The organism is Streptomyces showdoensis (assembly GCF_039535475.1).
Taxonomy (GTDB): domain Bacteria; phylum Actinomycetota; class Actinomycetes; order Streptomycetales; family Streptomycetaceae; genus Streptomyces; species Streptomyces showdoensis.
In genome coordinates this window covers 57,672-173,014 of record NZ_BAAAXG010000004.1, presented here as the reverse complement: position 1 = coordinate 173,014, position 115,343 = coordinate 57,672, and the positions used below count along the sequence as shown (strand labels likewise).

Genomic DNA, 115,343 nt, shown 5'->3' with positions numbered 1-115,343 from the left:
GCAGCACTTCGACCGCGGTGCGGCGGTGTCGGCCCGCCTTCGCCCGGGGATCGCGACGGAAAGCGGAACCGTCATCGCGTTCCGGCCCGACCCCGACGTCTTCGGCTTCGCACGCGACGGCGGCCCCCACGTGGTCGGCTTCCGGGAGGGCGTGGTGGCGGCGGTCGGCGCGTACGCGCGCGGCGGGCGTCGCGCGGCCACGGCGGACTCCGGGTGCGGGAGCTACCGGATCGAGAGCGGGGCCGGCACCGCGATCGCGGCCGGGACCGAGAACGCGGCCGGGACCGGAGCGCCGCCGACCGGAGCGTGGGCCTGCCGGCGCCCAGGTCACGAAGCGGAAGGCAACGACGGCGAGTCGAGGGGATGCGAAGGCGTTGCCCTCCCCCACGTCCCTCTTGTCACCGGGTTCGCCCCTCCTTACCTTTGTCCAGCGAGTCCCCGGCCAAGCGGGCCCACCGGCCCGTGACGGCCGATTCCTGCTCTTCAGCGCACGACAACTCATGGAGGCCTCACATGCCCGTAGCCGTGCAGGATGTTCTGGAGATCGACGGATTCCGCGACGCGGGTCCGCTGGAGATCGACGACGAGGCGATCGCGTTCGAGGACGACGACCGCAGCGACCGTGAGTACTCGGCGTGTCTCGCCGACCCGTGGGTCACCGCCACCACCCGCTTCGCCTGTGATCTGAACTCCTAACGGTGACCGCCGTTTCCATCACCGGCCGCATTGGTGGGGCCGATGACACGTGGTCGTATCTGAACGATCCACGCATGCCGGCGATGGAACACGGCTGGAAGCTGCACGTATCGGCGCGTCCCGGCGACCTCGACGCGGTGGTCCGGCTCGTCCTGCCGGTGCTGGCGCGGCACGTCTGTCACGCGAAGTTCGCACGTGATCCGGAGACGCTGCGCCGTCTCAACTCCGGTGCGGTGAGCGCCGGAGCCGTCGGCAAGGCGATCACCGTCTATCCGCTCGACGGCACCGTGGTCGACGTCGCACGGGAACTCGCCGCCGTACTGCGCGACCGGGAAGGCCCGCAGGTCGTCAGCGACCGGCGGGTCGACCCGAGGGCTCCGGTCTATTACCGCTACGGCCCGTTCACGGGCGAGTACCGGACCGGGCGGAGCGGACGGCTCGAATCCGTCATGACCGGGCCCGACGGAGAGGTCTTCGACGGCCTGGCCGCCGGCCGCTACCGGTGCCCGCCCTGGGCCGAGGACCCCTTCACGACGGCGGGCCGCGGGTCGGGCGGCAAGTCGGGCGACGGGCCGGGCGGCGAACCAGGCGACAGGCCGGGCCGCGAACCAGGCGACGGGGCGGGCGACAGGCCGGGCGGCGGTCCCGCCGGCGGACGGTCCGCGCCGGGCTTCGGCGGCGGACGCTACACGGTCACCTCCGGCATCGCGCGCTCGCCCGGCGGCAACGTCTACCGCGCGGTCGACCGCACCCTCGGGCTGCCGGTGGTGGTCAAACAGGCCAGGGCCTTCGTGGGCGAGGACGCATCCGGTACGGACTCCCGCCACCGGCTGCGCAACGAGCGCATGGTCCTCACCGCGCTCGACGGAGTGACCGGCGTCCCCCGCGCCCTGGACTACTTCGCGCACCGGACGGACGAGTACCTGGTCATGAGCGCGTGCGGCGACCGGGACCTGCGCAAGGACGTGCTGCGCGACGGCCCCTACCGCGACGACGGCGGCCGTCCGGCGCGCGCCCTGTCCGTCCTCGCCTCCCGGCTCCTGCGGGTCCTGGACGCGATCCACGAGCGGGGCGTGGTCGTCCGCGACCTCAAGCCCGACAACGTCGTGCTCGACGACTCGGGCGCCGGACGCTGCCACCTGATCGACTTCGGGATCAGCGAACGGGACGGCACCGGTCCGGGAGGGGCGACCCCCGGATACGGCGGGCCCGTCCTGAGCGCGACCGGACCGGCCGCCCCCGCCGACGACCACTACGCCCTCGGCGCCACCCTCTTCTTCGCCGCCACCGGCCTGGACCCGGTGATCGTCGACACCGACCGCGAGGTCAACCGGGACCGGACCCTGGCCTGCCTGGCGCAGGCGCTGCCCGGACGCGCCCACCGGGACATCCGGTCCTCGATCACCGGTCTGCTCGACTTCGACCCGGCCGTACGGACCGCCGCCGCCGACCGCCTGCGCACCGGCACCACCGGAACCGCACCCCGGCCCGCGCTCCCCCGGATCGACGGCGACCTGCTGGACGAGATCATCGCGCACACGACCGCCTACTGCGTCGACGAGGCACAGGCGATCGTGGACCCCGAACGGGCCGCACGGCTGAACGTACCCACCTCGATCGACGTCTACGGCGGCAGTTCGGGACTCGGGCTGGAACTCCTCCATCACGTCCACCGGCCCCACGTGCGCTCGGCCGTCGCCGCCCTGGCGCGCTGGACGGCGGCTCAGTCCAGGAAGCTGCCGCCCGCCTTCTACACCGGACACACCGGCGTCGAACTCTTCCTCGCGGAGGCGGGGCCGGGGACGGGGCCCGAGGCCGGGCCGGGGGGCGACCTCCCCGTACCCCGCCCTGCCCGACCGCGCGCCGGACGGCGGCCCCCCGGAGGCGGACCTGATCGCGGGGGCCGCCGGGATCGGGCTCGGCCGGCTGCTGCTCGCCCGGCACGCGCTCCGGTCCGGTCGCCCGGACGCCGCGGACCGGCACCTCGCCGTCGCGGCGGACTGCGACCGGATGCTGGCATCGGGCACCGCCCGGCTCGCCCCGGCCGGTCCGGACACCGCGGGCAGCGCCGCGCTGCGCGAGGGCCTCGCGCACGGCGAGGCGGGCATCGTCTGCTTCCTGCTGGCGTACGCGGCCGAGACGGGTGATCCGGACGCGATCCGCCGCGCCGAGCGGGCCGCCGCGCGCCTGGCCGCCGTGACGCCGGACCTCTTCGCGGCGGCCGCCGCGCCGGGGGCGACGCGCCGCTACGGCTCGTGGTGCCGGGGTCTCGCGGGCATCGGAACCGTCCTCGTCCGGGCCTCCCAGGTCCTCGGCGAACCCGCGTACCTGGAACTCGCCGAGCGGGCCGCCCACGCCTGCGCCGCGCTGGCACCGCGGATGCCGCTGGTCACGCAGTGCTGCGGACTGGCCGGGGTGGGCGAACTGATGGTGGACCTCGCCGAGGCCTCCGGGTCCGAGGAGTTCCGGGAGGCGGCCGAGACCGTCGCCGTGCTCATCCTGAGCCGGAGCGGCGGCAGCTGGTCACGGCCCGTGTTCCCGGACACCGGTCTCGCCCGGTCGAGCGCCACCTGGGCCGGCGGTTCCGCGGGCGTGCTGGCCTTCTTCAGGCGGCTGCACGACGGAGGCGGACCGCGGCTCGGTCTCCTCGGCTGAACCCGAGGACACCGACGGCCGCCGCCCAGAGCAGGAGCGGGAACGCGGCGACCCGCTCCATGCCTCCCATGCCGAGACCGAGGTAGTGGCGGGAGAGGAAGAGCCCGAAGGCCGTGATCGCCAGGGCCCCCAGCAGGCTCGTGCCCCGCCGCAGCGCGGCCGGTGTGCGTTCCGCGAGGGCGAACCCGGCGAGGAACAGGCCGATGTTGCCCATCGCCATGACGAGGAGGGCGCCCAGGACGTGCAGGTTCTCGTCGACGTCCGCGGGGGCGAGTCCGACGAGCACGAATCCCGCCCCGGCCGCGGCGAGCAGCAGACGGGCCGTCGCGGCCGTCCGTCCGCCGCGCCACAGGGCGGCGCCACCGGTCAGGGCGGCGCCGGCGACCAGCAGGACGCCCAGGGTGACGAACGAGACGTTCATCAGGCCGTGTTCAGGGGAGCAGACGAACCGCGGCTCGGGCTCCGCTTGCAGGGCGCAGTGCGCGTTCCCGAGGTCGCTGATGTTGTTGTGCGCCCAGCTGTACGGCCTGGCCCAGGCCGACTGCGCCACCACGTGCACGACGAAGAACTGCACCGCGCCGACGATCCATGCCACGTACCCGATCCGGACTCTCATCCGTCCGCCCTCCGCTCGGTAGGTCCCGTGCGGACAGCTGATCATCCGGCGTCGGGCCCGGGCACTCCGACGGGCCCCCTGGAGCGGGGTGGGGCAGACCCCCCTCCGGCCCCTGCCGCAGCGGGAGTTCCGGCGCCCGGGCCCCTCGCCTCGGGCGAGGGGCCCGGGAGGGCCGGGATGCGTCAGGACTGGGTGACGGGCCGCATGGCGAGGCCCTCGGTGCCCGCCCAGTACGTGACGCGCTGGCCGTCGTCGGCCGGGAACGAGGCGACGGGCATGCGCACCGCGACCGGCTTCTCGGGCTCGCTCTCGCCGCCGGGGCTGCCGAGGCCGAGGGTCAGGGACCGCACGTCGTAGGTGTCCATCCTGCCGCCGGTGGCGAGCAGCCCGGCATACGCCTTCTGGCCCGGCGCGAGGGTGAGCACCTCGCCGGGGTCGGTCTCCCGCTTGACCGGGGCCGGCCCCTTGGCGTTGCCGAGGGTGACCTCGGGGGCGCCCTGGATGTCGCACTTCTTGCTGCCGGTGTTGACGGCGACGAGGAGGATGTGCCGGACCGGCTCGCCCTTGGCGTCGTAGTTCGTCGCGGAGAAGGACAGGTCCCGCATGGTGCAGAGCGGGATCTCGGAGCCGTCTCCGCCGCCGGCGTCACCACGGGAGGCGCCGTCGCCGCTGCCCGTGGCGGGGGGCTTGGAGGCCGTCGCGCTCGGCTTCGCCGGAGGCGTCGCGCTCGTCGGGGCCGTGGAGCCCGTCGCGCTCGGACGGTCCGATGTCCTGCTTTCGCCGGTGGCCTCGTCCGAACCGGGCCCGCAGGCCGTGGTCGTCAGGAGCGCGGCGACCGCCGCGGCACCCAGGGCGTAGCTCCTCCAACGGTTCGGGTTCTTGCGGTTTCTGCTGGCAGTGACGTCCATCGAGTCCCCCTGTGATCGGCCGCTCCGTACCGGCGTCGCATCGCGCACCGCATCGTCGGCAGACCGATTGTGCATCAGGAACCGGCCACAACTCGCCGGTCAGCACGTCCTGTTGCTGTAACAGTCACCGCCGCAGAATTATCAGGAAGCTTTACTAACGACCAGTGGTACGGGCAGTATGGCGCGCGTCATCGACATCAGCCCCAACTCCCCCACTGGAGGCGGTACATGACACACCCACGCGCGATCCCGGCCGCGGTCGCGAGCCTGGCGGCCATCGCCCTGACCCTGCTGGGGCTTGTCTCCCCAGCCTCCACCGCCCAGGCGGCGGCCACCTGGACGCTCCGGTGGTCACCGGACCCCGCCACGGCCGGCCTCGGCGCGTTCGAGACGGTCGAGGACGACCGCGCGGAATCCCACCCCGGGGGCGCGCCCCACATCAAGGTCGCGGGAGACGCGTACCGCTTCGACATGCACCTGGTGGACCGTGACTCGTACAGCGACCGGCAGCGCCAGGAGGTCACCGGGAACCGCACCTCGCCTTCCAGCTTCCTGGAGTGGCGGCCCGGCGAGACCTGGCGGGTGACCTACTCGACGTACATCCCCAGCTCGCTGATGGCCACGACGACCTTCACCCACATCATGCAGACCAAGCAGCCGGGCAGCGGCACCTCGCCGATCACGGTGACCTCGCTGCGCCGGGTCAACGGGGTGCAGACCATCGAGCACAAGATCTTCGACGGCGACATCCTGGTCGGGCGGACCAACCTGGAGCCCTTGCAGAACAAGTGGATCGACATCGAGTACGAGATCAAGATCGGCGACGGCACGGCCGGTTCGGTGCGCTGGGTGGTCAAGAGCGGCGGCACCACCGTCGTGGACGCGACCAAGACCGGCGTCGACACCCTCCTGGCCGACCGGGTGCGGCCGAAGTGGGGCATCTACCGCTCGCTCGACGACACTTCGGGCTCCCTCCGCGACACGTACCTCCTCCTGAAGAACCTGCGGGCCTACCAGCTCACCGGCAGCGGCGGCGAGAGCCTGCTCTCCCAGGGCCGCCCGGCGACGGCCTCGTCCACCGAGGCCACCGGCCTCGAACCCGGCAAGGCCGTCGACGGGGCCGCCGCCACCCGATGGGCCTCCGCCGAGGGCGCCGACCCGCAGTGGCTCCGCGTGGACCTCGGCTCCCCCGCCGCGCTCTCGCGCGTCCGGCTCGACTGGGAGTCCGCCCACGCGAGCGCCTACCGCGTCCAGGGCTCGCTGGACGGCACCACGTGGACCGACCTCTACTCCACCACGGCCGGCGACGGCGCGACCGACGAGCTGACGGTCTCCGGCACGGCCCGCTACGTCCGCGTCTACGGCACCAAGCGGGCCACGCCGTACGGCTACTCGCTCTACGAGTTCAAGGTGTACGGCTCCGCGGCGGCGTAGGCCGTCTCCCCCCGGCCGGGGGACGGGCGCGGCTGCCGCGGGGTCAGACCATCAGCAGCAGCCGCGTCTGCGCGACGAGCTTCCGGTTGACGCTGGTGCTCTGCACGAAGATCGTGAACTCGTCGTTGTGGTCCGGCTTCACCCGGACCTCCTCGTCCGGCAGACCGAGCAGGGCGCGCGCCTGCGGGCCCGTGTACACGCGGTCCGTCTTCTTCTCCAGCACCGCGATCTGCTTGCGGGCCTGGATCCGCTCCGACTTGCTCAGCTGGTAGTAGGCGCCGCCGGTCCGGTAGGTGTGTCCGCTGTCCACGACCCACTCGCGGATCGCCACGTCGCGGGAGACCGGGATCAGCGCGAAGGCCGAGGGGTCCACCGGGGTGAGACCGGCCGCCTCGATGGTCTGCTTGCTGACCGCGGCGCCGGCGGAGAACACGGACCGCGAACCGCGGATGCCCTTGGTCCGGCCCACCATGAACTTCTCGGTGGCCTCCCGGATGACCTGCCCGGCCTCCTGGAGGCCCTGCGTGCTCGTGGCGTCCCAGATCGCGATGTTGTCCTTCGGGAACCCGCACTGCATGGCCTCGCGCTTGCCCGTCTGGTCCGGGACGAGGACCGCGAGCGTCCAGTTGTCCTGCTGCGACTCGATCATTCCGGCCACCGCCGCGACCAGCGCGCGGGGATCCTTCGCCGGGGCGTCCGGGCCGCGGTGGCTCGCGTTCTCCTGGCCGTCCGTCAGGACGAAGGTGAGGAAGCTGTGGTCACCGTACAGCTGGGCCGTCTGCGCCAGCTCCCGCTGGGACGTGAGCGCCGCCGCCAGCAGGGCGGTCATGCCGCCGACCCGGTACAGCTGCTTCAGCGACGGCATCCGCAGCACGTCCTTGTCGTAGATGACGCACTCCACCTTGTCGGCGAACACGTACACCGTGACCCGGGTCTCCTGGTCCAGCTCCCTCGACCGCCGCGCGAGGTACTCGATCTGCTGGTCGGCGACCTCGACGACCTTGCTCCTCAGGTGCGACATCGACGAGCTCGCGTCCAGCACCAGCGCGACGTGGTTGATGTAGTTCTGGGTTCCGGCCATGGTGTGTCCCCCTCGTTCGGATCGATGCACCTACCGTCCCACCCACCACTGACAATCGATCAGGCGTCCACTGCGGGACGCCCGGGCGCGGCCGCCCCGCAGCGCGGGAACAGGCTGCGCCCGGGCGTCCGGGTGCGTCCGGCCTCGGCAGTGCGGGGCGTGTCAGTGCTGCGCGCGGCGGCGGCGCGTGACCAGCAGCACCGCGCCGCCGGCCACGCCCAGGGCCGCGGCCGCGCCCAGGTAGGGCGCGACCTCACCACCGGTCGTGGCGAGCGAGCCGCCGCCGCCCGAGCCGCCGCCCTTGGGAGGCGTGGTGGCCGACGGGGCCGTCGACTCGGACGCGCCCGGCGTCGGGGCGGAGGTGCCCGGTGTCGTGGGGCTCGTGGTCTCCTCGCCGGGCTGCGACGGGGTCGAGCTCGGCGTCGGCACCGAGGTCTCCGGCGGGGTGGAGGGCTTCCCGCCCGGGGTCTCCGGGGTCTTCGTGGGCTTGCACTCGAAGGTCGAGGTGCCGGTCCACGGGTAGTTGTGGCTCTCGTTGCCCGAACCGTGGGTGCGGATGTCGCCGCCGACGTAGACGCGGCCGTTGGTGCTTGCGGTCATGTCCGCACTCGCCTTGGGCGCGAGGATCGATCCCATGAAGTTGCCTCCGCCGCCGAGGCTGATCTTGGCGGAGTCCTCGAAGTTGTAGAGGATCCGCGAGGCGGCCTCGCCGAAGTGCGCGGAGTCGTAGGTGTCCGCGCGGTTCCCGTTGAACGCGACGGCCATCGGGGAGATGTCCACGGCCTGGGCACCGGTCACGTTGACGACGGCGGCCGCCCCGTCGGGGAGGGACGCGAACACGAAGGTCGACGCGCCGTCGAGCTCCTTCGCCGAGATCTCGAAGACCTGCGTGCCGCTCGCGCTCCCGCCCTTGAAGGTGACGGTGTCGCCCGACCGGGTGGTGGTGCCGGTGGTCTTCAGCGCGCCGAGCGAGGCCGACTCGCGGCGGATCGTGTCGCCGAAGGAGGCGTGCGGGCTCAGAGCGGCGCTCGCCCCCGTGCCGGAGGACCGGGAGCCGCCGTTCGTCTCCAGGGAGCCCTTCTCGTCGATCTCCTTGCCCACCTGGACCGCGCCGCCGTAGCGCGGCCCCGCGGTCAGACCGTGGCCGACGTCTACGGTCGTCCCCTTGGCGATGTTCAGGTTGCCGCCGACCGCCAGCATGACCGAACCGGAGGCGGGCAGGATGCCCGAACCGGCACCCACGCGGCCGATGTTGAAGACGCCTCCGGACGACTTGGCGAACGTGGCGTTGCCGGCGACGACCAGCAGCCCCTCGGCCTCGGCCGTCCCGCCGTCCGCGGTGTAGTCACCGCCCGCGTAGAGGGCGACGTTCTCGTCGGTGAACAGGGGCACGGGGCCGATGCCCGGCTCCTTTCCGGCGGCCGGGCACGCGGGGGCCTGGCCGGCGGCCGGGGCGAGCGGAGCGGCGAAGGCCGCGCACGGGGCCGAGAGGCCGACGACGAAGGCGAGCGCCACGGCGCCGCGCATACCGGTGCGCATGCCGGCGGTGACTGTCTGGGACATGGTTGTGCCGTTCTCTTGAGGGGTGTGGGTGAAGCAAGTGGGGGGAGGTGGGGGTGACGCGAGTGGGGGTGGGGGTGACGCGAGTGGGGGGGTGAGGGTGAAGCGAGTGGGGGTGAGGGCGGAACGTGGGGGGGGTAGTGGCGGGGGCTTGAGGGGGCGCCGGCGTCAGCGGTCCCGGCCGCCGCGGTCGTCGTCCCAGTCGTCCCAGCGGTCCCAGCGGTTCCGGTCCGAATCGGCCTCGCGGTCGGACTCGGCCTGCAGGGCCGCGCGGGTCGACGGGCCGTAGACGCCCCGTTCCCCGAGGATGCCTCGGGACACCTGGAAGCGGGTCAGGGCCGCCTCCAGGTACGCGCCGAACATCCCGTCCGCCGAGCCGAGGTAGAGGTGGAGCTGCTGGAGGCGGCGCTGCAGGTCCTTGACCTCGGGCCCGGAGCTGCCGAGCCGAAGGGCGTTCGCGGCCGGGCGCTCGGTCGGCGGGGGCGTGCGGGTCGGCGGCTGCGCGGGCGGCGGGGTCGCGGGCGGCGGGGTGGACGTCCGCGCCGGCGCGTGGGTGCCGGTGGGCGCATGCGTGGCCGTCGGGGTGGCCCGCGACGTGGGCGGCGCGGGCGGGGTGGTCCGTGCCGTCGGCGCGACGGACACCTGGGTGGCGGCCGGCTGCTCGGCGTCCAGCGGCAGACCGGGCTGCAGGAGGTCCGGCATCGTCAGGGTCCGGTTGTCCGGGGTCTGCTGCTCCAGCCCGGACGTGAGACCGACCGTCAGCCCGAAGCCCGCGGCGAGCGCCCCCGCGATCAGCAGCGGGAGCGACAGACCGGCCCCTTCGCGCTCCGGCTTGCTCTCGGCCCTCCGCGGCCGCGGCGCCTTCCGCGCGCGCCGCGACTTCTCCGCCACGTGGCGTCCGCGGCGCGGCGCGCCCTCCCCGGAGCCGCGCGGCGCGGACAGGGAGCCGTCGAAGAGCGAGACGTCCTGCTCTCGGGCGCCTGAACCGTCGACGCCGGGCCCCGCGACCATCCCGAAGACGAGGCTGTCACCCCCGGGGTACGACTGCGGCTCAGGGGCGCTGGACGTGACTGCTTCGGTCAGGGCAGTCCTGTTGCGCATGCATGTGCTCCAGAAGTGGTGAAGCTGTGGACGATGTGGCGAAGACGCGGAGATGCGCGGGATGCCGAGGAGACTCTGACTGGCGTTCAAAGTAAGCGTCAACTGTGTACATGTGGCGCAAAATAGGGCGCTCGCGACGTTAATTCTTAAACAACCCTTAATAAGTGACGCACGTCACGCCAGACCGGCACGGCCTGACCCATTGACCACAACTCCCGCATACCAAAGAGGAGTTGGACTTTCGCGGAGTAACCCTTGAACTCTTCGACCGCACCATGGGGGCAGGGCCACGACGACCGGCCACCAGCCCTCGATGCCGCACAAGTTTTCCAAAAGTTTGTTTTCGGCCATCGGCCGAATGCCGTGAACACGCGCGAGCATCGCCCGCGAGACGCCGCGTCTTGCTATGGTGGCGGCATGGCTTTCCTCTTCTTCGTCTGAGTCCGGGCACGGCTGCTCCAGCCGTCTGCGCTGCCCGTCGACCCTTCGTACGCCAGGAACTCCATATGCGCGACCGCGCCCGTCCCACCCTGCCCGCCGCCGCCCGCCCCGCCGTGCAACAGCTGTCGGTCAAGGACGTCACCAAGTCCTACGGCACCCGGACCCTCCTCGACCAGGTCTCCTTCACCGTCCGCCCGGGCGAGAGGGCCGCCGTCATCGGCGAGAACGGCTCCGGCAAGTCCACCCTGCTGCGGCTGCTCGCCGCGGCCGAGGCGCCCGATGCCGGACAGATCACCGTCCACTTCCCCGGAGGCACCGGCCACCTCCCCCAGAACCTCACCCTCGCCCCGGACCGCACCGTGCGGGACGCCGTCGACCTCGCGCTCGCCGAGCTGCGGGCCATGGAGCGCCGGCTGCGTGCGGCCGAGGAGCGTCTGGCCGAGGCGACCGAAGCCGAACTCGCCGCCTACGGAGAGCTGCTGCTCGCCTACGAGGAACGCGGCGGATACGAGGCGGACGCCCGCGTCGACGCCGCTCTGCACGGCCTCGGGCTCGCGGGGATCACCCGCGAGCGGGTGCTCGGCTCGCTCTCCGGCGGCGAGCAGTCGCGCCTCGCGCTCGCCTGCGTCCTGGCCGCCGCCCCCGAACTGCTGCTCCTCGACGAACCCACGAACCACCTCGACGCGACGGCCGTGCGCTGGCTCGAGGAGCACCTGCGCGCCCACCGCGGCACCGTCGTCGCGGTCACCCACGACCGCGCGTTCCTGGAGCGCGTCGCCACCACGATCCTCGAGGTCGACCGGGACGCGCGCACGGTGCACCGCCACGGCGACGGCTGGGCCGGCTACCGCGCCGCGAAGGCCGCCGCCCGGCGCCGCGCCGAACAGCGGTACGCGGAGTGGACCGAGGAGGTCGCCCGTACGGAGGAGCTCCTCGAAGCCGCGGGAAGACGGCACGCCGCCACCGGGCGCGATCCGAAGCAGGGTTTCGGCAAGTTCCGCCGCTCCAGCGAGGCGAAGCTGGGCGGGCAGGTCCGCACGGCCCGCGAGCGTCTGGCCCAGCTGCGCCGCGACCCGGTGGCGGAGCCCGCGCCACCGCTCCGCTTCACCGCGGCGGTGCGGGTGGCGGGCGAACCGGAGGCGGACGGCCCCCTCGCCGAACTCGACGGCGTACGGGTCGGCGGACGGCTGCACCTGGACGGGCTCCTCGCGATCGCGCCCGGGCAGCGGCTGCTGGTCACGGGCGGGAACGGCGCGGGCAAGACGACGCTCCTGCGCGTCCTGGCGGGCGAACTGGAGCCGGACGCGGGTACGGTGCGCCGCCCCGCCCGGATCGGCCACCTCGCGCAGGAACTGCCCGCGCACGCCACGCACCTGCCGCTGCTCGCCGCGTTCGCCGCCGGACGGCCCGGCCCGCCGGACGCGTACACCGACCTGCTCCTGGCCCTGGGCCTGTTCCGCGAGGAGGACCTGCACGTCCCGGTCGCCGCCCTGTCCGCGGGCCAGCAACGACGGCTGCAGATCGCCCGCCTGGTCACCCGGCCCGCCGACCTCCTCGTCCTCGACGAGCCGACCAACCACATCACGCTCGACCTGGCCGAGGAGCTCCGGGCCGCGCTCACGACGTACCCGGGAGCGGTGGTCGCGGTCTCGCACGACCGCCACTTCCGCACCCGGTTCGAAGGGGACCGGCTGGAACTGCGCGGCGGCCGCAGGCGCTGAACCCCCGCGGCGCCACGCCGCCCGGGCACCCCGTGGGCGTCAGTCGCCGAAGCGCTCGTCGAGGTCCTGGTGCACGTCCATGCCGACGATCCGCGAGAACTCCTCGTAGCTGTGCTGCGGCGGCCCGCCCGCCGGGGTGCCGGCCGCCCGGAGGTGGGCCAGGGCGTCGGCGACGGCGCGGGTGGCGGTGAACAGGGCGGTCAGCGCGTAGAAGGCCACGGAGAAGCCGAGCTCCTGGAGGTCCGAGGCGGTCAGGGCGGTGGTCTCGTTCCCGTCCACGATGGACACCACCTTGGGTCCGTCGACCGCCGCGGCCACCGCCTCCAGGTCCTTGATCCTCCTGATCCCGTCGACGAACACCAGGTCCGCGCCCGCGTCCTGGTACAGCCGGGCCCGCCGGACCGCTTCCGCGACGCCCTCCACGGGCAGCGCGTCGGTGCGCCCGATCACCAGCAGGTCGGCCGATCCGCGCGCCTCCACGGCGCACCGGACGCGCTTGACCCCGCTGTCCGCGTCCACCAGGCGCACCCCGCCGCGCTGTCCGCAGCGCTTGGGCATGGCCTGGTCCTCCAGGTGGATCGCCGCGACCCCGGCCTGGACGTATTCGCGCACGGTGCGGTCGATGTTGCTCGGGCCGCCGTACCCGGTGTCGGCGTCCGCGATGACCGGGATCGACACCGCACGCGTCATGTTCCGGGCGTGCTCGGTCATCTCCGTCTGGCTGAGCAGACCGATGTCGGGCATCCCCAGCCGGCCGGCCGTCGCACCGAACCCCGTCATGTACACCGCGGGAAAGCCCGCCGCCTCCACGAGCCGCGCGGTGACGGCGTCGGCGGCCCCCGGCGCCAGAACGATCTCCCCGCCCTCCAGCAGACTTCTGAAGGACCTGTCACGAGCCGACAACGGAACCCTCCCCCTCGCCCGCCGGCCGGGCGGATCGCCCGCACCGGACCACCACCCGGCTACCCGGTGCCGCATGGGGGCACACCTCGCGACCGGCCGTTGTCAGACCCTCACGCCATGATTCCTCCATGACCGCGACTCCCGCCCTTGAGGCGTGCCCCGCCCTGTCCACCCGCGCCGACTACGAGGCCGCGCTCGACCGGCTCCGCGAGGCCTCGCGCGCCTACTACGGCGGCGCGAACAGCCCGCTGGACGACGCCTCGTTCGACGCCCTGCGCCGCGCCGTACTGGAGTGGGAGGCCGCGCACCCGAGCGAGTCGGCCGGGTCGCCGACCGGGCTCGTCGCGGACGGCGCGGCGCCCGCGGGCGACGTCCCGCACACCTCCCGACTGCTCAGTCTCGACAACGTGTTCAGCCCCGAGGAGCTGACCGGGTGGGAGGCGTCGCTGCGGCGACGGCTCGGGCGCGAGGCCGAGGGCGGGTTCACGGTCGAGCCGAAACTGGACGGCGCCGCCGTCGCCGCGCGCTACCGGGACGGGCGTCTCGTACAGATCGTCACCCGCGGCGACGGCACCCACGGCGAGGACGTCAGCCACGTCATCGGCTCCATCGTCGGGCTGCCCGAGCGGCTCGCCGCGCCGGTCACGTTCGAGGCCCGCGGCGAGGTCCTGTTCACCCAGGAGCAGTTCGAGACCGCGAACGAGGTGCGCACCGCGCACGGCGGCGCCCCCTTCGCCAACCCGCGCAACGGGGCGGCCGGCACGCTGCGGGCGAAGGACCGGCCGTACCGGCTGGAGATGACGTTCTGGGCGTACGGTGCGGTCGACCTGGACGGTGAAACGTTCCTGCCCGCATCGGGGACGCACGCCGAGGTGCTGGCCGCGGTCGCCGGCGCCGGTGTGCGGACCACCGCCGCGACCCCGGCCGGACTGCACGTGGTCGGCACGATCGCCGAGGCGCAGACGAAGGTGGACGCGATCGCCGCGATCCGCGCCGGGCTCCCGTTCGGCATCGACGGCGTCGTCATCAAGGCCAACAGCGCCGCCGAACAGGAGGCGGCGGGCTTCGGCAGCCGCTTCCCGCACTGGGCCATCGCGTACAAGCTGGCCGCCGTCGAGCGGCAGACGGTGCTCGAGGACGTGGTGTGGGAGGTCGGCCGCACCGGCGTCCTCGCCCCGACCGCCGTGCTCACTCCGGTCGAGATCGACGGCTCCACCGTCTCCCGGGCCACGCTGCACAACCCGGCCGACATCGCCCGCCGCGGCCTCCACCTCGGCGACACCGTCACCGTCTACAAGGCCGGCGACATCATCCCCCGCGTCCAGGCCCCGGTCGTCGAACTCCGCCCCGCGGGCGCCGTCCCGGTCCCGCTCCCCCGGGCGTGCCCGAACTGCGGCAGCGGGATCGACACGAGCCAGGAGCGGTGGCGCTGCGCCAAGGGCACCGCGTGCGCGCTCGCCCCGCTGATCGAGTACGCCGCCGGGCGCGACATCCTCGACATCGACGGCCTGGGCAAGACCTACGTCAAGGCCCTCATCGACTCCGGTCTCGTGGGTGACGTGGCGGACCTGTTCACCCTGACCGAGGAGCAGCTGACGGAAGCCTCCGGCAGCGAGAAGCGCGGCGCGAAGCTCGCCGAGCAGCTCGGACTCGCCCGGTCGCGCCCGCTCAGCCGCGTCTTCTGCGCGCTCGGCATCCCGGGCACGGGCCGCAGCATGTCCCGGCGGATCGCCGCGCACTTCGGGACCATGGACGCCGTCCGCGCCGCGTCCGTGGAGGACCTGCAGGCCGTCGAGGGCATCGGTTCGGAGAAGGCTCCCGTCGTCGTCGCGGAACTCGCCGCGCTCGCCCCGGTCGTCGACAAGCTGATCGCCGCCGGGGTGAACATGAGCGAGCCCCGGCAGCCCGCCGCCGACACGGCGGCCGACGGCGGAGGGCCGCTGGCGGGCCGGACCGTGGTGGTCACCGGCAAGATGACCGGGCGCCTCGACGGTCTCGGCCGGACGCAGATGAACGAGCTGATCGAACGCGCCGGCGGCCGGGCCGGCAGCGGCGTCAACGCCAAGACCTCCTACCTCGTCGCCGCCCCCTCCCCGTCCGGCAAGCCGAGCTCGAAGGCGGCCGCCGCGCAGAAGCTCGGCGTCGAGGTGCTGACGCCCGAGGAGTTCGCCGAGCTCGTCGCCGACCACCTCGCCTGAGCGGCGGCCCGGGGGCTACCAGAGCTGGGTCACCGTCAGGGCCCGGCGGACACCCTCCGAGGAGGCGTCGACGCCGACCGAGAAGGAGCCGCCGTCGCAGGCCACGGTGAGGGCCGTGGGAGGGCCTTCGCGCGCGTCGACAACCGGACTTCGCGCGCCGCCGGCCGCCCCCGGACAGGGGTGGACCCCCCGGCACGGGGGAGCCGGGGGTCCAGGAGCAGCACTGCCGATCGGTTCGGCGGTACGGCTACACCGTAGCGCTCAGTCGCCCCCCGTACTCGTGGTGTGACGGAGTTCGTCAGGTCGGTCCGGTCAGGTCTCCAGGCTCGCTAGGCGCGGGGGGTGCAGGGGTCGCAGCAGGCCGGTGCCGGTTCGACGCAGACGCTCACCGAGTCGGTGTTGTCGGTCGGGTCGGGGTCCTTCTCGACGGCCGTGACGGTGGCGGTGTTGGTGATCAGGCCGGTCGTGGTCGCCTTCGCGCGCAGGGTGAGCGTCGCGCGGGCCCCGACGGCCAGATCGCCGACGGCCCACCGCCCGGTCGCGGGGTCGTAGGCGCCGCGGGACGCGTCCGCGGAGAGGAACACGAGGCCGTCCGGGAGCCGGTCGGTCACGGTGACCCCGGTCGCCGGGCTGGGTCCGGCGTTGTGGACGGTCACGCGGTAGGACACCGTCTGGCCCACGGTCACGGTGGTGGAGTCGGCCGCCTTCGTCACGTCCAGGTCGGCCGCCGGCCGGACCTCGGTGACGGCCTCGTCGGACGTGGCCGTCAGCGACTCGGGCGTGGGGCCGAGCCGGTTCTCGTAGGCCGCGGTGGCCGTGTTGCTGACGTGCGTCCCGGCGGTCTCCAGGCCGAGCACGACCCGGTACTCGACGGTCGTGCCGCCCGGCAGGGCCGCCGTGTTGGCCAGGCTCCCGCCCTGGGTCGCGGAGGCGTCGCTGCCCAGCCGGAAGACCACCGCGTTCGCGGCGGCGTCGTAGGAGGCCTGGTCGTCCCCTGCCCGGTCGGTCTTCGCCCCGCTGTTCGGACCGGAGATGACGCGCAGGGAACCGGGCACGTACGTGGTCCCGGCGGGGAGCACGTCGGTCAGGGTGAGCCGCTCGGCGGCCCCGCCGCCCTCGTTCTTCGCGGTGATCCGGTACGTGACGACGTCACCGACGTCCAACGGGCCCACCGGGACCGCCGTCTTGGTGAGCACCACGTGCGGCGCGGTGCCGAAGAAGATCCCGTCGAGGAAGTTGCCGATCCCCCGGTTGCCGCCGGCCGCCGAGACGGAGCGGAAGGCGAAGCGGGTGGTGGTCTGCCCGGCCGGGACGGTGTAGGTCCCGGTGTAGTAGCCCCACGCCGTGTTGCCGTCGGTGAACGTGCGCTGCTCGATCACGCCGCCCGGGGCCCCGATGTCCAGGGCCATGGTGTCCTGCCCCTGCCGGCCGCGGTGGTAGAGCCGCCAGTACAGCTTGGTGCCGGGGGTGGTCGGCAGGTCCTGGTAGAGGGTCGAGACCTGGTTGGCGTTGAGCTCGGCGAACTGCTCGCCGTCCGCCGACGGCACGCCGTTGAAGCCGGAGTGCCATAACTCGATCATGTGGTCGGTGGCGGTGGTGAGCCAGCCCGGGACGTGCCGCGGGGCCTGCGTCTGGGAGGCGTCCGGCAGGAACGCCATGTCGGTGACGGACGGTTCCTCGAAGCTGCCGTTGACGAGGGCGACCCGCAACGGGACGGGGGGAGGTGTGCTCATGCTGACGTCTCCTGTCGGTCGAGGGCGGAGCGGGAACGCTCCGTAGCTCAGCGCCCGCCGCGGGGTCACGTACAGTCGCGGCCGGGGAGTCCCGGCCACCGCCTACCTGGAGGTTTGCGCCCGCCGCCACCCGGCGCCACGGCCCTGCCGCTCACTCCCCTGCCCTCCAACGCGCCCCTCACCTCGCCCTGGTCACACCGTCCCCTCGGACACCGCCCGTGCTGACCGGATGCCACCGCCGCTTGACGAGCATGCGCCACGCGAGGGGGTGAATTGGAGGGTGCCGAGTTGACGTCCGGGCGGGCGGGGTCGGGCGGGGTGCGAGGCGGCCGACGGGCGCGGGGGAAGATGGGGGCGCAACGACGGAACGCGAGGTCAGGAGCTCGTATGGCACAGCGGGTGCATCAGCCGCGTGAGGACGCGGAGTTCGCGTTCATCCTCAGGGTGAGCGACGTGCCGGTCCTCGCGTACTTCATCGGGACCTGGCCCAAGGCCATCGAGCCCTGCCGGGCGATGGACCTGGTCGTGGGCGGCCTCGCGGACGCGTACGCGGGCCGCCTGACGGCCGTCCGCACCGACATCACGCGCTGTCCGGAGACGACCCGACGGTACGGGGTGACCGGAGCACCGTCCTACGTCCTGCTGAAGGACGCGGAGGCGGTGGCCCACGGCACGGGGCCGATGAGCAGCACCGAGCTGCGGGAATTCGTGGACGCCCACCTCTGACCCGACGCCGCCCCGTCGATACACGGCTGACACACATCCGCGCGCTCGCGGACGCACGGCCCTGACGTTCCGGACGCGCGCGCCTTCCAGGCTTCGGTGCGTACGCGGTGATCGCGTACGCACCGAGCAACGGGAGGGAACGGCGATGGACACGCGTGGGACGCGTTCCGGCGGTCGGACGGCCGAGGCGGACAGGGTTCGCGGCATCGGGAGGCGGGCCGTGTGGGCCTCGGCAGCCGCCGTCCTCGTGGCGGGCGCCGGCGGCTGGATCGGGCTCTCGGACGGATCCGGTCCGGGTGCCGGCCGCCCCACCGCCCAGGCCTCGCCCCAGGCGGCGCTGCGGGCCCGGCTCGACCTGCCGTGGCCCGAGGAGGGCCAGGCGAGCGTCGCGGTCGAGGGAGTCGGCAGCCTCGGCGTCAGCGGCGGGCGGGAGCCGGTGCCGATCGCGAGCGTCGCCAAGGTGATGACCGCGTACCAGATCCTCCGCGACCATCCGCTCCGGGCCGGCGAGGACGGGCCGGAGATCACGGTCGACGAGACCGCCGCGCAGGAGTCCCACTCGCTCTCCGAGTCCGCCGCCCCGGTGCGGCAGGGCCAGCGCCTCACCCAGCGCAAGCTGCTGGAACTGCTCCTGCTGCCCTCCGGCAACAACGTCGCCCGGCTGCTGGCCCGCTGGGACGCGGGGAGCGAGGAGGCGTTCGTGGCGAGGATGAACCGGACCGCCGCCTCGCTCGGCATGACCCGCACCCGGTACACCGGCGCCAGCGGGCTCGAGGCCACCACGCGCAGCACCGCGGAGGACCAGCTCACCCTCGCCCGCCGCGCCATGGAGCAGCCGGTCCTCCGGGAGGTGGTCGCGATGCGCGAGACGACGGTGCCCGGCCATCCCGGCCCCCTCGCCAACACCAACCGGCTCCTGGACGAGCCCGGCGTGATCGGCCTGAAGACCGGGTCGAGCACGCCCGCGGGCGGCAACCTCATGTGGGCCGCGGAGGTGGGTTCGGGTGCCGCCCGGCACCTGGTGCTCGGGGTCGTCCTCGGCCAGCGGGCCCACACCTCGCCCGCCGAGGGGCTGCGGGCGGCCCTGGAGCGCAGCGGCCGCCTCGTCGACGCGCTGCGGCGGGACCTCCCCTCGGCCCTGGCGGAGGTACGGTCGTGAGCACCGTCGTCGCACGCACGGAGGAAGAACCGGCCGCCGTCGGGGACGGAGCGGGACCGCCGGGGACGGGCGCGCCGCGGTCAGGGCGCGGCCGGTGGCGCCGGGGACGGCTGGTCGCCGCCGGGGTGGGCGTCACGGCGCTGCTGATGGTGGCGCACGCCGGCGTACCGAACGGGTTCGGGAATCCCGGGAGCCTCCTGGAGACCTTCCTGCCCTGGCTGGGCCTGAGCGTCCCCGTGGGCGCGGCCCTCGCGGCCGTGCGGCGGAGCGCCGCCGCGGCGGTGGCCGTCCTGCTCGCGGCCGCCGTGTGGGGCGCCTCGTTCGGCGGCGCCCTCGTGGACGGGCGGTCGCCGGGCGGGGACCTCACGGTGGTGTCCCAGAACGTCGGGGCCGAGAACCCCGACCCCGCCGGTACCGCCCGTGACCTGGCGGCCTCGGGCGCGGCCCTGCTCGCCCTGGAGGAACTGTCGCCCGCCACGGCGCCCGCGTACGAGCGCGCGCTGGCCGGCTCGTATCCGCACCACGCGACGATCGGGACGGTCGGGCTGTGGAGCAGGTACCCGCTGCGGGAGGTGGAGCCGCTCCCGATCATGCCGTGGACCCGAGCCCTGCGGGCCGTCGCCGACACCCCGAAGGGGCCGGTCGCCGTGTACGTGGCGCACCTCGCCTCGGTGCGGGTGCACCCGACGGCGGGCTTCACCACGGCCCGGCGGAACGAGGCGGCGGGCAGGCTGGCCGAGGCCGTGCGGGCGGAACGCCTGCCGCGGGTCGTCCTGGTGGGCGACCTCAACGGAACCGCCGAGGACCGGGCGCTGCGGCCGGTGACCGAGGGGCTGCGGCTGCGTTCGGCGCAGGCGGAGGCCGGTGACGGCTTCGGCTTCAGCTGGCCTGCCGCCTTCCCGGTGGCCCGGATCGACCACGTCCTGGTGCGCGGCGTCACACCGGTCGCCGCCTGGACGCTGCCCCGCACCGGCAGCGACCACCTGCCCGTCGCCGCCTCACTCCGCTGGTGAGCGGCCGGACCGGGGGCACCGCTCCGAGCTGTGATGTCATGGCCCTTTCCCCTTCCGTACGACTCCCGGGTGACGTGATGCGAGAGCACGACAGCGGCGCGACCGCGCAGGACGACGGCGCCGAGGTGCACGTGCTGCTGGTCGAGGACGACGAGACGATCCGCAGGTCCGTCGCCCTGGCCCTCGGCCGGTACGGCTACCGGGTGTCCGGGGCCCCCGACGGGCTGACAGGCCTGGAGATGTTCCGGGAGGGGCGCTACGACCTGCTGCTGCTCGACGTGATGCTGCCGCACCTGGACGGGATCGGGCTGTGCCGGCGGATCCGCGAGACCAGCCAGGCGCCCGTGCTGATGATGTCGGCCCTCGGTGACGCCCTGAACGTGGTGGCGGGCCTGGAGGCGGGCGCCGACGACTACGTCGTGAAGCCCGTGGACACCGGGGTCCTGGTGGCGCGGATCCGCACCCTGCTGCGGCGGGCCGCCTTCTCGGCCCCCGACGGTTCCGGCTCCGGAGAGCCGGCGGCCGACCCCGGGGTGCTCTCCTTCCGGGACCTCACCGTCGACACCCGTGGCCTGGAGGTCCGGGTCGACGGCCGGCCGGTCGCGCTCACCCCCACCGAACTGCGGCTGCTCCTGGAGTTCGTGGCGTCGCCGGGCATCGCGCTCCCGCGGCAGACGCTGCTGCGCGAGGTGTGGGACTACGGCTGGGACGGCGACATCCGGGTCGTCGACCTGGCGGTGCAGCGGCTCCGCAAGAAGATCGGGGCCGACCACATCGAGACCGTGCGCGGTTTCGGCTACCGGTTCCGGCGCTGACGTGGCCGGGACGAACGGCCCGGCCCCGGGCACCCGTACGGACCGTGCCGCCGCCGAGGACGGCGGTGGGCGCGGCGCGCTGCGCCGGCTGACCGATCCGCGCTCCCTGCGGTGGCGGATCGCGGCCGTGGTCGCGGTCGCGGCCTGCGCGATGGCGGTCGGCATCGGCGTCCTGGTCCACCGCACCACGGTGGACCGCTCCCGGCACATCAGCGCCGGCTACGTGCTGCGCGAGCTGGACACGGCCGTGTCCGAGTTCAGGGGCACGCGGCCCCCCTCCGACCCGGTGACGGGTCCCGGCTACCTCACGGGCGACGTCCTGCCGGACCGTCTGCGGGAGCTGGTCTCCCAGGGGCCCGCGGGCACGCCCGTGACCTGGTACGACACGGAGTCGCGCCAGGGGCCCTGGATGTGGGCGGCGCAGCGCGTCGACGGCGAGGTGGTGGCCACCAACCTGCACATGGGGGCCGAGCAGCGCAGCATCGAGGCCCTCGACCGGCACATCCGGTACGCGGCCGTGGCCACGCTCGCGGTCGTCGTCCCGCTCACCCTGCTCGCCGCCGAACTGGTCCTGCGCCGACTGCGCCGCGTGGCCGGGACCGCCCGACGCATCAAACAGGGCGACCTGGACGCCAGGACCCGCAGCGGCCGACACGACGAGATCGGCGAGATCGCCTCGGCGGTCGACCTCATGGCGGACGCGCTGCGGGACCGGCTGCGCGACGAGCAGCGGTTCACCGCCGACGTGGCCCACGAGCTGCGCACGCCGCTCACCGGGCTGGTCACCTCCGCGTCCCTCCTCCCGGAGGGCGAGGCCACCGACCTGGTGCGCGACCGGGTGCGGGTGCTGCACGGCCTGGTGGACGACCTCCTGGAGATCTCCCGCCTGGACGCGGGCACCGAGGAGGCCGACCTGCGGCCGGTGCCGCTCGGCGAGCTGGTGACGGAGTCGGTGCGGCGTACGGGCCTGGAGACGCGGATCTCGGTCGCGGGGCATCCGGTCGCCGCGACCGACCCCCGGCGGCTCGACCGGATCGTCACCAACCTGGTCCTCAACGCGCACCGCCACGGGGCGGCGCCGGTGGAGGTGACGGTCCACGGGACGACGATCGAGGTGCGCGACCACGGACCGGGCTTCCCGGCGGAACTCCTGGCCCACGGGCCGCAGCGCTTCCGCACCGGGACGACGGAGCGCGGTCGCGGCCACGGCCTCGGCCTCACCATCGCCCTCGGCCAGACCGACGTCCTCGGCGCCCACCTCACCCTGACGAACGCCACCACACCACCGGGCGCCGTGGCGACCCTCGTGCTCCCGTGAACGCGGTGCGGCCCGCTCGTCGCCGAGCGGGCCGCACGGTGGTTCAGCCGTCCGGTGGTGCCGGGTCGGGCCGGCCGGGTGTCAGAAGCAGGGGGTGTTGCCCCAGGCGACCCAGCCGGACGCGTAGACCCTGCTGTAGGCGCACTTGCGCTTGTTGATCGCCTGGCGGGCGTTCCACGCTCCCGCGTAGATGGCGCCCGCGACGATCCAGCCCCACGGCGGCGGGATCAGGAACCTGACCCAGTACGTGGAGAGGGTGCTCAGCATGATGGCGAAGGTGAAGTCGCGGTCCCAGCGGATGCCGATGCTGTACCAGTTGCCGCAGCACAGCTGCACCCGCCACAGGCCCGTCAGGTCCTGGTTGGTGACGGGGTTCTGGTCCGCGTAGTCGTAGGCGTTGGCGCTGCCGTAGCGGACCGGGTCGGTGCTCTGGAAGCGGCCGGTGGCCGGGTTGTAGACCCGGACGCCCATGAGGATGCTGCGGGTCGGGGTCTCGGAGGAGCGCTGGTGGCCGCCGAGCCAGCCGTAGCGGTCCGTGCCGGCGGTCTTGGGGTTGCCGTACTCGTCGTAGTCCAGGGCCTGGGGGGCCTGGGAGGAGTTGAGGGGCAGGGTGACGTTGACGTCGCCGTGCAGGCCGGTGAGTTCGAGGACGACGGCTCCGGTGCTGGTGGTGACCGCGGCGAGGTTCCCGGTGGGGGCCGTCACCTGGCGGCTGGTGCCGCCGGTGGCGGTGTTCTCGACGATCCAGCGCGGGTTGTCGCCGTCGGCTCCGTAGTGGTTGAGCTTGCTCGCGGTCTGGGACCAGGTGCCGGCGTTGCCGGTCTCGGTGGTCCAGCCGCGGAAGCGCAGTGCCGCGTCCAGGGTCCAGGTCTGCCGGCTGTTCCCGGCGGTCTGCTGCTGGACGAGGTCGTTGGAGAAGTACGCGGTGGTGGCGCCGGGCTGCGCGGTCGTGCGGCCGAGGGCGTCGTAGACGTATCCGGCGTCGGTGAGCCGGTCCGCGGTGTCGTAGGTGTGGCCTGCGGTGGTCGCGCCAGCGGTCGAGCAGGCGGCGCCGGGGGCGGCCTTGGCGGTCGCCTGGGCCGTGCGGTTGGTGTTCTTGTCGAAGGTGTACGTGCGGGTCGTGCACACCCCGTTCGCGGAGTCGGCGACCTGGGTGAGGCGGCCGATCGCGTCGTAGGAGTAGGCCTGGTTGGACGCCTGGCCGGGGGTGCCGGTGTGGACGGCCCACTCGCCGTGCGCGGTGACGGCGACGGTGTCGTTCATGACGGTGACGTCGTCGGCGTCCCGGGTGTAGGTGCGCGCGGTGAGGTTTCCGGCGGTGTCCTTGGTCTGCCGCATGGTGTAACCGCCGGGCAGGCCGCCGCTGACGGGGGCGCCGTCGGTGTCGTAGCGGGCGGTGAAGGTGCCGGCCGCCGAGTCGGCGGTCGAGGTGACCAGGCCGCGCGGGTCGATCGCGGTGTCGTAGGTGTAGGTGGTGGTGGACGGCGCCGTGTCGGTGACCTTGGCGGGCCGGTTGAGCGCGTCGTACTGGGTGGTGGTCACGCCGCCGTCGGCGTCCGTGTAGGAGATCGGGCGGCCGAGCTTGTCGTAGGCCTTGGTGATCGTGCCGGCGGTCGGCGAGCCGGTGGTGGTGGGCAGGCCGGTCGCCGGGTCGTAGCCGGTGGTGGTGGCCGGGGTGGCGGTGCCGAGGCCGCCGGTGACGGTGACGGCGGTGGGCCGGGCGGCCGCGTCGTGGTCGGTGGTCGTGGTGCGGGTGACGCCGTTGGCGGTCTCCGTCACCTTGGTGGTCTGGCCGAAGAGCCCGTACTCGCTGGTCTTGGTGGCCGTCTGGGCGGGGTTGGCGCCTCCGCCGGTGATGTTCCCGGCGGGTCCGACGGCGCAGACCAGGTCGGCCCATTCCGGCTTGCCGCCGCAGGGGCCGGTGCCGTCGCCGGTGTAGTACGTGGTGACGGTGGCGCCGGCGTCGGTGCCGTTGGAGGCGGGCAGGGTGGTCCTGGTGACGCGGCCCTGGGCGTCGTAGGCGGTGGTCTTGGTGAGGTTGAGGCCGCCGGGGTCCTGGGTGGTGCTGGTGGCCAGGCCCTTGGTCCAGTCGTAGCCGGTGGCGGTCACGCGTGCGTCCGCGAGGAGCGCGGTGTTCACGCGCGGCTGGGCGCCGACGGTGGTCCTGGTGATCTCGTCGCGGGACACCGCGCTGCCGTCGGTCGGGCGGCCGGTGTCGAACTCGTTGGCGGTGCGGGTCCTGGCCGCGATCGCGGTGCCCGCCGCCGCCACGGTGGCGGATCCGTCGACGAGGTCGGCGGCCAGGGTGACCATGTGCAGCGGTCCGCGGACCTCCAGTTCGCGGGTGCCCTGCGGGCCGTACCGGCGCTGTGTCGACAGCTGCAGCGCCCGTTCCGCGGTGGACAGCGCGCTGATGCCGAGGCCGTTGAGCGTGGCCGTGGCGGCGGGGGTGCCGCCGAGGGCCAGTTCGCGGTTGCCGGCGGTCAGTTCCCGTACGGAGTGGCCCGTGCGGTCGTACTCGGTGGTGGTGATGCCGCCGCCGGGCCTGGCGGTGTTCACCGGGCGGCCGGAGGCGTCGAGGTAGGTGATCGTCGCGCGTCCGTACGCTCCGGCTCCGAGCTGTGTGCCGTTGTTCGAGGCGGGGGTCTGGTCGGCCGGGAAGAGCGCCGTGGCGTCGGTGGCGAGGTCGGTCTGGCCCCAGGCGGCGGCTGCCGCGGCGCCGAGGTTCTGCGGGGCGGAGGCGCCGCTGACCGGGACGCCGTAGACGAGCGTGGTGGTCGCGGTGCCGTTGGTCTGGTCGGCGCTGCCCGCGGCGAGCGTCGGGCGGGACACCGACAGCAGCATGCCGTCGCCGGCCGCCGCCGACCCGCCGGCCTGCCCGTAGGCGAAGGTCCACGGCAGCTGGCCGGCCGGGGTGAGCCGGGTGACCCGGCCCGCCGCGTCGTAGGCGTAGGCGGTCTTCAGCGCGGGGCTGATGCGCGGGTCCCACACCTCGCGGAGCCGTCCGGCGTCGTCGTAGGCGTAGCGGGACACGTCGGTCGCGGTCGAGGCGGAGGCTCCGGGTGCGGTGGCCCAGAGCCGGATCGTGCGGACCTGGCCCGCGTAGTCGCCGAGGGCCGACGAGGTCGCCGTGGTGGTGTCGGCGTAGCCGAACTCCAGGATCCGGCAGCCCCGGGTGGCCGGGTTCGCCTCGCAGGCGGCGAGGGTGACGGCGCTGCTGGCCGCGATGATCCTCTTCGGCCGGGCGAGGGTCTTGCCGTCCGATGTGGTGACGGTCTCGGGGACGACCTCGGTCGTCGAGTGGGTGAGACCGTTCGCCAGCGACGTGGTCACGGTCCAGACGGTCGCGGCCGGGGAGGCCTTGGCGAAGGTGGTGACGGAGCCGGAGGTGTCGGTGAGCGTGAACGCGCCGGTGAAGGTGCCGGTCAGGGTGAGGTGTTCCGCCCCGGGCTCGGGGATCCACCCGGTGCCCGCGGTGTTCGCGGTGAATCCGATGGTGGTCCCGTCGTTCTTCACCAGGTCGACGGAGGTGTCCGAGGTGCGGCGTACGGCGGTGTGGTCGGGGTTGGTCTTGGCCGCCTGGATTCCGGAGACCCACTCCTTGCCGAAGATCGGCACCTGGCCGTCCTGCTTCGCGCCGGCGTCCGGGGTGCGCGAGGTCGCGCTGCGGGTCACCGTCATGTCGAAGGCCGAGGCGTCGTTGCTGCCGAGGGTGTAGCTGCCCGTCAGCAGGTTGACGCTGCCGGGGCCGACGCCGGTCGCGGCGGCGCCGTCGGCGGTGCGGTCGACGACGACGCGGAGCGCGTCCGCGCTGCCGGTGCCGCCGGGGCCGGTGAAGTCGGCCTTGATCTGGACGGCTCCGTCGGGGTTGGCGGTACTCGTGGCGTTCCACACCAGCTGCGGGCTCGCGCCGTTGGCGAGCGCGACCGGCCACGCGGTCAGCGGCCGGCCCGCGTCGGTGACGTGGCCGGGCGGGATCGGTGCCCAGGGGTCGGCGTCGGAGCGGCGCCAGGAGAAGCTGACCTTGTCGTACTTGGACGCGTCGGCCTCCGCGGCGAGCGGGAGGCGGGCCGGGGTGCGCTGGCCGTCGCCGACGGAGCTGATGCCGCCCGCGCCGACGTGGAAGACGTACGGGACCGGTTCGGACCGGTTGTCGGCCTTGTCGACGCTGCGGACCTGGAGGGTGTTGGTGCCGCCCCTGTCCGGCGTGACCTGGAGGGTGACCGGGGTGGCCGTGCCGTCGGTGGCGACCTTGGTCCAGGCCGTGCCGTCCAGGGACCACTCGATCCACCGGTGGTCGGCGGCCGGCGGGGTGACGGTGAAGGCGCCGGTCTGCCCGATGCCCTTGACCCAGCCGCTCGTCGGATAGTCGGTCGAGCCCACCGACGCGGGCGCGGACGGGGCCGTGGTGTCGACGGTGAAGGTCTTCCAGGCCGACCAGGCCAGGTTGAAGTGGGTGCCGTCGTAGGCGTGGGTGCGGACCCGGTACGTCCTGCCGTTCTGCAGCAGCCCGGTCGGCACCGTCACGGAGACCGGCTGGCCGCTCGGCGCGTACGGGGAGACGAGCAGGTTGCCGATCTGTGTGTCCGCGGTGCCGTCGAAGATCTGGAAGGTGCCGTTGACCTGGTCGTTGTTCGCGTCGCTGAACGTGTCCCGCAGGTTCGGCGTCAGCGTGTTGACGAGGTAGCCGCCGTCCTGGGCGAAGAACGGCGGTCCGGCCTGGAGGTCGGTGCCGGTCTTCGGCCGGTAGTTGTACGTCACGGACAGCCGGGGGATCTGCGTGGCGGCGGCGTTGCCGGAGTAGAAGCGCTTCCACCCCAGGGTGGCGGCCTCGTCGGAGGCCCGGATGCCCAGACCCTGCCTGGCCACCGTGGTCTGCCCGGCCCAGTACTGGAGCAGGGGGGTCACGTCGGCGTTCACGTACCCGCCGTTGGAGCAGTTCTGCCCCTTGGTCTCGGTCGAGGTGCCGTACTTGCCGTACCAGGTCGGCTGCGCGGTCCACACGCTGCCGGTGTTCGAGGTGCCGGTGTCCCACACGTCCCAGGAGGTGGGCTTGGTGCAGTCCCAGGAGTGGTAGTTGAAGAGCGACAGGGTCGCCTTGGAGACCAGCGCGTCCTTGATCGGCGCCATGTCCCAGGTGATGAAGGAGCGCGCCACCCGGGGCTTGGTGTTCGGACCGGGGTCGGCGTAGTCGCCCGGCCAGCCGATCTTCAGGTCGGTGGAGCCGGACGCGTCGGTGGTCTCGCCCTGCTGGACGAAGGTGTCGAACACGTCCGAGAGGACGGTGTCCGACGGGTCCACGGTGACCGGGTACTTCGTCGCGGGGTCGGCCAGGAACGCGGCGTCCGGAGTCAGCCGCAGCTCGATGTCGTCACCGGACTGCACCACCTTCAGGCCGACCGGCACCTTGCGGGTGTGCTCCAGCGACTTGGCGTCGACGGTGGCGTCCCACATCAGCGGCGCGGGCATGGTGGACAGCTTGCGTCCGGTCGCCTTGTCGGTGAACAGCACCGACTTGTCGCGCTGTTGCCGGGCGGTCACTCCCGGGGCCTTGATCGGGAGGGTGAACGCGGCGGTGCCGGACGGCCGCTTCTTGAGCACCAGGAACTGCTCGAAGCCGGTGCGGGTGGCGTCGACCACCAGGTCCGCGTCCGGCAGGACGTTCCGGTACGTCGCCTTGGCGCCGTCGACGGCCGGGGCGGGCAGCCCTCCCTTCCACTTCAGCGACATCTTCCTGCCGCCCGAGGACAGCGACAGCAGCTCCTGCGCCGGTGCCCGGGAGGCCGCCGCGAACGAGGACGCCGCCGCCCCCTTCGCCCCGGACAGGGTCAGGCCGCGGGGGTGCGCCTCGGAGGCGACCGTCCCGTCGGCCCGTTCGCCGAACGCCACGTCGACGTCGACCCAGTCGGCGCCGCGGCGGAACCGAACCGGTCCCGCGGCCGTCTCCGTGGTGAGCGTCCCGTCGGGGTTCGCCCACGTCGTGGACGTCTCCGTGCGCGCGTCCAGGGCCTCCACGCGGGTGCCCCAGAGCTTCGCCGCGAGCCGCGCGGACGCCACGTCGCGGACGGGCGCGCCCGCCGTGGGCGTGTCCACGGGCGGCGGCGGCTTCGCGGGTGTCGCGAAGGCCGTCTCGGAACCCGCCAGCAAGGTCACCGCCAGCGTGCCGGCCATCACGGCGGACGTCACGCGCCGCGCGACGGGCCGGGTGACGGGTCGCGTCACGGGCTGTGTCACGGGCTGTGTCACGGGCTGTGGTGCTCTGTCGCGGTGCCGCTGCCATGGGACTGCGCGGAAGGAACGTGCGGACATGCTTACCCCCTCGTCTCCGGTCGGTTCAGGCGATCGCCCGCGGCCGCCGGAGCGCCCAGCGGGGATCCGCCCTCGTCGTGCCGCTGGTCGTCCGAGCCGCTGTCCGCACCGCCCCCCGAGCCGGCACGGACAGCGGCCCGTGCGCTACGAGAGTGGGAGCACCCCGGGTTGTCCTGTCCTGTCCCTCGCCATCGGTGCAGGTGGGAAGGCCGGTCCGAGTGGACAACGCCTTGTCCGCGGACAAGCGGCCCACGCGCGGGCCGACGTCACGGACGCCACAGCATCCACGGATCGTCCTTGCAGGACGCCTGGAGCGCCTGCTCCAGATCCCTGCCACCGGGCCGGATCGCGACGCACTTGCCGCTGTTGCGGTTGACCAGCTGCCAGGCCCGTTGGGACGGGCGGTAGCGGAAGGACCAGAGCTGGTCGGGGAAGAGCCCGGCCTCGTCGCCGCACAGGTACTGGGTGACGATCGCGTCGTCCGTCGTCCGTGCCGCGTCCACCGAGAGGCACAGTCCGCTGAACCGGTTCCGTACCGCGTACACCGTCCCCTGGGGGCCGACGCGCTCCGTCGTCAGCCGCCAGAACTGTTCGGTGTCCGCGGAGCAGGTCGTCTGCACCATGCCCGCCGCGGGGATGTCGCTCCCCCGCGGCGCGGACAGGCACATCCGGCTGGCCATGCCCGTCAGCCGGAACAGACCGTTCGGCAGCGGAGGAGCGGCGGTGCGGCCCGGGACGTCCTGCCCTCCGGTGGCCGAGGCGGAGGGCGAGGCCGGTCCCGTCGGGCGCGCCGAGGCCCCGCCGCCGGTCGCGGTCGGTGTCGGAGTCGCCGTCGGGATCACGCCCGGCGTGACGGCCCGTCGTCCGGGCGAGGCGGAGCCGGGCCCCGGCGTCACGGGGGACGAGGAACCGGCGCCCGGACCGCCGGGCGTCGCCGTACCGGGCGACGGCATCAGCACGGTGACGTTCACCCGGGGCGGGGTCTCGCCCACCGTGTCCGCCACGGGCACGAACCCGCCGGCCATCACCACGCCGGCCGCCGCGGACGCCAGGGCCAGGGACACGGCGACGGCCGCGTACAGCCCACCCGGCCGGCCGCCCTTCGAGCCGCGGCCGCTCCAGGGGAGCAGACCCGGGGCAGCCCCGCCCTGTTCGAGCTCCCGGGCCGACGCCGCGGCCCAGGACACCACCTCACCCGCGTACGGGCCGAGGGCCTGCCCGCTGACCCGCCACTGCAGCACCATCACCTCGTCCCCGTGATGCTGCAGGAGGCACGAGAGCCGGGCGAGGGCCAGCAGGTGATCGGGGTGGGCGACCGCCTCCCCGCGTACCACCGCCGGCTCGATCTCGGCGGCCAGACGGAAGGCCGCGACCTGCGTCTCCCGTACGGCGGCGAGCCGGACCAGCGCGTCGTCCACCCGCACGAGGGCCAGGGACCGCACGGCACCGGCCACCACGGGAAGCGCATCCGGACGGGTGCCCTCCTCGCCTCCGTCACCCGCACCGGACTCCGCACCGGCCCCGCCCATCTCGCCCCCCTCGCCGCCCTCGCCGCCCTCGCCGCCTCCCGCGGCCAGGTAGGGGCTCTGGAGCAGCCGGATGATGGCGAGCAGGACCTCGACGAGTACGGCGGCATCGGCCGCCGCGGCTTCGGCGCGCCGTAACGCCTCCCTGGGGGTCACCTCGGATTCGGCGAGGGCCTGGGCGGTCAGCACGGCGTCGTGCAGCACCCGGGCCCGCTCCAGCATGGCCGCCCGCCCGCGCGCGTCCCGGAACCGGTCGCGGACGACGGCGTTGAGCTTCCCGAGCGGCGTGACGCGGGCGCCGGAGCGGTACTCGCTCCACAAGGTCCGCCCTCCGCCGAAACGATCCGCCAGTTCCCGCACCGTGAGGTGCGCGGTGATGTCCCTCAAGAACCCGGCCAGTTCGTCCGCTGCCGGAGTGGCCCCCCGCACCGGACCCTGCCGCCGTCCCGTCCTCGCCATGGCGCCCCCTCCTCGTCCCCGCGTGCTCCGCCGGATCGACCAGAGACAACCGGGCCCGCGCCACGCCCGTCCAGCGACCTCCGGTGAATTGACGGAATTACATAGAGGTGGCGTGATCACATCAATGAGTGACGCACCCGCCCGCGGTGACGTCCCCTCCATGCCGACCGGGGCGGGCGGGACGGCGTCGACCGACCGGGCAGGCCTCAGGTGGCGGCGTTCCTGTCGTACGGCCACGGGTTCCGCGTCGCCCTGCCGCTGCCCCTTCCTCCCCTGCGGGCCTTCTTCGGGTGACGGCGGTAGAAGGCCGCGAGCTCCTCCAGGGCCCGGGCCGCCCGGGCGGTCACGTCGGCCGTGCCGGCCTCGTGGTGGGCGACCGGGAACCACACCGTGCCGGGCTTGTCGTCCCAGGCGAAGACGTCCGGCGCGGACGCGCGGAGGTGGCAGATCGCTCCCACCGCGTTGGTGTCGAAGGCGAGTTCGAGCTCGGGGAAGTCCGCCTGGCCGCCGCTGGGGTCGCTGAGGAAGACCGGCTGGTACTCCTCCGAGATCGACTCCGAGTCCTTGATCTGGTCCTTCACCAGGTGGGAGTACCGCTCCAGGTAACCGAGTTCGCCGAAGGCGTCCAGCGCGGCCCCGACGGCCGGAAGCGGGTCGACGTGGAGGAAGTCGGTGTCGGTGAGGACGGTGCCGGCGCCGTCGTTCAGGGCGATTCTCGTACGGAGCGAGAAGTCGACGCCGAGGGCCCGGCCGTCGAAGTCGGTGAACGGCGCGTACCAGGGCAGCCGGCCGGTGAAGGGCACCTGCCGTTCCGTGCCGGCCGGGACGTCGAAGCGGAAGACGGACGTGTGGAAGAACGTCAGGTGATCGGTCATCAGCTCGCCGCCGGGCCGATGGATCCGGGCCACCGGCTGGAGGACGACGTCGCAGACCCGCAGGTCCGCGCCTCCCGCCCGGATCACCAGCCGGCCGCTGACCTCGGCGCCCGGGCGGAGGGTGAGGGTGCTGATGCGGGTGTCGAGTTCGGGCGGGTCGACCACCACGGCCGGCACGTCCGCGCCGCCACCCTCCCCGAACAGTTTGCGAAACGCCAACGCCCTGCCCCCTCCCCCTTCGTCCTGGACACGAGCCTAATAGGCTTGGGCAAGCTGTACGCGGGCGGCAGGAGGAGGACGGGGTGGGGCTGCTCAAGCTCTTGGGGTTCGGTCGTGGGGCGGGAAAGGGCGACGCCCACGACAACACCGTCACCGACGGCGCCGAGGCTCCCGAGATCGACGCCGTCATCACGACGGTCGACGCCCGGCCCGGTGAGTGGGTGAAGGGCGAGCTCGTCCTCCGGGGCGGCGGTACGGGGCTCGCCATCGACCGTTTCGACCTGCGGGTCACGGCCAAGTGCCTGACCTGGCAAGGCATCTCCCGCGAGGTCGACGTAGCCCGTCTCCGGCCGGCCGGCTTCGAGAACGCGGCCGACGTGGCGCCCGGCGGGGAGCACCGGATCCGCTTCAGCGGACGGCTCCCCTGGGAGTGTCCGGTCACCGAGCTCGGCGGCCGGTCCACGGGCGTCGACCTCTCCGTGGTCACCACGGTGCGGTCCCGCGGCGACGACGTGGTGAAGGACATCGACTTCCTGCACGTGGCCGCTCCCCCGCTGCACGAGGCGGTGATGGACGCCTTCTTCGCCGAGGGGTACAGCCGAGTCGAGGCCCGGCTGACGGACGACAGGATCCCGAACGTCGCCCAGCGCCGGGACTACCTCCAGACGTACTACCTGGAGGACCCGAGCCGGACGGCGGACGCCTTCGCGGAGATCGAGGTCTCCGTCCTCAACAGTCAGGTCGGCGCCCTCGTCCTCGTACGCCGCCACGACCGGGACAGGTTCGGCAGCTGGGACCAGAGGCCGCCCGCGCTCTCCTTCCCCGTCGCGCACCACGAGGTGGGCGAGACCGACCTCGCCCCCCGCCTGCGCGAGGCCATGACCGACCTCGTCCGGCTGGACCGGCTGCACCGGGTCTAGGAGAGCCGGGTTGGGGACGAGGACCTGATACGAGAACGGGAGCACCAATGGTCGGCGAAGCGGGACGGGGGCCCCTGCCCCCGCGCTCGGCCTGGGGGCTGCGCTGCCAGTTCTACCTGCAGTGGCTCTACGCACCGGTCGGCTTCGCGGTGCTCCTCGCCCCGATGCTCCTCGGCGGCGGCGGCTCGGGACCGATCGGCGGCAGGCCCAAGGGCGTGCCGAAGGATCCGTACGGTGGTGACGGCATACTGCTGACGCGCCGCCAGTACCGGCTCGAACGGAACGGCACACCGGAGCAGTGGCGCGAACGGGCCGGCTACGCCCTGCAGAACGCCATCGCCGCACACCCTGCGCACCCCGGCGAACCGATCACTCTGTACGCGGCAACCTATCGCGGCATCGGCCCGGCCGGCCTCGACGCAGTCGCCGCACCGCTCGGGTGGCGCATCGACTGGTCCCGCATGCGCTACGCACCAGCCGGGGCCGCCTACCTCGTCCCGGCCGCCGGACCGCGTTGACGCCCTGCTCCCGCGGGCGGCAGCCCGCCCGTGTGCGACTCCGGGGCGGGCCCTGGCTCAGGGTGTGTCCCACTCCGCTCGCACCCGGTCGAGCTGCGCCTCGCTGAGCGGAGGATCGAAGCCTTCGGGGAGGGCGAGCATGTGCGGCTGCGGCCACATGCTTTCGGGGCCGTGGTCCTCACAGTGCAGAACGACGAGATGCTGCCCCTCCCCGCACGCCTCGTGCCGGTAGAAGCGGTCGTGCGACCGGCAGAAGTACGAGAACACCGTGCAGTCGTCCCCGTCGGTCGGCTCGTGGAGGCCGGGGTCCCGGAGGATCAGTGTCACCGGTTCCCGACGGTTGAACCGGGGAACGGGCCGAGGATCGCACCACAGAAGCCGAGGAGGAAGCACGCGGCCATTCTGCACTCCGGGTGACGCGTCTCAGGGGGCGGCTGTCGGGCTGCCGCGGGATCGCGTGCCGACGGCCGGCCCCTACCGGTCCGGTGTGCTGGCGCGTACCACCGGGTCCGCCGGGAGCAGGAGGCCCGTGGTCGGTGGGGCGGTGCCCTCGACCGTGCTGATCAGGCGGTCGACGAGCGCGTGGGCGATGCCCGCGAGGGGGAGGCGGATGCTGGTGAGGGCGGGCTGGAGGAGGGTGCAGAGGGGCATGTCGTTGAAGCCGGTGACGGCGACGTCCGTGCCGACCGTGAGGCCGGCCGCGCGGACGGCCTGGTAGGCGGTCAGGGCGAGCCAGTCGCTCGCGCAGACCAGGGCGGTCGGGCGGTCCGGGCCGACCAGCAGGCGCTGGAGCGCGTGCGAGAGGGCGGCGGGGTCGTCGTCGGGGACGCCGACCTCGAAGGCGCCGTCCGGGGCGGCGGCCGCGGCCTGGAGGAAGCCGGCCCTGCGGTCGGCGAGCCACGGCAGGTTCGCCGCGGAGTTCACGTAACAGATCCGGCGGTGGCCCTGGCCGAGCAGGAGGTGGACGAGCCCGGCGGTGGCCTCGGCGGAGTCGATGTCCACCCAGTTCTGCGGGCGCCCGGGAGCCGTACGGCCGAAGGCGACGAACGGGAATCCCGCCTCGGCGAGCACGTCGACCCGGGGGGTCGTCGTGGACGACGTCGGAGAGGACGAAGCCGTCGACCTGGCGGGCCGCGATCAGCCCGTTGAAGGACTTGGCGACCGCCCCGGCGCCCTGCTGGGGGTCGCAGCGGAACAGCAGCACCCGGTGGCCCACGGCGTCGGCGGCGCTGACCAGTGCCTGGAGGAAGCCTCCCATGAGGGGGTTGGGGTCGGCGGGGTTGTCGGCGGGTGCCGGATAGCCGATGACCTTGCGGGTGCCGGTGCGCAGGCTGCGCGCGGACTGGTCGGGCTGGTAGCCGAGCTCCTCGATGGCCGCGGTGACCCGGGCGAGCGTGGTCGCACGCAGCCGGTGGGGGGCGTTGAGGGCGTTCGAGACGGTCTGGCGGGAGACTCCCGCCGTACGCGCGACGTCCTCGATGGTCACTTGGTGAGCGGTCATCGTTCCTCTGTGGGGGCGGGGAGGGAGCGGACGGGGGGGTGGGGCGGCGGCGTTCGGCCGGGCCCCGGCCCCCCGTCGTTCAGTCCTCGCGGGTCAGGGTGAGCAGGCCGCCGGTCGGCACGGTCACCGGGTTCGCCCCGGCGACGAGTTCGAGCACGGTCTCGGACAGGATCTCACCACGGCAGTCCTGGACGAGGGCCAGGGCCCGTCCCGGCCGGGTGGCGGTGAGGAGCACGGTGGGGTCGCCGTCCGCGTTGGCGACGAGCAGGGTCCACGGGGTGTCCGTGTCGTCCCGGTCCGGGAGGGCGACGGGCAGCGGCGCGTAGCGCGCGACGACGGTGGTGCGGTCGTCGTGGGCGCGGACCAGGGGGTAGCCGAGGTCCGGGCGGGCGGGTTCCAGGGCCGCGAGCTGGAGCACGTCGGCGTAGCGGCGGAAGACGCCGAGCCAGAAGCGCACGGTGGCGAGTTGGTCCGGGGTCTGGGCGGCGAGGTCCACGGAGATCTGCGGCACCGAGAACAGGGCGTTGACCAGGTGGACGGCGACCCCTTCGGGCGTCTCGGCGGCATGCCACATGATCATGTCGGCGTGGACGGCGAGCGGGCCCGCGGTGAGCCGGCAGTCGACGGTGCGCTGCCGGTTCTCGGCGGGGCTGAGCGGGCAGTCGGTGGCGCGGACCATGGTGGCGTACGGCCAGAGGCCGGGGCTCACGTACGGCTGCCGGTGCTCGACGATCACGTCGGGCCGCGTGCGGCGCAGCCGGGCGTCGAGGTCGGCGAGCAGGCGTCGTACGCCCTCGTGGACGGTGGCGTGGTCGGCGCCGGCCGGCGCGGGCGGGGGCTCGGCGACGGCGAAGCGGTCGATGAAGTCCAGCTTCACGCCGTCCATGCCCCAGTCCTCCACGGCGCGGGAGACGCGGTCGATCAGGTACGCGCGGACCTCGGGATGGCGCGGGTCGAGCACGGCCGCGTCCAGGTGGGTCTCCTCGCGGAGGATCAAGCCCTTGAAGCGGTCCCAGGCGTCGTTGTGGCGGCCGATGAACGGCAGCGCGTACCAGAGGAGGTACGCGAGGCCGAGCCGCCTGACCTCGGTGACGTGGGCCGCGGGGTCGGGGAAGGCCTCCGGGTTGGGCTCCCAGTCGCCGCAGTGGCCGTAGCCGCGCGTACGGTCGGAGGTCTGCCAGCCGTCGTCGACGATGACGCTGCCGCAGCCGACGGCGGCCGCGAGGACCGCCTGCCGTTCGACGGTGGCGGTGTCGACGTTCTGGTGGAGGCTGTACCAGGTGGAGTAGGCGGGCAGCCGTGCGGCGGGGGCGACGCCGGGGTGCTCCGTGCCCTCGGCCCACCAGTCGGTGACGGCCCGCAGGGTGGCGGCGAAGTGCCGGCCGCTGAGGTCGATCCGCACGCGCATCGGGGGCCCGTCCGGGGTGAGTTCCTGCTCGACCGTGAAGGCGAACTCGCCGCTCTCCTCCACCACTCCGGCCCCGACGCGCACCGGAGCGCTCGTCTCCCCCGCCGCGGCGGTGCACAGGGCACGGTCGTCGGTCCCGACCAGGCAGGCGACGGGGGCGCCCAGGGCGAGCGAGACGGTGCGGGGAGCGATCCAGGAGGGCGGGAGCCAGCGGGCGGCCTTGGTGTCCGGGGTCCAGTACGCGGCGGCTCCGGCACAGGGGACGCGCCACTCGGCCCGGACGGTGACCGCGTCCGTCGCAGTGACCTCGACGAGCACCACGCCGTCGGCGACCCGGGTGACGGCCGCCTGCCAGCCGTCGTCGCCGAACCCGGTGAGGTGGACGGTGAGAGGGTCTCCGGTGGCGTGGACGAGGTCGGTGGGAAGCCGCCGGTGGACGACGGCGGCAGCGGCGGGGGGCGGGGTGGCGAGGTCCTCGGGGCCCTCGGGGACCTCGGGAAGCCCGGCGTTCCCCGGGGTCCCCGTGCCGCCGTCGGACGGGATTGCGGTGCGGTCGTTCGGGCGCCAGGCCGGGACGGGCTGCTGGGCGGTGGGGTCCGGTTCGGGGGTCACGGGGGTCACGGGGGTCACTCCTTGGTCGCCCCGGCCAGCAGGCCGGAGATGAACTGGCGCTGCAGGACCAGGAAGAGGGCCATCACGGGGATGGCGGCGAGGGCACTGGCCAGCAGCACGTGGGCGTAGTTGGTGGTCGACAGGCCCTGGAGGGTGGCCGTGGCCACGGGGAGCGTGTACATCTCCGGGCTGCGCAGCGCGATCAGCGGCCAGACGAACTGGTTCCAGGCGCCGAGGAAGACGAACAGCGCGAGGGCGGCGATGATCGGCCGGTTGACCGGGATGACGATCCGCCACAGCACCCGCAGTTCGCCGGCGCCGTCGACGCGGGCCGCGTCCAGGAGTTCGTCGGGCATGGACCGGAGCGCCTGCCGCATCAGGAAGATGCCGAACGGGGTGACGAGGCCGGGCAGGATGACCGACTGGTAGGTGTCGATCAGACCCAGTTCCATCATCATCTGGAAGATCGGGATGAGCATCACCGTGTCGGGGATGACCAGGGTGCTGAGCAGCAGGACGAAGAACAGGTTGCGTCCGCGGAAGTCGAACTTGGCGAAGGCGTAGCCGGCCAGGACGGACACGACGACGGCTCCGACGGTCTGGACTCCCGCCACCACGACGGTGTTGAGGAGGACGCGGGTGAGGCCGATGGACTCCTGGAGCCCCTGGAGGTTGTCCAGGAGGTGCCCGCCGGGCAGCAGTTTCGGCGGCCAGGAGAACACGTCCTTGTCGTCCTGGGTGGCGGCCATGGCGAGCCAGTAGAACGGGCCGACGCAGAGCCCGAAGGCGCCCGCGAGCAGCACGGTGAGCAGGGGGCCGCGCGACGTCACCGGCGCTCTCCCATCAGACGGACCTGGATGATGCCGAGGACGGAGACGATCAGCGCCAGGGCGTAGGCGAGGGCCGAGGCGTAGCCGAAGTCGAAGTACGTGAAGCCGTTGTCGTAGAGGTACATGGTGACGGTGAGGGTGGAGTTGTCCGGGCCGCCGCCGGTCAGGACGTACGGCTCGTCGAAGAGCTGGAGGGTGCCGATGGTGGAGAGCACCACCGTGAGGAGGAGGATCGGCCGTAGCTGGGGAAGGGTGATGGCGAAGAAGCGTCGGACCGGGCCCGCGCCGTCGACCATGGCGGCCTCGTACAGCTCCTTGGGGATGCCCTGGAGTCCGGCGAGGTACATCACCGCGTTGTAGCCCGTGTAGTGCCAGGTGATGACGAGGACGACGGCGACGCGGGCCCAGAAGGGGCTGCCGAGCCAGTTCACCGGGTCGATGCCGAAGAGCGAGAGCACCCAGTTGAGCAGTCCGGCGTCCCGGTTGAGGATGACGGAGAACATCACGCCGGCGGCGACCAGCCCGGTCAGCGACGGGACGAAGACGCCGAGCCGCCAGAGCGGCCGCAGCCAGACCTTGGTGGAGTTGAGGCCGAGGGCGACGAGCAGGGCGAGACCGAGCATCAGCGGGACCTGGACGACCAGGATGAGCCCGGTGTTCTTGAGGGCGGTCCAGAACAGCGGGTCCGTCAGCAGCCGCTCGTAGTTGGCGAGCCCGGCGAACCGCTGCTCGTCTCCGCTGCCGGTGGTGAGGCTGATCCAGAACGAGGCGGCGATGGGGTACGCCTTGAAGACGGCGAAGCCCAGGACGGCGGGCATGATCAGGAGGTACGGGAAGGAGCCGCGGGTCAGCAGTCGGCGGCGGGCCGGGGTGGCGGGGCGGCCGTGGGCGGCGTGGGAGCCGGGGTCCGTGGAGGCACCGGGGTCACCGCGGCCGGGCGTCTTGCGGGGAGCGGCGGCTGCCGCGGGACCGGCGGGGTCGCCGCTTCCGGGACCGGAGGCGGGACGGGAGTCGGGGGCGCGTTCGGGGACGCGTCCGGGCGGGGCGAGGGACATGGTCAGGCCGCCTGCTGCCGACCGGTCTGCTGGGCGAGCTGCTTCGCGGCCGCCTTCAGCGCCTCGGCCGGATCGGCGCCCTTCACCAGGACCTGGCTCTGGGCGTCGCTGGCGAGCTTCAGGGCCCGGCTGTAGTCGCCGGTGAAGTTGGTCGCGTCCGCGCCCGCGTGGAGCGAGTCGACGAAGGAGCGCAGCACCTGCTGGCCGCCGTAGAAGGGGTGCGGTGCGCTGAACTTCGGGTCGTCGTAGGCGGACTTCAGGGCGGGGAAGACGCCGCCGGAGGCGAACATCCGGTTGATCTCGGCCGGCTTGGTGAGCGCGTACTCGACGAACCGCCAGGCGGCCTTCCGGCGCTTGCTCGTGGCGGAGACGGTCAGGTAGGTGGAGTTGACGATGGCGCTGCGCCCTCCGCCGGGAACGGCGGCGGGCGGCTGCATGACGCGCCACTTGCCGCTCTGCGCGGGGAACTTGGTGGCCAGGTACTCGATGGCCCAGGCGGGGTACGGGGCGGTGGCGAGCTTCCCCTGGCCGACGAGGCGCTTCCAGGTGCCCTGGCCGGCGGTGTCGGCGAGGAGACCGGTGTCGTTGAGGCGCTTGATGACGGTGAGGGCCTGGATCGCCTCCGGGGAGGCGAGGGTGACCTTGCCCTCGTGGTCGAAGTAGAAGGCGCCCTGGAGCTGCATCAGGTTCTGGAAGAAGTCCATGTCCTGGGTGGTTCCGGGCTTGTCGAGGCCGAGCAGCTGGGCGCCGGTGGCGGCGCGGATCTTCGGCCCGGCGGCGATCAGGTCGTCCCAGCTGGTCAGGGAGGCGGGGTCCACACCGGCCTTCTCGAAGTAGTCGTGCCGGTAGAACAGTCCGAGGGGGTTCACCTCCCAGGGGAGGGCGTGGACGGCCTTGTCCTTGCCCACGACGGTCGGCCACAGCCCTTCGGCGAAGGCGTCCTTGTGCCGGTCGGCGCCGAGCTTGGACAGGTCGGCGAGCCCCCGGGGGAACTTCTGCATGTAGCCGGGCAGGTAGTCGACGCCGATGTGGAGCACGTCGGCGAGTCCCTTGCCGCCCGAGGCGAGGCCGACGGTGATCTTGTCCCAGATGGCGGGATTGCCGAGGTCCTGGACGTCGACCTTGATGCCGGGGTTGTCCCGTTCGAAGGAGGGGACGACTCCGCGCAGGGCCTCGGCCGCGGTGGTCCAGCTCCAGACCGTGATCGGACCGCTGTCGCCGTCGGCGCCGCCGGCACCGGCGCCCGAACCGCCGCCGCCACAGGCGGTCAGACCGAGTCCGGCGGCGGAGGCGGTGGCGAGGTGGAGTATCCGGCGGCGGCTCAGGTGGTGGGACATGTCGGCTCCTGGCTACGGGGGTTGTCGGTGGGTCTGGTGTGTGCGGTGGCGCGGGTGATGGACCTGGTGCTGACGCTGGTACTGGCGCTGGCGCTGGTGCCGTCCCGGGCGTGCCGGCTGTCCAGGCCGCCCACGGCACCCGGTGCGGCCGGGGCACCCGCGGCGCCCAGGGCGTCCAGGGCGTCGGCGAACAGTTCCGTCGCCGTGGACGACGTACCGACGTGGGGCGAGAGCCGGATCCACGCGCCGCGGCGCGTGGTGATCACGCCGGCCGCTTCGAGGGCCTGGTGGACCGCGGCGGGGTCGTGGCCGGGCAGACGGAACGTGCCGATCCCGGCGCGCTCCCCCTCCCCCAGCCCGTCCAGCAGGACTTCGGCACCCGCCCCGCGGGCCCGGTCGAGCAACTCGGCGAGGGTGGTCCGGATCCGGGTGCCGACGGCGGCGGGGCCGCCTCGGTCGAGGAGGTCGTCGATGGCGGCGCCGAGGGCCGCGGCGGCCGGGAAGTCCGGGTTGGTGGCGAGGTGCGCGGCGGCCCCGGGCAAGGGCGGCGCCGGGTGCCGCGCCGCGAAGGGGTCGGTGACCCCGGCCCAGCCGCCGAGCCCGGGAACCAGTCGCTCGGCGCACCTGTCGCGGATCAGCAGCAGCGCGGCTCCCCAGCCGGCCCGCAGCCACTTCTGGCCTCCGCTGACGAGGACGTCGGCGGCGTCCGTTTCGAGGGGTACGGCGCCGAGTCCCTGGATCGCGTCGACGATCAGCAGCCGGTCCGGCCCGAGCACCTCCTTCAGCGCGGCGAGTGGGGCCACGTGCCCCGTGAGCGAGTCGACGGCGCTGACGGTGAGGGCGGTCACCTCGGGGGTCAGGTGCCGTCGCAGGAGGTCGGGGGAGATGCGCAGCGGCCCGTCCGGTTCGACGAGCCGCACGTCCGGACCGCCGCGGCCGGCGAAGCGGATCCACGGGTAGACGTTGGCGGGGAACTCGTCCCGGGGCACGAGCACCGTCCCGGGTCCGCGCAGGGCCGCGGCCGCGGTGAAGAGGCCGTTGCTGGTGGAGGGGACGAGGGCGATCTCGTGGGGCCGGGCGTCGAGGAGCCGGGCCGCCGAGGCGCGGGCCGCGTCACTGAGCGCGAAGAGCCTGTCGAGTTCGGCGGGGCCGGATCGGCGGGCCAGGGCGACGGCGTCGTCGAGCGCGGCGACGGCTCCGGGTGCGAGCGGGCCGACCCTGGCGTAGTCGAGGTAACCCGGGGCGGGATCACTGTCGTGACCTCGCCCCACTCGAATTTGATCGTTCAAAAAATGTCCCTCACAGAGCTCAGTGCATGGCACCCCTGGGATTTGAAGGTTCACATTAGAGAGCCGGAAGCGCCCCGACAAGAGGTCGGACGGCGCCGATTCGGGAGCACCGGGACCGGTGCGGACGGGCGTGGACGCGGAGGCGGGTCGGGGCCGGGAACAGGAGTCCCGGCCCCGACGCCCCGCCCCCTCGCGGCCGACTCCATGACAAGGCGGCTCGGCTCAGCGCGGCGCGCCGCGACACATCACCGTCACGGCGCTCGGCGCCGCGCGCTCCGTGCTCGGCGCTCCGTGCCCCGTGCTCGCGCTCCGCGCTCGGCGCTAGATCAGGGCGTTCTCGATCCGGGCGGCCAGCGCGAGGACCGCTTCCGCGCCGAGGGTCCAGCCGCCGGCGGTCTGACGGTGCAGCGTGCGGGCCAGGAGCAGCCCGCCTGCCGTCTGCGGCTGGACGGTCAGGAACCGGTCCACTTTCCACTGGTGGGTGGAGTCCGGGCCCGCGACCGTGGCGGACACGTGGTCGGCCAGGGTGAGGAGTTCGGAGTCGGCGCCGAGCCGCCGCGCCGTCTCCGGGTCGCCCTCGAAGGCCGAGGGGCGACCGTGGCGCCGTTCGCCGAGGGCGACGGGTCCCGGCACCGGAACGGTGAGCGGCACCGCGTACTGGAGCAGGCCGAGCCCGAAGCTGCGCCGGATCGCCCGGCCGGTCAGGACGGACGCGCGCAGCTCGAACGGTCGGGGCGCCCGGGCGTCCACGTACACGAAGCACTCGGTCAGGGCAGGCATCCCGCTGAAGCGTTCGCGGGGCGGGAGCAGGCTCCCGGCCGGGACTCCTTCGCTGTCGCCCGCGAGGACCTGGGCGGGCGGCGGTGCGGGGAGGCGGAGCTCGGCGGTGAGGGCACGGGCGATGTCCGCGGACACGACGGCGGGGTCGCGGCTGCGGCCGGTCCAGGTGGCGATGGCCATGGGTGGTCCCTCCGCGCTCAGACCGAACCGGCGCGGCTGCGCAGCGCTTCCAGACGGCGCAGTGCGGTCTGCCGTTCGTTCTGGAACCGGCCGACGCGGGCCTGTGTGAGGGCGGTCCAGTGGTCGACTGCGTCGCGGGCGGGGTGGAGCGCTTCGGCCAGCCGCCCCTGGGCGGTCAGCGCGTCCCGCTGGCGGTCGGCCTCCTCGGCGTCCCGCAGCAGCGCCTGGGTGGGGTCCTCGGTCGAGGTCCGGGCGGCCTCGGCGCGGGCCACCTGCCTCCGGCGACGGGCCACGCCGGCGTAGCCGACGAGGGCGACCAGGGCCGCGGTGATCGCGGCGGAGACGAGCTTCATCATCACGTCATTCATGCCCGCAGTATGGACCGGCGGACCGCAGCTTTAGAACTTACTTCTAGAAAAATATTCGAGTTCTTCACCTCTGCCTATACTCCCTCCATGGCAAAGCAGTCCCGTGGCGAGGCCACCGTCGAACGCCTCCTGACCGCGGCACTGGAAGTGTTCGCCACGTCCGGACAGGCGGGGTTCACCGTCAACGCGGTGACGAAGACCAGCGGGGTCAGCCTCGGCAGCCTGTACCACCACTTCGGGAGCTTCGACGGGCTGGCCGCGGCGCTGTACGGTCACTGCCTCCAGCAGACGTACACGGCGGCCCTCACCGCCGTCGGCCGGGCGCGGACCGCCCGTACCGGGATCCGGGCGTTCGTGACGACGTACCTGCGCTTCATCCAGGAGAACCCGGCCGTGGCCCGCTACCTGCACGGCTCCGCCTACTCCAGCTACCTGGCCGTCGACGCCGACCGGGCCCGCGGCGTCGAGCCGGACCACTTCCCCCGGGTCGCCGACCACCTGAAGCGCTGGATCGACTCGGGCGAGCTCGCCCCGCTCCCCGCCCCCCTCCTGGAGGTCCTGATCGTCGGCCCCGTAGCGGTCGCGGCCCACCGCTGGCTCGCCACCCCGGAGGAACTCGACCTGGACCAGGCGGTCCGCGTCCTGTCGGACCGCATCTGGGCGTCCGTACGGGCTGCCGACTAGTTCGGGTCCCGTGGCTGGGAGGAGTGACCCACCCATCCTCTCCGCGGGGCCGGCTGCGGACGATTACAGTTCCGGCGTGGCCAGTGATGCGAACGTTCGAAACCTGCCCGACTGGCGGGTGCTCCTCGTCGCGGGCGCCTCGGGGATGGGGAAGACGCGGGTCTCCCGTGACCTCGCGCGGCGTTACGCGGTCCCCGTCGTGGAGCTCGACGACGTCGTGGAGGCGCTTCTCGCCGTGACCCGGCCGGAGCACCTTCCCGAAGTCCACTACTGGCGTACGCATCCGGAGGCCGCGGGCTGGGCCCCGGAGTCCGTGGTCGAGCGGCAGATAGAGGTCGCGCGGGCCCTCGTGCCGGCGGTCGAGGCCGTGGTGGCCAACCATGTGGACACCGACACCCCGGTCATCCTCGAAGGGGACTACGTCCTCCCGGGACTGGCGACCGCGCAGGGCCCGGTGCGTGGTGTCGTCGTCCACGAGGACAGCGAGGCGCGGGTGGTGGCCAACTACCTCGCCCGCGAGCCCGAGGAGGGCGAGCAGCGCCATCGGGCGCGGGTCAGCGTCCTGTACGGACGGTGGCTGGCGGAACAGGCCCGCGCGGCCGGGGTGCCGGTGGTCGCCCCGCGCCCGTGGGGCGACCTCCCGCAACGCGTCGGCCATGCCCTGGTCGAGGCCGGGCATCACGCCGAGCGCTGAACCGGTTTCCGCACGGCCGACCCCGGGGGCTCCCGGGGCCGGCCGCCTCCGTCAGTAGCGGACCCAGAGGACGATGACGTCCGGGCGGGTGGAGCTGAGGGGCTCGCAGAAGAAGATCGGGCCCCATATCTGGTAGCCGGCCTTGCCGGTGGCCTGGCAGTCGGCGTACGAGGCGTGGTGGCTGCGCGGGTAGAAGCCGGGGCCGGGGTTGGCCGCGGCGGTGCCGGCCGTGCCGAGCGCGAGGGCTCCGGCGGTGACGGCGGTGGCGAGAGCGGCTGCGGTGCGGCGGTACATGGCATTGCCTCCTGAAAACGCCGGGATGCCCCGGCGGAGTGCGTGACGATGCGATGTGGTGCGGTACGTCCGGCTGCGCAGCCGGGGATGAACGTACCGTCACGGGCAGAGCCGCACAATAGGTCTAGGCCAATGCGTCAGGTCGCGCCGGGAAGGACCACCGGGGCCGGTGACCAGCGCTCTCCGGGGGCGGGTGCGCGGGCCCGCACCGCGCGGGGGTCTGCGTGGGCGGCCCGGGTCGACTCGGTTCGGCAGGAGGGGCGTTGGGGCGCCGTCGGCCCCGACGCCGAGGGTCGCGAACGCGATCACGCCCGGGGCGGTCCACGGGCTCGGCGCCCCCGGTCCTTTCCTTCAGACGCCGCCCTCGATCAGCGTCCAGCCCGACGACACCGCGGCCAGCGGGCCCACGTTCGTGTAGGTGCCGCCGACCAGGGTCGAGGTCCAGGCCGTGCCGTCGGTCTTGTAGAAGAACAGGCTGTCGCCGGTGCGGCCGACCGTGTTCCAGATGCCGGAGGCGCCGATCTTGTCGAAGGAGACGCCCGAGCCGCCGACCGCCTCGGACACCCGGTACTCGAGCCGGCTGCCGGACTTCGAGGTGGCCAGGACCGAGTCCTTGGTCGCGGTCAGCCGGCCCAGGTAGTCGTCGCGGGCGATGCGGCCCGTGTCCGTGTAGACGCCGCCTTCGAGCGTGCCGTAGCCGACGTTGCTCCAGGGGAACTCGACCGAACCGTGCCGGGCCGCCGCGAGCAGCGTGTCGCAGGAGGCGGCCATCGTGCCCCAGCCCGAGCTGACGTTCTCGTACACGCGCACCTGGCGGTACGCCCCGCCCTTCAGGGTGCCCGTGACGCCGTGGCCGGTGTTCGCGTTGTAGAAGATCACCGAGTCGCCGGAGGCCTCGACGAAGGTCCATCCCGTGGAGAAGTCGGTGGAGGTCCGCGTGCGGGTGTACTGCCCGTTCGTGAAGGTGCCGACCTCGCCGGCCCCGGTGTTCCCGTTGTACAGGAGCAGCGAGTCGCGGCTGGCCGCCGCGTGCGTGTAGCCGGTCGGGAGCCCGAGCGTGGCCTTCTGCCGCCAGTGTCCGGAGGAGAGCGTGCCCGTGCCTGCCTGGCCGTTGTCGGCCCGGTAGAACAGCATCGACGTGCTCGGCGTCGTCCCGTCGCAGTACGACGAAGCGGAGGCCGGCGGCGTCACCGGGCCGGCCAGCAGGAGGGCCGTCGCGGATGTGACCGCGGCCAGGGCGGCCACCAGGGACTTCCTCATGATGCTCCCCTTCTCTCCTCGCGCGGGGCACACCTGTTTCGCCGTTTCGCCGCGCAGCTGGGAGGGGGTCGTCTTCCGCGCGGGCGGCCGGCCGCATCCCGGGCCGTCGCCGCTCCGAGCCCGTTCCGCGCTCGTACGGACGCCCACGTCCATCCTGCGCCGCGCCCGGCCGCGCCGCATCCGGTGGGCAGGACGGTCGTACGGGGCCTACGCGCCGCGCTCCGCGAACCAGTCCCGCGCCTCCGGGTGGAGCCGGGCCCGCGGTCCGGGCTTCGGGTCGTGGTAGGCCGCGTACGCCTCCGCGAACCACTCCTCCGGCGTGGAGAACTGGTAGTTGGAGACGGCGTGCTGCTGCCGCTGGGCGCGCAGGTAGCTGACCCAGTGCCCGTAGTGGTCGACGTGGTAGGTCCGCGGCCCGATCGCGAGGGTGTCGCCGCCGCCGTCCGTCAGCGTCCACGGCTGCGCGAGGGCGAGCCGGCCGAACCGCACGACGCGGGCCAGCCGCTCCTTGAAACCCTGTCCCTGGGTGGGGAAGTTGTCGGCGAGTTCCGTCAGCCGCTGCGGGCTGTCCCGTGCCACCTCCGGGTCCAGTGCCGTCGCCACGGAGTCGACGAGGGTCATGTGGTAGCGGTCCTCGGTCTCCAGCCGGTCTCCGAGGCCCGCTTCGGTGAGGATCGCCACGGCCACGGGACGGGCGTCGTCATAGGCTTCCCAGCCGCCGAAGCGGGGTTCGTGCTTCAGGTTCACCTCCCAGCCCGTCAGCTGGTCGACCGAGTGGCCGATCTCGTGGCGCAGCGTCCACTTGACCAGGTTGCCGTTGGCGAGGACGTCCGAGACGCCTCCCATGACCTGGCGCCTCTCCCCGGCGATGCCGAGGGCCTGGTCCTCCGTGTCGCTGATGCCCTCGTAGTCCGCCATGGCCCCCTTGTCCATCAGGGAACGCTGCCACGGCACGCCCCGGTTCAGTTCGGTGTAGAGCCAGGACGGCATTCCGAAGGGGCTGACCATGGTGATGCTCCGGTCGCCCCCGTCGTACAGGCTGGCCGCGCTCGTCGTATCCGCTCCGGCCGGCTGGATGGCCACCAACTCCGGGTTGTCCCTGACGTCCGCGGGCGGCAGGCTGCCCAGGACCCCGTCGATCCTGTTGAGCATGGAGTGGCTGAAGTGATCGTTGGGCCGGTCGGCCGGGGGGCCGATGCGGATGCCGTACGTGGCGCTGAGCTGTGCCTCGCGTTCCGCTGCGCCGGTGTTCGCCACCAGGCCGGCGATGCCGTGCCCGCCGGTGTTCCTGTTCCGCATCATCTGGACCACGGCGGCGTTTCCCGCCGTCCGCTGTAACGCCAGGACCTGCGGGGGCCGCTCCTCGGGCCGTTGCGCCCGGGTCCGCGGCCGTGCGACGGAGCTCGCCCCGTCCGTCTCCGTCTCCCGTCGTGCGTGCATGTCTCTCCCGCCTCGGAATGGTCCGTCCGTCCGCCCCCCTCCGAGCTTCGGCGGGTGCGCGGCCTGGCGGGAAGGGACGGGAGGGCAGACCCGGGGGCCGTCGAGGGCAGCGGGGCGTCCGCCCCTCGGTCGGGGCGACGACACGCGGATCGCACGGATCGCACGGATCGCATGGATCGCACGGTCGCGCGCGTCGCGTGAATCGCGCAGGTCGCACGGATCGCACGGTCGCGCGCGTCGCGTGAATCGCGCAGGTCGCACGGGTCGCGCGATTCACGCGGATCGCGTTGATTGACATCGCGTGTGCGTCAATCGTCGTGATCTTGGTGTTGGCGCCGGCGGGCCTGGTCGGGTCACGCTGGGACGGCGCCCCCTTCCGGGCGCACGGCGTCGAGCGAGTCGGATGAGAGGCGGTCCACGTGGAGACCTTCGAGACGGGCAACGGCCGGGTGCGTGGCTTCCGGGCCGCCGACGGGGTCGTCGCCGCGCTCGGGATCCCGTACGCCGCACCGCCGTTCGGCGCCGACCGGTTCAAGGAGCCCCGTCCGGCCGCCGCGTGGACCGGGGTGCGGGACTGCACCCGGTTCGGCGTGATCGCTCCGCAGTCGGCGGAGCTGCCCGGGGCACCCGCCTGGTCGCCGGGCGACGAGGACGTCCTCAGCCTCAACGTCTGGACGCCCGCCCCGGGCGGCGGGCGGCGCCTGCCCGTACTCGTGTGGATCCACGGCGGCGCGTACACCTTCGGCTCCTCCGCCCAGCCCGACTTCGACGGCACCGCGCTCGCCCGTGCCGGCCTGGTCGTGGTCACCCTCAACTACCGGCTCGGCTTCGAGGGCTTCGGCCACGTCCCCGCGGAGGGCGGAGTCGCGTACCCGGACAACCGGGGTCTGCTCGATCAGGTCGCGGCACTGCGCTGGATCCGCGACAACATCGACGGGTTCGGCGGCGATCCGGGCAACGTCACCGTCGCCGGGCAGTCCTCGGGAGCCGCCTCCGTGGCCTGCCTCATGGTGATGGACCGCGCCCGCGGCCTGTTCCACCGCGCCATCGCGCACAGCCCGGCCAGCCCCTGCTACACGCCGGCCATCGCCGCCGCGACCACGCGCGAGATCGCCGCCGCGGCGGGCTGCCCGGCCACGCCCGAGGGGCTGGCCGCCGCCGATCCGCAGACGCTCGTCCGCGCGGGCGACGCGGTCGTCGAGGCCTACCGCCGCGATCCCGCCTCCGGGTCCCGCCACTACGATCCGTCGCTCTACGCCCCCGTGCTCGACGGCGACGTCCTGCCCGTCGATCCGCTCACCGGACTGTCCGAGGGGCGGAGCCGGGACGTCGACCTGCTGGTCTGCCACACGACCGAGGAGTACTGGCTCCTCGACGCCGTCGGCAGCAGCGCGAAGGTCACCACCGAGGAACGACTCGCCGCGTTCGCCGCGGACTTCGGCCTGCCCGACGCCCTGGTCGACGGCTACCGCGCCGACGCGCCCGACGCCCCGGTCCTCGACGTCTACCTGGCGGTCTTCGGCGACCTGCTCTTCGGCGAGTACGCCCACCGGCTCGCCGAGCAGCACGCCCGGGGCGGCGGCCGGGCCCGCCTCAGCCGCTTCGACCGGCGGCGCGGCGGCCCCGGCGGAACCGTACGGGCCTGGCACTGCGCGGACGTCCCCTTCGCCTTCGGCACCCTCCATGACGAGGCCGTCGCCTTCCTCATCGGCGGCGTCCCGTCCGCCGAGGACCACGACCTGTCCGCTCGCATGGTGCGCGCCTGGGCCGACTTCGCCCGCACCGGCGACCCCGGCCGGCCCGCCGCCGGCCGGGGCGCGGGCGAGGTCATGACGTGGACCACCGACGACAGGGCCGGGGAGGGCGCGGACCACGGTGTCCCCGGGGCCCGGTCCGCCGCCGCCCGCGCCCGCTGGGCGCCGGTCTCCTTCCCCCTGCTGCGCCCCTGACGCACCGCCGGGCCCGGGGCACCGTCCGCGCCGAGACCCGTCGGCCCGGGCGGGCCCGGGTGCCGTCCCGTGCCGCGTCCGGCAGGCGGATCAGCGCGCACGTCAGTGGGGTGCAGCCCGTCGCGTGCGGCGGACTCGGCGACGAGGAGGTCGGACTCCACGGTGAACGCGCGCAGCAGGGGCACCGGTTCCCCCGCCGTGTGCCGCTCGTCCAGGTGTCCTCCGCCGGCTCGCCGACGGCAGATAATCCTGTTCACCGAGATGATGGCTCAGCGAGAGGAACGGCCGTGTCCCACTCCTCCTTCGATCGCGCCTATGACGAACTCCGCTCCCGCTGGCCCGCGTCGACCGAGGAACGCGACGTCGCCACGCCGTACGGGCCCACCCGGGTCCACGTCCACGGAGCGGCGGACGGCAGTCCCCTGGTGCTCCTGCCCGGCGGATCCGCCACCGGTCTGGTCTGGTTCGCCAACGCGGCGGCGCTCGGCGAACGGCATCGGGTGTACGCCGTAGACCTGCTGGGCGACGCCGGCCGCACCGAGCGCCGGGGCCTGCCGCTGAAGGGCGCCGACGACCTGATGGCCTGGCTGGACGCGCTGCTCGACGGGCTCGGGCTCGCCCGGACGGACCTGTGCGGCCACTCGTACGGCGCCTGGATGGCCGCGCGGTACGCGCTGCACGCCCCGCGGCGGGTCGACCGCCTCGCCCTCGTCGACCCCACCCAGGTCTTCGCCGGGTTCCGCCCCTCGTACCTGCTGCGCGCTCTGCCCGCCCTGGTCCGCCCGGACGAGGCGCGCTCCCGGGCCTTCCTGGCCTGGGAGACGGCGGGCACCGAGCCGGACGAGACGTGGCAGCGGCTCTACGCGCGGGCCGGCTCGGTCCCCGGCCGCAAGCTCGTCGTCGGGGGCCGCCCGCGCGCGGACGGTCTGCGCATGCCGGTCCTGGTCCTCCTGGCGGAGCGCAGCCGCGCCCACCGCGCCGCCGGGGTCGCCGACCGGGCCCGCCGGGCGCTCCCCCTGGCCGAGGTGGCCGTGCTTCCCGGAGCCACCCACCACTCGCTTCCGCTCACGGCCCCGGAGGAACTGAACGCACGGCTGGGGGTTTTCCTCCGATCCCGGCCCCGGCCGGACGGTCCCTGACCGGCCGACGGTCCGGGTGAACCGGAGGGCCCGCCCGGTGTCACCCCCGCACCGGCCCCCCGTTCACCTCCGCCCGGATTCCAGCGCGTCGGCGATGCCCTGGGCCAGGAAGGGGATGCGGTGGGCGGGGACTCCCGCGATGTTGATGCGGCCCGCGGTGGTGCCGTAGATGCCGGAGTGGCGGCGCATCCGGGCCATCTGCTCCGGGGTCAGCGGGAGCATCGAGAACATGCCCTTCTGCCGGGCCAGGGCGCTCGCCTCCCGGTCGTGGCCGAGGGCGCTCAGGTGCGCGACGAGGTCGGTGCGGTGGGACGCGATGCGGCGGCGCATCGTGTCCAGTTCCGTGCGCCAGACGGTCCGGAGCCGCTCGTCCGCCAGGATCGTGGCGACGACGGCGGCGCCGTGGTCGGGCGGCATGGAATAGAGGGTGCGGGCGGCGTTCTGCAGGGTGGTCTCGACGTGCCGGAGCGTCCGCGCCGAGGAGCCCAGGACGATCGCGCAGCCCGTGCGGTCGCTGTAGAGGCCGAAGTTCTTGGAGCAGCTGACGGCGATCAGCACCTCGGGGAGGCGTGCGGCCAGCATGCGGGTGGGGGCCAGGTCGGCGTCGAGGCCGTCGCCGAGGCCGTGGTAGGCCAGGTCGACGAAGGGGACCCAGCCGTGCGTCCCGGCGAGGCCGGCCAGTTGCTCCCACGCCTCGGCCGTCGGAGTCACCCCGGTGGGGTTGTGGCAGCAGCCCTGCAGCAGGACGACGTCGCCGCGGCCCGCCTCCCGCAGGTCGGCGAGCAGGCCGGCGGGGTCGGTCCAGCGGTACGTGCGGACGGTGAGGCCGGCGCCTTCCAGGATGGGGCGGTGGTTGACGTACGCGGGGTCGCTGATCCACACGGTGGTGCCGGGGCGGGTCTGCCGTACGAGGTCGGCGAGGAGGCGCAGGGCGCCGGTGCCCGCGACGGTCTGGACGGCGGTCGCCCGGCCGGTGCGGGCCTCGTCGCCGAGGACCGTGGTGAGCATGGCGTCGTTGAACGCCGCGTTGCCGGAGAGGCCGAGGTACTCCTTGGAGCCGGAGCGTTCGGCCAGGCGTATCTCGGCTTCCTTGACCGCCGTCATGACGGGGGTGCTGCCGGTGTGGTCGCGGTAGACGCCCAGGACCAGGTTGAGCCGCTCGGGGCGCGGGTCCTCCGCGTACTCGGCGGTCAGGTCCCACAGCGGGTCGACGGGCGGGGCGGGGAGGAGCTCAAGCATCGGGGGAGACCTCGGTTCCGGGGCGGCGGTTGGCGAGCACGACGCCGAGGGTGATGAGGGGGACGCCGATCACGACGGGCAGGGTCGGCGACTCGTCGAGGAGGACCGTCGCGAGCAGGACGACGACGGCGGGGCTCAGGCTCCCGACGACGGAGCTGCGTTCGGGGCCGAGCCGGCGGATGGCGAAGGCGTACAGGAGGCCCGCGCACAGTCCGACGCCCAGGCCCTGGACGACGAGGAAGAGCGCGATGTCGGACCCGGCGGCGTGGGCGAGCCCGGAGGGCAGGACGCCGGTCGCGGTGAGCAGGGCGATCACGGCGAGGGAGGGCAGGCAGAGGAGGCCGATGGATCCGATGGGGTCGAGGTCCACCTCCCGGAGCCCGACGGTGTAGAGCGCCCACAGGCCGCTGGCGACCAGCAGCGTTCCGGTGCCGAGCAGGACGTCCCCGTCGAACGCCGCCAGGTGGCGCCAGACCAGGGCCACGACGCCCGTCACGATGAGGACGAGACCGGCCGCCTGCGTGCCGCGCGGGACGCTCTTGCCGCCGGCGACCACGAGGGCGGAGACGAACAGCGGGACCATGCCGGGCACGATCGCTCCGACGAAGGCGGCCGAGGTGAGGGAGCCGCCGTACATCGCGGCGAGGAAGAACGGGACCCCGGCGCCGCAGATGATCTTCGCCGCCGGGCCGGGACGCACCGCGGCCAGCCGGCGCCGGCGCCGCCACAGGGCGGGCGCCAGGACCACGAGCGGCACGCCGAAGCGGAGCAGGGCGGCGTCGGCGGGCAGCAGCGTGGAGCTGCTGAGGGCGCGGGCACTGAGGGCGAACGCGGCCCAGATCGTGACGGTGAGCAGCAGGGCGGCCATGCCGACGGCCCGCGGGGAGAGCCCCAGGAGGGTCCGGCAGGTGTCTTCGCGGACCGGCGGCGGCCCCACCGGCCGCTTCTCCGTCGTTCGTGTCGCCGCCACCAAAGATCCTCCCGCTCGGAGCCGTTCAGGCGGAATCCACAAGCGGTTTCCCCCGATGAGCAACCGTAGAGCTTCAGGCCGGGCAGATGATTGCTAGTTCTGCCCTCCAGACATAGCCTGGGGGCAGAATCTGCCAAGGAGTGACGATGGACGCCGTGGACTTCCAGATCATCCACGAGTTGCAGGCCGACGGACGGCTGTCGAACCAGGACCTCGCCGACCGGATCAGGCTCTCCCCCTCCCCCTGCCTGCGCCGGGTGCGGCGCCTGGAGGACGCGGGTCTGATCAGCGGCTACACGGCCACGGTGGACCAGGTCGCGTTCGGTCTGCCGATCACGGTCTTCGTCCGGATCCGGCTGGAGCGCCACACCGCGGAGGCGGTGAACGTCTTCGAGGAGCACGTCGGGCTCATCGACCACATCCAGGACTGCTACCTGATGGCCGGCAGCAGCGACTACCTGCTCCGGGTCGTCATCGAGAGCCTGGAGGCGTACGAAGCCCTGGTCCGCACCCGGATCCACGCCATCCCGGGGATCGCGTCGATCGAGTCCAGCTTCGCCTTCGGCAGCGTCAAGCAGTCCAGGGTCTACCCGCGCCCGGAGCTCCCCTCCCGCTGACCCTCCGGGGCCGGGGGCGCACCCCGCCCCCTCCGCACCCCCCTCCGCACCCGGGGCCCCTCCCCCGGCGCGCGTCCATGCACGGGATTCGGGGGACGGCTCCCCCGCCATGCGGTTACGGCCAATTGGAGCCGCGCGCTCCGCCTCCGCGCCTGACGGTCCGCCGGAAGCGCGCGAGGCCCGCCCCCGCCGGGATCGCCCGTCCCCTCGCGGCCCGCTGTCGCGCAACCATCGCGCGGCCGTCACACAGCGGTCACACGGCCATCGTCGTCCCATCGAACTCCGCGACGGCAAGTTGGCTTGAAGTCATCAGGATCAACCTCCGGCGCCCACACCGCCGTTGATCACTCCCTTCCCGCCTCCGCATACTGCGCTGACCGGCGGCGGGCGGCGTCACGCCCCGCCGGCCGGATTCGACCGATGACCCCATCCCAAGCTCCTGGGGGAGACTTGCGCCCACAAGTGAAGCGAGCACGCGCCTTCACCATCGCAGCGGCCACATCGGTGGCCCTGGCAGCAGGAATGACCGGCCCCGCGACGGCGATCACCGCGCACACGACGGCCGCACCGGACACCGCACGCACCGCCGGCAAGCAGCGGATCCCGCTCGTCACCGGCGACCGCGTGGTGGTGGACGCCAAGGGCCGGATGGTGGGCTTCGAGTCCGCCCCGGGCCGTGAGCACATACCCGTGCGGGTGCAGCGCACCCAGGGCCACACCCTCGTGGTGCCCGGCGACGCCGAGCGGCTGATCACCGCCGGCAAGCTCGACCAGCGCCTCTTCGACCTCGACGTGCTGACCGACCCGCGGCTGCGCAAGAGCCACCGCGCCGGGCTCAAGATGATCGTGCAGTACGAAGGGGGCGCCACCGCCGCGCGGGCCGAGGTCCGTGCCGCCGGGGCCACCCCGTCGGCGCGCGCGTTCCCGACGCTCAACGCCGAGGCCGTCCGCGCCTCCCAGGACGACCTGTCCGGGGTGTGGGACGCGCTGACCGACCGGCAGCGGAGCGGGCTGCGCGCCACGGCGTCCGGCATCGGCAAGGTGTGGCTGGACGGAGTGCGCGGGGCGAGCCTGGACCGCAGCGTCCGGCAGATCGGCGCCGACAAGGCGTGGGAGTCCGGCTACGACGGCACGGGCGTGAAGATCGCCGTGCTCGACACCGGCGTCGACAAGACCCACGAGGACCTGAAGACCCAGGTCGTCGGCGAGAAGAACTTCTCCTCCTCCCCCGACACCGTGGACCGCGTCGGCCACGGCACGCACGTCGCGTCGATCGCCGCGGGCACCGGTGCCAAGTCCGGCGGCCTCTATAAGGGGGTCGCGCCCGGCGCCAAGGTCATCAGCGGCAAGGTCCTCGACGACGAGGGCTTCGGGGACGACTCCGCCGTCATCGCGGGCATGGAGTGGGCCGCGGCCGAGGGCGCGGACGTGGTCAACCTCAGCCTCGGCAGCACCGACAGCCCCGGGATCGACCCCCTGGAGGCGACGGTCAACCGGCTGACCGCCGAGAAGGGCATCCTGTTCGCGATCGCGGCGGGCAACGAGGGCGAGAGCGGCGCCTCCTCGGTGGGCTCGCCCGGCAGCGCGGACGCCGCGCTGACCGTCGGCGCCGTCGACAAGGACGACCGGCTCGCGCCGTTCTCCAGCACCGGCCCGCGCGTCGGCGACGGCGCCGTCAAGCCGGACCTGACCGCGCCCGGCGTCGCCATCACGGCGGCGGCCGCCGCCGGCAGCGCCATCGACACCCGCCCCGGCACCCCGCACCCCGCACCCGGCTACCTGCAGATCGACGGCACCTCCATGGCGACCCCGCACGTCGCGGGCGCGGCGGCGATCCTGAAGCAGCGGCACCCGGACTGGAAGGCGGCCGAGCTCAAGGGCGCGCTGACCGCGTCCACCAAGGGCGGCGCCTACACCGCCTTCCAGCAGGGCACGGGTCGCGTCCAGGTCGACAAGGCGCTGGGCCAGAGCGTCATCGCCGAGCCGGTCTCGCTGAACTACGGCACGGCGCTGTGGCCGCACGCCGACGACGTCCCGGTCTCCAGGAAGCTCGCCTACCGCAACCTCGGGACCACGGACGTCACCCTCGACCTGTCGGTGGCCACCCTGGACCCGGCGGGCAAGCCGGCCCCGGCCGGGTTCTTCGCGCTCGGCGCCTCGCGGGTGACCGTGCCGGCCGGCGGCCGGGCCGAGGTCGACCTCGTCGCCGACACCAGGATCGGCGACGCCGACGGCACCTACTCGGGCTACGTCACCGCCACCGCCGCGGGCCAGTCCGTCCGGACTGCCGCGGTGGCCGTGCGGGAGGCCGAGTCGTACGACGTGACGCTCCGGGCCGTCGACCGCGACGGTGCCGACGCCCGGAACTTCGCCAGCACCCTGCTCGGCGTCGGCGGACCGGCCGCGGGCTTCCAGATCCGCATCGACCAGCCGGGCAGCCACACGATCCGGGTGCCGAAGGGCTCGTACACCTTCGACACGGCCGTCTACCAGGACCCCTCGGACTACACCAAGGGGACGGACTGGATCTCCCAGCCGAAGCTGGAGGTGACCGGTGACATGACGGTCGTCGCCGACGCGCGCACCACCAAGCCGGTGGAGGTGACGGTGCCCGGCATCGACCGGGCCGACTACTTCGGCGCGTACTACGAGCGGGCCACCGAGATCGGCCGGGGTCGGCAACGGCTGGGTCCTGCGCGGCTACGCCGGCTTCCGGACCACCCACCTGGGCCCGGCCGTCACCGACGGCTCGCTGCTGCAGACCTGGGACGCGCACTTCCTCAAGGACGCCACCAGCCAGTACTCGGTGGCCTACGGCGGCCCCGTGAACACACTCGCGACCGGCTACACCAAGCACGTGAAGGCGAACGAACTGGCCACCCTGAAGGTCGGTCTCGGCGCCTCCGCCCCCGGGAAGTCGGCCCTCGTCTCCCCGTTCGCGCACCTGCCGGGCGCGCCCGAGGGCAACGGCTTCTCCGCGCTGCAGCCGGCGCCGGGGACGCGCACCTTCTACGTCTCCACCGCCGACGGCGTCCAGTGGCTCACCAAGTTCGAACAGGCGGGCGCGCCGGACGAGTGGGGCTACCCGGCCTACGAGGGCAGCCTGGAGATGGCCCTGCCGAAGCGCTACGAGTCCGGCCGGACGTACCGGGAGGACTTCAACACCGGCGTCTTCGGCCCGCTCCTGGGCGAGCGCCGGGGCGTCTTCCGCACCGCTCCCGACCCGGTCACCGGTGAGCAGCAGCTCGTCGGCTCCGTCCCCCTGTTCGCCGACGGCAAGGGCCACGTGGGGCGCAGCCCGTACGGCACGGCCACGTCCACGCTCTACCGCAACGGCGTCAAGGTCGCCGAGAACGCCGACCCGCTGACCGGCTCGCAGCCCTTCACCGTCGACGGCGCCGACGCCGAGTACCGGCTGACGACCTCCGTGGAGCGTCCCGCGGGCCTCGCCGCGGCCTCGACCCGGGTCGAGGCCGGCTTCACCTTCCGTTCGCGGCAGGTCACGGCGACCACGGCACTGCCGGTGTCCACGGTCCGCTTCGCGGCTCCCGTCGACCTGGCCTCGCGCGCCCCGCAGCTCGCGCCGGTCGTCGTGCCGGTGACCGTGCAGGGCTCGGCGTCCGGGAAGAACCTCACGTCGCTCACGGTGAAGGTGAGTTACGACGACGGGAAGACCTGGCAGGTCGTTCCCGTCCGGGACGGGCGGATCTCGGTGAAGAGCCCGGCGAAGGACCGTGGCATCGCGCTCTCCGCCGAGGTCACGGACAAGCAGGGCAACACGTCGACGCTGACGATCCACAACGCGTGGCTCGGCAAGTGACGTTCCCGCGCCGACGGATCGCCCGTTGACCCGTCGCCCGACGAGCGGCTCGCGTTGACCGGATCCCCTTCGGCCGACACCTCCTGAAGCGGCGTCACCACCTCGCGTGGTGACGCCGTTCGGTCATGGTGCGACCGGGGATCGTGAGCGGGCGGCCCGGCGCGGGCCGCCGGTCACCAGGTGCGGTCGAGCAGGTGCGCGAACAGTGCGTCCAGCCGTCGCGCGGCCGTGGGCTCCAGCGGGGTCTCCCGCAGGACGCGGCGGGCGGCGTCCAGGTGGCGGCGCGCCTCGTCGCGGGTGGCGGCGCGTCCGCCGGCCTCCTCCACGAGGGCCGCGACGAGTTCCGCCGCCTCGCCGTCGACCGGGCGGCCGGAGGAGAGCAGCGTGACCAGCTCGTGGGCCACCTCGCCCCCGCCGGCCAGGGCGACGAGCACCGGGTAGGTCTTCTTGCCCCGGCGCAGGTCGGCGTGGACGGGCTTTCCGGTCACGGCGGGGTCGCCCCAGATGCCGAGGACGTCGTCCACCGCCTGGAAGGCGAGGCCGAGATGGCGCCCGGCCCTGTCGAGCGCGGTCACGGTCCGGTCGGGGGCGCCGCCGAGCACCGCGCCGAGGGCGAGCGCGCAGCCCAGCAGGGCGCCCGTCTTGTGCTCGGCCATCGACCGGTACTGGTCGGGTGACACCGCGCCGGGTCCGTGCCAGGGGCGGTCCTCGAAGCGCAGGTCCTCCGCCTGGCCGGACACCAGGTCGTTCAGGGTGCCGCAGAGGCGCCGCACCGCGGCTCCCGTGTGGCGGCCGGGGGCTTCGGCGAGGACCGCCACGGCCTGGGCGAGGAGCGCGTCGCCCGCCAGGACGGCCGGGCCCGTCCCGTACTCCTTCCACACGGCGGGGCGCTGCCGGCGCAGGGCGTCGGCGTCCATGATGTCGTCGTGGAGGAGGGAGAACGTGTGGACGAGTTCGACCGCGACCGCTCCCGGGACGGCCTCGGCTCCGTCGGCCCCGACGGCCTCCGCGCCGAGTAAGGCGAGGGCCTGTCGCACGCCCTTGCCCTCCGACCCGGTGGGGGTCCGGGGTGCCGGCCGGGTCGGCCCAGCCCAGCGCGTACGCCGCCATCTCCCCGGTCCAGGGGTGCAGCCGGCCGACCGCCTCGACCAGCGCGGGCCGGACCAGGGCGCGGCAGCGTGCCACATGGCCGCCGACCGGGGCGGCGGGCGGAAGGGGGGGCCCGTACGACGGTCCTGGCCCGGGCGGCGGACGCCGGGGCCGCGCGGAGCGGCGTGGACGGCGTGGGGAGGGTGTTCATCGCAGCGCCTCCACGTCGACCGCCCGCAGGGCTTCGGCGCCGACGGCCGGCAGTACGGGTTCCTCCTGTCCGTGCCCGTCTCCGCCGTGGTCGGGCAGCGGACCGACCCCGAGCTCGGCGGCGGCCTTGTCGACCATGTCGCGGGCGTGCCGCAGGCCGATGCGGTCCAAGGTGGTGCGGAGCTCGGCCAGTTCGCCGGCGGTCCGGGCGGTGTCACGGCCCAGGCGGGCCCGGGACTTGACCAGCCCCAGGCGCGACAGCGCCGTGCCGCGCGGTTCCTCCATCCCCTGGAACTCCTCCAGGGCCAGCGCGTACAGCTCGCGGGCCTCCTCGTAACGACCGGCCCGGTACAGGACGTTGCCGCGCATCTTGTGGTTGTAGGCCAGCGCGCTGGCCAGGCGTATCTCGCGGCAGGCCTCCTCCGCCCGCGACAGCAGGTCGAGGGCGCGGTCCACGTCCCCGTCCCGTACGGACACCACGTCGGCGATGCCGCGCAGGGCCCAGGCCCAGCCGCGCCGGTCCTCCGCGCGCGACGCCGTCTCGGCCGCCTCCTCGAACAGGGCCAGGGCCTTGTCGTAGGAGCCGGTGTTGCGGTGCATCTGGGCGATCCCCTCCAGGGCCCACACGGTGTGCCGGGCCTCGCCGCGGCGGCGGGCCTCGGCGAGGAGCTGCTCGTGCAGCCTGCCCACGGCCTCGTAGTCGCCCTGGATGCGCCCGGTCTCGGCGAGCCCGGCGAGCGAGTAGCCGCGCACGACGACGTCGCCGCCCCGCTCCCCCGCCTCGGCGGCCAGCCTCAGCAGCCGGTACGCCAGCCTGAGTTCGCCGCGCTGCCGGGCGAGCGTGCCGCCGCTCCACAGGGCCCAGGCCATCGCTCCTTCGTTCCCGGCCGAACGCGCCGCCCGGTAGCTCGCCTTCCACGCCCGGTCGGCCTCGTCGATCCGGCCCAGCCTGCGGCACGCCTCCGCCACGGCGAGCCCGCAGCGGGCCACCTCGGCCAGGTCCCCGGCCCGCTCCGCCGCCCGGAGCTCCTCGACGCCCTTGGCGAGCACCTCGGGCAGGGAGGCGTTCACCGACAGGGACCCGAGCGCCCCCTGGTATTCCGGTGCGGACGCCTTCGCCCGCGTCGCCCCGCTCAGCTGACCTGCCATCAGACCCTCCTCCGGCCGGCTCGACGATCAAGCCGGCTCGGAGAGCAAGACGGAACCCACGGGACCGGGTTCCCCGGCGGGAGGAAAGTCCCTCTCGGTGAGGGCTCGGGATCATCCTCAAGTGCTACGCGGGGGCCTACGGGTCCCCAACAAGAGGGACACCGGGGGCCGGTGGGGCGACCCGGCGCGATGCCGACGGCCGGTCAGCCGTCCTCCCCGGGGCTGGTCGAGGGGGGCCGGCCGTCCGCGACCAGCAGCGTCCCGAGCGCCGTCCGCTCGTGCGTCACCGATCGGCCGGTCCGCCGCGTCGCCAGCAGCCCCGCGCCCCGCAGCGCGGCCGCGTGGGCGGAGGCCGTCGCGTTGCTCACCCGGAGGGCGCGGGCCAGCTCCGTGGTGGAGTGGGGTCCGGAGAGGAGGCGCAGGAGTTCGGCGCGGGTGCGGCCGAGGACGGGCGCCAAGGCGTCGTCGGGCCCGGCCTCCCCCTCGGGTACGGGTGGGAGGCCGGGGCCCGCCGGGTACGTGAGGACCACGGCGCGGCCCGGGAGGTCCTGGAGGAGCGGGCCCGCCGGGTGGTGGAAGGTCGGCAGCAGGACGAGGCCCCGGCCCCCGAGGCGCACGTCGCGCGCCGCGGCGCCCGGCCACTCCCAGACGCCCTCGTGGAAGCGGCTGCCCGGGGCCAGGGCGGTCAGCCCGGCGGCCGTTCCGTGTGCGGCGACGGTCAGGGCGTGGCGGGCGAACTCGTCGCGGTGCAGGTCCTGGACGACGGGCCACACCGGGGCGAGCACCGTCTCGTACGCGGCCCGCTGGGCGCGGTGCACGGTGCGCCAGGCCGTCTCCTCGCCCGCGTGCAGGTCTCGGACCCAGCGGGGCGCGGGCCGCCCCGCCCCGTACACCCGCTCCAGTTCCCGGCGGACGGTGTCGGGGTCCGTGGACCGGATCCGTTCGAAGCTCGCCGTGAGCGTGTCGCCGAGGACGTCGAGGAAGGCGGGCGGGCGGCCTGCCGGGACGAGGTCGGCGAGCGGTTCGGAGGCGGCGGGGAGGGTGCGGAGCACGCGGTCCCGCCACCGGCCGAACAGCGGCTCGCGGCGGGGCGCGACGGCCGTCGTCAGGGCGGCGTGCAGCTCCTGCAGCGGTGCCGGGCGCGGGGCGAAGCGGACCCCCGCGACGTCGTCCACCGTGAAATGGATGCGCAGCACCCGCACGACCCCTCGCTCGACACCAGCCTTTCGGGCAGGGCCTGAACCTTCGCGCGGGCCCCCGCCCCGCACCAAGGATGCCTCCATGACGACGAACCACGCCATCAGCCGCCGCACCCTGGTCGCGGGGGCGCTCCTCGGCACCGCCTCCGCTCTGCTGCCCGCGAGCGCCTCGGCGCGGGCCGCCGCCGCGGGGACTCCCGGATCGCCGCTCCGGCTGTCGGCGCCGACCGGTCCGCACCCCGTCGGCCTGCGCACGGTCCACCTCACCGATCCCTCCCGTACCGACCCGTGGGTGGGCGGGGCCCGGGAGGTGATGCTCACGGTGCTGTACCCGGCCCGTACCGTCCGCGGCTTCCCGCGCGCCCCGCAGCTCTCGCCCGCCGCCGCCGAGGTCTTCGCCGGTCTCGCCCCGCACGTGCACCGGGGGCTTCCGGAGCCGGGGGCGGTGGACTGGGGCGCGGTCCTCACCCACGGGCACGTGGACGCGCCGCCGCTGCCCGGGCGCCGCCCGGTGCTGCTGTACGGCCCGGGCGGCGGCGACTCCCGGACCCTCGGCACGGGTCTCGCCGAGGATCTGGCGAGCCACGGCCGGGTCGTCGTCCTCGTCGACCATCCCGGCGACGCGACGCAGGTGGAGCTCCCGAGCGGCATGCGGACGACCGTGCTGTTCGGCCCGCCGGACCCGGCGACCTTCCGCACGATGATCGACACCCGGGTCGCGGACCTCCGCTTCGTCCTCGACCGGCTCGGCGGGCTGCCGACGGCCCCGGTCATGGACACGGGCCGGATCGGGGTCTACGGGCACTCGGCCGGCGGGACCGCCGCCGTGTACGCGGCGCACGCCGACCGGCGGATCGGCGCCGTGGCGAACCTGGAGGGCTACCTCGACCTCCATCCCCTCGGCGCCCCCGCCCGCTTCGACCGTCCGCTGCTGCTCCTGCGCACCGACGGCTTCGACGGCGCCGCCCGCATCGACCGCTCGTGGGCCGGGCTGACCGCCGAGCGTGCCCGGCTCACCCGGAGCGGCCACTGGGCGTTCACCGACTACGCCGCGCTCGTCCCGCAGCTCCAGGCCGCCGGGCTCGTGACGGCCGCCGCGCGGGCCGAGCTGGTCGGCACCGGCGCCCCGGCGCGGATCGGGGCGGAGCTCCGGCACCGGGTCGGGTCCTTCTTCGACCGCCGGCTCCGGCAGCCGCGCGGCCCCGAAGTGCCCCGGCTCCGGTGAGGGTTGTCGTACCTGCAGGCTAGGTTGATCAGATGACGACAGAGACGAGCGAGAACGTGCGCATCAGGCCCCAGCGGTTCCACGAGACCGAGGGGCTCGGGGACTGGCGGGTCGTGGGCGAGGGAGCGTGCGCCTTTTTCCGCACCGGGTCGTTCGCGGTCGGCGCCCGGCTCGTGCAGGCGATCGGCGAACTGCCCGGCCTGGGCGACGGCAGCCCGGACGTGGACCTGCGGGAGGAGGGCGTGACGGTCCGGCTGATCACGGTCACGGACGCCTATTACGGGCTGACCGAGCGGCACATCGAGCTGGCCCGGGGGATCTCGGCCGCGGCGCGCTCGCTGGGCGTCCCGGCCGACCCGGCCGCTGTCCAGACCGTGCAGGTCACGGTCGACGCCCTGTCGGGCGCCGCCGTGGTGCCGTTCTGGCGTGCCCTGCTCGGCTACGAGGACCGTGCGGGGAGCGACGAGGACCTGATCGACCCCCGCCGCCGCGGGGCGCCCTTCTACTTCCAGGGGATGGACGCACCGCGCCCGCAGCGCAACCGGCTGCACGTCGACGTGTGGGTGCCGTACGACCGGGCGGAGGAGCGGATCGCCGCCGCGCTCGCGGCCGGCGGGCGCCTGGTGGACGACGCCGACGCGCCGTCCAACTGGGTGCTGGCCGACCCCGAGGGGAACGAGGCGTGCGTCGGCGTGGCGGGGGCCGCCCCGACCGGTCGCCGAGCGCTCCTGACGGGGCGGCCCCGCCGTCAGGCCAGCACGTTCAGGGCGCCGGGGCGGACCCGGAGGGTCACCGGCAGGGTCGCGTCGACCTCGCCGTCGGCGCCGTACGGGAGGGGGCGGTCGGCTTCGATGCGGATCTCCGTGCCGCGCAGGATCTCCACCTCGGGGCGCTGGACGTGCACGCCCGTCTTCAGCTCGTTCATCATGGCGAAGAAGAGGCGTTTGGGCGCCTGCTTGATGACGACGACGTCGAGCACGCCGTCGTCGACGCGGGCGCCCGGCGCGACCTTCCTCCCGAAGCCGTAGAAGCCGGAGTTGGCGGCGACCACGGTGTAGCCGGTGCGCTCGTGGAGCGTCCCGTCGACCGTGATCCGGTACGTGGCGGGCTTCCAGGCGAGGACCGCCCGCAGCCCGCCCGCGTAGTAGGAGGCGGCGCCGCGGAGCAGCCGGGAGGCGTTGGCGTGGCGGTTGGCGACCGCGTCGACGCCCGCGTACACGCTGCCGAGGACGCAGACCCGCGCGTGCCGGGCCGACTCCACCTCGATGGTGTCGACGGCCCGCGGTGCGCCGTCGAGCAGGACCTTCGCCAGGCCCGGGGCGTCGGTGGGAAGCCCCAGGGCGCGGGCGAAGTCGTTGCCCCGGCCGGCCGGGACCAGGCCGAAGACCGTGTCCGTGCCGCTCAGCGCGCCGCCGACGGTGCCGGCCATGCCGTCACCGCCGACGGCGAGCACGACGTGCCCCTTCACTCCCGCGTCCCGGGCGAGTTCCTGGGCGTGCTCCAGGCTGCGGCTGTAGACGGTGTCGAGTGCCGCACCCGCCTCCCTGAGCAGCCGGGCCAGCGGGAGCAGGCCCGCCGTGCCGCTGGAACCCCCTGCGGTGGGGTTGACGACGGCGGTGAACTGTCGCATGGATCTGGCCTCCGGGCGGCAGGAGAAGGGGTCGGGAGGAAGGTGCGGATGGGGGTCCCGCGGGTCAGCGGAGCGGGATGAGGACCCCGGGGCTGAGCACGCCGGACGGGTCGACCTCGGCCTTGACCGCCTGCAGCATGCGGATGCCGAGGGGGCCGATCTCGCCGGCGTACCAGTCGCGGTGGTCGGTGCCGACGCCGTGGTGGTGGCTGATGGTGCCGCCCGCCGCCAGGATGGCGTCGTTGGCCGCCCGCTTCACCGGCGCCCAGTGGGCGACGGCGTCCTCGCCCTGCGCGGAGACGACGGTGAAGTAGAGCGAGGCCCCGTTCTCGTACGTGTGCGAGATGTGGCACATGACGAGCGGCGGGGTGCCAGCCTCGGTGAGGGTCCGGGTCAGGGTGTCGCGGACCGCCGCGTAGAGGCCGGGGACCGCGGACCAGAAGGCGGCGGTCTCCAGCGTCTCGGCGAAGGCGCCGGCGTCGAGCAGGGCGTCGCGCAGGTAGGGCGCGTTGTAGCGGCCGTGCTCCCACTTGTCGCCGGGCTCCTCGCCGATGAACTCGCCGTCGCAGGCGAGGAGGACCTCACGGACGGCGGTGCGGCGGGCGGCGGTCTCCTCCTCGGTGCCCTCGAAGCCGACGATGGCCATGCAGCCCGGGTTCGGCGGGAGTTCGGCGTCGCCGATGGCGTCCGGCTGGGCGAGTCCGATGAAGGTCTCCGACTCGTCGGAGAGGCGGAGCACGGTGGGCCGCGGGCCGTCCTGGGAGAGCCGGCGCAATGCGGCCGTGCCCGCCTCGAAGGAGGCGAAGCGCCAGCCCTCGTAGACGCGCGTGGAGGGGAGGGGCCGGACGCGGACGGTGACCGCGGTGATGACGCCGAGGGCGCCTTCGGAGCCGAGGATCAGCTGGCGCAGGTCGGGGCCGGCCGCCGAGCGCGGGGCACGGCCGGACTCCAGGGTGCCTTCGGGGGTGGCGACGGTCAGGCCGAGGACCATCTCGTCGAAGCGTCCGTAGCCGGCCGAGGCCTGGCCGCTGGAGCGGGCGGCGGCGAAGCCGCCGACGGTGGCCCATTCGAAGGACTGCGGGAAGTGGCCGAGCGTCCAGCCCCGGGCGTTGAGGAGCGCCTCGGCCTCCGGGCCGCGCAGGCCGGGCTGCAGGGTCGCGGTGCGCGAGACCTCGTCCACGGCGAGGAGCCGGTCGAGCCGACGGAGGTCCAGGGCGACGAAGGGCCGCTTGGTGGTGGGCGCGAGGCCGCCGACGACGGAGGTGCCGCCGCCGAACGGGACCGCGGACAGGCCGTGGTCTGCGCAGGCGCGCAGCACGGCGAGGACCTCGTCGTGGTCGGCGGGGAGCACCACGGCGGCCGGGATGTCGTCGACCTCGCCGGCGCGGATGCGCAGCAGGTCGGGGGTCGACTTGCCGCGGGTGTGCCGGATGCGGCTCTCGGCGTCGTCGCGCACGCCGTCGGGTGCGGCGACGGCGGCGCGCAGGGCCCCGTTCGCCTCGTCGGTCAGCGCCGGGGCGGGCGCTTCGATGTGGGCGAGGGCGGACGGGCCGCTCTCGCGGGGGGTGACGCCGAGCAGGTCCCGCAGCAGGCCGGTGACCGATTCGGGCAGGGGCGCCGCCTTGGCCGGGTCGCCCCAGCCGCTCCACAACATGTCCACTTCGAGAGCTTCCTCACGGTCTGTTTCACGGACGGCGCTGCCAATCGGCCCGCGCTGGCATTACACTGTGACAGATGACGCCCATTCGTCACAACCATGCGGACGCAGATCCCGTGCTCGACGCCGCTCGCGACTGCGTCCTCGCCGTCGGTGTACGGCGGACCACCCTCACCGACGTCGCCCGGCGCGCGGGCGTGTCCCGGATGACGCTCTACCGGCGCTGGCCCGATGTGCGCAGCCTCGTCGGCGACCTGATGACCCGTGAGTGGATCGCCGTCGCCGCCGGCGCCATGCCGCCCTCCGACGACGACCGGCCCGAGCGGGAGCGGATCGTCGAGGGGCTGGTCGCGGGGGCCACGGCGTTCCGGGCCCATCCGCTCTTCCACAAGATCCTCGACGTCGATCCCGAGCTGCTGCTGCCGTACATCCTCGACCGCCGGGGCGCCAGCCAGGACGCCCTGCTCGGACTCCTCCACACGGCGCTGGAGGACGGCCACGACGACGGATCCGTGCGGCGCGTCCGGCCGGACCTGCAGGCCCGGTCCCTGCTGCTCGTCGTCCAGTCCTTCACGCTGTCGATGCGCACGATGACCGAAGAGACCGATCCCGAACTGAGCGAAGCCGCCTTCCTCGACGAGCTGCGCACCCTGCTGGAGAGGACCCTCACGCCATGAACCCCACGAGCAGCACCGCCCTCCCCGGTTCCTCCCTCGACGCCGGGCGCCGCCGGAGCGAACTGGACCGGCTCGCCGACGGCGGGGCCGAGGCCGTCGTGGACGTCCTCGTCGTCGGGCTCGGCGCCACCGGGGCCGGAGCCGCGCTCGACGCGGCGACCCGCGGGCTCTCCGTCGCCGCGATCGACGCCCACGACCTCGCGTTCGGCACCTCCCGCTGGAGCTCCAAGCTGATCCACGGCGGGCTGCGCTACCTCGCCTCGGGCCAGCTCGACGTCGCCCACGAGAGCGCCGTCGAACGCGGCATCCTCATGGAGCGCACCGCCCCCCACCTCGTGCGCGCCCAGCCCTTCGTGCTGCCCCTCACCCCGCTCGTCAGCCGCGGCCAGGCCGCCCTCGCCCGCGCCGGTTTCCTCGCCGGCGACATGCTGCGCGTCGGCGCCCGCACCTCGCGCCGCACACTGCCGCAGCCGCGCACGCTCTCCGCCGTCGAGACCCGCCACCTCGCCCCGGCGCTGCGCCCGGTCGGGCTGCGCGGCGGCCTCCTGTCCTGGGACGGGCGGCTCACCGACGACGCCCGTCTGGTCACCGCGATCGCCCGCACCGCCGCCGCCCACGGCGCCCGCGTCCTCACCCGCACCCGGGCCCTCGAACTCCACGGCGACGGCGCCCTGGTCCGCGACGAGACCACCGGCCAGGAGCTGCGCGTCCGGGCCCGTGCCGTGGTCAACGCGGCCGGTGTCTGGGCGGGCGGCCTCGTCCCCGACATCCGGCTTCGGCCCTCGCGCGGGACCCATCTCGTGCTGCGCTCCGAGACCCTCGGCGCGCTCTCGGCCGGCCTGCACATCCCGATCCCGGGCGAGACGAACCGCTTCGTCCTCGTCCTGCCGCAGGGGGACGGGCGCGTGTACGTCGGCCTCACCGACGAGCCCGTGGACGGAGACGTGCCCGACGTGCCGGAGGTCCCGGAGACCGACATCGGCTTCCTGCTCGACGTACTCGGCTCCGCGCTGGACGTCACCGTCCAGCGCTCCGACGTGGTCGGGGCGTTCGCGGGCCTGCGGCCCCTGCTCGACACCCGGGACGAGGCCGGCCGCACCGCCGACATCTCGCGCAAGCACGCCGTGCTGACCTCGCCCGACGGCGTCGTCACGGTCGTCGGCGGCAAGCTGACGACCTACCGCCGGATGGCCCAGGACGCCGTCGACGCCGCCGTGGCCGCCCGCGGCCTGACCGCCGGCCCGTGCCGCACCGCCTCGCTCCCCCTCGTCGGCGCCGCGAGTCCGCGCACGCTCGCCGGACTCGACCTCCCGGCCCGCCTCGTGCAGCGCTACGGGGCCGAGGCGGCGGGCGTCCACGCGCTCGGCGCCGAGGACCCGGCACTCGCGCGGCCCGTCGTGCCGGGCCACCCCGTCACCGGCGCCGAACTCCTGTGGGCGGTCCGCCACGAAGGCGCCCTCGACGTCGCCGACCTGCTCGACCGCCGCACGCGCATCGGCCTGGTCCCGGAGGACCGCGCCCTCGCCGAGGAGGCGGCCCGGGAGGCGCTGGCCCGGGGCGCCCGGGTGGGGTGACCCGCGCGGCGCGGCCCGCCCCCGGCAGCGGGGGCGGGCCGGCCGGTCAGCGGCCCTGGAGGGCCTTGACGTTGTTCCCGAAGGTCCAGCCCTTCGAGCCGTCCCAGTTCGCCGACCAGGTCATCAGCCCCTTGAGCGCCCCGCCGTAGCGGTTCCACGCCTGGGCCACCAGGGAGGGCGACATGTAGCCGCCGCCCGCGCCGGGCTGCGCGGGCAGACCCGGGACCTGCTTGTCGTACGGGACCTTGATCGTGGTGCCCTGGACCACCAGGCCGCGGTTGAGACAGTCGGTCTGCGCGACGAATCCGGCGACGGTGCCCGCCGAGTAGGAGTCGCCCGAGCACCCGTACATGCTGCCGTTGTAGTACTGCATGTTGAGCCACCACAGGCGCCCGTTGTCCGCGTACTTCTTCACGATCGGGAGGTACGCGCCCCAGATCGAGCCGTACGCGACGCTGCCGCCCGTGACGTACGCCGTCTCCGGCGCCATCGTGAGGCCGAACCCGGCGGGCATGCGGGCCAGGACCCCGTCGATGATGTACGTCAGGTTGGCCTGCGAGGCGGAGAGCGTGCCGATGCTGCCGCTGCCCACCAGACCGGTCTCGATGTCGATGTCGATGCCGTCGAAGTTGTACTTCTGCAGGATCGGGACGATGGTCGCGACGAACCGGTCGGCGACCGCGCGGGAGTTCAGGTCGATGCCCGCGGCGGCGCCGCCGATCGACATCAGGATCGTGGCCCCCGCCGCCTTGGCGTTGCACATCTGCGCGGGGGTGGAGACCTTGACGGTGCTGTCCATGCCGTCCTCCCACAGCACCGTCCCGTCCGAACGGATCACCGGGAAGGCGGCGTTGATCACGTTGTAGCCGTGGGCCGCGAACCGCGGGTCGTCGATGGGCGCCCACCCGAACGGCGGGTGCACGCCGTTCGCCGCGCCGTCCCAGTTCTCCCAGTAGCCCTGGAGCACCTTTCCGGCGGGCTTGGGCTTGAGGGCGCAGGTGTCCGCGGCGGGGGCGGCGGGGGCGGACGCCGCCTGCGCGGCGGGGGCGGCGAGCGCGGTGGCGGCTAACAGGGCGGCGAGGCCCGCGCCGAGGGCGCGGGCGATCCGGCGAGCTGGCATGCGTGCTCCTTGGGACGTGGGGGGATGGGGAACGGTCCGGGGCAGGGCGTGCACTCAAGCCGACGGTAGGTTGGTCCAGACCATTCGTCAACAGGGCTGCTGCGGCTGGAAGTCGGCGACTTCCATGGGACAGGAACAGCGGCGCCTGCGATTCATCCGACCCCTCCGGCCCTCACGGGCCCGGGGTCACGCGTCCTGGATGCGACGGAAGGGGCGGTCCGCCTCCAGTTCGAACGCGAGCTCCAGCAGGGTGCGTTCACCGCCGGGGCGGCCCGAGAACATGACCCCGACGGGCAGCCCGTCCTCCGTGGCGGCCGCGGCGGGCAGCGAGAGGGACGGCGTGCCGACGACGTTGTTGACCGGGGTGAACGCGACGTACGCGAGGATCCGCTCGATCAGCTCCTCGTACGGAACGGCCGGGCTGAGGTGCCCGATCGGCGGCGTGGTGTGGGCGAGCACCGGCGAGAGGACGAGGTCGAAGCCGCGGAACGACGCCGCGTACGCCTCCCTCGTGCGCTTCAGGCGCCGCAGCACACCCGGCGTGCGCCGCCAGTCCTTCACGTACGCCTCGCGCAGGCCCCGGCTGAGGCCGTCCATGCGGTGGCGGTCGAAGCCCGCTCCCAGGGTGCGGCCGGTGACTCCCAGGAGGAACGACAACAGCCCCCAGTACGTGAGGAAGTCGTCGGTGAAGCGGGGGTCGATCCGCAGCTCCACCGGCTCCACCGTGTGCCCGAGGCGTTCGAGGCGCGCCACCGTCTCCGTGACGGCCGCGCGGGTGGCGGTGTCGGCGTGGACGCCGTTCGGCGAGTCCACCAGGAACCCGATGCGCAGCCGGCGCCGCGCGGGGCCCTCGACCAGGCCCACCGGCGGGAGCCTGGGGTTGCGCCAGTGCGCCTCCGCGGCGGCGAGGAAGGCCGCCGTGTCCCGTACGGAGCGGCTCACGACGCCGTCGGAGACGATGTCCAGCGGGAGCCGGCCGCTCTGGTCGTTCGTCACGACCCGGCCGCGGGTCGGCTTGAGGCCGACCAGGCCGCAGCAGGCGGCGGGGATGCGGATCGATCCGCCGCCGTCGTTGGCGTGCGCGATCGGCACCGCGCCGGCGGCGACCAGCGCCGCGCTGCCGCCCGAGGAACCTCCGGCCGAGAAGCCCGTGTTCCACGGGTTGCGGACCGGCTCGCCGGTCTCGTACTCCGTGCTCGGGCTGAACCCGAACTCGGGCAGCCGGGTCTTGCCGAGCACCGTGACGCCGCTGCTCAGGAACTGCCTGGTGAAGGGCGCGTGGCGGCGCGCGGGCCGCGGCTCGAAGGCCGCGCTGCCGTGCCCGGTGGGCAGCCCCAGGTAGTCCGTGTTGTCCTTCACGAAGCTCGGGACCCCGGCGAGCGCCCCGGCGGCGGACCCCGCCCGCGATACGGGAACGTCGACGTGCGTCTGCACCGCGTGGAGCCGCTCCTCGACCGCCCGGACCCGCTCCGCGGCGTCCCGGGCGGCCTCCGCCGCGCCGACCTCGCCGCGCCGGATCGCCGCCGCCAGCCCGACGGCGTCGTGCTCTCCCAGGGAGTCGTCCCGGAAGGCGTGCACCGTGGCCCGTTCCTCGAAAGTCGTCACCGTTACCTCAGCCCCCGGCTGCCGCGTGGATGTGGACCGCCATCATGACTTACCGCCGGGTAACAGGCGAGGGTTCACGCCCCGACCCGCCCCGACCGTCCCCTCGGACGGCGGGTCGGACCTCGGCGATTCGGCCACTCGGACGAGAGGGCGCGACCCTCGCCCCGCAAGGGTCGATGCACCAGGCACGAACACACTTTCGCTCAAGCAAGGGCTTCACACCGTGTCCGAAATACATGCGTTCGAGAGGCCAGGCTGCCTCGTTGAGCCCGGCGACACATCGGATCACTCCCCTCTCGGAGGCGCCATGGACCCCCTTCAGCGGCTTCCGGCCGGACCGCCCCGCACCGCGGCGGGCCACCCGTACACGGAGCCGGGGTGGGCGAGGTGCCCGGCTCCGGCGCGACGGCGCTGCCGACCGACGGAGAGGAGTCGCCCGCGCCCCGGCCGTCCGCCGCACGCCACAAGGAGCCCGTCGACGTCCACCTGATGGCCGTCCGGGAGGGTCCGACCGGCACCGAGGTACTGCTGTCCCGTCGGGCCGGCGGGGTGTACGCGGCGGGGATGTGGCACCTCCCGTCGGGGCACCTCGACGGGCCCCACGAGGACGTCGTCACCGCCGTCGTGCGCGAGGCGTACGAGGAGACCGGGCTCGTGGCGGATCCGGCCGACGTCCGCGCGGCCCTCACCGTGCACCACCGGGCGCCGGCCGGGAGCGCACGGGTCGGGTTCTTCTTCGAGGTGCGCCGCTGGCGGGGCACGCCGCGGATCAGGGAGCCGGAGGTGTGCGACGGCATGAACTGGTTCCCGCTCGACGCGCTGCCGGAGCCGATCGTCGCCTACTGCCGGGCCGGGCTGGACGCCTATCGCGCGGAGGCGCGGATCGCGGTCCACTTCCAGGAGCCCGGCGATCCCGTCGCGTACGACCCGGGCTGCGACCGTTCACGGTTCCTTCCCGGGCCGGACGCACCGGGGCCGGGGCTCCAGGGGCCGCCCGGCTAGGGTGAACGACGTGCGCGTACTGCTCGTCGAGGATGACGAAAACCTCCGTTTCGGTGTGGCCGCCGCCCTGCGGGCGGCGGGCCTCGCCGTCGACGAGGTGGCCGATCTGCCGCAGGCGGACGAGGCGCTGTTCATCACGGCGTACGACTGCGCGGTGTTCGACCGGATGCTGCCGTCCGGGGACGCCGCGGACTTCGTCGACGGGCTGCGGCGCGCGGGGCAGGGCGTGCCCGTGCTGTTCCTGACCGCGCGGGACACGGTGGCGGACCGGGTGGAGGGGTTCGCGCGCGGGGGCGACGACTACCTGGTCAAGCCGTTCGCCGTGCCCGAGCTGGTCGCCCGGGTACGGAGCCTGTGCCGGCGGGCGGCGACGGTGCGGCCGCCGGTGCACCGCGTCGGGGACCTGGAGGTCGACACGGCCCGGCGGCAGGTGCGGCGGGCCGGTGTGCTGCTGACGCTGACGAGCCGGGAGTTCGCGGTCCTCGAAGTGCTCGCCGCGCGCGCCGACCAGGCCGTCACCCGCGCCGAGTTGGTCGAGAGCTGCTGGGACGAGATGGCGGAGCCCCAGTCCAACGTCCTCGAAGTGCTCGTCTCCCAGCTGCGCCGGAAGCTCGGCGCGCCGGCGCTGATCCACACGGTGCGCGGGGTCGGCTACCGGCTCGCTCCCGGCGACGCGCGATGAGCGTCGACCCCCTCCGCCGGGCCCGCACCCGGGCGCGGACGCGGGCGCAGGCCCTCACGCCGACCGCACGGGTCGTGCGCCTGCGGCGGCGGATCAGCCTGCTGTTCGCCCTGACCAGCGCCGTCGGGCTGGTCGCGATGGCCGTCCTCGCCGTCCGCAGCGACAGCGCGCGCTGGCGGGAGCAGCTCGACCACGCCATGGACGCGGACACCAGCTGGGCCCTCGGACTGCTGGAGACCGACGAGAGCGGGCGGCTGGACACCGGCGTGCTGGCGGAGACGGTCAACACCGACTGCCCGCCCCTGACCGTGCTCCTCGCGGCCGACGACGACCCCGGCCGGGTGACCGTCCAGCACGCGCCGTCCAAGGCCTGCCTGTCCGTGGACCCCGCCGTGGTCCTGGAGGCCGGGAGCGCGGCCGTGCGCGCCGACGACACCCGGGCCTTCGACCGGCGCACCCGGGACGGCAGGCCGGTACGGGTCTTCGCACAGCCCTTCTACGCCCCCGAGGCGGCCGAGGACGAGGGTCCCCAGGGCGTGCTCGTCGCCCTGGCCGACGCAACCGGACCCCGGGCCGACCACCAGCGGCTCGTCTGGATCGTGACGGGCGGCTGCGCTGTGCTGGTGCTGCTGTCGGCGGCGGTCGGGCACGTCCTGTCCGGGCGGGCGGTCCGACCGGCGCTCGCGGCGCTCGGCCAGCAGGAGGCGTTCCTCGCGGACGCGGCACACGATCTGCGCACCCCGACGGCCTCGCTGCGCACGCTCGCCGAGACGGCGCTGCGCGGCGAGACCGACGGCGCGGAGGTCCACCGGCGCACCCTGCGCCTGGCGGAGGGCATGGGCCGACTGGTCGACGGGCTGCTGACCCGGGCCCGCCTCATGTCGGGCACCGCCTCGGTGGCCCGCCAGCCCCTGCGGCTGGACCAGTTGGTGGAGGCCGTCGTCGACGAGGCCCCCGTGGCGGACCACCGGGTCCGGGTCGAGGCCAAGGAGACCGTCGTGGTGGCCGACCCCGACCTGGTCCGCCGGGCCGTCGGCAACCTGCTCGGGAACGCGCTCGCGCACGGCCACGCGCCGGGGGTCCCGGCGGACGTGCTGATCACCGTCACCCGGGACGGCACGGTGACGGTCGAGGACGCCGGTCCCGGGCTGCCCCCGGAGGTGGCGGGCGCGCTGTTCGAACGCTTCCGCAGCGGTTCCGGTTCCACGGGACTCGGCCTGTCCATCGCGTCCTGGGTCGCCCACGCCCACGGCGGCACGCTGTCGGCGGAGCGGGGAACGCGGGGCGAGCGGGGCGGGGCCCGGTTCGTCCTGAGGCTGCCGACGTCGGGCTGAGCTACGGTGCCTGCCGCCCCCGGCCGGGCCGCCGCCTCAGCAAATCCTCAGCATCGCCGCGTGATCATTCCCTGGACCGACCAGCTACGGGAGTACCTCGTGATCCGCGCCGCCGCCGCACCCCGCCGTCAGGCCTTCGTCATCGCCCTCGCCGTCCTCGGCACCACCACCCTGGCCGCGTGCACGGCGGGGAGCGCGGCGGACCCGGGACGCCCGGGTTCCGCGGCCGCCTCGGCCGATCCCGCCGACCGTCCCGACCTGCGGCGCTTCTACGGGCAGCGGCTCGCATGGCGGGCCTGCGGCGACGCCTACCAGTGCGCGGAGCTCACCGTGCCGATGGACTACTCCCGCCCCGCCGACGGCAAGACCTTCGTCCTGCCGGTGGCGAAGGCGGCCACCTCGACCGCCGGCAAGCGCGTCGGCTCCCTCCTCTACAACCCGGGCGGCCCGGGCGAACGGGGCGTGCAGGCGCTGAAGGACGGACTCGCCGACGAGCTCGGCCGCGGTGTGCGCGAGCACTTCGACATCGTGTCCTTCGATCCGCGCGGCGTCGGGGAGAGCAAGCCGGCCCTGACCTGCCTGACCACGACGGACGCGGGTGCGGAGGCCGCCGACCGGTCCCCGGAGTCGGCCGACGCCCCGCTCTACCCCCGTACCGCCTCCGAACGCGCCGAAGCCCTCGCGGGCGCGCAGGCGACGGCCGACGCCTGCCGCGAGGCCAGCGGGCCGCTGCTCCCGCACGTCGGGACGGCCGACGCGGCCCGGGACCTGGACGTGCTGCGGGCGGCGCTCGGCGAGCGGAAGCTCACGTACGTCGGCTGGTCGTACGGGACGAGCCTGGGCACCTCGTACGCCGAGCAGTTCCCTCGGCGGGTCCGCGCGATGGTGCTGGACGGGGCGGTCGACCCGTCGCTGGACTGGCGGCAGCGGATGCTGGGCCAGGCGACGGGCTTCCGGGACGCCGTCGCGGACTACGCGGAGTCCTGCGCGGCCACCGCCGGCGAGGCCTGCCCCGGCGCCACGCCCGACGAGATACGCACGCTGATCGACCGGCTGCTCCGGCGGGCGCAGTCCGAGCCGCTGCCGGTGGCCGGTTCCGAGGACGGCCTCGACGCGGCGGGCCTGGTCTCGGCGCTGAGCCTGTCCATGTACACGCCGGAGGCGCAGTGGCAGGGCCTGTCGGAGGCGCTGCGCGAGGCGGACGGCGGGGACGCCACGAAGCTCGCCGCCCTGGCGACGGGAGAGGAGGAACCGGAACCGACCGGTGACGAGGCCGGCGCCTCCGACGAGACCCCGTCCGACTCACCCGACTCACCCGACTCGTCAGACTCCCCCGCCGTCCCCGAGGACAACAGCGAAGCGGCCCTCATCGCGGTCAACTGCCTGGACGTCCCGCACCCGCGCGACGAGCGGGCCTACTGGAACGCGCTGGCCCCCGCGGACAAGGCCGCGGGCGTGTACGGCACTTCCGGCGTGACGAGCGAGCTGGTCTGCAAGGACTGGCCCGCCGGCGACCAGCAGCCGCACCGGGTGAACGCCGCCGGGGTTCCGCCCGTCCTCGTCGTGGGCACGGCCGGCGACCCGGCCACCCCGTACGGCGAGGCGGTCAGCCTGGCGCGGCAGTTCCCCGGCGGCATGCTGCTGTCCTTCGAGGCGCCGGGCCACACCGGGTACGGCCGCAACGCCTGCGTCGACCGGAAGGTCGAGGACTACCTGGTGTCCCTCGAGAAGGTCCGTCCCGGTACGACCTGCGCCCCGTGAGGGCCCCGGTCCTCGTGGCTCACGGCCCCCGCCACGCCCTCGGTGGCGGGGGCGCCCCGCGGGAGTGCGCGACGACCACCGGCGCTCACCCCCGCGGGTGATCCGGACGGCCTCGCGTGCGCGGTGCCTCCGGGCCGGGTAGCCCGTCCCTTCCGTCGCAACTCCACGGAAGGGAACGGATACTTGTCCTCCGACAGCGGCACCGATGCCAATCCCGACGCCGACACCGCCACCGCCACCGCCACCGACCCCACCCAGCCCGTCGAGACGTACCGCTACGTCCAGCCGAAGCTCGCCGCCCTCGACGGCAAGCCCACCTCCCCCTGGGTGATGGTCCGCCGCCTCCCCCAGCTCGTCCGCAAAGGGCTCGCGCTCGGCTGGCGGGTCGACCGCCGTGCTGTCACGGTCCTGCTGTCCTGCCAGGCGCTGTCGGCCGTCCTGGAGGCGGCCGGGCTCGTGGCCACCGGCAGCACCATCACCTCGCTCGTCTCCTCCGGCGACATCCGCGAGCGGCTGACGGAGGCGCTGCCCTCCATCGTGCTCATCGCCGCCGCCGTCGCGGTGCGCGCCGTCCTCGGCATCGTCATCTCCAACGTCTCCTCGCGCCTCTCCCCGCGGATCTCCCGCGAGGCCGAGCTGGAGATGCTGCACGCCGCCGCCAACGCCGAGCTCACCGCGTACGACCATCCCGGCTTCAACGACAAGTGGGACCACGCCGACCGGGGCGCCGACGTCGCCAAGGACCTGATCACCGAGTCGCAGATGCTGATGTCCTGTCTCGCCTCGATCATCGCGGCGGCCGGCGTCGTCACGGTGCTGCACCCCGTGCTGCTGCCCCTGCTCGTGCTGGCCGTGCTCCCCCAGGCCCTCGCCCGGATGAAGGGCGCCCACCTGCACTGGGAGAGCAGCCGTGCCGTGTCCGCCGAGCGGCGCACGCTCGGGCACCTGCGCTGGTACATCGCCGACCGGCAGATCGCCGACCAGCTCCGGGCGGGCACGATGTTCGGCTTCCTCCTGGGGCGGTACCGCGAGATCGGCGCCCGCGTCGACGCCGTCACGGACCGGGCCATCCACCGGGGGGCCCGCTGGGCGTTCGCCGGCTCGCTCGCCGGCGGGGTCGCCTCGGCCGTCATGTGGGGCGCCCTGGTCGGGCTGCTCGCCACCGGCCGGATGACCCTGGCGACCGCCGGCACGGCCGTGTTCGCCCTGCAGACCGTCAGCAACAACCTGTACGGCATCGTCGGCTACGGCACCCAGATCTTCCGCACCGGCCTGTACGTCGACGACTGGGTCGACTTCATCACCGAGGCCGGCGGCCACCGCCTCGACCGTGGCGGCATCGTCCCCGGCCCGCCGCGGTCCGTACGCGCGGAGGACCTCTCGTACGCCTATCCCGAGGCCGACGAGCCCGCCCTCGACGGGATCACCCTGGAGGTACGGGCCGGGGAGGTCGTCGCCCTCGTCGGTGAGAACGGCTCCGGCAAGACCACGCTCTCCAAACTGCTCACCGGCCTCTACCTCCCCACCCGCGGCACGGTCACCTGGGACGCCCGGGACGTCCGCACCCTCGACCCGTACGCGATGTGGAAGCACACCGCCGTCGTCCCCCAGGTCTTCGCCCACTGGCCGCTCACCGCAGAGGAGAACATCACCCTCGGCCAGCCCCGCGCCGACGACCGGGAGTCGCTCCGCCAGGCCGCCGACCGCTCCGGCGCGGCGGAGGTCGTGCAGAGCCTCCGCAGCGGCTGGAACACGCTGCTCGCGCGCGAGTGGTTCGGCGGCGTCGAGCTCTCGGGCGGTCAGTGGCAGCGCCTCGCCATCGCCCGCGCGTTCTACCGTCCGGGCCTCCTCGTCCTCGACGAGCCCACGAGCGCCCTCGACGCCCGCGCCGAGCACCGGATCTTCGCCGGCCTGCGCGAGATCGCGAAGGACCGCCCGGTCGTCCTCGTCACCCACCGCCTCGCCAACGTCGCCGTGGCCGACCGCATCGTCGTGCTGAGCCACGGCCGGATCATCCAGCAGGGGACGTACACGGAACTCGCCGAATCCCCCGGCCTGTTCCGGGAGCTCCTCCAGTTGCAGAACGACCGGGGGATCCCGGAGCAGCGGTCGGGGGATTCGGATGCGGGGGCTGGGGCGAGTGCGGGGGCGAGTGCGTCGGCATCGCCGTCGACATCGGCATCGGCATCGGCATTTACGGACCCGGACCCGACCGCCTGACGCGGCGTGGGCCCGGGTCCCCTCCCGGTCCGGACCCGACGGGCCCGAACCGGGTCACTTGGCCAGCTTGCCCTGGGCGGTCACCGCGAACCACGTGCCGCCCACGCCCTGGCCGTTGGTGTCGCCGGGGGTCGTGTCGCCGGTGAACCAGTAGAGGGGCCAGCAGTCGATGGCGAGCTGCTCGGTGCCGTCCGGTCGGGTGTAGACGCTCAGCTTCTTCGGGTCGATCCCGTCCGTCTTCGCGAGGTCGACCGGCTTCGCGGGCCGCCACTTGTCCAGGCAGGCGCCGACGCAGTTGGACTTCATCGGCCAGGCGGTGTCCTTGGTGAAGCGGTAGAGGGTGCGACCCTTGCCGTCTCGGATGATCTTGCCGAGGCGGTCGTCGTCGCGGAGGGAGAGGGCGGGCAGCCCGCCCGTGCCCGCGCCGGGGGCGCCGGCCTTCCGGCCCTCGGGCGTCACGGCGAACCAGGTGCCTCCGACGCCCTGCCCGTTGGTCTGGCCGGGCGCCGTGTCCTTCGCGAAGCGGTAGACCGGCCAGCCCGCGACCGTCAGCTGGGTCAGGCCGTCGGCCCGCCGGACGGAGCCGGTGCGGGAGGCGTCCACGCCGCCGGGCTGGGTGCCGGCGGCGGGGACGGGCGGCCAGGCCTTGGCGCAGTCGCCCGCGCAGGCGGACGAGGAGGGGGAGGCGGTGTCCTTGTCGAAGCGGTAGAGGGTGAAGCCCGCGGCGTCGACGACGACCTGGCCGAGGCGGGCGTCGTCGCGGACGGCGAGCGGTCCGGTCGCCGTGGACGCGGAGGTCCCGCCGTTCGCGGCCGGCCCGGAGCCGTAGGCGTCGCCGCCGGAACCGTACGAACCGGCGGGCGCCGCCGCCCCCGCGGAGTTCTTCACCGCCGGCCGCGGCGCGGACCCGTCCCCCTCGGCCGGGCCCTGCGGACCGCAGGCCGTCGCTCCGAGCAGCAGCGCGGTGGCGGCCGCTGCGAGGGTGAGGTTGCGCAGGTTCGTCATGACAACTCCTCTAATCCGATGGTTCGTTGGCCTCTGTCGGCATCGGAGACACGCGGCCCGCTCGGGGCCGGTTCAACGGATTCGGGAAGTTCTCCGAGATTCTTCGGAGGGCGCGCCGCCGCTTGGAACGGAGCGGCGCCGACCGGCCCAGGACCCTGGTCCCGGAACTCGGCCGGCGCCGCCCCTCGCTCCGCTCCCCCGCCGGCGGCGGTCGCGCGAGCCCGCGGGGCCCTGGAGGGGCCCTAGAGGGGCACGGTCACGAACCGCTTCCCCGCCTCGTTCTCGACCACGACCGCCCGCGCGTCGCCCGGATCCACGGCGGCGGAACCGTCGAGCGAAGCGCCCTTGCCCTCGCCCATGTGAGCGCCGGCTCCGACGACCCAGCTGCCCGCGACCGTCTCGCCGCCGTCGCGGCCGACGACGATGAGCCGGCAGCGTTCCCCGGGCGGGAGGCCGGTGACGGCCGCGTGCACCCTCACCCAGCGGGCGGCCGGAGTCACCCGCACGGTCATCCGCGCGCCGGTGGCGGCATCGGTGGCCGAGGCGACGCGGGTGCCGGGCGGCGGCGTGGCGGGCACCGCGGTCTCGCTCGGCGGGGCCGTCGTCGGAGGCGGCAGGGCGACGGGGGGCTCCCCGGCGCCTCCCGGGACCGCCGTACCGGCCCAGAACACGCCCGCGAGGGCCGCGGCCGCCGCCAGGCCCGCGAGGGCTCCGCGCCGGCGTCGCGCGCGGTCGCGTTCGCCCCGCACCTGGCGCAGGGTGCGCTGCAGGAGCAGGTCGCCGCCGTCGGGCGGCCCGTCCAGGAACGCCTCCGGTGGCACCTCGCCGAGCGCCTCCTCCATCTCGCGCAACGCGGTCACCTCCTCCCGGCACGTGCCGCACCGCTCCACGTGTGCCGCGACGCGCCCGGCTTCGGCGTCGTCGAGGACGCCGAGCACGTAGGGACCGAGGAGGACCTCCTCCTCGTGCTGCTCGTGGCCCTGCCGGTTCACGCGACCACCTCCCTGAGTCCGGCGGGCCGCTGCGGCACGCTCGGCCGGTCGTCTTCCTTGAACGTCTCGCGCAGCGCTCTCAGCGCGTAGTGCGAGCGGGACTTCACCGTGCCCGCCGGGATGCCGAGGGCCTCGGCCACCTCGGCGACGCTGCGCTGCCGGTAGTACAACTCCCGCAGCACGTCCCGGTGCTCGGGCGAGAGCCGGTCGAGCGCGCCCAGCACGGTCATCGTGTCGACGACCGCGTCCGCGTGGTCCTCGGCGACCGGGGGCGTCGCGGGGGACTCCGCGATCTCGGCCGGGCGGGCGGCCCGGGCCCGGTAGCGGTCGGTGATGATGTTGCGGGCCACGGTCAGCAGCCAGCCGCGCACGGAGCCCTTGCCGTTGACCAGGGCGTCGGTGTGCCGCCAGGCCCGTATCAGGGTCTCCTGGACGACGTCCTCGGCTGCCGCCCGGTCGCCCGTCAAGCGGGTCGCGTACGCGAGCAGGGCGTTGCCGTGTTCCTCGTACACCGCCCTGATCAGCGCCTCGTCGGTCGAGCCCCGCCTGCCGCGGGGCCACAGTGGTCCGGCCATCTCACCCGCCCGTCTTCCGTCGCCGGCGCCGCCGTTCGCGACGGCGCCGGTCTCCTGCGTCGTGCCTCACACGTACCGGCGCGGGCCACGGTTCAGGTGACCTGGCTCACGCGCAGCGGCGCCCGGAGTTGATGCACGCGACGACGGCCGCCATCCGGGCGTCGGTCATCACGTTGACGAACATGGCGTGGTCGGTCTTCGGGCTGTGCCGCTGCTCGGGGAAGGAGTCCAGCGCGATCGGGGCGTCCGCCGGGGGCGCCGGGTAGGCGAGCGTGATGCGCAGTTCGGGGACGGCGAAGGTGTCGCCGGGACAGACGCCGCCCGCGCCGGGGAACAGCAGGTGGGTGCGCGCGGGGGTGGCCGTGTCCAGGCCGTTCCAGCAGCTGGGGAAGACGAGGGTACGGGTGAGGCGGTCGCCCGCCGGGCAGCGCGGGTAGCGGGTCGTGGAGCGGTCGGGCCGGCCGGCGCAGCCCCAGCGGGCGCGGACGCCCGCGTCGCTGCGGGCGGTGAACGCCACGGCGTCCCCCGTCACGGCGCGCAGGAAGCGGGGCATCGGCACGACCTTCCCCGCCGGGTTGCCGCGGAACTCCAGGCGCACCTCGACGGGCCGGAGGATCTCGCCCGTGTTGCCGTGCCCGGCGGCCTTCTCGTACGGGAGGGTCGCGGGCCGGTCCGGGCGGCGCAGCACCGGCCAGTAGTAGGTGGACCGGTCGCCGCCCCGGCAGGTCGTGGCGGCGGCGGCAAGGCTCCGGTCGGTGGAGCGGGCGTCGGTGGACAGGTTGCCGACGTAGGCGTGGGTGTGGTGGGCGCCGCCGTACAGGCCGGGCGAGACGACGAGGTTGTCCTCGTTGTAGTGGGCCTCCTCGTTGCGGCCGCAGTCGACCGCGAACGAACCGGTGGAGGCGTCCGGCCCGGGACGGCCGGGCCGCCCCGCGGCGTCGGCCGGTACGTCACGGATGTCGACGAAGTCCCCGGCCGCGGGCCCGCCGGCCCCCGCCCCGTGCGGCACTCCCCCGCCGCCCGCCATGCCCGCCACGGCCGCGACGAGACCACCGCCCAGGACCAGACAGACGAACGCGGTCAGCCACCGCCGAGTGCTCCCCATGCGCGCCACGGTCTCCGCTCGGCCCCACACCCGTCAACCTGGCCAGTCCGCGTCCGCGTTCCACCTGCCCCTCATGGACCGGCGGTCCGGCCGGGCCGCCGCGGCGAGGGCGCCGGCCGCGAGGGTCGGCACCAGTGCGGTCACGCTCAAGGAAGGCTCTCCGGCCAAGGCCCACGCAAACCGGGCATCCTACCAGCGGCGCCCCACCCCCGGACCGGATTGACTACTCTCCACACCCAGGCGATTCCATGCGGTAGTCATGGGTGCGGGAGGGAACACCTTGGTCTTCAGCCTGAGTCGCCGCCGCAAGTCCGCATCCGCCGGCAGTAACAGCACCGCCTGCCCGTTCACGTCCGACACGACGCTCGACGCGTCCATGGCCGTGGTCCGCGCCCCGTCGGCGCAGGAGCCGGGGGCGGGGACGGGCACGTCGCAGTTCGTCGACCGGCGGCAGGCCGCGGACTTCATCCGCCAGTTCCACCGCGAGCAGCCGCACGTCGGGGACGCGGAGAGCAGGGTCCGGGCGGTGCTGGACGAGATCGACCGGACGGGTACCTACGAGCACACCCCCGCCGAGCTCACCTTCGGCGCGCGGGTCGCCTGGCGCAACGCCGCGCGGTGCATCGGCAGGCTCTACTGGCGCAGCATGGTCGTCCGCGACCTGCGGCACCTGGCGGCCGCCGACGACATCGCCGCCGCGTGCTTCGAGCACCTGCGGCTCGCCGGCAACGGCGGCCGGATCCGCCCGGTGCTCTCGGTCTTCGCGCCCGACCGACCGGAGAAGCCGGGCCCGAGGATCGTCAACGATCAGCTCGTCCGGTACGCCGGACACCGCGCCGCCGGCGGCGAGTGGAACGGCGACCCCCGCAGCTCCACCCTGACCGCCCGCGCACGCCACTTGGGCTGGAAGCGCGACGAGGAGGCCTTCCAGATCCTCCCCTTGATGGTCCAGGAGCGTCCCGGTGTGCGACCGGAGTGGTACGAGCTGCCGGACGACGCGGTCCTGGAGGTCCCGCTCCGGCACCCCGATCACGAGTGGTTCGCGGAACTGGGGCTGCGCTGGTACGCCGTGCCGGCCATCAGCGACATGACGCTGGAGATCGGGGGCGTGCGGTATCCGGCGGCCCCGTTCAACGGCTGGTACATGGGCACGGAGATAGGCGCCCGCAACCTCGCCGACGCCGAGCGCTACGACCTCCTGCCGGTGGTCGCGGACCGACTGGGCCTCGACCGTTCCTCCGAGCGCACGCTGTGGCGGGACCGGGCACTGGTCGAGCTCAACGTGGCGGTGCTGCACTCGTACCAGGAGGCGGGGGTGACGATGGCCGACCACCACACGGAGTCGGAGCGGTTCCTCCGCCACATCGCCCAGGAGGACCGCCTCGGCCGGCGCACCCCGGCCGACTGGAGCTGGATCGTCCCCCCGATATCCGGCTCCGCCACCTCCGTCTTCCACCGCTACTACGACCCGGTGGACCCGACCCTCCGCCCCGCGTTCCTCCCTCGGGAGGCCTGAACCCGGCGCCTGAACCCGGCGCCTCGACCCGGCGCCTTGACCGGGCGCCTCGACCCGGGGCCTTGACCCGGCGCCTTGACCGGGACCTGGCGCCGGAGCGGGCGCCAGGAGGGCGCCCTCCTGCGTAGGCCGAGGACTCAGCCGGCGATCCCTTCCCCGGGGGAGACCGGCCGTTCGAAGAAGGACTCCAGGACGACGGTGGCCTGCGTGCCGCTGACTCCGTCGATCGCGTAGATCCGGCGGAGCACGTCCTGGAGTTGCTCGGTCGTCGCGGTCCTGACCTTCACCAGCACCGAGGCGCTGCCCGCGATGACGTGCGCCTCCACGAGCTCGGGGAGCGCGGCGAAGGCCTGCGCCGAGTCGCCCATCCAGGCGGTCGAGTCGACCATGACGTACGCCAGGACGCCACTGCCCAGCGCCGCCGGGTCGACGTCGATCGTGGTGCGCCGGATGACGCCCGACTCCCGCAGCTTGCGTACGCGTTCGTGGGCGGCGCCGGCGGAGAGGCCCACGGCCCGGCCGAGTGCGGCGTAGGACTGGGTGGCGTCCTGCTGGAGTTGCGCCAACAGTGCGCGATCTATGTGATCCACAACTCTCCGTTCGGTTCCGTCTTGCCGAGACCGTATCTTATCCAGCAGTCTCGACCCCAGACCGAACACGCTTCGGAATCGCTCGCCCCGAGGAGAACGTCATGCCCAGCGAACGGCCCGCCCTGTACGAGATGTTCGACGACCGCTTCCGTTCGGGTCGGTGCATGAACGGCGACGCCGAGCTGGAGGTTCTGTACACCGGCTGCCGCTGGGCGGAAGGGCCCGTGTACCTGCCGGCCTGGCGACAGGTGATCTGGAGCGACATCCCCAACGACCGGATGCTGCGCTGGGACGAGGAGACCGGCTCCGTCAGCACCTTCCGCCGCGGCGCCGGACACACCAACGGCAACACCCTCGACCGGCAGGGCCGGCTGATCACCTGCGAGCAGGGCAACCGCCGGGTGACCCGGACCGAACACGACGGCACCGTCACCGTCCTGGCCGATCGCTGGCAGGGCAAGCGGCTGAACAGCCCCAACGACGCGACGGTGAAGTCCGACGGTTCGATCTGGTTCTCCGACCCGGACTTCGGCATCACCAGCGACTACGAGGGCTACCGCGCGGAGAGCGAGATCGGCGCGAACAACGTCTACCGCGTCGACCCGACGACGGGCGAGGTACGCCTGGTAGCCGACTGCTTCGGCGCGCCGAACGGTCTGGTCTTCTCCGCCGACGAGCGCCGGCTGTTCGTCTCCGACACCCGCGCCGGCTTCATCCGGGTCTTCGACGTGCGCGAGGACGGCACCCTGTCGGACGGCAAGGTCTTCGCCGACGCCTCCGCCCGCCCCCGCGCCCGCTTCGACAACCTGCGCTTCGACGACGACGGCCGGCTGTGGGCGGCGGCGATGGACGACGGCGTCCACTGCTACGACCCCGACGGCACCCTGATCGGACGCCTGAACGTCCCCGAGTCGGTCGCCAACATCTCCTGGGGCGGCGCCAAGCGCAACCGGCTCTTCATCACCGCCGAGACCAGCCTCTACTCCGCCGTCATGGCCGTCACCGGCACCCACCCGACGGGCCCGGGACGGCGCCCCTGGCTGGACGCAGGTGCCGAGGGGAGCGTCTAGGCCGTCTCCCTCGTGGACTTCGGATCATGGCTTCCCTGGCGGGGGGCGTGCCCGGTCCTCGTCCGCGCTCACCAGTCCCGGCCGGCCATCAACTCCTGCGTGTCCGCATCCGTGAACCCGTACTGCGACGCGACGAAGCGGAACTCCTCACAGATGCACTCCCGCGCCACCGTCTCGATCTCACTCCCGGCCGCCTCGAACTCCTCCTCCAAGGCGTTGAACTCCTCCGTCGCGGCCAGGGTGAGCACGTACAAGCCCTCCAGGTCCGACGGACGCTCCGCCTCGACCCGCTCACACAGCCGGAGCAGGATCGCCTTCCCCTGGTCGACCACGTGATCGGGGAAGTACGGGTCGTCGTACATCGCCCGCAGGAACGCGTGTCCGGCCACCCGCTGATGTGTGATCGGCATGGCACTTCCCTGCTTCCGCGAAGACCGACACGCCGATCATGCACCGCACCACTGACAACGAGGCCGCACGGATCCCGGACTCAGGCGGCCGGCACCCTCAGGACCCGGTGCGCCCGGCCTACACTCGCCGGTATGGCATGCCGCATCAGTGAGCTGGTCATCGACTGCGCAGACCCCGAACGCCTCGCCGCGTTCTGGAGCGAGGTCCTCGGATACGTCGAGCTCGGCCGGGAGGAGGACGGAAGCATCGAGATCGGGCCGCCCGGTGTCGGTTTCGGGGGGCCGCAGCCGACGCTCGTCCTGAGCCCCACCAGCGACCCCCGGACCGGCAAACTCCCGCTCCACCTCGACGTCAACGCCACGGACCGCGACCAGGACGCCGAACTCCGGCGACTGCTCGCGCTGGGTGCCGAGCCCGCCGATGTCGGTCAGACGGGCTCCGAGAGCTGGCACGTCCTCGCGGATCCCGAGGGCAACGAGTTCTGTCTCCTGCGGGCGCGGATCCAGCCGGCCCGAGTGTCGTCCTCGCGGCGCCCGTCCGGGTGACATGAGGCCGTGCGGACCGTGGGGACGATGAGCGTCACGGATCCGCTGCGGCGTCCGGGGCGCATCGTCGAGCGACTCACCTGGCGGAGCGGTGGTTCGCCGAGCTGAGCCCCGACAGCGTCGCTGCCGACTGCCGATGGATCTCCGGCTCAGGTCACTAGGGAGAAACCGTTTCTCGTATGGCCAGCGCCAGCCAGACGGCTGGTACCGCTGCCAGAACGAGCAGCAGGAGACAGCACGGCAGCGGGGACGGCCCCTTGAGCGGTGGCTGGGCTGCTATCTGCGGGGCCACTCGGCGCACGTCGTCGGCGTGATACCACGTCTTGCTGGCGGACCCGGTGGTGGTCATCCAGCTGTCCGTACGGACCCGCACTCCATGGGCCAGCGCGTTCACATACACCGAGCGAGCACCGACGCCCGGCCACAAGCCGCTCACCTGGCGCGCCGTCAGCCAGTCGCTTTCCGACTTCCCGGCCATATCGTGCCCCTCTCCCGGCGACCAGTGACGCGGCATCACGAACTGTCCCATAGTCAGGCGCAGTTCGCCCTCCGCGCTCGCATGCCCAACCCCCTTGCCGGTCGCCCGGTCGTCCGCGCTGTGTGCCCGGCTCATCGGCTTCGCGTTCCAGCACTTCCACCTGTCCGCCGGGCGCGACGCCGTCGACAACGTCTGCGACGGGCTCCTGACAGGAGGGGCCGGGCGAGGGCGACGGGCCGGGACGTGGGGTCCGGCTCAGTCGCCCCGCTCCATGCCCGGGCGCAGGCGGCCCAGCAGGGCGTAGAGCGTCGCGCTCTCGGCGGCGGTGAGCGTGTCGAGGGCGCCGTGGGTCGCCTGCATCTCCTCGCGGACGCGACGGATGATCTCCCGGCCCTCGTCCGTCGCCACCACGTTCTTCACGCGGCGGTCGGTGAGGTCGGGCTCGCGGCGCACCAACTCGCGGGCTTCGAGGCGGTCCACGATCCCGGTCACGTTGGACGCGTCGCACACGAGCAGGGTGGCGAGGGCGCGCATCGGCAGCGGGGTGTCGAGCTGGGCGAGCACCTTGGCCTGGGTGGACGTCAGGCCGTGATGGGCCGCGGCGGTGGCGAAGTCCCGCCACTGGGCCGTGCCGATGGCGGCGAGGAGCTCCAGGAGCTGGAGCTTGCCGGGGGTCTCAGGGGCCGTCGCGCTCATGCTTCGAGCGTACTCAAGATCCTTCACATTATCAATTGTTTACTTGACCCTCTTAAATATCGAGGTCTACCGTCATCACTGAAACTACTTGATGGCATCAAACATCGACGTCCTGAAGCGATGACGGGCGCAGCGATGAGGCATGGAGAAGGCCCCCACATGAGCACCACCACCCCGCCGTCCACCGCCGGCGCCAGACGCGAGACCGTCATCGTCTTCGCGCTGAGCCTGGCCGCCATGGTCGTGTCGATGATGCAGACCCTGCCGGTCCCGATCCTCGGCCTCATCCGGGCCGACCTCGGCGTCTCCACGGCCGAGGTCAGCTGGGTGACGACGGCCACGCTGCTCTCCGCCGCCGTCTTCACACCGCTGCTCGGCCGCTTCGGCGACCAGCACGGCAAGAAGCCCACCCTCGTGGCGGTGCTCGGCGTCATGGTGGTCGGCTCGGTGGTCGCCGCCCTGGCGACCTCGCTCCCCCTGCTGATCCTGGGCCGCGTGCTCCAGGGAGCGGCGACGGCGATCTTCCCGCTCGCGCTGTCCGTCCTGCGCGAGGAGGTCCGACCGCAGAAGCTGCCGGGCGCCATGTCCCTCGTCAGCGGCACCCTCGCCTTCGGCAGCGGTCTCGCGCTCGTCGCGACCGGCCTGCTCACCTCCGGCCCGGACGCCGACTACCGCAACGCCTTCTGGATGGCGACCGGCTTCGCCGCGCTCGCCCTGCTCGGGGTCCTCTTCCTGGTCCCCGCGACCCGCCACAAGACCGGCGGCCGCACCGACTTCCTCGGCGCGCTGGCCCTCGGCGTCACGCTGCTCCTGCTCCTGCTGCCCATCTCCCAGGGCCACGAGTGGGGCTGGACCTCCGGGCGCACGCTGGGCAGTTTCGCGGGCGCGGCCGTCATGACCGCCGTCTGGGTCCTGATCGAGCTGAAGGTCCGCGAGCCCCTGGTCGACATGCGGATGTTCGTCCACCGGCCGGTGCTCATGGCCAACCTGGCGGGCATCCTCGTCGGCTTCGGCATGTTCGCGAACTTCCTCGGCGTCTCCTACCTCGTGCAGATGCCCGAGGCCCTGACCGGATACGGATTCGACGCCTCGATCCTGCGCGCTTCCGTGCAGTTCCTGCTGCCCGGCGCGATCGTCTCGCTGCTCGCCTCCCCCGTCGGCGGCCAGCTGGTCCGCCACCGCGGTCCGCGCACGGCGCTGGTCCTGGCCGCCGCCCTCGGCACCGTGGGCTTCGGCTGGCTCGCCCTGGACCACGGCCACACCGCTTCGGTGATCGGCGCCGGCGTGATCGTCGGTGCGGCCGTGAGCTTCGGCTACGCGGCCATGCCCGCCGTCATCATGGCGAGCGTCCCGCACCACCAGAGCGGCATAGCCAACGGCATCAACTCCATCTCGCGCTCCACCGGCAGCGCGATCGGCAGTGCCGTCGTGACCACGATCCTGGCCTCGAAGACCGTGGAGCACCTGCCGGCGGGCGTCCCGCCGCTGCCCGCCGAGTCCGGCTTCACGCTCACCTTCTGGATCGGGGCGACGGCCTTCGCGCTCGTCGCCGTCATCGCGCGGTTCGGCCTGCGCGCCGCCCAGGCCCCCCGCGGCGCGGCGGCGCCCGCACCCGCCGCCGAGCAGACGGCCGAACCGGCGGCCGCCTGACCCTCCGCCCGGTCCCGCCCGTCGTATCCTCGGCCCGGGCGGGCCCGGGCGTTCCCGGCGCAGGACGGAATGAGGACAGACACGGTGGCGGACAGCGACAGGCCCCGATCGGCAGCCGAGGCGACGGCCGGGACGTCAGCCGGGGCGACGGCCAAGGAGGCCGGACCGGGCCCGCTCGGCGCGCGGGCGCGCGAGGCCGTCCTGCAGCGCATCGTCGACCGGCGGTATGCGCAGGGTGCCCGCCTCGTCGAGCGGGAGGTCGCCGTGGAGCTCGGCATGTCGCGCGTGCCGGTCCGCGAGGCGCTGCGCGCACTGGTCGCCGAGGGGCTCCTCGAACTGCTCCCGCACAGCGGTGTGCGCGTCCGGCGCCTGGAGCGCACCGATGTGGAGCATCTGTACGAGGTGTGGGAGCCCCTGGCGGTCCAGGCCTCCCGGCTCGCGGCGCGGGTCGCGGCGGCGGGCGCCCCCGAGGGGCTGACCGCCCTGGAGGCGACGCTGCACCAGGCCGAGTCGGCGGCGGCCGAGGCCGAGGGGACGCGGGAGGTCGCCGCGCACACGGCGTTCCACGAGGGCGTCGTCGCCATGGCCGGCAATCCGCTGCTCGCGCGCATGATGGAGCAGCTGAGCTGGCAGCTGCGGCTGCTGTTCGGGCTGCGCGAGGAACCCGCGCACATGCGGGCCCAGCACGCCGAGATGTTCCGGCACATCGCCGCGGGCGACGCGGAGGCCGCGGCGGCCAGCACGCTCCTGCACGTGCGGGACAGCAGGGCCGTCGCCCTGCGCTCCCTCTTCGGCGACGCCTGAAGAATTTGTATACCAAGAGGCCGGAACGACTCTAGACCCCTCCCCGTCACCTCCGCCCCCGTGAACACACACGGCTCTCATCTGGGATTTCCCCCTCGCGGCAGCTCACCCTTGTTCGCCGCCCGCAGCTTGGTATACAAAAACGGGGAGCCGTTGGCCCTCTCCCCAAGGAGCCCCCATGCAGCCGTCCCCCGCCTCCCCCGCTTCCTCCACGCTCTCCCGCCGCACGATGCTGGCCGGTGCCGCCGCACTCGCGGGCACGACGGCCACCGTGGCCGCCACCGCCCCGCCCGCGACGGCCGTTCCCGGCGCGTCCGCCCCCGCGTCGACCGCGCCCGCTCCCGGTGCCTCGCGGCACCGGGACAAGACGGTGGTCTTCCGCAACGTGCGCCCCTTCGGCGCGGCGAAGCCGACGGATCTCGTGGTCGTCGACGGACGGGTCTCGGCCGGCCCCGCGCCGCGCGGTGCGAAGGTCGTCGACGGCGGGGGCCGGATCGCGCTGCCGTCGCTGGTGGACGCGCACATCCACCCGGACAAGACGACCTGGGGCGGCTCCTGGGTGTCGCGCCGCCCGGCGAGCGGCATCGCCGACTACGTCGCCCAGGACGTGGAGCTGTTCCGCAGCCAGCGTCGGCCGGTGGCCGAGCGCGCGTACGGACTGATGTCGCACGCGGTCGCGCGCGGCACCCGGGCCATGCGGGCCCACGCCGACGTGGCCCCGGCCTACGGCCTCGCCGGGGTGGAGGGCCTCGCCGACGCGCGGGAACGGCTTCGCCATGCGCTCGACGTGCAGATCGTCGCCTTCCCCCAGCACGGCGTCATCAGGACCCCGGGTACCGCGGAGCTCCTCGAGGAGGCCGCCCGCGCCGGAATCGTGGACATGATCGGCGGCATCGACCCGATCGGCTTCGACCAGGCCCTCGACGAGCAGCTCGACCTGGTCTTCGGCATCGCGGACCGGCACGGCATCGGCGTGGACATCCACCTGCACGACCGGGGCGAGAAGGGGCTCAGGGCCATGCGCGGCATCATCGACCGCACCCGCGCCCTGTCCCTCGCGGGCAAGGTCACCGTCAGCCACGTCTTCTGCCTGCCCGCCCTGTCGGACCGCGAGCTCGGCGCCGTCGCCGCCGACCTGGGCGCCCAGGACATCGCGCTCACCACCGTGGCGCCCTCCGACTCGCTGGTGCTGCCGATCGCCCGGCTGCGCGAGCACGGCGTACGGGTCGGGCTCGGCTCCGACGGGGTGCGCGACTCCTGGAGCCCGTTCGGCAACGCGGACATGATGCACCGCGCGCACCTGCTGGGCTGGGTGACGGACATCCGCCTCGACGAGGAGCTGTCGGACTGCTACGGCGTGGCCGCGAACGGCGGTGCGGACGTCATGGGCCTGCCCCACGCGGACCTCCGGCCCGGCGCACCGGCCGACTTCGTGCTGGTGCGGGGCGAGTGCCTGCCCCAGATCGTGGTGGACATGCCGCGCCGGGACCTGGTCGTGCACGGCGGGGTCGTGGTGGCCCGGGACGGCGAGTTCCTCGCCTGAGGACCGGACTAGTAACGGACTCCGGTGAGCTCCTCGGACGCGGTCCAGAGGCGCTCGCCGGAGGCGTCGTCCAGCGTCCATCCGGCCCGCCAGGAGCGGGTGGGCGCGCCGCGCCAGCCCAGCTTCGGCCCGATGAAGGCGTCGGGCCGCACGCCGGGCGCGGTGGCGGCGTACAGGGTGGGGAGGGCGCCGGTGGCGGCGGGCTGGGCGATGATCCGGTTGCCCAGCTCCATCATCCGTGCGGCGGCGCGGCGGCCCTCCTGGCGGGGGCCTGCCGTCTGCAGGTTGGTGGCGGCGTAGCCGGGGTGGGCGGCGGCCGCGACGAGCCCGGACCCGGCGGCGGCCAGGCGGCGCGCGAGTTCGTGGACGAAGAGGAGGTTGGCCGTCTTGGAGCGGCCGTACGCGATCCACCGACGGTAGCCGCGCTCGGCGTTGAGGTCGGTGTGGTCGAGGTCGGACAGGGCGTGGAAGCCGCTGGAGAGGCTGACGACCCGGGCGCCCGGGGTGGGCAGCAGCAGGGGCATGAGGAGCCCGGTGAGCGCGAAGTGGCCGAGGTGGTTCACCCCGAACTGGGTTTCGAAGCCGTCGGCGGTGCGGCCGTGGGGCAGGGCCATCACGCCGGCGTTGTTGACGAGCAGGTCGAGGCCCTCGTGCCGCTCGGACAGGGCGGTGGCGAAGTCCCGTACGGAGGAGAGGTCCCCCAGGTCGAGCGGCGCGAACGCGGCTTCGGCGTGCGGCACTTCGCCGCGCAGCCGGGCGAGGGCCGTCTCGCCGCGGGTGCGGTCGCGGCAGGCGAGGACGACGTGCGCCCCGGCACGTGCGAGTTCGCGGGCGGTGACGTATCCGATGCCGCTGTTGGCCCCGGTGACCACCGCGACGCGTCCCCGCTGGGAGGGGATGTCCTGCACGTTCCAGCCCGCCATCTTCGGGCGCTCCTTCCGGCCGTGGCGCCTCAGGGCACCGCCGCTACCGCGGGTGACGCATCTTAGGGGCACCGGGAGGGGCCCCACCCTTCGCCCCCGGCACCCCTCAGTCCAGAGGGGCCCGGTGCAGGGTGATCAGCAGTCCCCAGACCCGCTGCGCGATCTCGGCCGGGGGCGGCCCCGATGAGGCCGTGCAGCCAGTCGGCGAGTACGCCGGCGAAGGTCGCGGCCACCGCCGAGGCGATCAGGTCGGGTTCCGGTGCCCCGGCCAGGGCGCGCTCGGCCCGGCTCCGGGCGCGGAGCTCCTGGTGGAGCACGAGGCCGAGCGGACCGCTGCCGCCCGGGCGCAGCAGCTCCCGGTAGAGCCCGGCGTGCGCGGTGATCCGGTCGAAGAACTCGCGCAGCGCGGGGGGCGGGGAGGCCGGGTCGGGCGTGCCGCGCCAGGCGTGCAGGGCGTCGACGGCGTCGCGGACGATGTCGGCGCACGCGTCGGTCGCGAGCGCCTCCAGGTCGGCGTAATGGAGGTAGAACGTGGCACGGCCGACCCCCGCCCGCCGCACCAGCGCCGCGACGCTCACCTGCGCGAGCGGGCTGTCCGCGCACTCCTCGAGGAGCGCTCGGCGCAGCTTGGCCCTGGTCCGCTCGGCCCGCGGATCCGGCGGTGCGGTGCTCATCCGGCCAGCAGGACGGCACCGAGCGCGAGGGCCCCGGGGAGCGCCTGCGCCACCAGGATGCGGCGGTTGGCGGTGAAGCCGCCGTACAGCCCGGCGACCAGCACGCAGACCAGGAAGAAGACCTGGACCCGGAAGCCGGTCGGGTCCCCCGCGATCAGGCCCCAGACGAGGCCGGCCGCCAGGAAGCCGTTGTAGAGGCCCTGGTTCGCGGCGAGCGGGGCGGTGGCCCGGGCCATCGCGGGGTCGAAGCCGGAGAGTTTGCGTCCCGGCCCCTTCTCCCAGAGGAACATCTCCAGAACCATGATGTACGCGTGCAGCGCCGCCACCAGGCCGACCAGCACGTTCGCGACCGCATCCATGGCGCACCCCTTCCTCGAACTTTATGGACAGGTGTCCAGGTTACATGGACACCTGTCCATAAGGGAGCAGGGGGCGCGGCGCTCGGCCGTCAGTAGGCGCCGTTGACGTTGTCGATGGAGCCGTAGCGGGCGGCCGCGTAGTTGCAGGCGGCCGTGATGTTGGCGACCGGGTCGAACAGGTCGAAGGCCGTGCCGGGGACGTGGTAGGCCTGGAAGGTGGGCTCGATCACCTGGAGCAGGCCCTTGGAGGGGGTGCCGGCGAGGGCGTTGGAGTCCCAGTCGTTGACGGCCAGCGGGTTGCCCGAGGACTCGCGCATGACGTTGCGGTGGATGCCCTCGTACGTGCCCGGAATGCCGTTCCTGGCCATGATCGCGAGCGACTCGCGGATCCAGCCGTCCAGGTCGTTCGTGTACGAGACGGCCGAGGCCGCCGAAGACGCCGAGGAGACCGCGGGCGCCTGGGCCGCGGCCTGGACCACGGCCGGCTGGGCGGCCGGGCGGGACGCGACCGCCGGGAGCGCGGACCCGCCGCCCGCACCCGATCCGCTCACGGCGGCCGGACGCTCGCCGGCCTTGCCGGCCTTGGCGCCCTTGGCGCCCTTCGCGTCGATGGAGAGGTGCAGGCCGGGGCGGATGAGACCGGGGTCCGCGCCCACGGCGGCGCGGTTGTCTCGGTAGATCTTCTTCCAGCCGCCGCTCACGTGGTGCTTCTGGGCGATCTTCGACAGCGAGTCTCCGGCGACCACCGCATAGCGCACGACGCCGTTCGCCTTCACGGCCTGCGACGCCGCCGCCTTTTCGATCGCGACCGAATGCGCGGCCTGTACGGCCTGTACGGCGCGCACCGTCGGCGCGGCCTGTACGGCCTGTACGGCGCGCACCGTCGGCGCGGCCTGCGGGGCCTCGGCGGCGGCGCCCGTCGCGCCGGCGAGCGGCAGGGCGAGTGCGGCGCTGCCGGTGATGCCGACGACGGCCAGCCCGCGAGCGAGCGGAGTGTTCCCGGGGCGGCGGTGCTTACCGTTTCCACGCATGGCGATGTCCTCTCCTTCGCCTGCGAGGTGAGCTGTCGGGTTCGGGCAGGAGCTGCCCGGCCGCGCGGTGCGCGACTACACCCCGAGCCGCCCCGGAGACCGGGGCGGCGGCGAACCTGTGGGTCCCCCGCTCCTGCCGTGCGTATGGGTGAGTGCGGTGCCCGGGCGGCGGCAGGATTCGGCGTTCCGTCCGGATGACGGGTGACCGTAGGCGAATCCGAAGAGCCAGAACAAGGGCCTGATTCGCAAAAGCAAGCAGATCTTTTACGCGCCGGAAAGGGATCGAATACGGCGCCGTGATCCATCTCGTCAACTGTTCCGCCGGGGCACGCACATGACGCCGCGACAGCATCCCCGGGATAGGGGGTGCCGTGACTCAGATCACCGGCGAACACTTAATCCGACATGTCCGGATCTGATTTATTTGCGGTTTCCGTCATCGCCGTTTTCGCGCCCTTCATGCGCTGCCCGACCTTCACGACTGGCGGTCCGCTTCCGTGGCGGGATGATGGAGGGGCTGTGGGGTGGAGGAGGGACACGGTCTGGATGAGCGCGGCGGCCTTCCCCGCCGGCCCGGACCCGGCGGCCGGCGATCTCGCCCTGGAGCCGGGCGGGCTCCTCGACGTGCTCGGGGTGGCCGCCGTCATCCTCGACGACCAGGGCCGGATCGTCCTGTGGAGCCCGCAGGCGGAGGTGCTCTTCGGCTACCCCGCGGCCGAGGTCCTCGGGCGGCAGGCCGTGGCACTGCTGGTGGAGGAGCGGCACAGGGAGCAGGTGAACGCGCTGGTCGGCCGCGTGGTGGCGGGCGACGGGCCGGGAGCCGGGGTCTTCCCCGTACGGCACAAGGACGGCCGCACGATCCTGGTGGAGTTCCGCAACACGCGGCTCCAGGACGAGCGGGGGCGGCCCTACGCCCTGGGCCTCGCCTCGGACCGGGCCGCGGTCCGGCGGGTGGAGCGGAACCTGACCCTGTCCTCGCTCCTGGTCGGCCACTCGCCGCTCGGCCTGGCCGTGCTCGACCACGATCTCCGCTTCGTCCTGGTCAACCCGGCGCTGGAGCGGATCGACGGCCTGCCCGCCGCCGACCACCTGGGGCGCACGGTCCGGGAGGCCGTGGCGACGCCGGACGCGGAAGCGCTGGAGACGGCTCTCGGGGAGGTGCTGGAGACGGGCGAGCCCGTCCTCTCCCGGAGCGTACGGGGCGTGGCCGGCCCGGACGGCGAGGAGCGGGTGTGGTCGGTCTCCCTCTACCGGCTGGAGACGCCCGAGCGGCGGATCATGGGGGGTCGCCGCCGCGGTCACGGACATCACCGAGCAGCACAACGCGGCCCGGACGGCCGCCCGGGCCAGACGCCGCCTCGCGGTGATCGCGGCCGCCTCGGAGCGGGTGGGCACCACGCTCGACCTGGACCTCACCGCCCACGAGCTGGCGGACCTGGTGGTCCCGGAGTTCGCCGACATCGCGGCCGTCGACGTCCTGGAGGACATCCTGACGCAGCCGGGTCCCACCCGGACCTCGGGTCCGGCCGTGTTCCGCGCGCTCGCGGTGAAGGCCGCGTACCCCACCCCGGCGCAGGAGGCCGCCGACCCGGTCGGCGAGCCGGCCCGGTACGGCGCCGAGCGCCTGGTCACCCTCTGTGCCCGGACCGGGCGCCCGGTCCTCGTGCGGCAGGTCACCGACGGCGACCTGCCCCGGATCGCCAGCGGGGAGGCCACCGCCGCGCTGCTGCGGCGGGCGGGCATCCACTCGTACCTCGCCGTGCCCCTGCGGGCCCGCGGGGTCGTCCTGGGGGTGCTGGACCTGAAGCGGGCCCGCAACCCGGTGCCGTTCGACGAGGACGACGTCCTGCTGGCCGGGGAGCTGGCCGCCCGCGCGGCGGTCGCCATCGACAACGCCCGCTGGTACCGCCACCAGAGCCAGGCCGCCCTCGCCCTCCAGCGCCATCTGCTGCCGCACGGACCGCCACGGCTCAACGGCCTCGACGTCGCCTACCGCTATCAGCCCGCGTCCGAGTCGGTCGAGGTCGGCGGCGACTGGTTCGACGCGATCCCGCTCCCCGACGGGAAGACCGCGCTGGTCGTGGGTGACGTCATGGGCAGCGGCATCAACGCGGCCGCGACCATGGGGCAGTTCCGCACCGCCGCCCGCACCCTCGCCGCGCTCGGACTCGCGCCCTCCGTGGTCCTGGAACACCTGGACCGCACCGCCGCCGACCTGGACGACGCGATGGCCACCTGTGTGTGCGCCGTGTACGACCCGTACAGCGGCAGCTGCCGCGTCGCGAACGCCGGCCACCCGCCGCCCGTGCACGTCGCCGCCGGCCGGACGCCCCGGCTGCTCGAACTCTCCGAGGGCGCGCCGCTGGGCGTCGGCGGCGTGCCCTTCGAGACGCAGGAGATCCCGTTCGGGGCGGGCGACGACCTGGTCCTGTACACCGACGGCCTGGTCGAGACCCGGGACCAGGACATCGACGTACGGCTCGCCGCCCTCACCGACCTGCTGGACCGTCCCCCGCAGCCCCTGGAGCAGACCTGCGACCTGCTGCTCGGCGCGCTGCGGGGGGCCGACGACCACGACGACGTCGCGCTGCTGATCGCCCGGGCCCGGGCGACGCGCGGGGAGGGGGCACCGTGAGCGACGCGCTCCTGCCCGACGACGGCCTGCCGCCCTTCACCGAGGACGGTGCCGCCGCGCTGATCGACAGCCGGGGCCGGATCGACGGCTGGACCCCGGAGGCCGGGGCCCTGCTCGGCCGGTCCGCCGCCGCGGTGGTCGGCACGTCGGCGCGCTCGCTGCTCGCGGAACCCGCGGCCTGGCCCGGGCTCGTCGCGGCGTACGCGCGGGGCGCCCGGCGCGGGGACGCGGTGCTGCGCACCGGCCAGGGCGCGGAACTGCCCGTGGTCTTCCAGGCGTTCGACCTCGCGGGCGACCGCGAGCCCGCGGGGTGCCTGGTGCTGGCCACCCCGGCGGCGCGGGCCGTCCGGCGGCACCAGGACCGGGCGTTCGTCCGGGAGCTGTTCCTGCAGGACCGGGTGGGGCTCGCCGTGTTCGACGCGGGGCTGCGGCTGCTGCGGACCAACACCCACCTCCTGCCGTACACCGGCGTGCCGGCCGACCTGCGGGGGCGGCGTCTCGGCGACTTCCTGTGGCCCGGGGACGCGGACGCGATCGAGGAGAAGCTGCGTCAGGTCCTGCGCACGGGCACCCCGCTGATGGGGGTGGAGGAGGTCCTGCGGACGCTCGACGATCCGCGCGGCGGGGTGATCATCTCGATCTCGGCGTTCCGTCTGCAGTCGCCCGACGGGCAGGTGCTGGGGCTGACCGCGCTGTTCACCGACGTGACCGAGCTGCGCCGCTCGACCGAGCGCCTCGCGCTGCTGCACCGTGCCACCGCCTCGGTCGGCCGTTCCCTGTCGGTCACCGACACGGGCCGGGAGCTCGCCGCCGCGCTGGTGCCGGGCCTGGGCGACCTGGCCGTGGTCGAGCTCGCCGACGGAGTGGTGTACGGCGAGGAGCCGGTGCCCGACCGGGAGGGCCGGCTGCTGCTGCGCCGCACGGCCGTGGCGGGACGGCTCGCCGACGCCTCCGGGGACGACGGGGAGGTCCCCGGGGACGACGGGGAGAGCGGGACCGAGGGGCCCGACGGACCGGAAGCGCGCGGTGGCGGTGGCGAGGGCGGCATCGGCGCCCGGAGCGACGGCGGCATCGGCGCCCGGAGCGACGGCGGCGGTCCGAGGACCCCCGCGGGGGCCGGGAATCCCGCGGACCCGGGGGCCGTCCTCGCCGTCGTCCCCGCCGACGGCGGCGCGGGCACCGGTCCTGCGGTCGACGCCCCGGCCGTCGGCGGCTACCCGTTGACCATGACGGCCCCGCTCCGGGCGCGCGGGATGGTGCTCGGCCGGGTGTCCGTCGGCCGGCACGCCGACCGGGGCCCGTACCAGGCCCCCGACCAGGACCTGCTGCGCGAGATCGCGGGCCGGGCCGGTCTCGCGCTCGACAACGCCCGGCGGTTCACCCGGGAGCACCGGGCGGCCGTCGGCCTCCAGCGCAGCATGCTGCCTCCGACGCAGAGCGAGACGCCCGCGGCGAGCACCTCCGCCGTCTACCTCCCGGCCGGCACGGCGACCGGGGTCGGCGGGGACTGGTTCGACGTGATCCCGCTGTCCTCCGCGCGGGTCGCGCTGGTCGTGGGGGACGTGGTCGGGCACGGCCTGGCCGCCACGGCCACCATGGGCCGGCTGCGGACGGCCGTGCGCACCCTCGCCGACCTCGACCTCGAACCCGACGAGCTGATGGCCCATCTGGACGACCTGGTCTCCCAGTTGGCGGCCTACCCCGAGGAGCCGGGGGACGCGGCGGACGAGGGCGAGCCGGACGACGACGGCTGGCGGGACCGGCACGCGACCTCCCCCACGGGCGCGACCTGCGTGTACGCGATCTACGACCCGATCTCGCGGCGGTGCGCGGTGGCGTCCGCGGGGCATCCCCCGCCGGTCGTGGCGGACCCCGCGGGGAAGGTGACGTACCTGCCGGTGGATCCCGGGCCGCCGCTCGGGGTCGGCGGGCTGCCCTTCGAGACGACGGAGGTCGACCTGGCCCCCGGCAGCGTCCTCGCCCTGTACACCGACGGCCTGATCGAGGGCCGGGACGGCGACATGGACGTGGGCATGGCCGAACTGGCCGCCCGGCTGGCCCGGCCCGCGGCGCTGGCGGGGCCGCTGCGGGAGCTCGGCCGGGAGATCGTGACGGGCCGGCCCGTCGTCGGGCTCGCGGACGACGTGACGCTGCTGCTCGCCCGTACCCGCACGGTGCCGCCGGAGGACGCGGCCGCCTGGCCGGTGGAGGCCGATCCGGCGGCGGTGGGGCGGGTGCGCGAGGCCGCCGCGGCGCAGTTGCGGGCCTGGGACCTCGACGAGCTGGTGTTCACCACCGAGCTCGTGCTCAGCGAGCTGGTCACCAACGCGATCCGGTACGCGGGCGGCCCGGTGGAGGTGCGGCTGATCCGGGCCGGCCGGCTGGTCTGCGAGGTGTCCGACCCGAGCGCCACCCACCCGCGGATGCGGCGGGCGCAGCTGACCGACGAGGGCGGCCGGGGCCTGTATCTGGTGGCCCAGCTCACCACCCGCTGGGGCAGCCGCTACAGCCGCCGCGGCAAGACCATCTGGGCGGAGCAGGAGCTCCCCCGCTGACGGTCCCCGCGCGGCTCAGGCGTCGAGCACCGCGGCGACCGCCTCGATCTCCACGAGCTGGTCGTGGTAGCCGAGCACGGTCACGCCCATCAGGGTGCTGGGCACGTCGTGGTCGCCGAAGGCGTCGCGGACCACCTCCCACGCCGTGACCAGGTCCGGCTGCCGGTGGGTGGCGACGAGGACGCGGGTGCTGATGACGTCCTGCAGCGTGGCGCCGGCGTCCTTCAGGGCGGTCCGCAGGTTCGCCACGGCCTGCGCGGCCTGTCCGGCGACGTCACCGACGGCCACGGTGGCGCCGTCGGCGTCGAGCGGGCACGCCCCGGCCAGGAAGATCAGCCGCGCCTCGGCCGGCGCGGTGGCCGCGTAGGCGTACTCGGCGACGTCGGACAGGGAGGCGGAGCGGATCAGCTCGACGGCACGCGGCACGGGCTTCCCTTTCGGGCGGGGTGGGGCGGTACGGGACGGGGTCACCCTGTCAGAGATCACCCGCCCTCTCGACGGGTTTTCCCGGCGCGCCCCGCTCCCTCCTCCCCCGGCCCGTCTCCCTCCCCCGGCCCGTCTCCCTCCCCGGGTCCGTCTCCCTCCCCCGGCACGCTCCACTCCCCCGGCGCCAGGCTCCCCAGCAGGGCGAGGTCGACGTCCAGCAGGCTGCGGGCGACCCGGCGGCGCGGTCCCGGCGGGATGGGCGTGAGCGAGGGGACGGCCACGACGGCGCAGCCGGCCGCCTCGGCGGAGGCGACTCCGGTCGGGGTGTCCTCGACGGCGACGCAGGCCCCCGGCGCGAGGCCGAGGGCGGCGACGGCCGCCCGGTACGGGTCGGGGGCCGGTTTGGTGCGCGGGGTCTCGCCCTCGGCGACGGAGGTGGTGAACCAGTGGCGTCCGAGGGCGTCGAGGACGGTGTCCACGACGGGCCGGGGCGAGGCGGAGACCAGGGCCGTGGGCACGCCCGCGGTACGGAGCGCCGCCAGCAGCTCCAGGGCTCCGGGCAGCGGGACGACCCGGCCTCGGACGAGTTCCGCGAAGCGCGCGCCGAGGGAGGCGCCCAGCCGGAGCGGGTCCGTGGAGCCGTCCGCGAGCCGGACCAGGTAGGCGGCGCAGTCCTCGATCGCGCGGCCGCGGACGAAGGCGACGTCCGCGTCCCCGAGGACGAGGCCGAGGCGCCGGGCCTCCTCCTCGACCGCCTGCTGCCAGAGGCGTTCGGTGTCGACGAGGGTGCCGTCCATGTCGAAGAGGACGGCGTTCGGGCGGGGGATGCCGGGCATGGCGGCTCCTTCGGGGCGCGGCGGCGGGTCGGGCGGGGCGGAGGCCCGGCGGCGGGCGGTCACTCCTCGGTGGCCCCGAGGGCGGGGGTGTCCCGCAGGTGGACGTGGCGGCCGGTGGAGGCGTGGAGTTCGAGGACGGTGAGCTCGTTCTCGCCCTCGCGCAGGACGGGTGCCGGGACGTACAGGCTGGTCTGCGGACCGCGGGACCAGTAGCGCCCGAGCGGGAAGCCGTTGATCCAGGCCAGGCCCTTGGTCCAGCCGTCCAGGTGCAGGTACGTGTCGGCGGGCCCGGCCACGGTGAAGGTACCGCGGTGGAACGCGGGCCCGACCGGCGGGGCCTCGGGGCCGGTGGGGCGGAAGGCGAGGGGATCGAGGCGGTCGAGGGGCAGGGCGCGGCTGTGCCAGGCGGCGGGCGGCTGCCCGTCGACGGTGACGCGGCCGAGGAGGCCCTTGCGGTCGTGGAGGGCCGCCCCGTAGTTGACCCGGCCCTGGTTCTCGACGAGGACGGTCAGTGCGGCGCCCGGCCGGGGGACGGTGAAGGCGAGGGCGTGCTCGTGGTTCTCGCGCTCCAGGACCCCGACCGGCTGTCCGTCGACGAAGACCTGGGCGCGGTCGTGGACCCGTTCCGCGTGCAGGACCGCCGGCCCGGGCGCGGTCAGCTCGGTCTCGTACAGGACGAAGCCGAAGGACTGGCCGAGCTCCTCCATGGTGAGCGGCCGGTCCGCCTTCTCGGGGGTGCCGAGGGCGTCGGCCTGGCCGAGGAGGGAGGCGGTGTACGGGAGTTCCACGGCCCCGTGGGCGGCCTTGGGAGCGGCCGGGGGGACGGGCTCGTCGGGGACGGGGGCGTGGCGGGCGATGACCTCGCGGAAGGCCGCGTACTTGGCGGTGGGGTCGCCGGCCTCGTCCAGGAGGGAGTCGTAGTCGTAGGAGGTGACGGTGGGGCGGTAGGTGCCCTTGTCGTTGGCGCCGTTGGTGAAGCCGAAGTTGGTGCCGCCGTGGAACATGTAGATGTTGACGGAGGCTCCGGCGGCGAGCAGCCGGTCGAGTTCGCTCGCGGCCTCGTCGGCGTCGCGGCGGGTGTGGATGCCGCCCCAGCGGTCGAACCAGCCGATCCAGAACTCGGCGCACATCAGGGGGCCCTTGGGCTGGTGGGCGCGGAGGGCGGCGAGGCCCGAGCTGACCCGGCTGCCGAAGTTCGCGGTGGCGAGGACGCCGTCCAGGCCGCCGCGGGCCAGGTCGGCGGGCTGGTCGCAGGTGAAGAGGGGGACGTCGACGCCGTGCCGGCGCAGCAGGGCGGCGAGTTCGGCGAGGTAGGCGGTGTCGTCGCCGTGGGCGCCGTACTCGTTCTCCAGCTGGACGGCGATGACCGGCCCGCCGTGGCTGGCGAGGTGGCGGTGGAGCGGGGGCAGGAGCGCGCCGAGGTACCCGTCGACGGCCCGCAGGAAGCGCGGGTCGCGGCTGCGCAGCACGAGGTCGTCGTCGGCGAGCAGCCAGGACGGCAGGCCGCCGCCCTCCCACTCCGCGCAGATGTAGGGGCCGGGCCTGAGCAGGACGTGGAGTCCTTCGGCGGCGGCCAGGTCGAGGAAGCGGGGCAGGTCGAGACCCGCGTCCATGCGGAACTCCCCGGGGCGCGGGGCGTGCAGGTTCCACGGGACGTAGGTCTCGACCGTGTTGAGGCCGAGGAGCCGTGCCTTGTGGAGGCGGTCCGCCCACTGGTCCGGGTGGACGCGGAAGTAGTGCAGGGCGCCGGAGAGGATCCGGAACGGGCGGTCGTCGAGACGGAAGCCGTCGTCGGCGATCTCCAGTCGGGGCATGGCGGCGGTACTCCTCAGGAGCTCAGGGAACGAGGTGCGGGTGGATCAGGTGCGGCGCCGGCCGGGTGCTCGGGTGAGCGGCCGGCCGGCGGTCGGACGAGCGGGCGCCGGTGGTCAGGCGAGCGGGCGGCACAGCAGCGCGTCGGGGACGCCCCCGTGGTTCCACTTCCAGGTGAAGGCGACCCCGGCGAGGTACTCGCCGTCGGCGCACTGGCCCTTGTAGTAGCCGGGGGCCCAGTCGCTGCCGGTCGAGCCGCCGGTGGCGGGCCGGTTGTCGCCGTGGTCGAACCAGAGCACGCGCCCGTTGACCGGCAGGGCGGCCGTGGCGGGGGCGCACAGGAGGGCGGACATGGCGTTGGAGCGGACGCTGTAGCCGACGGCGAAGGTGCGGTCGGGGCACTGGAGCTTGTTGTAGCCGCTCGCCCAGTCGCCGCCGGTGACGTACCGCTCGTCGGTGACGGTGGTCCAGGCGCCGCTCGCCTTGGCGGGCTGTCCGGCGTCGGTGCACAGGCCGCGGCTGTCGCTGCGGCCGAGTCCGACCAGGCGCTGGGTGTCGGGGCAGTTGCCCTTGCGGTTGCCCGGGGACCAGTCGGGCCTGGCGAGCATGGTGGCGGAGACGTCGTAGTCGCCGTAGTCCAGGTTGAGCATGTTCCAGCGGGGGCCGGGGGCGATCCGGCCCGAGCGGGCGGGGGCCTCGACCAGCTTGGTCCAGTCGGCTGCGCGCCAGTCGCCGGGGTCGAGGACGCCGTTGCGCGTCCCGGTCGCGCTGTAGCCGACCATGGCCCAGCTGTCGTTGGGGGTGCCGGCGGCATCGGTCCAGCCGACGAGGGGCCAGATCGCGAAGTCCGCGTCGTTGCGCACCAGGATGTCGGTGAAGCGGGTGAACCAGTCGCGTTCCCGGGCGTCGACGGGGCCGCGGCCGCCGGCGCCGAACTCGCTGATCCAGACGGGGGCGGTGAAGTGCTGGCCGTCGCGGGTGACGAAGAGGGCCTCGTCGTCGACGGCCTTGACGAGGGCCTCGGGGCTGAGCTCCTCGTAGCGCGGGTCGTGGGTCTCGCCCGTGCCGGTGGCCCCGGTGTGGTTCGGTCCGGTGTAGCCGTAGAAGTGCGCCGCGTACACCAGCTTGTCGGAGTGGATCAGGGTGTTGGAGAGGGTGGCGACCGGGGTGAGCATCGGGCGGCCGTGGGGCGTGATGTCGGTGGGGATGCCCTGCCAGTTGATGCCCTCCATGACGATCAGGAGGTCCGGGTCGGCCTGGAGGATCTCGTTGCCGGCCTCCTCGAAGGCCTTGTTGAGGTCGTGGTCGTTGCCCCAGCCCCAGTTGGCGTCGTTCCAGGTGTCGCGGCGGACCTCGTTGCGCAGGTCGGCGCCGACGACGCGGGTGTTGTTCTGGTAGCGCTTGGCGAGGAACACCCAGTCGTCGATCCACTGCCGGGTGGTCTGGCCGCTGTTCCAGCGCTCGTTGCCGTCGAGGCCGCAGCAGAAGCGGTAGCTGGTGGTGTGGTTGTTCAGGACGACCGCGAAGCCGTCGGCGGTGAGCGCCGCGACGACGGCGTCCATGATCTGCAACGGGGTCTTGCCCTTGAGCTGCGGATTGGCGGCGACCGCGGAGTCGGGCACGGGCACCGTGTCGTGCACGAGGGCGTTGGCGAAGGGGAGCCGGATGCTGTTGAGGCCGAGGGCGTGGAAGTCGGCCAGGATCCGGTCGACGGGCGTGCGGTCCAGGCCGAGCGGGATGTTGTGGGAGTTCTGGTCGGCCTGGTGGTTGGTGACGTCGTTGACGTCCCCGCTGCCCTCGTAGGTGCCCTGGGCGCCGGCCCAGTTGCCGGACTTCAGCTTGAAGCGGTTGCCGGCGGCGTCGACGATCCAGCGGCCGCGGGTGCTGAGCGGCCCGGTCCAGGACGCGGCGAGCTGCGCTCCGGTGAGGACGGTGGGGGCGGCCGCGGGGGCGGGGCCGGGGGGTGTGGTGGCGCCCGCCGAGGGGCTGCCGATGAGCAGCGCGGAGACCGTGGCCAGGGCCGCGGTCGCGCGTCGGAGCAGTGTGCCGGGTGTCACGGGGGCTCCTTGTGGAGGGAGGTGTGGTGCCTGCTCGGATGAAGGGAGGTGCGGGAGGTGCGTCGGTGCCGGTCGTGCGGTGGTACGGGAGGTGCGGTGGTGCGGATCGGGGGCGCGGGTCCGTCAGCCCTTGAGACCGCTGGTCGCGATGCCTTCGACGATGTAGCGCTGGGCGACCAGGAACATGACGACCAGGGGGGTGATCGTGACGACGGCACCGGCGAAGAGGCCGGGGAGGTTGACGGTCTGCGAGGTGAGGAAGGTCGAGAGGGCGATCTGGGCGGTCCACGCCGACGGGTCCTGTCCGATGACCAGCGGCCACAGGAAGGAGTTCCAGCTGTCGATGAAGGACAGGGCGCCGAGCGAGGCGAGCATCGCGCCGGAGCTCGGCAGGGCGATCCGCCCGTACAGGCCGAACCAGCCGAGGCCGTCCAGCCGTCCGGCCTCCTCGATCTCGGCCGGGAACTGCAGGTAGAAGTTGCGGAACAGCAGGACGGCGAAGGGGTTGAACAGGCCGGGCACGATGATGCCCCAGAGCGTGTTCACGCCGCCCATGGAGCCGACGACGACGAAGGTCGGTACGAAGGTGACCGAGCCCGGGATCATCAGCGTGGCCACCACCAGGGCCAGCAGGACGCCGCGGCCCCGGACGGGGATCCGGGCGAAGGCGTAGCCGGCGGCGGAGGCCAGCACGGTGGAGACGGGGGCGGTGACGGCGGCGATCAGCAGCGAGTTGCCGAGGGCCCGGCCCATGGAGACGGTCGGGTCGTCGAAGAGCGCGGTGAAGTTCTCCACGTGGGCGGTCGAGGGCCACCACGTCCACTCGGGTGCCGTCAGCCCCTGGGCGTCCATGAGCGAGTTGCGCAGCATGAGGTAGAACGGCGCGAGGAAGAGCGCGGTCAGCAGGCCGACGAGCAGTCCCCGGCCGGTGACGCGGAGGGCTCGGTGGAGTCCGGGAAGGGTCATGTGTGGCTCATCCTTCGCTCTTGCCGAATCCCGTGAACCGGCCCTGGAGCAGCGTCACTCCGACGATGAGGGCGGTGAGCACGAAGGCTCCGGCGGAGCCGAGACCGTAGTTCTGGCTGCCCATGGCGGTGTTGTAGAGGTGGACCAGCGGGGTCAGGACGGGGGCGGTGCCGGTGCCGGACAGGCCGCTGTTGAAGAGGTTGTAGAACTCGTCGAAGGCCTGGAAGGCCGCGATGAAGAGCAGCATGAGGACGGCGACCGAGGTGTTGCGGAGCATCGGCAGGGTGATCCTGCGCAGCAGCCGGAAGCCGGTCGCGCCGTCGAGCGCGGCGGCCTCGTGGACCTCCCGGGGGATGGCCTGGAGGCCGGCCAGGAAGAGCACCATGTAGAAGCCGACCTGGAGCCAGAGCCGCAGGGTGACCAGGACGACCCAGTACAGCGGGGGCGAGGTGGTCTGCAGCCAGGGCACGGGGTCCGCGCCGAACCAGCCGCCGATCGTGTTGGCGATGCCCGCGGGCAGGCCGTTGAACAGGCACATCTTCCACAGCAGCGAGGCGGCGACGTACGAGACGGCCGTCGGGATGAGGAAGGCGGTGCGCACCAGGGCACGGCCCCGCCGGACCCGGTGGACCAGGAGGGCGAGTCCGAGGGAGGCGGCGAAGGTGACCGGCACGATGAAGGCGGTGAAGACGAGGATCTGGACCAGGGAGTCGCGGAAGGCCTGGTCGGCCAGGAGGGTGCGGTAGTTCTCGAGTCCGACCCAGTGGCCGAGCGCGATGGTGCCGCGGGCGTCGCTGAGGCTGAGCAGGAAGCTCCAGCCGATGGCGACGTACTTGAAGACCGCGAGCCCGATCAGCATGGGTGCGGTCAGCAGGACGAAGGCGAGCACGCCCGCCCGGCCCGTGCGGGACCGGCCCGCCGGTGCCCTGCCGTCCCGGCGCCGGCCGCCGCTCGGTCGGCCGGCGCCGGGACGGCGGGTGCGGGGCACGCCCCGCGGCCCGGCCGCGGGGCGCCCTGCGGGCGCGGTCGGAAGGGTGAGTTCCGGTGCCGGTTCCATCAGCCGCGCTGCTTGTCTATCTCGCCCTGGGCCTTCTTGACCGCCTCGGCGAGGAGGCCCGCGGCGTCGCCGTCGCCCGCCGCGATCTTGGACGCGGCCGAGTTGAAGGCGTTGCTGACGGCGGTGTCCCAGGTGCCCGGGTTGTGCTTGCCGTAGCGGTCGGCAAGGGTGACGGCTTCCTTGGCGGAGCCCTGGGAGAGCTTGTCCGCGCCGGCCGCCACGGAGCGGCGGGGCGGCACGTGGAAGCCGTAGCTCTCGGCGAAGTCCTTCTGCAGGTCGGCCTGCTGGACCCACAGCCACTGGACGAACTTCTTGGCCGCGTCGACCTTCCTGCCCTTGGCGTTGACACAGCTGGTCCAGCCGCCGACGCGGACGACGGGGGCGCCGCCGGCCTTGAAGGCGGGCCAGGGCAGGACGCCGAAGTCGTCGCCGAGCGCGGACTTGACGGCGGGCATCGCCCACAGGCCGCACCACTGCATCGGCGCGACGCCCTGGACGAGGGCCGCCGGGTCCCACCAGTCGGTGGTGAAGCCGAGCAGCAGCGACTTGTCGTCGTGCAGGCGCTTGAGTCCGGTGAGCGCTTCGAGCGCCCGGGCTGAGCCGAAGCCCACCTTGCCGTCGGGGCTGACGAGTTCGGCGCCGTTGGACCAGACGGCCAGGATGCCGGAGTCGCCGAGGCCGTCGTTGCCGAGGAACAGGCCCTTGCCCTTGCCCGTGGTCAGGGCCTTCGCGGCGGACACGAGGCCGTCGTAGGTGGTGGGCGGGGTGATCCCGGCCTTGGCCAGGGTGCTCTTGCGGTAGTAGAGCATCATGACGTCGTCGATCATCTTGACGCCGTACAGCTTGCCGTCGACGGTGACCGAGTCGATGGCGTTGGTGTTGAAGTCGCTCCTGGTGCTGCCGTACACGTCGTCGAGGGCGGCGATCTGGCCGCGGCGGGCCAGCATCTCGCCGGCCTCGCCGATCTCGAAGACGTCGGGGGCCGCGTCGGTCAGCAGGGTCGCGTTGAGCTTGGCCGCGTAGTCACCGGGGACCCAGGTGACCTTCACGGCGATGTCCGGGTGGGCCTTGGTGAAGGCGGTGGCGTAGCGGAGCACCGCCTGCTGAGTGCCGGCCTCGCCGTAGGCGTGGTACCAGACGTTGAGGGTGGTCTTCGCGCCGGAGCCGGAGCCGCCGGTGGGGTCGGTGCTGCAGGCGCTGGTCAGCACGGTTCCGGCGGCGACCAGCAGCGATCCGGTGAGGAACCCCCGTCGGCTAAGCTCGGTTCTGCGTGCGCTCATGTCGCATCCTTCGGTGAGGGTGGGGCGGGGCGGGTGTGCTACCTGGCCGGTGCCTTCGACAGTGCTTGCCGGCAGTGGAGGGCACTGGCCAGGGAGTCCGTACGGGCACGGCCGCGCGCGAACGGTGTGGGCCGCACGCGGGCCGTGGTGAGGTCCGGCGGTTCAGCCGGAGCCGGTCGCGGCGGTGGCCGCGTACTGCGGGAACAGGGCCTGGATGGCCACGGCGGCGGCGCCGCGGGACCACTCCTCCCAGGGGAGCGGGCGGAGCAGCAGCGGGCAGCGGGAGGCCGCGCCGAAGGCGTGGGCGGCGAACGCGTCCTTGATGTGGCGGCCGAACAGGTCGTAGGCGGCGAGGCCTTCGCCACTGACGACCACGCGCTCCGGGCCGACCAGGTTGACCAGCGTGGCGATGCCGACGCCGATGGCACGGCCGGCCCGGGCGAAGGCCTCGCGGGCCGCCGGTTCGCCGTCACGGGCCAGCTCGACGACCTGCTCGAAGGTGAGCTCCGTCCGCCCGGTGGCCTCCCGGACCACGCGCAGGATCGCGTCGGTGGAGGCCAGGGCCTCCACGCAGCCGTGCGCGCCGCAGCGGCAGCGCGGTCCGGCCTGGTCGACGCAGATGTGGCCGACCTCGCCGGAGACGCCGTAGGCGCCGCGGAGCAGCTCCCCGTTGACGACCAGGGCGGAGCCGATGCCGGCGCCGATGGTGACCAGCGCGAAGTAGCCGGTGCCGATGCCCTCGCCGAACCAGTGCTCGGCGACGGTCAGGGCCCGCACGTCGTTCTCCACGGTCACCGCGAGGCCGGTGGCGTCGGTGAGCAGTCCGGCGAGCGGGACGTCGCTCCAGCCGAGCAGGCCGGAGTGGCGCACCAGCCCGCTGTCGCGGTCGACGTCGCCCGAGACGGCGACCCCGACGTGCCGGGTCCGGTCTCGGAACTCCGGTTCGCAGCCCAGGAGTTCGTCGATCAGCTCGGTGAACACGGCGGTGACGGTGTCCGGCCGGCAGTCGGTCAGCGGCAGGCTCGCCGTGACGCGGATGCCGGCCCTCAGGTCGCAGACCGCGCCGAAGAGGTGGTCGGGGCTGACCTTGACGCCGACGAAGAACTCCCGGTCGGGAGCCACCGCCAGCGGATTGACGGGCCGTCCCGCGCCGGGGGCGGTGCGCTCCGGCGGGAGTTCGTACAGGTAGCCGTCGTCGATGAGCGGCCGGGCCGCCTTGGTGACGGCCGTCGAGGAGAGTCCGGTGCGTCGGGCCAGCTCCACCCTGCTGAGCGGTCCTTCCGCCAACAGGAGGGCGAGGACCGCGGTTTCGGCGGGTGCACTGACCAGAGGCCGGGAGTGATGTCGAAACACGGGTGAAACGTAGAGCAAATAAATAACTTCTTCCAGTATTGATTTCTCGTCAGACGCCGCCCTACGCTCGTGGCCGCCTCCGTGCCCTCCGCCAAGGGGCCCTGGCCGAAGGCGCGTTCACCCCTCGCCGAGGGCGCGTTCACCCCGCGCCGCGCCGGCCCCACGCCCCGTACCTCTCCGCACGTCAGGGGATCCCACCCGTGCTCGACACGCTCCCGCCCGTCACGTTCGACGCCGCTCTCGGCCTCGCGATCCTGCGCACGCCGCACACCCGGTACGTGGTGCGGATCGGCTCCGACGGCAGCCCACGGCACCTGTACTGGGGCCGGCCGCTGGACGACGCCGTCCTCGCGCGGCTCCCCGAGCCCGCCTCGCCCGCCGCGAGCAGCTTCGAGGCCGACGCCGCCGCCGACGAGCTCGCGCCCCAGAGCGGTGCCCGGTTCGGACCGGCCGGCCTCCAGGTCCGCTTCGGCGACGGCACCCGGGGCGTCCAGTGGCGCTTCGCCGGGGCCACCGTCGACGGCGGCGAACTGCGGCTGCGCCTCGACGACCGGCGCCGCCCGCTGCGCGCCGAGCTCTGCTACCGGGTCCGCCCGGACAGCGACGTCGTCGAGCGCTGGACGGAACTCACCCACACCGCACCGGAAGCAGCCACCGACTCCGAACCCGGCTCCGAACCCGGCTCCGCGTCCGTCTCCGTCTCCGGCTCCGTCTCCGGCTCCGGCTCCGGCTCCGGCCGCGACACCGGCCCGGCACTGCCCGTCACCGTCGAACGGCTCGACTCCGCCTCCTGGACCGCGCCCGCGCTGGCCGACTACCGGCTCAGCCATCTGGTGGGCGGCTGGAACAGCGAGTTCCAGCTCCGCGGCGACCGCCTCCCGGTCGCCGAGACCGTGCTGACCAGCCGCCGCGGGCTCACCGGCCACCACGCCAACCCCTGGCTGGCGCTGGACGACGGGACCGCGACCGAGGAGCGGGGCGAGGTGTGGAGCACCGCCCTGGCCTGGAGCGGCAGCTGGCGCGTCACGGTCCACCGCGACCCGGTCGGCCGCACCACCTGGACCGGGGGCTTCGGCCACGAGGGGCTCGGCTGGACGCTGCGTCCGGGCGAGACGCTGCGCACGCCCGTGTACGCCGGCCTGTACACCCCGGACGGCTTCGGCGCCGCCAGTCGCGGCTGGCACGCGTACGTCCGGCGGCACGTCCTGCCGGAGCCCGGGCGGGACCGGCCGGTCCTCTACAACTCCTGGGAGGCCACGGGCTTCGACGTCGACCAGGACGGGCAGATGCGGCTGGCCCGGCTGGCCGCCGGGCTCGGCGCCGAGCTGTTCGTGCTGGACGACGGCTGGTTCGGCGCCCGCCGCGACGACGGGGCCGGGCTCGGCGACTGGACCCCGCGCCCCGAGGCCTTCCCCGGGGGACTGGGGCCGCTCGCCGACGAAGTGCACCGGCTCGGCATGGACTTCGGGCTCTGGGTGGAGCCGGAGATGGTCAACCGCGACAGCGAGCTCTACCGCGCGCACCCGGACTGGGTCCTGCACTCCCCCGAGCTGGACGCGACCGAACTCCGCAACCAGCTGGTGCTCAACTTCGCCCGCCCCGAGGTGGCGGACTGGGCCTGGCGGACCCTGGACGGGCTCGTGCGCGAGAACCGGGTCGACTGGCTCAAGTGGGATGCCAACCGGGCCTTCACGGAAGCCGGCTGGGCCGGCCACCCCGACCCCGACCGCCTCTGGATCGACCACACCCGGGCCGTCTACCGGATCATGGACCGGCTGCGGGCCGCCCATCCCGGACTGCGGATCGAGGCGTGCGCGGGCGGCGGCGGGCGGGCCGACCTCGGCATCCTCGCCCGTACGGACCAGGTCTGGGTCTCCGACAACACCGATCCGGTCGACCGGATCGGCATCCAGGACGGCTTCAGCCGGCTCTACCCCGCCCAGGCCATGGCCTCCTGGGTCACCGACAGCCCCAACACCACCACCGGCCGGCGCACCCCGCTGCGCTTCCGCTTCCACGTCGCCATGGCCGGGGCCCTGGGCATCGGCGGGAACCTGACCGAGTGGACGGAGGAGGAGCTGGCGGAGGCCGCCCGGTTCGTGGCGCAGTACAAGAGCGTCCGCCCGCTCGTCCAGCACGGGATCCAGCACCGCCTCGGCCCGGCCGGTCCGGTCGGCGCCGCTATCGCCGCGAGCGCCGTCACCGCCGTCCACTACGCGGCCCCCGACGGCGGCGACCACGTGGTCCTGGCCTGGCGCCCCACGACCCGCTACGGCCACGCCGCGGCACCGGTACGGCTGCCCGCGCTCGACCCCGCGGCCCACTATCTGGACCCGGACCTGGACGAGGTGCACAGCGGGGCCGTCCTGGTCCACCGGGGCCTCGACCTGCGGCTCCCGGCCGGGGACCACGCGAGCCGGCTGATCCGGCTGCGCCGCGTGACCCCTTCCTGACCCCGGCGCGGCCGGACGGCACCGCCGACGGTCCCGCGCCCGCACCCCGCCCGCACACGACCACTTGGAACCCCCATGGAGACCTCCCGCGTTCTGGTGATCGGCATCGACGGCGTACGCCTCGACCTGCTGCCCGAGCTGGACACCCCGCACCTCGACGGCATCGCCCGCGCGGGCTTCCTCGCGCCCGTCGAGGTGGACGCCGGCACCCCCACGATGTCGGGCCCCTGCTGGACGACGATCGTCACCGGCGTCGGCGTCACCAAGCACGGCGTCTGGGGCAACCGCCTCGACGGCAACCGCCTCGACGTCTTCCCCGACTTCACGACCCGGCTCGCCGCCGACTGCGGGCGCCGGACCTTCGCCGTCGGCGGCTGGGAGCCCCTCTTCCTCGCCCGGCAGGGCGGCCCGCTGTTCGTCGCGCCCACCCGGCTCGGATACGTCGCCCCGGCCGAGGACACCCCCGAGGCGTGGGAGGAGACCGACGAGCGGGTCACCGCTGAGGCGGAGCACCTGCTGTGCCTCGACGAGGAGTTCCACGCCGGCTTCGTGTACCTCGGCGCCGTCGACGAGACGGCCCACTTCGTCGGCTGCGGCACGGAGTACCGGGCCGCGGTCGAGGCCGCGGACCGGCGGCTCGGCCGCGTCCTCGACGCCGTACACGGACGGCGCGAACGCGCGGGCGAGGAGTGGACGGTCATCGTGGTGACCGACCACGGCCACCGGGAGGAGGGCGGCCACGGCGGGCGCAGCGAGCTGGAGCGTACGGCGTGGATCGCGGCGTGCGGCCCCGGCCTGCCGCCCGGGCAGGCCCCGGCGGGACCGCTGCACCACGCGGACGTCGCCGCGCACGTCTACACGGCCCTCGGGATCGCGCCGGACCCCCACTGGACCCTGGACGGCCGCGCCTTCGCGGTCTGAACCCCTCACCACCCCCGCGCCGCCCCTTCTCCGCCGCCCGAGTCCGCCCGAGTCCGCCCGTCGGTGCCGCACCGGAACTCTTTTCCTTGATCTGGCCGGTTTTTGACGCCGTCTTGAGGCAACCCACAGCTCCCTCCCCTCGTCCTCCGGGGACGAGGGGGGGCACCAGGTACGGGGGATGCCGGGAGACCGGGACACCGCAGGTGCCCTCACGAGACCGATCGTGAGGAAGACCGCTTTGATACGTGTCACACGCGGCGTGACCACCGCCGTGGCGCTGGTCGCGATAGCGGCTGCGTCGCCCCTGCCGGCGTTCGCGCAGCCGACCCCCGGATCGCCGACGGCGTCCCCGGGCAGCCGAGCCGGGGGCGACGGCCTGCCCGAGGGCTGGCGGATATCCGGGACCGGCGCCGACGGCCACCTGGTGTGGACCTCGTCCGAGCCCGTCCGCATGGGCGACGCCCGGGTCGAGTTCCGCGTCGGGGACCGGCTGCTCGGCCTGCCGGAGCCCCAGAAGGACGGCCGGACCTTCCGGCTGCCCCTCGGCGACCTGAGGATCGACGAGAACACCGACCTGAGGGTGACGGCCGGCGGCCGGCGGCTCGACGCCGCCGCGCCCGCCCGCTCGGCCCACAACCGCCCGTCCGCCCCTGCCGCGCGGCCGCAGGCCCAGCTGCCCGCGAACCCGGTCGACCCCGGCAAGGCCGGGCCGTACCGGACCAGCAGCGGCGAGTACACGCTGAACTCCGTCGCGCTGCCCGGCTTCCCCAAGCCCGTCGAGATGCAGGCCGTCGTCGTCGGCCCGACCAACGCGCCCGGCAAGCGGCCGGTGGCCCTGTTCCTGCACGGCCGCCACGGCACCTGCTACAAGCCCGGCACCGAGGACGTCACCGGCGACTGGCCGTGCGCCCCCGGCACCAAGCAGATCCCCAGCCACCTGGGGTACCTGAACGCCCAGAAGCTCCTCGCGTCCCAGGGCTTCGTGACGGTGTCCATCTCCGCCAACGGCATCAACGGGCAGGACTGGCAGGCCGAGGACGCCGGCGCCCAGGCCCGCTCCTCGCTCGTCCGCCAGCACCTCGCCCGCTGGGCCGGCTGGGCCGCCAACCGGGCCTCCGCCCCGGCGGCCGTCCGCGCCACGGGTCCCGCGGACCTCGACCGCGTGCTGCTCGTCGGCCACTCCCGTGGCGGCGAGGGCGTCAACCGGGCGGCGATGGACAGCCTCTACCCGGCCCCCGCCGGCCAGGACGGCTACCGCGGCCCCGTACGGTGGAAGATCCGCGGCAACGTCCTGATCGGGCCCACGATCTTCGGCCAGAACCCGGCCCCCGACGTGCCCTCCGCGACGATCCTGCCGGGCTGCGACGGCGACGTGTCCGACCTCCAGGGCCAGATCTACACCGACGGCACCCGCGGCGTGAGCCAGGGCGCCGCCCTGCACAGCTCGGTCTACATGGTCGGCGCGAACCACAACTACTTCAACAGCGAGTGGACCCCGGGCCAGGCGAAGGCCCCCGCCTTCGACGACTTCTCGTCGGAGGACGGCACCGACCCGCTCTGCTCCCCCGGCACGCGCACCCGGCTGACCGCCGCGCAGCAGCAGACCGCGGGCGCCAGCTACATCGCGGCCGCCGCCCGCCTGTTCGTCGGCGGCGACGACCGGGTCCGGCCGCTGCTCGACGGCACCGGCCGGCGCGCCCCCTCGGCCGGCCCGGCGCAGGTCGTCACCCACGCCGTCGGCGGGCAGCGCACCCAGGCCTTCCTGCCGGGCCCCTCGGTCACCGTCTCCGGTGCCGGCGGCCGCCTCTGCGCCCAGGTCGACCCGAACCCGGCCCGTTCCTGCCTGCCCCCCGAGGAGGGCGGCTCGCCGCACTTCGCGTACTGGGAGGCCGCGCCCGAACCCGGCCGTGACGCCGTCGCGCTGCGCTGGACCAACCCGGGCACGCCCGTCGCGGTGCGCGCGAAGCGACCGGTCTCGCTGGCCGGCTCGCAGTCCCTGGCGCTGCGCCTGTTCGCGCCGCCGAACAGCACCGGCACCCAGCTGGACATCGCCGTGACCGACGCCACCGGCAAGCGGGCGGTCCTGGGCCGCACCACGGTCGACGGCATGCCGGGCAGCCCCCGGACCGCCTCCTCCTGGGCCCGCGAGATCCGCGTGCCGCTGACCGCCGCGACCCGGGCCCGGCTGGACCTGAAGCGGATCACCGCGCTCGAGCTCACCCCGCGCAGCCGCAACGGCCGCGCCTGGCTGATGGACGCGTGGGGCTGGCGCCCCGGCACCGCCGCGGTCCGCCCGGCCCCGCTCGCGCGGGTCGACATCGGCCGTCTGACGGTCAAGGAGGGCAACTCGGGCGTCCGCACGTACCGGGTGCCGGTGCGGGTCACCGGACAGGGCAGCGGCCAGGTCCGGCTGTTCGTCCCCAAGCCGGGCAGCGACCAGATCGCCTCCCGTCTGGTGACGGTGCGCCCCGGACGTCAGGACATCGACGTCTCGGTGCAGGTGAAGGGCAACACCCGCTTCGGCTACGACCTGTCGCAGGACGCCTTCGTGAAGGCCGTGCGCGGCACCGTGGTCGGCTCCCACCGCGGCGGCGTGACCGCCAAGAACGACGACCCCATGCCCAAGGTCACCCTGACGCCCGTCGCGGCCGACGTGACCGAGGGCGCCGCGCTGACCTGGCGGGTGAACCTCTCGGAGCCCGCCGACGTCGACATCATGGGCGCCATCGTCCTGGAGCCGGTCACCGGCGGCGCCGAGCTGTCCACGGCCGACGTCGACCGGGCCTGGCTGGAGGAGCAGCTCGGCCACGTGCCGGACCCGCCGGTGGCGCTGTCCCAGGCGAACGAGGGCAGCGGGCTGTACCTGTCCGTGAACATCCCGGCCGGGAAGACGACGGCCGAGGTGCGGGTGCCCACCGTCAAGGACACGCTCGCCGAGCCGGCCGAGTCGCTGCGGGGCCGCCTGACGACCTACGACGAGAACTGGGATCCGGTCCTGGGCCCCGAGGTCACGGGCACGGTGCGGGACGCGGCGTGAAGCCGACGGCGCGTGAAGCCGACGCGGTGTCATACGACGCGGTGTGATCCGACGCCCTCCGGCGTCGGCTGATCACGAGGCGGACATCGACTCCCTCGGGGGTCGGTGTCCGCCTTTCGCGTGGAGCAGGCAGGAGACCACGACCACCAGCGGCCAGACCGACTGCACACAGGTGACCAGCCGTTCGGCGACGCCGACGGCGCCGCCCTGCCGCTGCATGTCGACGAGGAACCAGCCCGCCCCGAGCCCCATGAGCGCGGTCACGGCGACGGCGGGCGTCGGCCGCAGGCCCCAGGGCGCCGGCCCCGCGCGCTCGGCGGCCAGCACCGGCCAGACGGCCAGGCAGGCGAAGCCGACGGCGGCGACCGAGCCGTGCCGCAGCGATCCCCCGCTGCTGGGCGCCGGGAGCATCGCCACGACGAGCGCCGTCACGCCGCCGGCGGCCAGCGCGATCCGTCCGGCGGGCGCGGCGGTCCGCAGTCCCCAGGCGGTGAACAGGTGGCAGACGCCGAGGCCGAGGAGCGCGCCGGTCATCACCCAGGCCCCGGGTGCTCCGTACGCGGCGAGGACGCTGATGGTCTGGGTGACGGGGTCGTAGCCCGGGCCCTCCAGGATTCCCGCGACCGTCCAGCCGCCGATGAGGAGGACCGGGGCGCACCCCGAGGAGATCAGGGCCCACCGGGGAACGCGTCGCATCGGCCCACCGTAACCACGCCGACGGGCCCGGACGTTCCTCCGCCGCGCCCCGAAGGGCCAGGTGGGCCCGAACGCGCCGCTCAGATCCCGCCGCGGTACCCGGGGTCGGGCAGCTGCCGGGGCTCCCAGCAGACGTCCACGCCGAACAGGAAGAGGCCGAGGGCGAGCAGGGCGGCGAGGGCGGCCGGCCAGGCTCTGCGGGCGCTCCGGGTCCGGCGGAGCGTCAGCAGCCAGGCGACGAGCGGCAGCACGGTGGCACCGAGGAGGATGAGCGGGAGGTCGACGAAGACGACGGTCAGGTCGCGGGCGTGCCCCTCGAACCCGCCGTCGATGCTGAAGGCGGCGCGCGGCGCCCAGTAGAGCAGCCCGGCGAGCGCTCCCGAGGCGGCGAGGAGGCAGCCGCCGGCGCTCTCGGCGGTCGTGCGGTCGTCGGACGTCGGTTGCTCGCTCATACCCGGCAGGGACGCCGGCGGACCGTCCGCGGTTGCGCCGCCCGGCCGTGACGGGTGGGGCGGGCCCGCAGGCCGTACGCCTCACGGGGTGTCAGGCGCCGTCCGGCGTCCCGGCCGTCCCCGCCGTCCCCGCCGACGGCGCCCGGTTCGCGCTGTCGCGTGCCGCGTCTGCCGAGGCGTCCGGCGCTCGCCCTCGTGGAGTCGGTGGGGGAACCCGGGGAGGGTGGCCCGGTCGCGGGGGTACGGGGCGGCGCTTCAGCAGGGGGCGGTCGCCTAACGTTGGTCCATGGTCAACTTTCCGCCACGGGTCGCCCTTCACCCGCTCACCCTCTCCGA

The 115,343-nt window shown here is 74.0% G+C and carries 87 protein-coding genes, 8 pseudogenes and 1 riboswitch (1 of these 96 only partly in view); of the genes and pseudogenes, 41 read left to right on the top strand and 54 right to left on the bottom strand.

The window, feature by feature from the left end; translation table 11 throughout:
• Positions 1-513: 513 nt before the first annotated feature.
• The 3 genes and pseudogenes from ABD981_RS02770 (at position 514) to ABD981_RS02760 (ending at position 3,351) form a co-directional block, all read left to right on the top strand.
• Positions 514-696 (top strand): SflA family class IV lanthipeptide, encoded by a 183-nt coding sequence (locus ABD981_RS02770; RefSeq protein WP_046906234.1) that lies wholly within the window; start codon positions 514-516, stop codon positions 694-696.
• A 74-nt stretch (positions 697-770) separates the two neighbouring features.
• A pseudogene (locus ABD981_RS02765) lies at positions 771-2,444 on the top strand (class III lanthionine synthetase LanKC N-terminal domain-containing protein); the annotation flags it as partial.
• Positions 2,359-3,351: a lanthionine synthetase LanC family protein gene (locus ABD981_RS02760; protein ID WP_345527765.1), complete on the top strand. Its 993-nt coding sequence runs from the start codon at positions 2,359-2,361 to the stop codon at positions 3,349-3,351. The pseudogene ABD981_RS02765 and the gene ABD981_RS02760, both read left to right, overlap by 86 nt.
• Here the strand turns inward: ABD981_RS02760 and ABD981_RS02755 are convergent.
• Entirely contained in the window at positions 3,302-3,967 is a 666-nt protein-coding gene (locus ABD981_RS02755) for a DUF998 domain-containing protein (RefSeq protein WP_046906236.1), read from the bottom strand. The genes ABD981_RS02760 and ABD981_RS02755 overlap by 50 nt on opposite strands.
• Positions 3,968-4,149: 182 nt before the next feature.
• Positions 4,150-4,875, bottom strand: a complete 726-nt coding sequence (locus ABD981_RS02750; protein ID WP_165590898.1) for a DUF4232 domain-containing protein — start codon at positions 4,873-4,875, stop codon at positions 4,150-4,152.
• A 228-nt stretch (positions 4,876-5,103) separates the two neighbouring features.
• On the opposite strand from ABD981_RS02750, the gene ABD981_RS02745 reads away from it, so the two are divergent.
• Positions 5,104-6,309 carry a discoidin domain-containing protein gene (locus tag ABD981_RS02745; RefSeq protein WP_382747486.1) on the top strand — a complete coding sequence of 402 codons (1,206 nt, stop codon included), beginning with the start codon at positions 5,104-5,106 and terminating at the stop codon, positions 6,307-6,309.
• Between the two features lie 43 nt (positions 6,310-6,352).
• Here ABD981_RS02745 and ABD981_RS02735 read toward each other — a convergent pair whose 3' ends face one another.
• From ABD981_RS02735 to ABD981_RS02725, 3 genes are all read right to left on the bottom strand, one after another.
• A complete protein-coding gene (locus tag ABD981_RS02735) occupies positions 6,353-7,390 on the bottom strand; it encodes a vWA domain-containing protein (protein WP_046906237.1) in 1,038 nt (345 codons plus the stop codon).
• Between the two features lie 162 nt (positions 7,391-7,552).
• A complete protein-coding gene (locus ABD981_RS02730; RefSeq protein ID WP_205628116.1) occupies positions 7,553-8,953 on the bottom strand; it encodes a choice-of-anchor A family protein in 1,401 nt (466 codons plus the stop codon).
• 165 nt (positions 8,954-9,118) lie between these two features.
• A complete protein-coding gene (locus tag ABD981_RS02725; RefSeq protein WP_131723867.1) occupies positions 9,119-10,051 on the bottom strand; it encodes a peptidoglycan-binding domain-containing protein in 933 nt (310 codons plus the stop codon).
• A gap of 506 nt (positions 10,052-10,557) precedes the next feature.
• On the opposite strand from ABD981_RS02725, the gene abc-f reads away from it, so the two are divergent.
• Entirely contained in the window at positions 10,558-12,213 is a 1,656-nt protein-coding gene (gene abc-f, locus ABD981_RS02720; RefSeq protein ID WP_046908110.1) for a ribosomal protection-like ABC-F family protein, read from the top strand.
• Between the two features lie 39 nt (positions 12,214-12,252).
• On the opposite strand, the gene ABD981_RS02715 is transcribed toward abc-f, so the two are convergent.
• Positions 12,253-13,116 carry an isocitrate lyase/PEP mutase family protein gene (locus ABD981_RS02715; protein WP_046908111.1) on the bottom strand — a complete coding sequence of 288 codons (864 nt, stop codon included), beginning with the start codon at positions 13,114-13,116 and terminating at the stop codon, positions 12,253-12,255.
• A 128-nt stretch (positions 13,117-13,244) separates the two neighbouring features.
• Here ABD981_RS02715 and ligA point away from each other — a divergent pair, with 128 nt between their 5' ends.
• On the top strand, positions 13,245-15,314 hold the full coding sequence (ligA, locus tag ABD981_RS02710; RefSeq protein ID WP_046908112.1) for an NAD-dependent DNA ligase LigA: 2,070 nt from the start codon (positions 13,245-13,247) through the stop codon (positions 15,312-15,314).
• A 329-nt stretch (positions 15,315-15,643) separates the two neighbouring features.
• Here ligA and ABD981_RS02705 read toward each other — a convergent pair whose 3' ends face one another.
• Positions 15,644-17,047: a DUF7507 domain-containing protein gene (locus tag ABD981_RS02705; RefSeq protein WP_123954513.1), complete on the bottom strand. Its 1,404-nt coding sequence runs from the start codon at positions 17,045-17,047 to the stop codon at positions 15,644-15,646.
• 387 nt (positions 17,048-17,434) lie between these two features.
• Here ABD981_RS02705 and ABD981_RS02700 point away from each other — a divergent pair, with 387 nt between their 5' ends.
• From ABD981_RS02700 to ABD981_RS02680, 5 genes are all read left to right on the top strand, one after another.
• The gene (locus ABD981_RS02700; RefSeq protein WP_046908113.1) at positions 17,435-17,773 is read left to right on the top strand and encodes a thioredoxin family protein; all 339 of its coding nucleotides are present in this window, start codon (positions 17,435-17,437) and stop codon (positions 17,771-17,773) included.
• A gap of 220 nt (positions 17,774-17,993) precedes the next feature.
• On the top strand, positions 17,994-18,932 hold the full coding sequence (locus ABD981_RS02695; protein WP_240495240.1) for a D-alanyl-D-alanine carboxypeptidase family protein: 939 nt from the start codon (positions 17,994-17,996) through the stop codon (positions 18,930-18,932).
• 110 nt (positions 18,933-19,042) lie between these two features.
• Positions 19,043-19,945, top strand: a complete 903-nt coding sequence (locus ABD981_RS02690) for an endonuclease/exonuclease/phosphatase family protein (RefSeq protein ID WP_165590938.1) — start codon at positions 19,043-19,045, stop codon at positions 19,943-19,945.
• A gap of 77 nt (positions 19,946-20,022) precedes the next feature.
• Positions 20,023-20,760 (top strand): two-component system response regulator CseB, encoded by a 738-nt coding sequence (gene cseB, locus ABD981_RS02685; protein ID WP_046908114.1) that lies wholly within the window; start codon positions 20,023-20,025, stop codon positions 20,758-20,760.
• Between the two features lies 1 nt (position 20,761).
• Positions 20,762-22,078, top strand: a complete 1,317-nt coding sequence (locus tag ABD981_RS02680) for a sensor histidine kinase (protein WP_240495241.1) — start codon at positions 20,762-20,764, stop codon at positions 22,076-22,078.
• Positions 22,079-22,159: 81 nt separating this feature from the next.
• Here ABD981_RS02680 and ABD981_RS02675 read toward each other — a convergent pair whose 3' ends face one another.
• The 3 genes from ABD981_RS02675 to ABD981_RS02665 form a co-directional block, all read right to left on the bottom strand.
• On the bottom strand, positions 22,160-28,300 hold the full coding sequence (locus tag ABD981_RS02675) for a DNRLRE domain-containing protein (protein WP_123954515.1): 6,141 nt from the start codon (positions 28,298-28,300) through the stop codon (positions 22,160-22,162).
• A 353-nt stretch (positions 28,301-28,653) separates the two neighbouring features.
• Positions 28,654-30,372 (bottom strand): RICIN domain-containing protein, encoded by a 1,719-nt coding sequence (locus tag ABD981_RS02670; RefSeq protein ID WP_131723868.1) that lies wholly within the window; start codon positions 30,370-30,372, stop codon positions 28,654-28,656.
• Between the two features lie 206 nt (positions 30,373-30,578).
• Positions 30,579-31,466 carry a sporulation protein gene (locus tag ABD981_RS02665; RefSeq protein WP_123954516.1) on the bottom strand — a complete coding sequence of 296 codons (888 nt, stop codon included), beginning with the start codon at positions 31,464-31,466 and terminating at the stop codon, positions 30,579-30,581.
• A gap of 83 nt (positions 31,467-31,549) precedes the next feature.
• Here ABD981_RS02665 and ABD981_RS02660 point away from each other — a divergent pair, with 83 nt between their 5' ends.
• Positions 31,550-32,386: a sporulation protein gene (locus ABD981_RS02660; protein ID WP_046908117.1), complete on the top strand. Its 837-nt coding sequence runs from the start codon at positions 31,550-31,552 to the stop codon at positions 32,384-32,386.
• A gap of 47 nt (positions 32,387-32,433) precedes the next feature.
• Entirely contained in the window at positions 32,434-32,904 is a 471-nt protein-coding gene (locus ABD981_RS02655; protein WP_046908118.1) for a hypothetical protein, read from the top strand.
• A gap of 57 nt (positions 32,905-32,961) precedes the next feature.
• Here ABD981_RS02655 and ABD981_RS02650 read toward each other — a convergent pair whose 3' ends face one another.
• From ABD981_RS02650 to ABD981_RS02605, 10 genes and pseudogenes are all read right to left on the bottom strand, one after another.
• Positions 32,962-33,231 (bottom strand): hypothetical protein, encoded by a 270-nt coding sequence (locus ABD981_RS02650; RefSeq protein WP_046908119.1) that lies wholly within the window; start codon positions 33,229-33,231, stop codon positions 32,962-32,964.
• Positions 33,232-33,378: 147 nt separating this feature from the next.
• The gene (locus ABD981_RS02645; RefSeq protein ID WP_345527688.1) at positions 33,379-33,975 is read right to left on the bottom strand and encodes a LacI family DNA-binding transcriptional regulator; all 597 of its coding nucleotides are present in this window, start codon (positions 33,973-33,975) and stop codon (positions 33,379-33,381) included.
• Between the two features lie 334 nt (positions 33,976-34,309).
• Positions 34,310-34,405 (bottom strand): annotated as a pseudogene (locus tag ABD981_RS02640) (LacI family DNA-binding transcriptional regulator); the annotation flags it as partial.
• 79 nt (positions 34,406-34,484) lie between these two features.
• Positions 34,485-36,434, bottom strand: coding sequence for a glycoside hydrolase family 36 protein (locus ABD981_RS02635; protein WP_240495242.1), 1,950 nt, complete (start codon positions 36,432-36,434; stop codon positions 34,485-34,487).
• A gap of 5 nt (positions 36,435-36,439) precedes the next feature.
• Complete coding sequence (locus ABD981_RS02630) at positions 36,440-37,255, bottom strand: carbohydrate ABC transporter permease (RefSeq protein WP_046908121.1); 816 nt, start codon at positions 37,253-37,255, stop codon at positions 36,440-36,442.
• A complete protein-coding gene (locus tag ABD981_RS02625) occupies positions 37,252-38,310 on the bottom strand; it encodes a carbohydrate ABC transporter permease (protein ID WP_240495243.1) in 1,059 nt (352 codons plus the stop codon). Before ABD981_RS02625 ends, ABD981_RS02630 begins: the two co-directional genes overlap by 4 nt.
• 2 nt (positions 38,311-38,312) lie before the next feature.
• Positions 38,313-39,647 carry an ABC transporter substrate-binding protein gene (locus ABD981_RS02620; RefSeq protein WP_046908122.1) on the bottom strand — a complete coding sequence of 445 codons (1,335 nt, stop codon included), beginning with the start codon at positions 39,645-39,647 and terminating at the stop codon, positions 38,313-38,315.
• Positions 39,632-40,918 (bottom strand): aminotransferase class V-fold PLP-dependent enzyme, encoded by a 1,287-nt coding sequence (locus tag ABD981_RS02615; protein ID WP_123954517.1) that lies wholly within the window; start codon positions 40,916-40,918, stop codon positions 39,632-39,634. The genes ABD981_RS02620 and ABD981_RS02615 overlap by 16 nt, the downstream gene beginning before the upstream one ends.
• 339 nt (positions 40,919-41,257) lie before the next feature.
• On the bottom strand, positions 41,258-41,896 hold the full coding sequence (locus ABD981_RS02610; protein WP_046908124.1) for a hypothetical protein: 639 nt from the start codon (positions 41,894-41,896) through the stop codon (positions 41,258-41,260).
• 17 nt (positions 41,897-41,913) lie between these two features.
• Positions 41,914-42,264 (bottom strand): hypothetical protein, encoded by a 351-nt coding sequence (locus ABD981_RS02605; RefSeq protein ID WP_046908125.1) that lies wholly within the window; start codon positions 42,262-42,264, stop codon positions 41,914-41,916.
• Between the two features lie 87 nt (positions 42,265-42,351).
• Between ABD981_RS02605 and ABD981_RS02600 the strand changes: the two genes are divergently transcribed.
• Both ABD981_RS02600 and ABD981_RS02595 read left to right on the top strand, forming a co-directional pair.
• Positions 42,352-42,948, top strand: coding sequence for a TetR/AcrR family transcriptional regulator (locus tag ABD981_RS02600; RefSeq protein ID WP_046908126.1), 597 nt, complete (start codon positions 42,352-42,354; stop codon positions 42,946-42,948).
• A 76-nt stretch (positions 42,949-43,024) separates the two neighbouring features.
• On the top strand, positions 43,025-43,642 hold the full coding sequence (locus tag ABD981_RS02595) for a hypothetical protein (RefSeq protein WP_240495244.1): 618 nt from the start codon (positions 43,025-43,027) through the stop codon (positions 43,640-43,642).
• A gap of 51 nt (positions 43,643-43,693) precedes the next feature.
• Here the strand turns inward: ABD981_RS02595 and ABD981_RS02590 are convergent, their stop codons facing one another.
• From ABD981_RS02590 to ABD981_RS02580, 3 genes are all read right to left on the bottom strand, one after another.
• Positions 43,694-43,936: a hypothetical protein gene (locus tag ABD981_RS02590; protein WP_046908127.1), complete on the bottom strand. Its 243-nt coding sequence runs from the start codon at positions 43,934-43,936 to the stop codon at positions 43,694-43,696.
• Between the two features lie 351 nt (positions 43,937-44,287).
• Positions 44,288-45,196 (bottom strand): hypothetical protein, encoded by a 909-nt coding sequence (locus ABD981_RS02585; protein ID WP_046908128.1) that lies wholly within the window; start codon positions 45,194-45,196, stop codon positions 44,288-44,290.
• 207 nt (positions 45,197-45,403) lie between these two features.
• Entirely contained in the window at positions 45,404-46,636 is a 1,233-nt protein-coding gene (locus ABD981_RS02580; RefSeq protein WP_131723869.1) for a hypothetical protein, read from the bottom strand.
• 419 nt (positions 46,637-47,055) lie between these two features.
• Here ABD981_RS02580 and ABD981_RS02575 point away from each other — a divergent pair, with 419 nt between their 5' ends.
• Positions 47,056-48,585, top strand: coding sequence for a carboxylesterase/lipase family protein (locus ABD981_RS02575; RefSeq protein WP_046908130.1), 1,530 nt, complete (start codon positions 47,056-47,058; stop codon positions 48,583-48,585).
• A gap of 287 nt (positions 48,586-48,872) precedes the next feature.
• Positions 48,873-49,724, top strand: a complete 852-nt coding sequence (locus tag ABD981_RS02570) for an alpha/beta fold hydrolase (RefSeq protein ID WP_046908131.1) — start codon at positions 48,873-48,875, stop codon at positions 49,722-49,724.
• Between the two features lie 63 nt (positions 49,725-49,787).
• Here ABD981_RS02570 and ABD981_RS02565 read toward each other — a convergent pair whose 3' ends face one another.
• On the bottom strand, positions 49,788-50,963 hold the full coding sequence (locus ABD981_RS02565; RefSeq protein WP_046908132.1) for an amino acid aminotransferase: 1,176 nt from the start codon (positions 50,961-50,963) through the stop codon (positions 49,788-49,790).
• Entirely contained in the window at positions 50,956-51,933 is a 978-nt protein-coding gene (locus ABD981_RS02560; RefSeq protein WP_240495245.1) for a DMT family transporter, read from the bottom strand. Before ABD981_RS02560 ends, ABD981_RS02565 begins: the two co-directional genes overlap by 8 nt.
• Positions 51,934-52,079: 146 nt before the next feature.
• Here ABD981_RS02560 and ABD981_RS02555 point away from each other — a divergent pair, with 146 nt between their 5' ends.
• Both ABD981_RS02555 and ABD981_RS02550 read left to right on the top strand, forming a co-directional pair.
• Entirely contained in the window at positions 52,080-52,550 is a 471-nt protein-coding gene (locus tag ABD981_RS02555; protein ID WP_046908133.1) for an Lrp/AsnC family transcriptional regulator, read from the top strand.
• A 420-nt stretch (positions 52,551-52,970) separates the two neighbouring features.
• Positions 52,971-56,370 (top strand): annotated as a pseudogene (locus ABD981_RS02550) (S8 family peptidase).
• A gap of 173 nt (positions 56,371-56,543) precedes the next feature.
• Here ABD981_RS02550 and ABD981_RS02545 read toward each other — a convergent pair.
• The 3 genes and pseudogenes from ABD981_RS02545 to ABD981_RS02535 form a co-directional block, all read right to left on the bottom strand.
• A pseudogene (locus ABD981_RS02545) lies at positions 56,544-57,555 on the bottom strand (polyprenyl synthetase family protein).
• Positions 57,556-57,666: 111 nt separating this feature from the next.
• Positions 57,667-58,818 (bottom strand): tetratricopeptide repeat protein, encoded by a 1,152-nt coding sequence (locus ABD981_RS02540; protein WP_046908135.1) that lies wholly within the window; start codon positions 58,816-58,818, stop codon positions 57,667-57,669.
• A 203-nt stretch (positions 58,819-59,021) separates the two neighbouring features.
• Positions 59,022-60,014 carry a helix-turn-helix domain-containing protein gene (locus ABD981_RS02535; protein ID WP_046908197.1) on the bottom strand — a complete coding sequence of 331 codons (993 nt, stop codon included), beginning with the start codon at positions 60,012-60,014 and terminating at the stop codon, positions 59,022-59,024.
• Between the two features lie 85 nt (positions 60,015-60,099).
• On the opposite strand from ABD981_RS02535, the gene ABD981_RS02530 reads away from it, so the two are divergent.
• Both ABD981_RS02530 and ABD981_RS02525 read left to right on the top strand, forming a co-directional pair.
• The gene (locus ABD981_RS02530; RefSeq protein WP_046908136.1) at positions 60,100-61,242 is read left to right on the top strand and encodes an alpha/beta hydrolase; all 1,143 of its coding nucleotides are present in this window, start codon (positions 60,100-60,102) and stop codon (positions 61,240-61,242) included.
• A gap of 32 nt (positions 61,243-61,274) precedes the next feature.
• A pseudogene (locus ABD981_RS02525) lies at positions 61,275-61,871 on the top strand (VOC family protein); the annotation flags it as partial.
• A 119-nt stretch (positions 61,872-61,990) separates the two neighbouring features.
• Here ABD981_RS02525 and ABD981_RS02520 read toward each other — a convergent pair.
• Together ABD981_RS02520 and ABD981_RS02515 are read right to left on the bottom strand one after the other, a co-directional pair.
• A complete protein-coding gene (locus tag ABD981_RS02520; protein WP_046908138.1) occupies positions 61,991-62,872 on the bottom strand; it encodes a diacylglycerol/lipid kinase family protein in 882 nt (293 codons plus the stop codon).
• A gap of 64 nt (positions 62,873-62,936) precedes the next feature.
• A complete protein-coding gene (locus ABD981_RS02515) occupies positions 62,937-64,532 on the bottom strand; it encodes an FAD-binding oxidoreductase (protein ID WP_046908139.1) in 1,596 nt (531 codons plus the stop codon).
• Positions 64,533-64,606: 74 nt separating this feature from the next.
• On the opposite strand from ABD981_RS02515, the gene ABD981_RS02510 reads away from it, so the two are divergent.
• Positions 64,607-65,206 (top strand): TetR/AcrR family transcriptional regulator, encoded by a 600-nt coding sequence (locus tag ABD981_RS02510; RefSeq protein ID WP_123954519.1) that lies wholly within the window; start codon positions 64,607-64,609, stop codon positions 65,204-65,206.
• Complete coding sequence (locus ABD981_RS02505) at positions 65,203-66,780, top strand: glycerol-3-phosphate dehydrogenase/oxidase (protein ID WP_046908141.1); 1,578 nt, start codon at positions 65,203-65,205, stop codon at positions 66,778-66,780. Before ABD981_RS02510 ends, ABD981_RS02505 begins: the two co-directional genes overlap by 4 nt.
• Before the next feature lie 46 nt (positions 66,781-66,826).
• Here the strand turns inward: ABD981_RS02505 and ABD981_RS02500 are convergent, their stop codons facing one another.
• Together ABD981_RS02500 and ABD981_RS02495 are read right to left on the bottom strand one after the other, a co-directional pair.
• A complete protein-coding gene (locus tag ABD981_RS02500) occupies positions 66,827-67,900 on the bottom strand; it encodes a chitinase (protein WP_205628177.1) in 1,074 nt (357 codons plus the stop codon).
• Positions 67,901-68,086: 186 nt separating this feature from the next.
• On the bottom strand, positions 68,087-69,505 hold the full coding sequence (locus tag ABD981_RS02495) for an amidase (protein ID WP_046908142.1): 1,419 nt from the start codon (positions 69,503-69,505) through the stop codon (positions 68,087-68,089).
• 378 nt (positions 69,506-69,883) lie between these two features.
• On the opposite strand from ABD981_RS02495, the gene ABD981_RS02490 reads away from it, so the two are divergent.
• The 5 genes from ABD981_RS02490 to ABD981_RS02470 all read left to right on the top strand — a co-directional run bounded on the left by ABD981_RS02490 (position 69,884) and on the right by ABD981_RS02470 (position 76,504).
• On the top strand, positions 69,884-70,507 hold the full coding sequence (locus ABD981_RS02490; RefSeq protein WP_240495247.1) for an NUDIX hydrolase: 624 nt from the start codon (positions 69,884-69,886) through the stop codon (positions 70,505-70,507).
• Between the two features lie 10 nt (positions 70,508-70,517).
• Entirely contained in the window at positions 70,518-71,189 is a 672-nt protein-coding gene (locus tag ABD981_RS02485) for a winged helix-turn-helix domain-containing protein (RefSeq protein ID WP_046908200.1), read from the top strand.
• A complete protein-coding gene (locus ABD981_RS02480; RefSeq protein WP_046908143.1) occupies positions 71,186-72,523 on the top strand; it encodes a sensor histidine kinase in 1,338 nt (445 codons plus the stop codon). Before ABD981_RS02485 ends, ABD981_RS02480 begins: the two co-directional genes overlap by 4 nt.
• Before the next feature lie 60 nt (positions 72,524-72,583).
• A complete protein-coding gene (locus tag ABD981_RS02475) occupies positions 72,584-74,284 on the top strand; it encodes an alpha/beta hydrolase (protein ID WP_240495248.1) in 1,701 nt (566 codons plus the stop codon).
• A 183-nt stretch (positions 74,285-74,467) separates the two neighbouring features.
• Positions 74,468-76,504 carry an ABC transporter ATP-binding protein gene (locus tag ABD981_RS02470; RefSeq protein ID WP_240495249.1) on the top strand — a complete coding sequence of 679 codons (2,037 nt, stop codon included), beginning with the start codon at positions 74,468-74,470 and terminating at the stop codon, positions 76,502-76,504.
• A 54-nt stretch (positions 76,505-76,558) separates the two neighbouring features.
• Here ABD981_RS02470 and ABD981_RS02465 read toward each other — a convergent pair whose 3' ends face one another.
• The 4 genes from ABD981_RS02465 to ABD981_RS02450 form a co-directional block, all read right to left on the bottom strand.
• The gene (locus ABD981_RS02465) at positions 76,559-77,509 is read right to left on the bottom strand and encodes an SCO0930 family lipoprotein (RefSeq protein ID WP_046908145.1); all 951 of its coding nucleotides are present in this window, start codon (positions 77,507-77,509) and stop codon (positions 76,559-76,561) included.
• Positions 77,510-77,751: 242 nt separating this feature from the next.
• On the bottom strand, positions 77,752-78,501 hold the full coding sequence (locus tag ABD981_RS02460; RefSeq protein WP_046908146.1) for a zf-HC2 domain-containing protein: 750 nt from the start codon (positions 78,499-78,501) through the stop codon (positions 77,752-77,754).
• Positions 78,498-79,076 (bottom strand): sigma-70 family RNA polymerase sigma factor, encoded by a 579-nt coding sequence (locus ABD981_RS02455; RefSeq protein WP_046908147.1) that lies wholly within the window; start codon positions 79,074-79,076, stop codon positions 78,498-78,500. The genes ABD981_RS02460 and ABD981_RS02455 overlap by 4 nt, the downstream gene beginning before the upstream one ends.
• Positions 79,077-79,182: 106 nt before the next feature.
• On the bottom strand, positions 79,183-80,181 hold the full coding sequence (locus ABD981_RS02450; protein WP_046908148.1) for a DUF1996 domain-containing protein: 999 nt from the start codon (positions 80,179-80,181) through the stop codon (positions 79,183-79,185).
• 376 nt (positions 80,182-80,557) lie between these two features.
• Between ABD981_RS02450 and ABD981_RS02445 the strand changes: the two genes are divergently transcribed.
• Positions 80,558-81,697, top strand: coding sequence for a nitric oxide synthase oxygenase (locus ABD981_RS02445; protein WP_123954528.1), 1,140 nt, complete (start codon positions 80,558-80,560; stop codon positions 81,695-81,697).
• Positions 81,698-81,834: 137 nt separating this feature from the next.
• Here ABD981_RS02445 and ABD981_RS02440 read toward each other — a convergent pair whose 3' ends face one another.
• Positions 81,835-82,287, bottom strand: a complete 453-nt coding sequence (locus tag ABD981_RS02440) for an Lrp/AsnC family transcriptional regulator (protein WP_046908149.1) — start codon at positions 82,285-82,287, stop codon at positions 81,835-81,837.
• A 101-nt stretch (positions 82,288-82,388) separates the two neighbouring features.
• Here ABD981_RS02440 and ABD981_RS02435 point away from each other — a divergent pair, with 101 nt between their 5' ends.
• A complete protein-coding gene (locus tag ABD981_RS02435) occupies positions 82,389-83,357 on the top strand; it encodes an SMP-30/gluconolactonase/LRE family protein (protein WP_046908150.1) in 969 nt (322 codons plus the stop codon).
• Positions 83,358-83,425: 68 nt separating this feature from the next.
• Here the strand turns inward: ABD981_RS02435 and ABD981_RS02430 are convergent, their stop codons facing one another.
• Positions 83,426-83,767: a DUF5713 family protein gene (locus ABD981_RS02430; RefSeq protein ID WP_046908151.1), complete on the bottom strand. Its 342-nt coding sequence runs from the start codon at positions 83,765-83,767 to the stop codon at positions 83,426-83,428.
• 132 nt (positions 83,768-83,899) lie between these two features.
• Here ABD981_RS02430 and ABD981_RS02425 point away from each other — a divergent pair, with 132 nt between their 5' ends.
• Positions 83,900-84,313 carry a VOC family protein gene (locus ABD981_RS02425; RefSeq protein ID WP_046908152.1) on the top strand — a complete coding sequence of 138 codons (414 nt, stop codon included), beginning with the start codon at positions 83,900-83,902 and terminating at the stop codon, positions 84,311-84,313.
• A gap of 157 nt (positions 84,314-84,470) precedes the next feature.
• On the opposite strand, the gene ABD981_RS02420 is transcribed toward ABD981_RS02425, so the two are convergent.
• Positions 84,471-84,926 carry a hypothetical protein gene (locus ABD981_RS02420; RefSeq protein ID WP_046908153.1) on the bottom strand — a complete coding sequence of 152 codons (456 nt, stop codon included), beginning with the start codon at positions 84,924-84,926 and terminating at the stop codon, positions 84,471-84,473.
• Between ABD981_RS02420 and ABD981_RS02415 the strand changes: the two are divergent.
• A pseudogene (locus ABD981_RS02415) lies at positions 84,895-85,026 on the top strand (ABC transporter ATP-binding protein); the annotation flags it as partial. The gene ABD981_RS02420 and the pseudogene ABD981_RS02415 overlap by 32 nt on opposite strands.
• Positions 85,027-85,046: 20 nt before the next feature.
• Here ABD981_RS02415 and ABD981_RS02410 read toward each other — a convergent pair.
• The gene (locus tag ABD981_RS02410) at positions 85,047-85,487 is read right to left on the bottom strand and encodes a MarR family winged helix-turn-helix transcriptional regulator (RefSeq protein WP_046908154.1); all 441 of its coding nucleotides are present in this window, start codon (positions 85,485-85,487) and stop codon (positions 85,047-85,049) included.
• Between the two features lie 159 nt (positions 85,488-85,646).
• On the opposite strand from ABD981_RS02410, the gene ABD981_RS02405 reads away from it, so the two are divergent.
• From ABD981_RS02405 to ABD981_RS02395, 3 genes are all read left to right on the top strand, one after another.
• The gene (locus tag ABD981_RS02405) at positions 85,647-87,137 is read left to right on the top strand and encodes an MFS transporter (RefSeq protein WP_046908155.1); all 1,491 of its coding nucleotides are present in this window, start codon (positions 85,647-85,649) and stop codon (positions 87,135-87,137) included.
• A gap of 84 nt (positions 87,138-87,221) precedes the next feature.
• Positions 87,222-87,941, top strand: coding sequence for a GntR family transcriptional regulator (locus tag ABD981_RS02400; RefSeq protein WP_276205582.1), 720 nt, complete (start codon positions 87,222-87,224; stop codon positions 87,939-87,941).
• Positions 87,942-88,119: 178 nt separating this feature from the next.
• Positions 88,120-89,484, top strand: coding sequence for an amidohydrolase family protein (locus ABD981_RS02395; RefSeq protein WP_046908156.1), 1,365 nt, complete (start codon positions 88,120-88,122; stop codon positions 89,482-89,484).
• Between the two features lie 8 nt (positions 89,485-89,492).
• Here the strand turns inward: ABD981_RS02395 and ABD981_RS02390 are convergent, their stop codons facing one another.
• The 4 genes and pseudogenes from ABD981_RS02390 to ABD981_RS02375 all read right to left on the bottom strand — a co-directional run bounded on the left by ABD981_RS02390 (position 89,493) and on the right by ABD981_RS02375 (position 92,471).
• Positions 89,493-90,407 carry an oxidoreductase gene (locus ABD981_RS02390; RefSeq protein WP_046908157.1) on the bottom strand — a complete coding sequence of 305 codons (915 nt, stop codon included), beginning with the start codon at positions 90,405-90,407 and terminating at the stop codon, positions 89,493-89,495.
• Between the two features lie 106 nt (positions 90,408-90,513).
• Positions 90,514-91,081 (bottom strand): annotated as a pseudogene (locus ABD981_RS02385) (TetR/AcrR family transcriptional regulator).
• Positions 91,078-91,440, bottom strand: a complete 363-nt coding sequence (locus ABD981_RS02380; RefSeq protein ID WP_046908159.1) for a DUF1304 domain-containing protein — start codon at positions 91,438-91,440, stop codon at positions 91,078-91,080. The pseudogene ABD981_RS02385 and the gene ABD981_RS02380 overlap by 4 nt, the downstream one beginning before the upstream one ends.
• Before the next feature lie 89 nt (positions 91,441-91,529).
• Positions 91,530-92,471: a LysM peptidoglycan-binding domain-containing protein gene (locus ABD981_RS02375; RefSeq protein ID WP_046908160.1), complete on the bottom strand. Its 942-nt coding sequence runs from the start codon at positions 92,469-92,471 to the stop codon at positions 91,530-91,532.
• A 4-nt stretch (positions 92,472-92,475) separates the two neighbouring features.
• Positions 92,476-92,632: riboswitch (cyclic di-AMP (ydaO/yuaA leader) on the bottom strand.
• A gap of 385 nt (positions 92,633-93,017) precedes the next feature.
• Here ABD981_RS02375 and ABD981_RS02370 point away from each other — a divergent pair.
• Together ABD981_RS02370 and ABD981_RS02365 are read left to right on the top strand one after the other, a co-directional pair.
• A pseudogene (locus ABD981_RS02370) lies at positions 93,018-95,106 on the top strand (SpoIIE family protein phosphatase).
• A complete protein-coding gene (locus ABD981_RS02365; RefSeq protein WP_046908162.1) occupies positions 95,103-97,661 on the top strand; it encodes a SpoIIE family protein phosphatase in 2,559 nt (852 codons plus the stop codon). The pseudogene ABD981_RS02370 and the gene ABD981_RS02365 overlap by 4 nt, the downstream one beginning before the upstream one ends.
• A gap of 15 nt (positions 97,662-97,676) precedes the next feature.
• On the opposite strand, the gene ABD981_RS02360 is transcribed toward ABD981_RS02365, so the two are convergent.
• The 8 genes from ABD981_RS02360 to ABD981_RS02325 all read right to left on the bottom strand — a co-directional run bounded on the left by ABD981_RS02360 (position 97,677) and on the right by ABD981_RS02325 (position 107,448).
• Entirely contained in the window at positions 97,677-98,087 is a 411-nt protein-coding gene (locus tag ABD981_RS02360; RefSeq protein WP_046908163.1) for a RidA family protein, read from the bottom strand.
• 56 nt (positions 98,088-98,143) lie between these two features.
• Positions 98,144-98,923 (bottom strand): HAD family hydrolase, encoded by a 780-nt coding sequence (locus ABD981_RS02355; protein WP_205628178.1) that lies wholly within the window; start codon positions 98,921-98,923, stop codon positions 98,144-98,146.
• A 59-nt stretch (positions 98,924-98,982) separates the two neighbouring features.
• Positions 98,983-100,737: a glycoside hydrolase family 35 protein gene (locus tag ABD981_RS02350; protein ID WP_046908164.1), complete on the bottom strand. Its 1,755-nt coding sequence runs from the start codon at positions 100,735-100,737 to the stop codon at positions 98,983-98,985.
• A gap of 114 nt (positions 100,738-100,851) precedes the next feature.
• A complete protein-coding gene (locus ABD981_RS02345; RefSeq protein ID WP_046908165.1) occupies positions 100,852-102,792 on the bottom strand; it encodes a glycoside hydrolase family 5 protein in 1,941 nt (646 codons plus the stop codon).
• Positions 102,793-102,915: 123 nt separating this feature from the next.
• Positions 102,916-103,758, bottom strand: a complete 843-nt coding sequence (locus tag ABD981_RS02340) for a carbohydrate ABC transporter permease (protein WP_046908166.1) — start codon at positions 103,756-103,758, stop codon at positions 102,916-102,918.
• A 7-nt stretch (positions 103,759-103,765) separates the two neighbouring features.
• Positions 103,766-104,746 (bottom strand): carbohydrate ABC transporter permease, encoded by a 981-nt coding sequence (locus ABD981_RS02335; protein ID WP_382747619.1) that lies wholly within the window; start codon positions 104,744-104,746, stop codon positions 103,766-103,768.
• Positions 104,747-104,814: 68 nt separating this feature from the next.
• The gene (locus ABD981_RS02330) at positions 104,815-106,095 is read right to left on the bottom strand and encodes an ABC transporter substrate-binding protein (RefSeq protein WP_046908167.1); all 1,281 of its coding nucleotides are present in this window, start codon (positions 106,093-106,095) and stop codon (positions 104,815-104,817) included.
• 162 nt (positions 106,096-106,257) lie between these two features.
• On the bottom strand, positions 106,258-107,448 hold the full coding sequence (locus tag ABD981_RS02325; RefSeq protein ID WP_205628179.1) for an ROK family transcriptional regulator: 1,191 nt from the start codon (positions 107,446-107,448) through the stop codon (positions 106,258-106,260).
• 200 nt (positions 107,449-107,648) lie between these two features.
• Here ABD981_RS02325 and ABD981_RS02320 point away from each other — a divergent pair, with 200 nt between their 5' ends.
• The 3 genes from ABD981_RS02320 (at position 107,649) to ABD981_RS02310 (ending at position 113,859) form a co-directional block, all read left to right on the top strand.
• Complete coding sequence (locus ABD981_RS02320; RefSeq protein ID WP_046908168.1) at positions 107,649-109,901, top strand: alpha-galactosidase; 2,253 nt, start codon at positions 107,649-107,651, stop codon at positions 109,899-109,901.
• Between the two features lie 75 nt (positions 109,902-109,976).
• A complete protein-coding gene (locus ABD981_RS02315; RefSeq protein WP_046908169.1) occupies positions 109,977-110,822 on the top strand; it encodes an alkaline phosphatase family protein in 846 nt (281 codons plus the stop codon).
• A gap of 238 nt (positions 110,823-111,060) precedes the next feature.
• On the top strand, positions 111,061-113,859 hold the full coding sequence (locus ABD981_RS02310; RefSeq protein ID WP_046908170.1) for an alpha/beta hydrolase: 2,799 nt from the start codon (positions 111,061-111,063) through the stop codon (positions 113,857-113,859).
• 72 nt (positions 113,860-113,931) lie between these two features.
• Here ABD981_RS02310 and ABD981_RS02305 read toward each other — a convergent pair whose 3' ends face one another.
• Both ABD981_RS02305 and ABD981_RS02300 read right to left on the bottom strand, forming a co-directional pair.
• Positions 113,932-114,555: a DUF998 domain-containing protein gene (locus tag ABD981_RS02305; RefSeq protein ID WP_046908171.1), complete on the bottom strand. Its 624-nt coding sequence runs from the start codon at positions 114,553-114,555 to the stop codon at positions 113,932-113,934.
• Positions 114,556-114,635: 80 nt separating this feature from the next.
• On the bottom strand, positions 114,636-115,007 hold the full coding sequence (locus tag ABD981_RS02300) for a hypothetical protein (protein WP_046908172.1): 372 nt from the start codon (positions 115,005-115,007) through the stop codon (positions 114,636-114,638).
• A 286-nt stretch (positions 115,008-115,293) separates the two neighbouring features.
• On the opposite strand from ABD981_RS02300, the gene ABD981_RS02295 reads away from it, so the two are divergent.
• On the top strand, positions 115,294-115,343 hold the start of the coding sequence (locus ABD981_RS02295; protein WP_046908173.1) for a GNAT family N-acetyltransferase. Its footprint extends 499 nt past the window's final position; only the first 50 of its 549 coding nucleotides appear in the window; it begins with the start codon at positions 115,294-115,296; its stop codon lies off the right edge, out of view.

Excerpts from the sequence above, each read along its gene's own strand:
- ABD981_RS02770 (WP_046906234.1), top strand. The coding sequence starts at position 514 with ATGCCCGTAGCCGTGCAGGATGTTCTGGAGATCGACGGATTCCGCGAC.
- ABD981_RS02755 (WP_046906236.1), bottom strand. The coding sequence starts at position 3,967 with ATGAGAGTCCGGATCGGGTACGTGGCATGGATCGTCGGCGCGGTGCAG.
- ABD981_RS02750 (WP_165590898.1), bottom strand. The coding sequence starts at position 4,875 with ATGGACGTCACTGCCAGCAGAAACCGCAAGAACCCGAACCGTTGGAGG.
- ABD981_RS02745 (WP_382747486.1), top strand. The coding sequence starts at position 5,104 with ATGACACACCCACGCGCGATCCCGGCCGCGGTCGCGAGCCTGGCGGCC.
- ABD981_RS02735 (WP_046906237.1), bottom strand. The coding sequence starts at position 7,390 with ATGGCCGGAACCCAGAACTACATCAACCACGTCGCGCTGGTGCTGGAC.
- ABD981_RS02730 (WP_205628116.1), bottom strand. The coding sequence starts at position 8,953 with ATGTCCCAGACAGTCACCGCCGGCATGCGCACCGGTATGCGCGGCGCC.
- ABD981_RS02725 (WP_131723867.1), bottom strand. The coding sequence starts at position 10,051 with ATGCGCAACAGGACTGCCCTGACCGAAGCAGTCACGTCCAGCGCCCCT.
- abc-f (WP_046908110.1), top strand. The coding sequence starts at position 10,558 with ATGCGCGACCGCGCCCGTCCCACCCTGCCCGCCGCCGCCCGCCCCGCC.
- ligA (WP_046908112.1), top strand. The coding sequence starts at position 13,245 with ATGACCGCGACTCCCGCCCTTGAGGCGTGCCCCGCCCTGTCCACCCGC.
- ABD981_RS02705 (WP_123954513.1), bottom strand. The coding sequence starts at position 17,047 with ATGAGCACACCTCCCCCCGTCCCGTTGCGGGTCGCCCTCGTCAACGGC.
- ABD981_RS02700 (WP_046908113.1), top strand. The coding sequence starts at position 17,435 with ATGGCACAGCGGGTGCATCAGCCGCGTGAGGACGCGGAGTTCGCGTTC.
- cseB (WP_046908114.1), top strand. The coding sequence starts at position 20,023 with ATGCGAGAGCACGACAGCGGCGCGACCGCGCAGGACGACGGCGCCGAG.
- ABD981_RS02670 (WP_131723868.1), bottom strand. The coding sequence starts at position 30,372 with ATGGCGAGGACGGGACGGCGGCAGGGTCCGGTGCGGGGGGCCACTCCG.
- ABD981_RS02655 (WP_046908118.1), top strand. The coding sequence starts at position 32,434 with ATGGTCGGCGAAGCGGGACGGGGGCCCCTGCCCCCGCGCTCGGCCTGG.
- ABD981_RS02625 (WP_240495243.1), bottom strand. The coding sequence starts at position 38,310 with ATGTCCCTCGCCCCGCCCGGACGCGTCCCCGAACGCGCCCCCGACTCC.
- ABD981_RS02620 (WP_046908122.1), bottom strand. The coding sequence starts at position 39,647 with ATGTCCCACCACCTGAGCCGCCGCCGGATACTCCACCTCGCCACCGCC.
- ABD981_RS02610 (WP_046908124.1), bottom strand. The coding sequence starts at position 41,896 with ATGGCCATCGCCACCTGGACCGGCCGCAGCCGCGACCCCGCCGTCGTG.
- ABD981_RS02605 (WP_046908125.1), bottom strand. The coding sequence starts at position 42,264 with ATGAATGACGTGATGATGAAGCTCGTCTCCGCCGCGATCACCGCGGCC.
- ABD981_RS02600 (WP_046908126.1), top strand. The coding sequence starts at position 42,352 with ATGGCAAAGCAGTCCCGTGGCGAGGCCACCGTCGAACGCCTCCTGACC.
- ABD981_RS02590 (WP_046908127.1), bottom strand. The coding sequence starts at position 43,936 with ATGTACCGCCGCACCGCAGCCGCTCTCGCCACCGCCGTCACCGCCGGA.
- ABD981_RS02585 (WP_046908128.1), bottom strand. The coding sequence starts at position 45,196 with ATGAGGAAGTCCCTGGTGGCCGCCCTGGCCGCGGTCACATCCGCGACG.
- ABD981_RS02580 (WP_131723869.1), bottom strand. The coding sequence starts at position 46,636 with ATGCACGCACGACGGGAGACGGAGACGGACGGGGCGAGCTCCGTCGCA.
- ABD981_RS02565 (WP_046908132.1), bottom strand. The coding sequence starts at position 50,963 with ATGCTTGAGCTCCTCCCCGCCCCGCCCGTCGACCCGCTGTGGGACCTG.
- ABD981_RS02555 (WP_046908133.1), top strand. The coding sequence starts at position 52,080 with ATGGACGCCGTGGACTTCCAGATCATCCACGAGTTGCAGGCCGACGGA.
- ABD981_RS02540 (WP_046908135.1), bottom strand. The coding sequence starts at position 58,818 with ATGGCAGGTCAGCTGAGCGGGGCGACGCGGGCGAAGGCGTCCGCACCG.
- ABD981_RS02530 (WP_046908136.1), top strand. The coding sequence starts at position 60,100 with ATGACGACGAACCACGCCATCAGCCGCCGCACCCTGGTCGCGGGGGCG.
- ABD981_RS02520 (WP_046908138.1), bottom strand. The coding sequence starts at position 62,872 with ATGCGACAGTTCACCGCCGTCGTCAACCCCACCGCAGGGGGTTCCAGC.
- ABD981_RS02510 (WP_123954519.1), top strand. The coding sequence starts at position 64,607 with ATGACGCCCATTCGTCACAACCATGCGGACGCAGATCCCGTGCTCGAC.
- ABD981_RS02505 (WP_046908141.1), top strand. The coding sequence starts at position 65,203 with ATGAACCCCACGAGCAGCACCGCCCTCCCCGGTTCCTCCCTCGACGCC.
- ABD981_RS02500 (WP_205628177.1), bottom strand. The coding sequence starts at position 67,900 with ATGCCAGCTCGCCGGATCGCCCGCGCCCTCGGCGCGGGCCTCGCCGCC.
- ABD981_RS02480 (WP_046908143.1), top strand. The coding sequence starts at position 71,186 with ATGAGCGTCGACCCCCTCCGCCGGGCCCGCACCCGGGCGCGGACGCGG.
- ABD981_RS02465 (WP_046908145.1), bottom strand. The coding sequence starts at position 77,509 with ATGACGAACCTGCGCAACCTCACCCTCGCAGCGGCCGCCACCGCGCTG.
- ABD981_RS02455 (WP_046908147.1), bottom strand. The coding sequence starts at position 79,076 with ATGGCCGGACCACTGTGGCCCCGCGGCAGGCGGGGCTCGACCGACGAG.
- ABD981_RS02450 (WP_046908148.1), bottom strand. The coding sequence starts at position 80,181 with ATGGGGAGCACTCGGCGGTGGCTGACCGCGTTCGTCTGTCTGGTCCTG.
- ABD981_RS02445 (WP_123954528.1), top strand. The coding sequence starts at position 80,558 with ATGGCCGTGGTCCGCGCCCCGTCGGCGCAGGAGCCGGGGGCGGGGACG.
- ABD981_RS02435 (WP_046908150.1), top strand. The coding sequence starts at position 82,389 with ATGCCCAGCGAACGGCCCGCCCTGTACGAGATGTTCGACGACCGCTTC.
- ABD981_RS02430 (WP_046908151.1), bottom strand. The coding sequence starts at position 83,767 with ATGCCGATCACACATCAGCGGGTGGCCGGACACGCGTTCCTGCGGGCG.
- ABD981_RS02425 (WP_046908152.1), top strand. The coding sequence starts at position 83,900 with ATGGCATGCCGCATCAGTGAGCTGGTCATCGACTGCGCAGACCCCGAA.
- ABD981_RS02420 (WP_046908153.1), bottom strand. The coding sequence starts at position 84,926 with ATGAGCCGGGCACACAGCGCGGACGACCGGGCGACCGGCAAGGGGGTT.
- ABD981_RS02410 (WP_046908154.1), bottom strand. The coding sequence starts at position 85,487 with ATGAGCGCGACGGCCCCTGAGACCCCCGGCAAGCTCCAGCTCCTGGAG.
- ABD981_RS02405 (WP_046908155.1), top strand. The coding sequence starts at position 85,647 with ATGAGCACCACCACCCCGCCGTCCACCGCCGGCGCCAGACGCGAGACC.
- ABD981_RS02395 (WP_046908156.1), top strand. The coding sequence starts at position 88,120 with ATGCAGCCGTCCCCCGCCTCCCCCGCTTCCTCCACGCTCTCCCGCCGC.
- ABD981_RS02390 (WP_046908157.1), bottom strand. The coding sequence starts at position 90,407 with ATGGCGGGCTGGAACGTGCAGGACATCCCCTCCCAGCGGGGACGCGTC.
- ABD981_RS02380 (WP_046908159.1), bottom strand. The coding sequence starts at position 91,440 with ATGGATGCGGTCGCGAACGTGCTGGTCGGCCTGGTGGCGGCGCTGCAC.
- ABD981_RS02375 (WP_046908160.1), bottom strand. The coding sequence starts at position 92,471 with ATGCGTGGAAACGGTAAGCACCGCCGCCCCGGGAACACTCCGCTCGCT.
- ABD981_RS02355 (WP_205628178.1), bottom strand. The coding sequence starts at position 98,923 with ATGCCCGGCATCCCCCGCCCGAACGCCGTCCTCTTCGACATGGACGGC.
- ABD981_RS02350 (WP_046908164.1), bottom strand. The coding sequence starts at position 100,737 with ATGCCCCGACTGGAGATCGCCGACGACGGCTTCCGTCTCGACGACCGC.
- ABD981_RS02340 (WP_046908166.1), bottom strand. The coding sequence starts at position 103,758 with ATGACCCTTCCCGGACTCCACCGAGCCCTCCGCGTCACCGGCCGGGGA.
- ABD981_RS02330 (WP_046908167.1), bottom strand. The coding sequence starts at position 106,095 with ATGAGCGCACGCAGAACCGAGCTTAGCCGACGGGGGTTCCTCACCGGA.
- ABD981_RS02315 (WP_046908169.1), top strand. The coding sequence starts at position 109,977 with ATGGAGACCTCCCGCGTTCTGGTGATCGGCATCGACGGCGTACGCCTC.
- ABD981_RS02305 (WP_046908171.1), bottom strand. The coding sequence starts at position 114,555 with ATGCGACGCGTTCCCCGGTGGGCCCTGATCTCCTCGGGGTGCGCCCCG.
- ABD981_RS02300 (WP_046908172.1), bottom strand. The coding sequence starts at position 115,007 with ATGAGCGAGCAACCGACGTCCGACGACCGCACGACCGCCGAGAGCGCC.